Here is a 115,343-nt window from a genome sequence, read left to right as displayed (position 1 = left end):
TCGGTTATGATTCAAATGACCAGCCGGTATATTTGAAGGACATCTGGCCGTCTTCCGCTGAAATTAAGGAAGCCATCAACCAATCCCTCAGTCCGGAAATGTTCCGCAGCAAATATGAGAATGTATTCACTCAAAATGAACGTTGGAACTCCATTCCAGTTCCTGAAGGTGAATTGTATGAGTGGGATGAGAAATCGACCTACATTCAGAATCCACCGTTCTTCGAGAAAATCGGGGATGGACTACAAGATATCGCTGATATTCGTCATGCTCGTGTCCTTGCTCTACTCGGGGACTCTGTGACAACAGATCATATCTCTCCGGCTGGTAGCATTACGCCAACTAGCCCTGCTGGTATTTACTTGAATGAGCATGGAGTTGCTCGTAAAGATTTCAACTCCTATGGATCCCGTCGTGGTAACCATGAAGTGATGATGCGTGGTACCTTCGCGAACATCCGGATCCGTAACCAGGTCGCTCCAGGTACTGAAGGTGGCATTACGAAATATCTACCTACAGATGCCCTCATGTCCATTTATGACGCTTCGATGAATTACCAAGCGAATGGACAGAATCTCGTCGTTATCGCCGGTAAAGAGTACGGCACAGGCAGCTCCCGTGACTGGGCAGCCAAAGGAACCTATCTGCTTGGCGTCAAAGCCGTTATTGCTGAAAGTTTCGAACGGATTCACCGTAGTAACCTCGTTGGTATGGGCGTTCTTCCGCTCCAATTCCAAGAGGGACACGGTTGGAAAACCCTTGGCATCGATGGCACGGAGACCTTTGATATCGTTGGCCTTAGCAATGATGTGAAACCTGGTCAAACCTTGACCGTTATCGCTACCCGTCAAGATGGAACTCAGTTTGAATTCCCAGCGATCGCTCGTCTGGACAGCATGGTTGACGTAGACTACTACTACAATGGTGGTATTCTGCAAACCGTATTGCGTCAAATGATTCAAGGTGACGTGAAGTAAATAGTGCCAGAAAAAATGCATAACGTAGATCAATGGACGCTACGCTTCTTCAGAACAATTCCGTCCACTCCCGCTATGATCTACAGTTACCTCTTTAATTAGCATGCACTAATTACAGTTTAGAGGCTGATATAACAAGAAAATGTCCCATGAGCCATGAAAAGGCTTATGGGACATTTTTTATGTTCTTTTCCTGAAATCAGTGCTTGTAATAACAGAATATCAGTGGAGTTTTGAAGGAATGTGGACAAGCGAAGCGTTCGCCTTTAAGTGAGAATTTCAACCAATAATTCGTATATTCAGGAAATTCTCATTAACAGCGATGGTAACATCCTTCAAAAACGTAACGTTTCTTCTCGTTTTACTATATCAAGCTCTGATCTCGCCATTATTCTAATTCTGTCGCACCTCTAATTACCGACACAATACTGTTCTGTAATGCTTGTGCATCTTGTGACTTCAATGGGTCAGCATCAAAAATGACGGCATCCGCAATGAAGTTTTCTTCTATACGGCCAAGGCTGTTTCCATAGCCTAAGATTTCAGCAGCGGTCTCGGTAGCAGCTTGCCAAGCCTCTTTACGAGTTAATCCACAGTCGATTAAAGTGTCCAGTTCTGCGAGGTTGCTTCCATGCAGCGCAGGTGTGGCATAATCCGTACCGAATCCCATTCGTACTCCTGCACTTTTGGCGTAGCTAATGGCTTTAGGGTGAGCTTCGGCGGCACGAGCAGCGCGATCACAAATCTCACTGTTCAGAGCAAGAACCCCTGCTGGGTCAGCGGCAATCCGATAGATGGAAGCCGTTGGTACAAATGCAGTCCTTGATTGAGCCAGCTGACCTGCTTGAGCCTCAGTCATGTACATCCCGTGTTCAATCGACTCCACACCAGCATGAACTGCCCAATCCACAGTTATTCCGCCCCAGGTATGGACCAGAACTTTTACGCCCCGTGCATGTGCGCTACTCACAATAAAGGAGAACTCTTTCTTAGAAAAAGTCGGGTTCAGCACGGTATCTGGCGGTGAACCCAGTCCTCCCGTTGCAAGGATCTTAATCCAGCTTGCCCCGGAATGAACAATTTCTGTTACTCGCCGTTCCAAATGCTTAAGGCCTTGTGCATCTCCAGCTCCAAGCATATCGCCACAAGTGTGGACTCTTAAAGGCTGACTGTAATACTTCCCTATATGCTGGGCAGTACTAGGCAATAGTCCGCCTGCATCCCGCACTGTAGTTACTCCAGCTCGCAAGGTTGCCTCAAAGGCTTGCGCTTGCATGGCTTCTATTTCTAGTTCATCACGCTTCAACTGATCATCATGATCAAAATCCGTCCAAGCTAAATGGGTATGAAGATCAATTATGCCGGGAGAAATCCATAAATCTTTGCTAGGGCTGTTCGATTGAGTTTGCGAGTTAATACTCTCGACGATGGACGAAAAGCGACCGTTCTTTATCGTTATATCAAACCGTTTCCCATCAATTCCCGCAATATATATATTCTGAAATGACTGCTCTTCTAGTAATTCATTATTCATGTTCATTCTCCCAAATCAACTTTTGAGCAGCAATTGCAATAGAAGGTTCTTGCTGCACAAGCTTTGCCAACGTTGTAAGTGCCTCTTCAACGCTGTGCTGATTGGCATTAACGCCGAAATGATTAATACGCAAAAGCTTATTATACAGTTGTCCATCTCCTGGAGCGACAATGCCTATAGGCTCTCCGATCATAAGACGATCGCCATCGCCTTCAGGAATCCGAATCGTAGTAGTCAAAGGAGAATAACCGTTGCTGTTTCGCTGCCACGGTTCAAGACCCAAGTCTTTAATTCCAGCGATTAAAGCTGCTGATGCTAAACGATGACGGCGATTGACTGCATCTAAGCCTTCTTTCTCAATAAGTGTAAGTGCTTCTATTAAGGCCCTAGCCTCTAACACAGGAATGTTTGCTGGAACTCGAAATGGAGTTGTACTGTGAGCAGGACGTCTCAGGTCAAGTAAAGAAAGAATTGAATTGCGTGGCGCACGTTCGTTCGAACCTAGAAACTCCCAACCACGTAGGGAAATGCCCACGGAACTGATCCCGTTAGGACCGGAAAGTGCTTTTTGCGCACCAATAGCTACAAAATCAATGCCCCATTCATCCATAAGTACTGGCTCTGCTCCAATCGCCGAAACAGAATCGATCACAGTAATAATGTTTGATTGACGAGCAAGCTCTAGTATTGCCTTTGTCGGGTTAGAACCCCCTGTCACCGCTTCTCCCTGCACGAAAGAAAGTGCGCAAGGATTATATCGTTCAATCGCTGTGGCGACTTCATCTACAGTAATTACTTCATCAAAAGAAACTTTAACCTCAATAACTTCTGCACCACCACGTTCGAGCCACTTTCCGAAAATATCTCCATAAGGGCCTGTCACAATGTTTAGAATCGTGCGGCCGGGTGCTGATATACCTGCTGCTATGGCTTCAATTCCTAAGATAGCCTCACCAGGTATGATTACCGGGGACTCTTGTGTGGATAGGAGCTTGGAGAGCAATTGTGTGAGTCTATCAAACTCATTTATGGGTAAGGGTAAATAGCCTTTATTAACTTGGCTCATGAGATACCTCCTGATGTGTTGGACATTGGCATTTTAGGAACAGCGGATAATAACTCGCGACTATAAGACGTTTTGGGGTTAGAAAAAAACTGTTCTTTTGAGTTGATCTCAACCAGCTTGCCCTGCCGCATGACAGCAACATTATCGCTTATAGCATGAATAACTCCCAGATCATGAGAGATGAATAGCATCGTAAGATTAAACTCTGATTTGAGCATGTTAAAGAGTTCTAGCATACTCAGTTGTACCGAAACATCCAGGGCGCTCGTAGGTTCATCTGCGATAAGTACACTTGGCTCAACGCTTAATGCCCGGGCAATCGCTATCCGCTGACGTTGACCTCCGGAGAATTCATGAGGGAATCTACCAAGCGCCCTTTCGTCCATATGAACTCGCGTCAGAAGTTCCTTACATCTCTTCTCCACTCCAGCGCGATCGACAATTTTATGAAACAGCAGTCCTTCTGCAAGGATCTGCCTGATTGTATGTTTAGGATTGAGTGAAGAGTCTGGGTTTTGAAAGATCATTTGGATCATTTTATGTTGCTCACGACTTCTTTTCTTGCCTAATACTTGTGAACCCAGTATGACTTGTCCCTCATTTGGAGGAATCAGACCCGCTATTACTCGCGCAAGAGTAGACTTACCTGAACCCGATTCACCTACAAGCCCGAGTGTGGTGTGCTGTTGAAATTCCAAGCTTACTTTGTCCAGTGCTGTAAACTCACCATAGTTAACCGTTAAATCTTCTATCTGTAATGCCATCTTCATGCACCCGTGCCCCTTTCGAAATCCGGTAAAGGAAGCACCGAATTTATAAGCATCTGCGTATACGGATTTTGTGGGTTCTGTAAGAGACTTAAAGAGTCGGCACGTTCGACGATCTGCCCCTCTTTCATAACACAAAGTTTTGAACACATGGAAGAAGCAATGGCAAGATTGTGAGTGACAAACACAATAGCAAAACCCAGTTCTTGTTGAAGACTTGTTATAATTTCAATGATTTGCTGTTGAACTGTTACGTCAAGCGCTGTGGTCGGCTCATCACACAGCAGTATGCCCGGCTTACACGCTAAAGCCATAGCGATTACAATACGCTGGCACTGACCACCTGACAGTTGGCTCGGGTACCGGTCTTTTTGCTTTAGAGAATCGGGAAGTCCCAGCATCTCCAGCAACTCCAGAGCAATGGTGCGCGAAGCCTTCCGGCTAACTTTCTGTCTGTAGTACACAACCTCAGCTAGCTGCTTAACAACCGGGCAAAGCGGGTCAAGCGCACCTCTCGGATCTTGAAAGATCATTGCCGCTCTGACATCACATTTGATGTCTCCACTGACTTGCTCCACACCACGAGGAAGTAATCCTATAATGGAGCGCAAGGTGAGCGATTTCCCTGAACCGGATTCGCCTACAATCCCCAAGCTTTCGCCCTTTCCAACGGTAAGACTTACGTTCGTAAGTATTTGCTTATTTGATTTCGTAACGAGCGACAGATCTTTTATTTCCAATATGGGACTCGTAGACATCATTTTTTCCTCCATAAATCTGCCAAACCATCACCCACAAGGGATAACGCTATTCCCGTATATACGACCGCCAATCCTGGTACTGCTGAAAGCCACCAAGCGGTTGTAATAAAGGACTGTCCATCTGAAATCATCGTCCCCCAATCCGGAGTTGGCGGTGCAATACCGATCCCGAGATAACCTAGCGTAACAATAGCTACAAGCAAACCAACCATATCCGTCATAAGTACAACCACCGCTTGCGGTAATACATTGGGTAAAAGATGCCGCAAAATGATTTTTACCCCTGGAATCCCCATCGTTTGGGCAGCTGCAATCCACTCCTGCTTACGAAACGATGCGCTAAGCCCCCTAGTTACGCGTGCAAATACGATCCAACCCACCAAGATAAATGTAATATATATGCCTCGTTGGCCCGCACCACTGGCAAAAGCCACAATAATAACGATCAAATAGAAAGGGAAAGCAATAAAGGTATCTGTCACCAGTGAAATGATTGTATCTACCCATTTACCGTAATACCCAGCAAGCATCCCCAGAAACACACCTGTGCAAAAAGGTATAATCTCCGCCAACACCATGATTTTCAAATCGGTCCGCGCTGCATATATAAGCCTCGTAAATAAATCACGCCCTAATTGATCTGTCCCCAGCCAGTGCTGAGATGAAGGGGGCTGTAAAATAGCGTACAGATTTTGCTCGGAAGGCTGATAAGGGCTAATAAACGGCGCGAATACAGCTATGCCTATGAGGAATACAAGCATGATGCTTCCAACAAGAAGGGTTGGAGTGTTTATTATCTTCCTTATAAAGCTTTTACTTTTATCGTCCGCCAACAATTGAGGGTCTAATAGTGTAGTGTTCATTGTTTTCCTTTCGTCCTGGGATCAAGCCACCAGGAAGCGATTTCGATCAGGAGGCTGATGATGACCACAGAAATCGCACAATAAAGAGCTATTCCTTGTATAACTGGAAAGTCCCGTTTTGAAATGGCTGAAAAAAGCAAACTGCCGATACCTTTGATACCAAATACCTGTTCAACGACCAAGGTGCCACCGATCAGATAAGAGATGTTAACACCAAGAAGCATAAGCGTAGGAAGCGCAGAATTGCGCAGAACATGCTTCATCAGAATAACCCTGTTTGGTATGCCTGCCGCCTTCAAGGTGACCACAAAATCAGATTCAAGAACTTCCAGCATCTGCGCTCTTAGTGAACGAACAAGTGTAGGGATCTGTGAAAATGCTACCGTTATTGCAGGAAGTGTAAGACTGTATAAAGTTCCAGTCCACCCTTCACCAACTCCTCCGACAGGAAACCACCCTAACCTAACGCTAAGTACCAAAATCAGCAGCAGTCCAACCCAAAAGATCGGCATACCGAGCGTTATTGTCGGAAAGATGCGTATCAAATGATCGAGCAGTCTGTCTTTGTGCGTTGCTGCTAGCGTCGCAAGCACAAGCGAGACTAGGATTGCTACAAGACTAGCCATCGCTATAAGCAGTAGCGTAACAGGAGCGCGATCCGCAATCAATTCTCTTGTGGAGGTTCCCCAAGTAATCGAAGCTCCGGTATCGCCATTTGTAAATAGATTTTGCACAAAGCGAAGGAACTGTTCCCAAAGTGGAAGATCCAGCCCGAGAGTATGGTGCATACTCTCGATAGCTTCTGGAGTACTATATTCCCCCAGAATCATTTTGGCGGGATCTCCGGGCACAATCCTAATAATGAAAAAGACTGCCACCGCCACACAGATGATGACTGCAACCGCTCTGATAAGAGCAAGAATGAGCCATCTGTATGGCGAATTAATGTCTGCAGATTTTTTTAATAAACTACTGGATTTAATCATTTTAGATGAACATCTTCAAAGCGAAGGCTACCGTTAGGAAGTACAACTAAACCTTCAACAGATGAACGAACACCTTTCAAAATATCAGGGTAATAAAGAGGGATATAGGGTACTTCATCAGCAAGGATTTGTTGAAGATTGGCATATACATCTCCGCGCTCTGTCCCATCAAGCGTTTTTTGGCCCTCGTTCAGAAGTTTGGTAACTTCATCGTTCGTATAATGAGTCCAGTACGACTTGCTAAAGCCATTTGGATCTGTCTGGAATGCTAGAATCGAATTCGCTTCTGGAGAATCAGCCTGCCCACTGTTGAGCATTGCAGAGAAATCATAAGCGAAGAAACGCTCACGGAAAGAAGCTAGTTCAATAGATTCAATCTCAATATTTATGCCGATACTTTTACCAGCCGCTTGAATGATCTGTGCCTCTTGAGCTCTTGTGCTGTTTCCAGATGCAATCAGTAATTTAGTGGAGAAACCACTAGGAAACGCAGATTTGGCAAGCTCTTCTTTAGCCGCATTCACATCATAGTTCAATGCTTTAATCGTATCATTTGTATTATAAGGAATGGCTGGTGGCAACAGCGAATTTGCTACTTGTGCATAGCCAAAGGTAAGTGCGTTGGTCAATCCTTCACGATCAAGTGCTAGTGCCAACGCACGGCGAACGTGTATATCAGAAAAATGCTCATCCAGCGTATTGAAGAACAACTGCTCTGTTACCCAGCTACCATTGGTCACCACTGTAGTGTCAGCGCCTTGTTTTATTTCGTTAGCATTCTCAAGAGCCAATGACTCAATCGCATCTACCTCGCCAGCCTTAAGCTGATTGATAGCTTGGCTGTCATCTTCAATAAGCTTGTAGACAAGCTTGTCGATATATGGCTTACCTTCCTGCCAATAGTTTGAATTTTTGCTGAACGTAAGATCACCAGCGGGATCCCATTTTTCAACAACGAAAGGGCCCGTGCCAATAGGGTTCTTGAAAAATTCTTCCTCAGAGACACCGCCAAAATTATCTGGGATTATGCCATTAGAGAAATTCGTGAGCTCTGAAATGAATGGAGTGTACGGTTCTTTAAGTGTAATCACAAAGGTCTTGTCATCTTGATCCTTAAGCGAAGCAACCTGAGCCGCAATGGCTAGAGGGCCGCCAACATCTAAATGCCGCTGAATCGAGAAAACCGCATCTTTAGCAGTAACCTCCGTTCCATTTGAAAACTTCAAACCATCGCGTAAAACAAATGTATAAGTTAAACCATCTTCACTAATACTGTGTGACTTTGCAAGCCAATCAATAATCTCTCCATCACTGTTAAATGTGATTAGCGGTTCAAATACTTTATCAATGGCAAAAGCATTGTTTGAGGTAATCTGATTATGTAGATCAAACGAGTTTACAGAAGCGGGACGCCCATACGTAAAAGTCCCCCCATTAACAAGTTGATCTGCATCGGTACCTGGATTAGCACCTTTATTTTGATCTGGAGTATCTTTAGATCCAGAACATCCTGCTACAAAAACTAATAAAAGAATCAATAACGGCCCCACCAAGAACGGTTTTCTTAGAAATGAATTTAATTTTGACATGCCATTCCCTCCCCTTACTATATAAATCTTATATGTTTAGTATGGATTATATTATCTGCCAATCCACTTAAGCTGTCAATACAAAAAGATTGCGTCTGCGTTATATAACTGTTATATTATAACTATAACAGCTAGATTAAAGGAGGTGCCCCTTTGATTATTGAACTTGATATGCAATCAGAGGTTCCAATATACACACAACTAGTGAATCAAATTATTGAAGGGATTGCCAGCGGACGATTACAACTTGGCGAACCACTCCCTTCCGTTCGTAGTCTCGCTGCCGACATCGGTGTTAATCTTCATACAGTTAACAAGGCATACACCTTACTCAAACAGGATGGATTTATTCAGGTTCACCGTCAGAAAGGTGTCGTCATCCAACCCGATGGTATGCCGCCGGTAACAACTGAATACTCTGACAAACAGTACAGAGAGCTCAAGCCCATCGTCGCTGAAGCGATTTGCCGAGGAATGAGCAAGGAAGAGCTCCTTCGGGTTGTGGAGCATATACACAAAGAAATAACACACGACAGAAAGGAAGATTCATAATGCAAATAGTATCTGCCTTTATCTTAATCCTGCTATTTGCCCCGATTTCCATCATGCTCGCTTTCATGCCTTATTTAACGAGAGAAACGGTCAGTTTCGGGGTTTCTGTTAGTGAAGAGCACTATCGTAGTGATCTTCTTCGCGGGATGCGTAAGACCTTCGCCTCCATTAGCTGTATCATCTACGGCATTTTGTTCATCATTGGCTTAATCGGATTATTGAACACCACAGGAGAACTAGGTCAAGGCATAACGCTTGGTGTGTGCATAATTGGTATGATATTGGTATCTACGATCCTAAATCTCATCTTTTATTTCAAAATGAAGCAACTCAAACCGTCTCTTCCCCCAGGCCCCACGAATAAAACGTTCATTGCTGTAGATACCAACTTTCGCAGGCAGAAGCTCGCTGTATCTAATAAATGGTTTCTCATTCATTTCGCTATAACTGTAATCTGTGCGATCTTCGTCTTTGCTAATTACGACCGAATCCCAGATACGATCGCAATGAAATTTGACTTTCAAGGTAATGTTGTACGCACCGCTGCCAAGTCCATGTGGACTGTTCTGTTTCCAAGTATCATGCAATTAATCATGATCTTAATGTTCCTGTTGATAAACCGCAGTATTTCTAGCAGCAAACAACAAGTCCACGCTGCAAATCCAGAACAATCCGTTAGACAAAACATCATTTTTCGTCGCAGATGGTCCATGTTCACATTGATCTCCTCGTTTGCAATGATCATCCTGTTCACCTTGATTCAGTTTAATATGATGTATCCACAAAGTATAGAGATCATCATGTTCGTTAGTGTTCTTATTCCTATCTTCATTGTCCTATTCGCTCTAGTTCTCTCGATTACTACCGGGCAGGGCGGAAGCCGAATTGGTCGTTCAAAGGTTGGTTCGCCTATACAACCCGTGAACGATGATGCCTATTGGAAGCTCGGTGTTGTATATTTTAACCCCCAAGACCCAGCCATTTGGGTTGAGAAAAGATCAGGAATTGGCTGGACTGTTAACTTCGCAAACCCTAAGGGCTGGCTCATGTTAATTGGAATTATCGTCATCATTGTTGCAGTCTCCTTTTATAAAGGTTAACTGCAAATGCATATATACTCTCAATTCATTTTAATAGGAGGAAATTATGTCAAAGAATAAAAAATTACATTTAGTCGCAACTACTGCAATGGCACTTTCACTTACCTTACCTGCTATTTCAGCCTTCGCTGACCCAGCGCAAAGTGGAACTGCAATAGCGCCTGTTCGGGAAGTGGCCGCCAAGCTTGGAGCCAATGTTACTTGGGATCAAAGCAAACAAAGTGTTACCATCACGAAGGATAATCATGTTCTCGTGCTTCAAGTCGGCGACAGCAAAGCATTAATTGACGGGCAGTCCATTAACCTGAGTAAGCCAGTACGGCTCGTCCAAGGTCATGTTCTAATTGAAGAAGACGTTATTGCTAATGCATTATCAGTTAAAGTAAGCACCGATACAGCAGACCTTTTTCTTGAACTATTAAAATCAGGTGATGGAGCCAAAGCTGCAGAGTATGTTAGTCCAACCATGTCTGCCGCTATCCCTTCAGCTTTACTGGATCAATTATGGAGAAGCTGTGAGGCCCAGTTCGGTAAGGCTACAGAACAGGTTGCTAAGAGCGAGAGCAGCAACGCTATTCATCGAAATGTTACCTATACTTTCAAAAGCACCATCCCGTTTGACCTAACGTTACGGTTAAATCCTTCGGGCCAAATTGACGACCTGTACCTTGGTGTAGCCTCAGCTTCACTTTATCAAAAACCATCCTATGATAACGCCGCTTCATATACAGAACAGGAGATAGTCGTAGGTGAGGGGGCCCTCGCATTGCCTGGAACACTCACTATGCCTGTTGGCAAAGGTCCTTTCCCGGCGGTTGTGTTAGTTCATGGATCAGGAACGAATAACCGCGATGAAGCCATCGGCGGAGCCAAGCCATTTCGCGACATTGCGGCGGGACTCGCATCTCAAGGTATTGCCGTACTGCGTTATGATAAAGTAACCTATGAGCACACCTTTGCTGTAGCATCAAATCCCAAATTCACATTGAAGAATGAAACGGTAGATGATGCCATTTTGGCTGTGAAATTGCTCAAAGAAACTGCCAACATTGATGCTTCACGCATCTTTGTAGCTGGACATAGTCAGGGTGGCCTTGCTATGCCTCTAATATTAGATGCTGACAAGAATGGTGATATAGCCGGCAGCATTCTCTTAGCCGGACCTAGTGACACATTCATTAATACCATGGAAGATCAGCAAGCAGAGTTTATTTCTCGCCTCAAAGAGTTGGGTCAAGATACGACGCCTATGATTCAAAATGCCACGCTACTTAAATCCATGGCAGACATGTTAAATGATCCGCAATATTCATTGGATAACTTACCAGCCAATTTCCCGTCACAACCTGCCTATTGGTGGTTTGAACAAAGAGGTTATAAACCATCTGACCTAGCCAAGAAACAAACCGGCCATATGCTAGTCTTACAGGGAGAGAACGACGTCCAAGTAACAATGAGACAATACGAAGGCTGGAAAACGGCGCTTAAGGACCGGAAAGACGTCGAATTTAAATCGTATCCAAAAGTAAATCACCTACTGGCAGAATACGATGGTATCTCCGTTGCCGCAGAATATAACGCACCCTCCAATGTTTCTAAATCTATTATTGACGACATCGCCGCTTGGATTCAAAAGATAAAATAACATCATTCCTCACTCTAATATTGCATTAGGGGGTATCCCTAGTAGATTTATCTACTAAGGATACCCCCTTAACTATTTTAAAGCTTCATGTTAGGAATGTATCATCATACCCATCTCCCGCGCCGCTTCGATCAGCACTGGACTAAATTCTATCAGCGTCTGTGGTGACAGCCGACTTACAGGACCTGATAGAGATAGAGCCGCTGCGATGTTTCCTCTTCGATCAAAGATCGGTGCGGAGACAGCTGCCGCTCCAGGCTCCCGTTCCTCATAGCTTGTCGCATAACCTAGTTTACGTATTTCCTGCAGTTGGGACACATATACCTCACGGTCGATTGAGGGTGGCCATTCAGGGTCGTCCAGTACTGCTTTCAACACTGCTTCATCGGCATAAGCAACAAGTACCTTACTTGAGGCTCCCACATATAACGGTAATCTCGCACCAACAACAGCGACCCGTCGGATGGCCTGATTACTCTGTACGGCCCCAATTCTTAACCGATCAATACCATCTCGTAAGTATAAACTAACCGTCTCACCTAAGCGGTCCCGTAGCCGCTCCATCTGTGGAAGCAACAGTATAGCGGGATCATCATTTTGTGATAAATGCGCCGACAATTCCCATACCTTCAATCCAAGAGAATATTTCTCCGTCGACGCGTCACGAATAACAAAACCTTTCTCCTCAAGTGTAGTCAGAAGCCTATGCACCGTACTTTTGTGTAACCCAATTCTCCCTGCAATTTCTGTCAGCCCAAGGTCGCTCCCCTTGGTAAAACACATCAATATATCAAGCGCCCGCTCAACAGCGCGAACCGTTAATTTCCGGTCTTCCATTTGGCAATTCTCCCCCTAGAGTTTCACTGGATGAAACATGGTTACATAAATTATATGGAAAACGCTCCATTCCGTCAATTAGGTACTAAACCAACCTTATTCATTGACTTTGTTAGATGCTAGTTTTACGATAGTTTTATACTAAATTTTCTTTTATTCGACATAACCAGACTAAATTTTTAAGTACTCTACTCATATAATTAAAATATAATATAAATTTTGAATTGGAGGAGAGAACATGAATCAGACAACCCAGACCCGTCTCCCCCTACATTCCGATTTAAATGATACCGGACTTACAACGCGGCATTTTAGCATCAAACATATCATTGTCGCATTCCTACTATCCGTCCTGTTCTTTTTCATATTTTGCTTTGTTTCCTTACACGGCTACATTGCCTGGGTGCTCTCTAATCCTACTGTAGCTCCGCTATACTCGAATCCAATGCTATCCAAGAATTTAGAATATGTAGATGTTACGTTCCCCGCGGCAGACGGTAGTAGACTCATGCAGGGCTGGTATATTCCGGCGGAGGAATCAAAGAAGACGATCATATTCAGTCATGGATACGGTGCAAATCGTGAAGAAACCTGGGTACCTATGTATGATTTGGCTCACTTCGCACATCGTTTGAACTTTAACGTACTCATGTTCGACTACGGATTCGCCGCTCAGAACAGTAAAGAAGTAGCTACAGGTGGTAAAAAAGAAGCCGAACAACTCCTCGGTGCCATCAAACTATCTAAACAACTTGGAGCAGAGGAACTCGTCGTTTGGGGCTTCTCTATGGGCGCCGGAACGGCACTACAAGCCGCTTTAACCAGTCAGGATATCGATGGGATGATTCTCGATAGCACCTTCTTGCTAGAGCCAGATACGATGTATCACAACATTCGTCAACATATTGATCTACCACGTCACCCTTCACTGGAAATCATCGGAATGCTGCTACCAGCACTGAATGGCACCAGCCTGCGCCAAATTCCATATCCAGAAGTCAAATCCAAGGATTATCCTTTCCCGACACTATTTATACATGGAACCGAAGATGAGAAAGCACCTTATCCAATCGCAGAGCAACTGGCTGCCAATCAGACTAACTCCAATTCTGGGGTATGGATTGTGGATGGATCCCATCACGAAATGATATTCCGAGAACATCCGAAAGAGTATTTGCGTAAAGTATCTAACTTCCTAAGTAACATCGGTTTATCTGAGCAGAATAACAATAATCTAGGGCTCAATTAACAATTAGCAGTAGCATAGGCCAAACCTTCTTTCGAATAAGTATTTAAGAGCTTATTAAATTAGGAGGTTACCCGATGCTATTTGTTTACGGGCCTTATTTACCTGTCCGCATTTTAGAAGAGATCCGTTTCTGGAAAGGACAAGAAAAAGAGCATACCGAGGTCATTAAAGCAATTGTTCCTAATCTTGAGATGTGTTACGTAAAACTTCTAGATGATTGGGAGAAAGTATTTGCAGCTACAGAGCATGCCGCTCATACCTTATTGCAATATGGATTGTCTGGAGAACAAGCGGCTTGTAATCCATGGTTAATCCAACAGACTGAACAGCTTATTAAAACATCTTGTCGGCAATCTCATGAATTCATAAGACAACTGTATTGCATGATGGAGCAAAGTGCCGCTGTTAGAAGTGTTCCACTGGCTAATACAGTACTGTTGCATATTATCCGCGAATCAGAGTATTTCATTTGCGTACTCGAAACGCTCAATCGTCCAGGAGAACTTGGTCGCAACGTGACCGGTGTTCCTCCGATTCTCGACCCTCATAATCTTGCCTTGAATGAACATCCTCAGATTGATCAAAATGTCGAATTGGACATTGTTGAAGCAGTTGAAGTACGCAAAGATACAAACTCAGAAGAAACTGATCCTGACCCTGATCCTAATCGGCCCGTACCCATTGGCGGACACACCCTTCCCCCACTTCCTTATCCCTACAATGCACTGGAACCTTATATTGACGAAAAAACGATGCGTATTCACCATGACAAACACCACAAAGTCTATGTTGATGATTTAAACAAAGCCGAGAAAAAGCTTCAGGAAGCTCGTAAATCGGGTAATTTCGATCTCGTGAAACATTGGGAGCGTGAACTAGCATTTAACGGAGCAGGACATTATCTGCATACGATCTTTTGGGATACGATGAGTCCTAAGGGAGGCGGTAAGCCGGAAGGTGAGTTACTAGAACAAATCAAACGGGATTTTGGTAGCTATGAAGCTTTCCATGATCAGTTCTCGAAAGCTGCTGAAAAGGTTGAAGGCGGGGGATGGGCTGTTCTCGTTTGGAGTCCACGCAGTCATCGCTTAGAAATACTGACGGCGGAGAAACATCAAAACCTCTCTCAGTGGGACATTGTCCCCCTACTTCCTTTGGATGTATGGGAACACGCTTATTACCTGAAACATCAGAATGAACGACCAAAATATATTACTGACTGGTGGAACGTCGTTTATTGGCCTGAGGTAGCAAAACGTTACGACGAAGCCAAGAAATTAATATGGGAACCGTTCTGACACAGAGACACTATAAATAAAAAGAGGTTGACGATAGAATATTGATATTCCTCTCGTCAGCCTCTTTATTTAATCTGATTACTCTTTGATTAACGACATAAATTCCGCTCGCGAAGCGGCATCTTTACGGAAACTTCCGCGTACTGCTGAAGTGATCGTCTTACTCCCTGGCTTCTTAACGCCCCGGGCACACATGCATAAATGTTCACCTTCCACGACGACCATAACACCTGCAGGATCCAATACTTCTTCCATGATATCAGCAAGTTGTGAAGTGATACGCTCTTGCACCTGCAAACGGCGGGTGACTACTTCGACCAATCTAGCTAGTTTGCTGAGTCCAGCAATTCTTCCACTCGGTATATATCCGATATGCGCTTTGCCGAAGAAAGGCGCCATATGGTGCTCGCATTGGCTATAGTAGACAATGTCTTTTACAATAACGAGCTCTTGATGATTCTCTTCGAAGGTGACCCCAAGTACCTCACGGGGATCAACCTCATAACCACCGAATATTTCTTCATACATCCGGGTAACCCGGGCCGGGGTTTCAAGCAAACCTTCCCGTTCGACATCTTCGCCAATCAACTTCAGAATTTCGCGAACGTGATGTTCGATCTGCTCCCTATTCTCACCAACATGGTTGTTAATGTAATCTTTGAGTCCTGCCATCAAGCGCCTCCTCCTTTCCACAAGATATGCCTTTTATTGAGCAATAAAAATACTATTTTTTCTTACGACGTGCTCCTGATGCTCCTGGAGCTGTTGAAGGTTGATTCTTCATCATTTGTTGTGCACGCTGCATCTGTTTGCCATTCAAATTGTAACCCATTTGTTTAGCCATCTTCTGAAGCATTTGTGGATCACTTTGCATCTTCGTTAACTGTTTACGTAAATAGAAGACACCGATGAAAAAACCACCAACCAAACCAACAATTAGAGTAATAATAGGAATTACATAATCCATCACTCAGCCACCCCTGTATTAATATAACCACCTGTATACTTATAGCTTGTACACTAGAAAATATAATAGCATTCCCGCTGGCACCTAGCAAACCTAATCTGAGGATCAAATAAGCTTCCATCCGCAAACACTATAATATTAAGCCAAAACAGCCTCAATAAATACCGTTGTCTCAATAGCTAAATCTACTTCTTTTACATCCAATTCTTCACCTGTACCACGAATAATACGGATTACAGGACGTCCAGGGAGTCCACGATGCTGGCGAACGACGACACCGTTCTCTTTGGTCGACAGCCTTACACCTGTACCATTAGGATAAACAGAAACGATTCTTGTGAACTCCACGAGTACCTCATGATCAAGCTCTTGTTCCGAGGAAGCCATCAAATGTTCGCACGCCTCATGTGGTAGCATTCCACGTCCTGTTTCTCCTCCCCCGCCAATGAGATTATCATAAAGATTAGCGACTGCTACAATCTTAGGGAATAAATGAATTTCATCTTTGGTAAGTCCTCGTGGTAGTCCGCTCCCATTTAGACATTCATGATGTTGAAGTGCTGTATGTGCGATCAATAGATTAAATTCCCGCTTATGCTTCAAAATTTCGAATCCCCGCCAGGTATGATGATTTTTCATATCATCTTCATTAGCGTCTTCAGGCAGTGGGACTGACTTACCTATATCATGCAGTAGTGCACCAACCGCCAAGTCTTTTAATTGGGAGAAATTCAGCCCCATATTCAGTCCGATCATCGATGACAGCAAACAAACATTGATTGCATGAACATATTGCGCATTGTCCGTTGTTCTTATCTCTGTTAGCTGTAGAAGCACTTCCTTATGATTCATCAAATCATTCAATAAGGCATCAACGCTTCCAAAAACTTTCTTGGTGCTCCATTCCTTCCCCGATCGAACAGCCTCCTGTAATTGGTTCATTTCCTGAAGTACTTGTCCCTTTGTTGATTCACTTAATACTTCTTCGATCTCAATATCCTCGAAGTCTGTGTCCTTGATATACAGCATCGTCACACCGATTCGCTTCAAGGTGTTGATCATATACACCGTAAGCTGTACTCCCGAAGATAATAAGACCGTACCATTAGAGGAATATACTGTTTTCCCCAAATACTGTCCTTGTTCAATGTCCTCAACGCTCATGAATCTCATACACTCGATCCCCCCAGATGTCAAAGCTCCCCTTTGTGCCTACTGCCAAATCTCAACCTATGCTGAGCGCAACCCATACATTGTAGTATATCATCAAACATCGGGAGTTACTGCTGCCTTAAGCTTGCTCTCTGCCGTATGCAAACGTTTCAGTACATCTTCGTCACTCTCGGTAGCAATGGCCTTGACAATAGCCTCTAGCGCTTCTGCTCCCCCGATTCGGCTTAATGCCCAAGCCGCTGTTCCTCGCATCACAGGTCTTGAATCTTTTTGCAGTATATCTATTAATTTCGGCACAGATGCGGGATCTTTAAAGTTTCCTAAAGCAATGATCGCATTTCGTTGAATGGGGTTCTTGCCTCTCCAAGCTGCAGCACTACTTCCGAAGCGTTCCTTAAACTGACGATTACTTAGGTCCAAAATCGGTAAGAGTAGTGGTTTAACCGTTTCTGGGTCTGGCTGAAGCTCAGGACGATGGTTCCAGTATTTCCCTTTATTCTTGGGACAAACTACTTGGCATGTATCACAACCATATAATCGATTTCCCATTTTTATCATAAATTCTTCTTCTACGAAGCCTTTAGTTTGCGTCTGAAAAGAAATACACCGCTGAGCATTCAATACACCGGGTCCCACCAACGCTCCCGTTGGACAGGCATCTAGACACTTCGTGCATTCTCCACAATCTTCAGTTACCGGAGTATCCGGTGGAAATGGAATATTCGTGATTAACTCACCAAGGTAAACCCATGTCCCCCATTTTGGAGAAATAATTAAGCAGTTCTTACCTTTAAAGCCAATTCCAGCACGATCAGCTACCGCACGATCCACTAAAGCGCCTGTATCAACCATATTTTCAATCCTTGCATCGGGAACACGTTCAGTAATAAACGCCTCCAGTTTCAGCATCGCTTCACGAAGCACCAGATGATAATCACGCCCCCATGCTGATCTCGCCAAAATTCCCCGACGTTGACCCGGTTCTGACTTAGGGGGGTTGTCCATCTTGGAAGGATAGGCTACCGCAATAGAAATAAGCGATTCTGGTTGTCCCTCAAAAGATAACTCTGGATAAATCCGCTTATCAATATCAGGTTCTTCGAATCCAGATTCATACCCCTTCTCACGGCGGTCTAATAACACCGCCTTCAATGAATGGAAGGGATCCGCAGAGGCAAATCCTATATCATCGATCCCTAGCGACGGGGCAGCCTCCTGAATTTCTCGCTTCAATTCAGCCCATTTCGTTTCCGAATTTTTACGGATATTCAAGCCGTTGTCCACCTCATCACCCCTCCGTTCTCTTCTTGATGTCGTCATTTCAGCTTTTACTACAGACTACGTATTTTAGAGATAGGCCAAAACACAAACTCAGCCCGTCCCACAATCTGACTTTTCTTCACACTTCCGAAATAACGGCTGTCTTTACTCCGTCCAGCATGACGATTATCACCCATGACGAAATACTCGTCCTTCCCAAGGGTCAGCGGCTTAAAGTCGCTATCCTCAATTATGACATCTGTATAAGGCTCACTCTTAGGTTGACCATTAACAAACAACTCATGTTCGCGAACCTCTACCGTATCCCCAGGCTTTGCTATAACTCGTTTAACCAGAAACGTTTTTCGATCAGGCCCCGTACTAGGGTCTTTAAGTACTACAACATCACCACTCTTTGGTGAGGCGAAATGATACACCAGTTTATCTACAAATAACCGCTCACTATTCTCCAAGGTAGGTTCCATTGACTGCCCTTTTACCAAGGACAAATTAAACACAAATATATTTAACAGCAACATGATCGCGATAGCTATCACAGCCATTTTACACATATCCCATAATTCCAAAATCCAAATCTTATGGGGCGGCTTAATGGCCTTTTCGTCAGGAATAACAGGTTCCATTCTGCACCTCGTATATAGCTCAATTAGCTATTTAAAAATTTTAATATACTAATAATAGAAAAGCATATCCACCGTCCAATTGCAATGGACGTAAGATATGCTTAGTCATTTCCAATATACAAATCCCGGTATTGGCCCGATTAAGATCCCGACAACGAATGGACAGCAGCTATGTTAAGCTTCTGAAACGCCTCTAGAAACTTATTTGCTCCATATCCCATCGCTTCATACAACGGCATAACCGCTTTGTTGTGCTCGTCCCCCGCAATCATAATACGGTGAACATTACGCTGTTGGAACCGTTGTTCCATAGCAGCAACTAGACTCTTGCCAGCCCCACGGCGTCGGTAATCAGGGTGAATGGCAATCCGGTAAATACAACCCAGATCCTTCTTATCGATGGTACCGATTAAAGCTCCAACGATTTCATCATCCACTTCCGCGATCATGATTAACTCTGAATCCCAAGACAGTTGTCTGGCAAACGCCCGCTTAGTGTCTTCGTAACAATCTTCCGATAAGGCAACCTGCAAAAGCTCCATCACTTGATTAACATCACTCAACTGAAAGGAACGGATACGCATGCTCTGATCTCCCTTTTCCAACGCAAGATAGATTGATGTAAAATGTAAAACACAGTTTTTACATCAACCGAATAGTTGAATCTAGACAAAAAACGAGAAATAACTTCTTCTTTGTCCATTAAACCATAATAATCTCCAGAATACATCATTTTTCTTCTGTAAGCGCTTTATATTAAGCGTTTACATTAGATTTATTCAAAAAATTTTCAAGTGCTGGAAATGTAAGTGCATAAATTGTTGGTAAATGTCAAAAAATAGGAGCGTTAACACTGCCTTAACAAAACTCATTGTCATCGGAGGTACCACCTAATGATTAATCTAAAATCACTCTTCATTTATTCAAGTTGTCTATATTTAATATTTACTTTGGACATCCTACCAACGAGAATTCAACAAATCTACTATCATAATCAGGAGGCATCTACCGTGTCACATCAATTACCCTCTTTGCCTTATCCAGCAAACGCACTTGAGCCTTATATCGACGAGCAAACGATGATCATCCATCATGATCGGCACCACAATACTTACGTTACTAATCTTAACGCGGCTCTAGAGAATGCACCCGAACTTCAAAGTAAAAGCGTAGAAGAACTACTCATCCATCTGAGTGATGTGCCTGAGAACATCCGCACGGCAGTGCGGAACAATGGTGGTGGACACGCCAACCATACTCTATTCTGGAGTATCATCGGACCAGGTGGTGGAGGTGCCCCAAATGGCCCGATTAAGGCAGCAATCGACAGCGAACTTGGTGGATTTGAAAAATTTAAAGAAGACTTTGCCAAAGCTGCAACAACCCGTTTCGGAAGTGGCTGGGCCTGGCTCGTAGTCAATAAAGATGGTAAGCTCGCCGTAACGAGCACAGCTAACCAGGATAACCCACTCTCTGATGGCCAGACCCCGATCCTCGGTCTCGATGTATGGGAACATGCTTATTACTTGAAATATCAGAACAAACGGCCTGACTACATCGCAGCCTTCTGGAACGTCGTCAATTGGGATGAAGTTAATAAGCGATATGCTGCGGCTAAGAAGTAGATAGTGGGCAAGCGAACCATCCTCTCTTCTTCGTTTGGAAAAGTTACCAACGGGGTATAATACCCATATCACTTTGCCAAGGAGGGATATTTATGGCTACAGATCATTCGGGCAAACTTACCAATGACCCACAGGAACTTTTACACAAGAAACATGAAATTGATGCTAAAAAAGCGCTGTTTACCAATTTTGCGCGAAGTGTCAGCGGGGATGCTCCTACAGAGCAAGGACAGGAGTTCACCGGGCAAAATCGAGAAACAGATCAACAAAACAACATGAAGGATGTAGAAAATCGGATATTGGAGTAATTCAACTCCTGAATGAAATGCTCTTTTTCAGTATAAGGGTATAGATACTTTGATCATGGCAGGTAAGATCCCAACGACATCGTGACCTACCATTTCCCTATGGAATAAACAAAAGAATGCAGGGTTACCTGCATTCTTTTGTTCTATCTATTTATTATGATCCACTTATTTTTTTCAAATTCTCTTGCCATTTTTTCGTCTGAAACTTTAGAAGCTTCTCATACCCAGCATTTTGTGCGTCCTGCTCTGCCTTATCCAGCAATGAAATGACTTCTTGCTCATCCTTGGCAAATAAGGCCTTGGCCCGAACCTGATCAGCAATGTCAGCAATTCGCTGCATAATAATCCCTTCTTCTGAATCTGGAAGTGGATTAATATTACCAAATTCCGTCGCATCAAATGATGTCTTCCAAGCAACACTTGTCTGTGACACAGTAGCCCAATCCCGCTTATCTTCTGGAAGGTTCATTTCATTCACTGATTTAGATTCATCGATAAACGTCGTATTCCCTGCCCATTGGAATGTATCCCATATCGCCATCAATTTAGTTCGCTCTTCAACATCATTTTTATAGTGTTCCGTATACAAAGGTGCACCAGTATCGCTTGTTCCCTGCCAATAGGTGCCTTCAGGTCCCCAGAAAATAATCCGTTCGCCCTCTTCTCCTGTCAGCCAATCTAAATAAGCGAATATGCCTTCTGGATTTTTCGCCGCAGTTGTAATCACACTGACATTCCAACCCAGGGTATCAAACTCATTAACCCAGACCTTATTCGGATCAACTCCCTCTTTATGAAGTGGCCAGATCATTGTGTAACCATCTTCCGGATCTTTAGCTTTCAAGAGGCTATTAGCTTCTGTTCCTAGAACGGTAGTCGTGAAATCACCATATATAGCAACCTTACCATTATTAATTTTCTCTTTCACCTGATCCCGCGTCTGGGTAATTGCATCTTGGGTAATTAATTTCTCTCTAAACAGTTTGTTAGCAAATACCATGGACTCGCGATAGATTGGATCGCTAAACAAAGATTTCAATTCATTGCCATCAGGAACTGCACGATTCACCAAATGTCCCACAGTACGATCTTCTGACATACCTGCATAAAGAAAATCAATGCCTTGACCTGAGATACCCACTTCAAATGGAATGATATCAGGATGCTTTTCCTTTACTAGCTTTAAATAGCTATATAAATCGTCAAAGGTTTCTAGTCTCGGTGCTCCTAATTCCTTATATATCTTATTATTTATAGCATATCCACCGTTACCCATCGGTCTTTTGGTATACCAGTTCGGGAACTGGTACAGCTTGCCATCCTCAGAACGCAGCATATTCAGCGTCTTCTCTCCAGCCCACTTTTTCAAATTAGGGTATTTATCCAAATAAGCATCCAGTGGTACAAGCTTGCCCGCCTTTCTAAGCTTCTCTACATCTGTCCCACGGTCTCCCCAAATTACATCCGGTAATTGGCCCGACGCAATCATGGTGTTAAATTTCTGCAGAGCCGTCCCACCCGATTGAATCGCCTCTACCGTCACTTTTTTATTCTCTTGAATCCATTTCGTTGCAGGATCTTGACCCCATGGATTCATCGTGTACCAATCATAGTTACCATAGAAGGAAAACTTCAACGGCGTCTCCCCTAGAACAAAATCCCCGACATCCCCTTGGCCCGCAGCTTCTTTCTGATTGGATGACTCTCCCCCCTTACCACAAGCTGAGAGCATAACACTCATACTTAACATAAGAGCAAGGAAAAGAAACATTGATTTTTTTCTAGTCTTCACATTCATTCCCCCGTATAAAATATAGTATGTAAAAGCTTGGCTTTCGCTTTGACACCTTCGCTAACGAATCTCATTCCTTAATTGAGCCGATCATTACACCTTTTGTAAAATACTTTTGCAAAAATGGATAAATGAGTAGGATCGGTATCGTTGCAACAAGCATTGTCGACATGGTAAGCGACTTGGTTGTCACGTTTTGCATGCTGGCCATATGCCCTTGAGCTGCTGCGTTCGTCTGCATCATCTGCTCCGACATGATGTTGGAACTCAAAATTTGCTGCAGTAAAGTTTGTATAGGCATCAAATGATCCGATGTAATATAAATACTAGCTGTAAACCAATCGTTCCAATGCCATACGGCTGCAAATAGTGATAGTGTGGCAAAGACAGGCCCGGAAATGGGTACGACAATACTAAAGAAAGTTCTCCAATTGCCACATCCATCTATTTTGGCTGATTCTTCAAGACCTTCAGGTAGTTCAACAAAGAAGGTTCGGAATATGATCATATTCCAGACACTGATGATATTCGGAATTACCATAACCCAAAAACTGTCCATCAGACCTAACTCTCGGTTGATTAAGTAAGCTGGAATCAAGCCGCCACTAAAATACATCGTAATAATACACATGATCATGAAGTATTTACGGCCAATTAATTGCTTCTTAGACATGCCATAGGCAAAAATAGCAGTACACGTTATCGAAATTGCCGTACCTATGATGGTTCGCAGAATGGAAATGACAAACCCACTCATCATTCGTTTGTCTTGGAAGACAACCTTATAATTCTCTAATGTAAACTCACGGGGCCAAAATGTAATCCCCCCAAGCGAAGTATCCGATCCTGTATTAAAGGAAATGACAATGGAATTCCAAAATGGATACAACATCACAAAAGACATAACAATCAAAAATGCGTATATTAGGATCATAAAAATACGATCTGGATTTATTGTTTTCATAGCATACCACCTACAATTCCGATAATTTATGTAACATCAAATGATCCCTTTACCAGAGACTTCGGCCTAACTTACGAGCAGTCGCATTAGCGATCGTCAACAGTACAACACTAATTAATGACTTATACAATCCAACTGCTGCCGCATAAGAGAATCGCGAATTTTTTATTCCCACTCGATACACATACGTATCGATAACGTCAGACACATCTTGCAGCACAGGATTTTTCGCTAATAACAAAATGTCTTCAAAACCCGCGCTCAAAATGTCACCCACAGCTAAGATCATGAAAATAATAATGACACCGGAGATTCCGGGGATCGTGATATACAAGATTTTCTTCAACCGCGAGGCGCCATCAATAGATGCTGCTTCATAAACTTCAGGATTAATACCTGCTATCGCTGCGATATAGACAATCGCTGAGAAGCCAATCTCCTTCCATATTCCAGTAGAGATAAGAATCCCCCAGAAATAATTAGGAATAGCAAGAAAGTTGATCGGTTCATGGATTAGATTTATTTTATCCAGCAGAATATTCAAGCTCCCATTTTCCGTCGCCAATATCGACATAACGAACCCCGATACAATAACCCATGAGAGAAAGTGTGGTAGGTAGCTGATCGTCTGAATTATTCTTTTAAAACGTACATGTGCCACTTCATTTAATATAAGCGCCAAAATAATCGGTGCAGGAAACCCTATAAGCAGTCGTAAAAAGCTGATGACAACCGTGTTACGCATGACGTTCCAAAACTCGGGAGAATCAAAGAACATTTTAAAATGTTTGAGCCCTACCCAGGGACTGTTAAAAAAACCTCCAAATATGTCGTAGTCCTGGAATGACATGAGCACTCCATACATAGGTAAGTATGCAAATATAAAAATAAGCAACAATGCAGGTATTACCATAAGCTGTAGATCAATTTGGGCTATATATCTAACCCAAAAAGATTTTTTGTCCCCCTTATAGGACATTGCCGCAGCCATGTTGTCTTTCTTCATTTCAACACTTCCTCCGTTGACTGAATTAATTTCGATATAGCTTATAGTAATTTAGCTTCACTTTTTAAAAAACTGATGTAAGCAACGATTTATAGACTTCTGCAATGATCTTGAATCGGGCTCATTGCCAGTGTGAAATGTAATATGATGTAATAGGATTGTTAGCGCTATCAAAGAAATCAAGTTCAGGAGGGATAGCATGTATAATGTCATGCTGGCAGACGATGAGGTGTTGGATTTAAGAGGGCTGGAACGATTTATCCCTTGGGAAGGTCTTCAAATGAAAGTTGCTGCGGTAGTAAATAGTGGAGTTGCAGCACTTGAATATATGAAATTAAATACAATACACATCCTCATTACTGATATTCGGATGCCGATCATGTCAGGGCTAGAATTGTCGCGAGAGGCACTACAACTCTACCCCCATTTGAAGATCATTTTCATTAGCGGATATGAGGATTTTCAATATGCACAACAAGCCATGCAGCTAAATGCGCAAAGCTACGTGCTAAAACCTATAGATGATGAGGAAATTATTCAAGCACTTCACAAAGTTAAGGCCCAACTCGATCTGGAGTCCCAGCAGTCATTGCTGGAAAATGCCTACCATAAAACATTGCCTGTTGTTAAGAACGATTTACTAGTTCAACTCTATGAAGGTCAACTAGATTGGAATGCCAATGCCGCTATGCTGACAGAACAATATGGAATTAAGCTTTCACAGTCCGAGTTCTCGGTAGCCTACATAGAAATTGATGATTTGGCCTGGAAGCTTGATACCTATGAAGGACATGAAGCCAAGGCCATCGTAAATAGAGTGTATTCAGTGATCGACCAGCACTGCAAACAACATGGAATTCATTCCTTGTGTAAGCTGTCTGCACACCAATTTGCCATGATGATAGAGAGTAATCAACAACATATCGAACTACTGCATGATTTAATTACTGAGATTGCAGCAACACTCCCCATTACAATTACTATTGGTCTAGGAAGTGTATTCTCCACGTTCCAGCAGGCCCAAATCTCTTATCAGCAAGCTCAGCAGGCCCTCGATTTCAAAATGCTCGTTGGCAAAAGCATAGTTATTCGCTATGACGATATAGAGATCAATCACGTCAAAGAAGTCCAGCATTGGGAAATGGCGCTGGACGCTCTGTTTGTGGAAATGTCTAATTATCGCTTGGTGCAAATTCATGATGATTTTGAGCATTTATTCTCTCTAATCCGTAATATGAAATCGAAAGTGACCGTATATAATTTTTCCATACAAATTATTTCCAAGCTCAACGCTTACCTAGCAACCTTAAATGAGGATTTATTTCAAATGCCCGGGATGCAGCTTGAAGACCTCCATATGATCTTCAAATTCGAAACGATAGATGACATCAAAACGTGGCTACGAAGAAGAGTATTTGAAATTTCGGAGCTCTTACATCTCAAAAAACAAAAAAAGAATAACCGGCTCATCGAGTCTATTTGTACTTATGTTGAAGAGCACCTGCATGAGAATATCGTTTTGCGCGATGTCAGCAATTACTTTTCCTTCTCCCCTAACCATTTAGGACAAATCTTTAAACAGGCGACTGGCATCAATTTTAGTGATTATGTAGTAGATCGCCGTATGGAAAGAGCTCGCAAACTGCTTCAGGATCATCAAGGTAAAGTTTTCGAAATTGCCGGCCAAGTCGGCTACAAAAATCAAACGTATTTCAACCGGCAATTTAAAGAACATTTTGGTATGACTCCCGGTGAATACCGGAAACAGAGCTGAAGTAGCTTGAAGGAGATAACCACATATGAAGTCGGAAAAGCGACATTTCTCATTTGGATATAAATTAATGATCTCATACATCTTTTTGCTTGTGATACCGGTAGTTTTCGTTGGAATATTTGCATATAACACATCTGTACACTCCATCCAACAACAAACCACCGCCAACATTCACGGTACGTTGCAGCAGATTCGAGACAATATTAACTATAAGACAGAAGATATCATGCGTCTGACGGATAGGTTGTATTACGATCGAACATTAGCAGACTATTTGCGAAGATATGATGATGGTTGGTACAGCTATGATACGACGAAGAGCTATTTACTTCCCAGTCTCCAGAGCACGATCCACTCAACCAAACATAACATCGCACTTTCCGTCTACATCAAGAACGATACAATTCCTGAAGTGTTCTTTCTATATGATGGTATGGACCCTTTAAGAAAAGGACCTTTCTACGAACTGTATCACTTACAGCGAATTACAGACAAAGAATGGTATATCCATTTCCCGAAGGAGCAATATGGGCTAACGACGCAATGGCGTCAAATCGAAAGTGACAAACAATTTCAGAACATCTCATTACTCCGCAGACTGATGGATGCCTTCGAGCCAACTAACCCCCAGATGATTGGGTTTATCAAAATCACAGTAAAAATTTCCGATATTTTGCAAAGCGTAGATTACCAGAAAATTCGCAAAGGGAGCACGTTATATATTGAAAACGAGTTAAATGAAATTATTTATATATCATCTGAGAACCCAAATATGACAGCTGAACATATTCAATCGTTCGCGAATAAGGATTATTTGCAAATTAAGGAACCTATTCCCGGTCTCAATTGGACTCTCGTAGCCAACATACCCAATCGCGAATTAAAAAAAGAGCTATTCAAAGTGAAAACGGTAACCCTGCTAATTTGTATTATCAGTATCGTTGTCTTCTCGATTGTAGGCGTTATTCTATCAACCTATTTTTCCAAACGAGTAACAAAAATTGTTTCTGTATTAAGCTCATTTCAAGAGGGAGATCTTCATAAGCGACTTCGATACAAGGGGCATGACGAATTTAATCAAATCGCTTCCGCACTGAATGATATGGGAGAGAATATGAACCAACTTATTCAAGATGTCTACATATCCAATCTGCAGAAAAAAGAAGCCGAGCTAGAATCACTGCAAGCTCAGATTAATCCGCATTTTTTATACAACACGCTCTCATCTATTAACCGTCTAGCGCAATTTGGGGAGACAGACAAACACCGCTCCATGGTGAGTGGACTAGCTAAATTTTATCGACTTACCTTAAATGATGGGTTATCGATTATTTCTATTGAGAAGGAGCTGCAGCAGGTTCAAGCCTATATTGATATTAAAAAAATTCAATACGAGGAACGTATGAATTTTAGCTATGAGATCGATGAAGAAGTACTTAAATATGATACCGTTAAGCTGATTTTGCAACCTTTTGTAGAGAACATCCTTGAACATGCTTGGTACGCTGATCGAATTCATATTCGTATAGTCGCTACAGCAGAACCCAATGGAATTACGTTCAAAATTATCGACGATGGAGTAGGAATGAGCCAGGAAACGATCGATCAAATATTCATTAAAAATGGCATAAAAATAGGCTACGGCATACGCAATGTCGATCAACGTATCAAACTGCAATTTGGAGAAAGCTATGGGGTCTCACTTCATAGTCGACTTGGTATCGGCACTACCGCCAAGCTTACCATTCCTTACTATAATCATTCGAAAATAACATAAATCGTTGCATAGCTACATTGTTTAGAGCAGGTGCGTGGACTTAGAATATGCATCAGAATACAATCTAACTTCGAAAGGTGGTCTTCTTTATGAAGCAGAAATTGATCTTTCTGATCGCTTCCATGCTAGCCTTCACCATGTTAAATGTCCCATCCAGCACCAGTTACGCACAATCCGGTCCCTTTGTCACGGAAGTCATTGTACGCACGGTAGACAACTTTAAGAATCATAACGATGTTGTTACGTTCATGTACAATGCCAAAAAGCGTAATGTATCTGTCATCAATTTAAATGTTAAAGAAGATGAGGATGATGCCGTTCCATCAGGGTACGTTTTTTATCCAAGCACGATTGCTCCAATCGCTGCAGGTTATGCCAACTTTGATGCCGTTAAAGACGTAATTAAAGAAGCCCATGACCGTGGCATTCAGGTCCGGGCTTGGATTCCGCAATTTCATGATAAAGCAGCCTTTGATAAGAACAGCGATTGGCAGATGAAGGCGCTAGTTAATGGGCAGGTTGTACCCTTTACCGGGTCTAATGGGAGTGAGTATTTTGTAAATCCACTGCACCCCGATGTTCAAGCTTATGAGCGGTCTATTATTAGGGAAATCGCTACGAAGTATGATATCGATGGCATCGTGCTCGATTGGATCCGATTCGATGACTACAATATGGATATGGGTAGCTATACCAGACAACAATACCAAGCACAATACGGTTATGATCCGATTACAATTAACTTTGGAACGAATAATGCTAAGCGTACAGAGTGGAATGAATGGAGAACAACGAAGCTAGGTAACTACGTGCAGGATGTACGCAATGATCTCAATGACATTACACCTGGTCTATTCTTCGGCGCTTATATTTTGCCACCGGAATTTGTTGAATGCGGTCAAGACATCGCAAAATTCATGCCACACATGGACTTCATCTCGCCAATGGCTTACTTCGATGATTGGGAGTTCCCCCCAAGCTGGGTTTATAATCAAACCGGTATTCTCAGTCAAACCAAACAAAAGATCGGAAACACAGAAATTATCGCTACGCTGGATACCGATTGGACCAATGCCCAATACCATGAAGTTCATCAGGGTATTCGAAATAACTTCCCGGAAATTACAAACCTGTCCTTCTTCGTTTATGGAAAATGGACTGATAATGAATTAAAGAAAATTGATAACCGCACAGGTTGGTAAACTATCATTTTGACTCAAAGTAACGGTTCAATATCGTAAGAAAAACTTTCGGAAAGGCGAAGCTAGCCATATCTTCCTGGTTGATCCAAAGATATTCGCTAGCATCGCCATTCTTCGAGGTACCGATAGAATTATCTCCTCTGCTGCTATATGCCCCATTTGTCTCTGCCACACCAGCTATACGCCCTACTCTCTCGCCAAAACGAAATACTCGAAGATTCCAGTGGATGTGACTAAAGGTATGCTCCGCGTCCATATAAGCACCTTCCGGCGTTACACTTATACCGTCTTTAGCAAGCTCTACTGCCAGCTGTTCCATTGCTGGAGCATCTAGCATCCCCGCTCCTTCGCTAGGAGACGTGTCTGCCAACGCATGAGGCAGCTCCCACATACGGGCAAGCAGCCCCGTGTCCGCACGACGTCGTATCAATACGCGGCCTTCGTTACGTCCACTCCCCTCCACAAGGGCAACGAAGCGAAACTCCGGTCTCGGTGGCTTCGCCTTACTCTTAACCGGTAGCTCATCAACAACACCTTCCAAGCGTGCTGCGCAATACTCCATCACTGGACAAGTTAAGCAGCATGGAGATTTCGGTGTACACACTAGCGCACCTAGCTCCATGAGTGCCTGATTGAAATCGGATGCTCGTCCATGTGGTATCAGTTCGGCGGCCAATTCTTCCATGATTGAGCGGGTTTTAGCCTTCATAATATCTTCCTCAATCAGGAAATATCGTGATAATACACGCATTACATTTCCATCAACTGCAGGTTGAGGTTGATTATAAGCAATACTTAGAATAGCTCCCGTCGTATACGGTCCAACGCCTTTTAGAGCAGACACCGCTTCCTTGTCATTAGGCACAACGCCCCCATGACGCTCAACGACTTGTCTGGCCGCCGCTTGCAGATTTCGAGCACGAGAGTAATAACCAAGCCCTTCCCACAATTTGAGTACGTCCTCTTCAGGGGCTTCTGCTAAATCGGTAATACTCGGAAATCGCTCAATAAATCGCTGGAAGTACGGGATCACCGTATCAACCCTTGTTTGCTGCAACATAATCTCAGATACCCAAATATAATAAGGGTCCCGGTATCTGCGCCACGGTAAATCACGCTTCGATCGATCATACCAATCCAACAATTCCATACTGAAGTAAGCTTTACTATCTATGATTTCTTGCATTATTTTCTCCTTTATTTCAATTGCTCTACAACGGCAAAAGCAGAAGCTAGATGACGTTCATGCGTAATACTGAGATGTATAGTATATTCCTTAGGTCCATTCAGCTGCAATCTTGTCCATGCCATAGGTGACAACGATACTGATGGTTTACCAGCAACATCCGGCAATATTTCCATATCCATAAACCCGAGCACTTGCCCAATTCCACAACCAAATGCCTTGCTTACTGCTTCTTTAGCAGCAAAACGCCCAGCAAGGAACTCTGCGGAACGTGTACTTCTTCCTGGTAATTCGAACTCTGCCGGGGTCAGTATTCGGCGCATAAACTTCTCACCATTTCTTCCATTTAGCATCACTTTAATCCGTTCTATCTCAACCACATCGTGTCCAATTCCATAAATCAAGTCGATCCCCTTCTTCCTGATCGTGCATTTAACGAGCTTGACCCATAACAATCACATTGTAACAGGGAAGTGGGTTTGAAGCGAGTCGTGTAGTCAAACATAAACAACCCGGAACTCACAGCCAACGCTATGGTTCCGGGTTGTACTTCTTATTCATACCGTAGAGCTTCAATTGGATGTAATTTGGACGCTTTGTTCGCTGGATACAATCCGAAGAAAATACCTACGGCTGCCGAGAAACCAAATGCCAGTAGAATGGCCCATAGTGAGATCACAAATGGCCAACCAGAGATGATAGCAAATACATAGGCCAGCAGTAATCCCAATAGCGCACCTATTGTTCCCCCAATAAAAGAGAGGATCACTGCCTCGATCATGAATTGCAACATGATCGTCCCCGGAGTTGCACCAATTGCTTTTCTAATCCCGATCTCACGTGTGCGTTCCGTAACGGATACGAGCATAATATTCATAACGCCGATGCCACCAACTAGTAAGGAAATCCCGGCGATGGAGCCGATAACGGTTTGTAGAATAGAGAAAGTGCTAGACACCATCTGCTCTGCCTCTTTTCCCGTTTGCGTCATATAAGCGCTGGGATCTACCTTTTTCTTATCCGCTAGCCAAGCTTTCACTGTTCTAATCGTCTCTTGAATATTGTCCTGAGAAGTAGACAATACTTCAAGCGTTCCTAGTTGATCGCTTTCACCGCTATTCCCAGCTGGCATTGAAGTAATGGGGGCATAGGCTGAGTATTGCTCTCCGCCCATACCGCTCAGGATACTCTCCTGAACCTTAAACACCCCAATAATTCGAAATGTCCCCCCGGACAAGACAACTTTACGGCCATTCGCTCCTTTGGCAGAACCAAATACCTTTTCAGCATATTTCTTATCCACCAACATGACCTTCTGCCGGGCACGCTCTTCCTGCGAATTGAAGAAGCGACCTTCTATGATGTCGATATTTTGCATCTTAGCCATGTCAGAGGTTGTCGCCGTAATCATAAATCGCAAGTTATCTTTCTTAAACTTCGTTGTCATGGAATAGTTGAGCGATGAGGAGACATAACGGACGCCATTCAATTTCCGCATCTCCGTTAGATCACGGAGTCGAAAACTTGCATCTGCCGAGGTTCCGCTTGTCTCCATATTGGGGTAAACAACGAAATATCCGTCTTTATAATTCGAGACCATCGAAATAATGGAAGATTGCCCGGCTTGACCAATGGACACTACGGTCACGACCGCCGCTACCCCAAATACAATGCCAATCATCGTCAGAAATGAACGAAGCTTATTAACTCGAAGATTATCCAGAGCTACCCACATGCTCTCCAGAATGCTCATGAACCCACGACTCCTTTGCGAGTATCCTTAAGCATCTCTCCGTCGCCGAATAACAACACACGATCCGCATGCTCTGCAATATCAGGCTCATGTGTAACAAGGACAATCGTTGTACCTTCCTGATGAATTTCTTTAAATAACCTCATAATTTCATGGGATGATTTCGAATCCAAATTCCCAGTTGGTTCATCAGCAAGTAATATTGGAGCATTCATCGTGAGAGCACGGGCAATTGCTACACGCTGTTTCTGCCCACCAGACAATTCTGTAGGGCGGTGCTTCACTCGATCCCCAAGTCCGACTCGCTCCAATAGCTCTAGCGCCCGTTCATTTCGCTTCTCACGTGAAATTCCCGCATACATCATCGGGAGTGTCACATTCTGAAGCACCGTTTGTCGTCCGAGCAGATTAAAGCTTTGGAAGACGAACCCAATCTTACGATTTCGGACCCGAGACAATTCATCTTCATTCAGGGTATGTACCTCTTCACCATCCAGAACATAACGGCCCTCTGTCGGTACATCCAAACAACCAATGATGTTCATCAATGTGGACTTACCTGAGCCCGATGAACCCATGATCGCCACAAATTCACCTTGTTCAATATTGACGTTAATGGGCTTAAGCGCCTGTACTTCAAGTGGACCATTCTTATACACCTTCGTGATATCTGTCAGCGTGATCATCGAAGCTTCACCTTATCGCCATCACGAAGCGATTCCGCGCCTTCCACTACCACTTGCTCGCCATTGGCTACGCCGGTGAGTATCTCGATTTGATCCTCACCTTCTTTGCCCGTTGTTACTACTGTTCTAACCGCCCTTCCATCCACTACCTTGAAAAGGAATGGCTGATCTCCGTTGTACTGTAAAGCACCCATCGGAATAAGAAGCCGCTCTTTATCTGGAACTTCCATTTCAATCGTAACATTGTACCCTGGACGAAGTTCTTGAGAGGTCCCGCTAAGATCTACTGTCATTTCCACCGATGCATCTTTGGTCGTGGAATCGACGACCTCAGCTGTTTTAGCCAAATAACTAATTTCACCCTTATAGGTTCCGGTTATTGATTCCCCAGTAACAACAGCGCTCATCCCCATTGCCGCTTTACCTGCATCTAATTCATTTAAATAGGCCTTCACTTTATAGGAAGACATATCTGCAACTGCAACGATCTCACTACCTTCAGCAATCATTTGTCCTTGATTCACAGAGACGTGGGTTACGACTCCGTTATTTATTGCATTAACCGTACTGCTTAGCAGCTTCTTCTCAAGTGATTCGATGGTCAGTTTGCTACTCTTGATCCGCAAATCATAGGATGTTAGATCAAGTTCTTCCATATCCACAGTAGGGTCATCTAACATAGATTTTTTATAACTCTCGAAATGTTGTTTCTTAGCGCTAAGGCGCTCTGCTTCCGCTAGTTCCATGTTAATTCGTTCTTTCTCTAGCTGTTCCTTGATCCCATCCATTCGAAGTGTAAGAAGTACCTGACCCGCTTTTACTTCGTCTCCAAGCTTGACGTTCACAGACTCTACGACACCACTTACTGGCGAATAAATCTCCGTCGTTGTCTTCGGCTCCAGCTTGCCGTTCGTAAATATTTGTTCGACAATGGTACCTTCTGCCGCAGCGGCGGTAGTAACTTCTGTTGATTTCCGCAAATTTATGATATTAACTAGCACCAGGCCAATAATAACTACACCTACAACAACGCCCCACACCCATTTTTTCTTTAACATTCCATCACCTATCCCATAGATCTTTTATTATAAAATAAGGAGAGGACCTATTGATAAAACTAGCCATAAGGAAATAATCCACATGCCAACTGTCTTACGTGGACGTTGCATCATAACCGAGGCTCCTACCACATACATAATCACTCCCCAAATTGTGAAAGGATTAATGATAGACATCAACTCATATAATTGGCTCGATTTATCAGACACAAAAGCACCCAGACTAAGTGAAACATCGCTCAAGGCTTGCCCGTCCGTAGCACTTACCATCACTGTAGTTAATAGACTGTTCAATATTCCTGGCAATGTAGCAAAGGCGGCTAGTGTAACTAGTTGCATATATTTTGCTTTTCCACGCACGATCAGATTCAACAGCATAAGCAATAAGCCCCATATAAAGACACCTGCAGCAGTCATAATGAATGAAATAATAAAACCACTAATTTTCGTCGTTTGTATGAGCGCTTCCTGAGCTGATGGATCTATTTGTTGCTTTTGAAACTGTTCAATAAGCCCCTTTTCTATGAAAGGCATCTGTAGGTAAATAGATATTGCTGAAAATACCATAAGCACCACTAGTGGAAGTATCCAAGCTGTCTTGTTTTCTTTAACTCTTTCAAATGTTTCTTGTGGTGCTACAAAGACCATGAATAAATTTTTCAAAACTCTAGCCCCCTATTACTAGTATATTCTTCCTAAATAAACAATCTTCACTATCTATACGAGATCATATCAAAAAAGATTCAAACGTGTATATATTCACATGCTACTTTAGCCATGAACATTAATTGTTATTTTAGAGCTCCCTTATATTGTTATCATTTCAGCGTGTACTCTACAGGAATTGTGTGATTGACGTGTGAGGACATAATACATATGCTTATCTCGAAACATATCATTATTTAAGGAACTACTGAGGGGGCATCTATGTTGCGAGTCATTATTGCTGATGATGAACGTTTAATAAGGTTGACGCTTCGAAGTATGATTGAAGATTCATCATTTAATATACAGATTGTGGCTGAAGCCAAGGACGGAACTGAACTATTACAGTACATCGAAGAACATCATCCAGATCTCGTCTTTGTCGATATTCGAATGCCAGGCTTAAGCGGATTAGAAGCAATGGAGCAAGGGAAAGGTCTATCTCCTCACACACAGTGGGTCGTTCTAACTGGTTTTTCGGACTTTAACTATGCAAGGCACGCACTTCGTCTTCAAGCATTCGATTATTTACTGAAACCAGTCAGTCCAGAGGAGCTCGAAGCCACTCTGTCGAAAGTGCTTCTTGCCCTAGAAACGAAAGTGAATCAATTGTCGAATCATTTTGAAACCGCTGTAAATTCTCTATTTCATCGAACTCGATCTATTGAAGAAATCGGAACAAAGTATCATTTACAAGACTATCATTTCTTGATTACGTTGTTCGATATCGACAGCTATTTACCAGAACAAGAACAGACAAAGCTCCGTTTCGAGTGGATTCATAAGTTAAAAGAGGCTTATCGTACGCAAGTACAATTTGCGATGTTGGAGAATGCGATCTCTTTCGTAACACTTCCGAATGGTGATTTAGCACAAGTCATAGGGTGGCGTAAATCTGCTGAAAAACGAGCTAAGCTCCAAATCCCTCACATCCAGCAAATACTCACTCAAGAAATTCAACAATTTCAAACTGATTCATGTATTGTGACAGGATTTCAGTGCGATCACGAAATGGATTTGTTTGATTTAGAAGAAGGCATAATCAAACTGGCAGAGTTCCTTCCACTTCGGCGGTTATTGCCTTCAGGCAGGCTTTGGATGGAAAATGAAGCTGCTTCCTTTGCTGCAAGACCAAACTATGTTGTCATTAGTGAACAAGTCGATAAGCTAAGCAAGCTCGCTCATCTGCAAGATTATTTTCAATACGCTAATGAATTAACACAACTTGTACCGATGATACAGACACTGAACCAGCATGATCCGTATGCTATACGGAATCTACGCGAATTTCTATGTATAACACTCGGATGTGAGCTTGATGCCAGTCAGCAAGTTGATCAATGGATAACATCATTGCAGCGTGTACAAGAAAGTCGATTGGCAGAGAAATCCCAAACTGAATTATCGCAGAGCGATTTAATCCAACGAGTAGTCAATTATGTAAATACTAATTATATGAATGATATTGGGATAGGACAAATTGCGCACGATATAGATGTGACTCCTAATTATTTAAGTTCATTGTTTCATAAAAAAACAGGTCAGAAGTTTATGAAATATTTAACGCATATTCGGATGATGAAAGCGAAAGAGTTGTTCTTAACGAAACCCGGACTTAAAGTACAGCAAGTAGCCGAACAAGTCGGCTACTACAGTACGCGTCATTTTACGAAATTATTTCAGGAGCAGTTTGATTGTTATCCGTCTGAAATTCATCAGAAGATGAATCCAAAGCAATCGTAATCGTAGATTCTGTACCCACATGAACTATACTCTGAATCTCCAGGCGTGCGTTGTCTTTACCATAAGCGATGATCAAACGTTCACGGACATTATGGAGTCCAACACTTTTCGAACGGTCAGAAGATTTCCTATCTGGAATAAATCCAACACCGTTATCTGTGATTTTAATTTGTACCGCAGGAGTACCGTCGTCATCTATCAGTCTGGCGTGAATATTGACTTTACAGACGTGATTTGCTGGCTCACAACCATGAATTATCGCATTCTCTAGTAATGGCTGCAGCAATAGCTTTGGTAACCGAAATGTTGTGAGTTCGGGTGGGTAAGACTGTGAAATCGCCAACCGATCATCAAAGCGTAGTTGCTGCAATTCACCATAGCGCTGCATAAACAGAAATTCTTCTTCGATACTGGACCAATCATTATATTCTAATGAGTATCGCAGCATGCCGCTAAGGGCAAGAATCGCTTTCTCCAAAGTTGCCTTTTCACCTGCACGATTCAATCCAATCCAACCATTTAAAATGTTATATAGGAAATGAGGCTGGATTTGCGACTGTAATGCGCGATATTCCGCATCTCGCTTAGCAAGATCGGTGCGGTACTCACGAATAATCATCTCGTTAAGTTGAGTAATCATTTGATTGAATGCTCCACCGAGTTGAGCAATCTCATCTCGGCCCTTTGCGTTGAACCTGGCATCAAGATTACCTCGCTGTACTTTACGCATGACTTGAATCATTTGCTTAAATGGATTGATGATATTTCGAGATAAATATAAGAACAACACAAAAGTGACGATGAGACCAATACCCAAGAACAAGAAGGCAACCGTATACAACCAACGTACCTTAGATGCAGACTCCTCAGCTGATAACAATACGCTCATCTTCCATTCAGCTTTCGGGATACCCTCCGTTACTTTAGTATAGGACTGCCCGCTTACATCGATAACACCTCTCGTCCCTCCGATGTCATTCAAGGCCTCAGTTGGAATCGGCTTGCTGGAGTATAGCAACTGATTATTTACGTCTTGAATGACAACGATCGAACTTACGTCAAATGAAATATCTCTTACCATCTTGTTCAATATATTGTTATCTGCATCGGCCATAATGACCGCAAGGGGTTGCCTGGAATCTGGATCTTTAATGAGTCTAGCAACGGAGAAGACTTGCTTCTGTTCAGAGAACATCAAATAATCTCGTTTATGTGCACTAATAAAAGCAATATTCCCATCCGCTTCAATGGCTTGCTTGTACCAGAATTGACTTTGATAAGGAAATTCAGGGATCGGCCCTGTCATCTCCTCCTTCGAATCCGTAACATATACCGTACCGTCATTCGAAATGAGGAGCGTACCAAGAATATCTTTTCTCATATTTTGCAGCATAATAGGTAAAGTCTCGTTCAATGCGCGATTAGCAACCAACTTGGTATAATCGTCTGAGCTTTCATATTGATTATTCGCTTTTAACTTCAAAGCATACATAATATTCTCGTTCCAGAAAGGCATCATCGTTATGCGCTCAAGATCGTCCAGATAAGTCTCAATGTTTCGTGCCATCGCCTTCAATGTACCTTCCGTTATGACTTGTTTCTCTTTCGTAATCAATGTTTGATAGTAATATGGAATAACAAAACCAATCAATAAAACAGGAATGACTATAGTCATGACAAAGAGACTAGTAAGTTTAAAACGAAATGTATAGAGATGATGCCGCACGTTATAACCTCCACCTTTGCTATACCTGAGAATAGATTAAAGTAGTGATATGAACAATCATAGCCTAGTTTACCGTTATCGAATAGATGTGTAGAAATCGTCTGATCAATCGTAGTTTCGGGGCATATGTAAGCGTATTCTAAATTGCTATATTGATTACAGAAACATTCATCTTATCCATAGGGGGAACAAACATGAGAAAAAATTGGTTGTCGATGCTATGCCTAGTGCTACTCATTGTAACAGCACTTACTGCATGTGGATCAAAAAATAATGCAGACGGTAATACGACAGGAAACAATGCATCAAACAAACCAGAAGTGAAATCGGAAGAAAATATTACATTAACGGTCTCAACTAACGTTGTAGGTGAGCAAGCGAAAGTACTTCAAGATATTTCGAATAAATTTATGCAAGATAACCCTAACATCAAAGTAGAATTTAGTGCGCCAGGTAAAGATTACGAGAATATGATGAAGGTTAAAATGGCTTCCAAAGATATGCCAGACGTCTTCGCAACTCACGGTTGGTCAAAGAATCGTTATGGCGAATATCTCCTTGACCTATCAGGCGAGGCATGGGTAAAGGACTTGGATCCAGCGATCAAACCAAGTGTGACAGATGAGACCGGTAAAGTATATGTACTTCCGATGGATCAAGACAAATCAGGTCCTGTTTACAACATTGACCTCTTAAAGGAATACGGATTGGAAGTTCCAACAACTTACGAAGAATTACTTAACGTTGCTGAAACAGTCAAAACGAAAAGTAATGGAAAAGTTGTAGCGATTCACATCGGTGGTGCAGACGCATGGCCAATCGGACAATTCTTTGATTTCTTTGCTACGCCGCTCTTAATTAGTGCAGAGAAAAATTATAGCCAAGCATTTCTAGATGGTACATTTGATTGGAATGAATTCGATAAATTGCCTCAAATGCTCAAAGACCTTCAAACCAATGGATATTTGAACAAAGACGTACTTACAGCTAAATATAGCGATTCCGCGAAAGCATTCGCAGAAGGAAAAGCAGTATTCGGTGTTTACGGACCTTACTTTATTGAAGAAGCTCAAAAAATCAATCCAAACTTAAATGCTGGCTTGATGCCAATTCCTTCAATCCAATCTGGTGATATACCAACATTTGCAGGCGGAGAGAAAACAACTTGGGGTGTATGGAAAGATTCTAAAAATATCGATGCCGCGAAGAAATTCGTAGCTTACTTTGCACAAGCTGAGAACATTTCAGCCGTAGCCAAGTCAAACCAATTGCCTCCTGGATTAAGTAACGTATCGATTGATGCAGGTAATTTAACAGCCTTCTACGAGAAGTATAAGGATACTCCTGTGCTTCCTTTCTTCGACCGTGTGTATTTGCCAAATGGAATGTGGGATGTGTTGTGTAAGAACGGCCAAGACATTCTCGCAGGCGGAATTGATGCAAGAGCATACTCAGAGAATATGAAGAAAGAATTTGAGCGTCTTAGTGCAAACAAATAAATGTGATTGAACAACTTAACAGATGCCCAGGTGAGCTGAACAAGGGATCCTGGGTTTTTCATTTAAGTTCGAGGAGAAAGGGCTGATGCAAGTGAAGCGGAAAATGTTGAGTTCCTCGGCAATTCTAAATATTATGTACATTCCGGCATTAATTTTTTTCGCAGTGTTTATTTTTTACCCATTCATTGAAGGTATCCGCATTTCATTCACGAATTGGGATGGCTACTCTCAACAATATAGCTATGTTGGCTTTGAGAAATACTGGGCTATGTTAAGCGATAAGAATATTGGAACCACGATCATCAATACTATTATTTTTGGATTTGGTAGCACAATTCTACAGAATATCTTAGGACTTGCTTATGCATTATTTCTTGATCAGCAATTACGAGCTAAAGGTTTAGTAAGAACCATCGTGTATTTACCGGTTATTATCAGTTCGTTGATTATGGGTTACATTTGGTACTTCTTCTTTCAATTTGACGGTGGAGCTGTCAATGATATCTTGGCAGTATTTGGTGCTCAACCGATCGACTGGTTGTCAAGTGGTCCTAGAGCCGTGTGGATTATTACATTCGTAAATACGTTTCAATTTATGGGTGTTGCCATGACCATCTTTGTTGCAGGACTTCAGTCCATTCCGAAGGACTACTACGAAGCGGCTTCCATTGACGGAGCTAATTGGTGGTCAAAATTCAAAAACATCACACTTCCTCTATTGATGCCTGCCATTACAGTGAACATAGTCTTGAATATTATTGGCGGTCTGAAGCTGTTCGATGTAATCGTCGCGATGACAAACGGGGGCCCAGGATATGCTTCTTCTTCCTTGTCCACGATGATGTATAACTTATACTTTGCACGTCAGGATGCTGGATATGCAGCAGCATTAGGAAATGTCATGTTCTTATTCATTGCGGTTGTAAGTATTACTTCACTTATTCTTCTGAAGCGGAAAGAGGTGAAGTTATAACATGAAGACCTTAAAGTACAGTGTACTAACCTTGATGGGAAGTCTTCACTTGATCCCCTTTTATATTTTGCTAAGTATGGCTTTGAAACCGTCGGATGACACGAGTTCAAAGTGGATTTTTCCTATCGATATGACTATGGACAACTTCTCCAATGCTTGGAATCAGGCCCATTTAAGTCAAGCACTTATGAATAACTTTATCATCACGGTTTGTTCCGTCGTATTGATTGTATTTATCGGTGCGCTTGCATCTTATCCGTTGTCACGTTTTCCAACCAAGTGGAATCAGTTCATTTATTTACTTTGTATATCCTGCTTAATCGTACCAGCCCTGACCATCCTAGTTCCGTTATATTCGATGATCGTTGACCTAGGTGGGATTAATACTTACTGGGCTGCGATTCTAACGCAGGTTACGTTCCAGCTACCATTAACGATTTTCCTATTCACAGGATTTATTAGTTCGGTACCACGTGAGTTAGATGAAGCAGGATTGATCGATGGTTGCAATAAGTTCGCAATATTCTTCCGTATTATTCTTCCGCTGCTAAAACCTATTACGGCAACGGTAATTATACTAACGGGATTGAATGTATGGAATGACTATCAATTCTCTATCTTCTTTCTGCAAAGAGTTTCGGTACAAACGATACCCGTCGCGCTGTCTCAATTCATCTCTCAATTCCAGAACCAAATCAGTTGGGTTGCCGCAGGTTGTGTGATTGGGATGTTGCCTGTTACCGTCCTCTATTTATTCTTGCAAAAATATTTCATTCGCGGTCTTGCGGATGGCGCTGTAAAGGGGTAATTGAATTATCATGGGAATTATATATAACGTAGAGAACGGGATATTTCATTTACAATCCAAAGCGACAAGTTATATTTTTCAGGTAGATCACCGTGGTTACTTAGTTCATTTGTATTGGGGCCGGAAAATATCCGATTCTGATTTAACGCAGTTCCTTCCGATCGTTGAGCGGCCCTTCTCCCCCATGACCGATCCAGATGAACCGTATTTCTCTCTTGATGTTGTCTCACAAGAGTATCCGGGTTATGGCACATCTGATTTTCGTCAGCCTGCATATCAAATACAATTCGAAGATGGAACAACGGCAGCTGAATTACTCTATCAATCCTATCAGATTGTACCTGGAAAACCCCGGTTAGACGGTCTTCCAGCTACGTATGTAGAGTCAGATGCGGAAGCGAATACGCTAGAACTCACCCTGCTCGATCCTGTATCAAATATGGAAGTGAGCTTAAGCTATACGGTGTACGAGAGCTTTGATGCGATTGTGAGGTCTACACGGTTTTCCAATCAAGGATCGCAGCCTGTTCGATTACTTCGAGCATTAAGTGCTAATGTTGATTTCCATCATAAGCCTATGGAATGGATTCAATTGTCCGGCGCATGGGCCAAAGAAAGATGGTTACACCGAAATCCCCTCGCACCAGGTACTCAATCTGTAGAGAGCCGTCGGGGGGCAAGTAGCCATCAACATAATCCATTCGTTGCATTAGTAGAGCCGACTACGACAGAGGATCATGGTGATGCCTACGGATTTAGCTTAGTATATAGCGGGAATTTTCTTGCTTCTATCGAGGTCAACCAATTCCAGACAACTCGCGTAAGTATGGGAATTAATCCATTTGACTTCACCTGGTTACTTGAACCAGGTGAGACCTTCCAAGCACCGGAAGTGGTGATGGTGTATTCTAGTGAAGGGCTGGGCGGAATGTCTCGGCAATATCACAAAATCTATCGTACACGATTAAGTCGAGGAAGTTATCGTGATCAAGTACGGCCCATCCTCGTTAACAACTGGGAAGCAACCTATTTTGATTTCGATCAGGAGAAAATCGTTAGTCTAGCCAATGAAGCGAAGGATTTGGGTATTGAATTATTCGTACTGGATGACGGATGGTTTGGAAAACGTAATGATGACCGAACTTCTTTGGGTGATTGGTTCGTGAATCATGAGAAACTACCAAATGGCCTATCAGGACTTGCGAGAGTGTTAAACGAGCGGGACTTGCAGTTTGGGTTGTGGTTAGAACCTGAGATGATCTCCGTTGATAGCGAATTATATCGTGCTCATCCTGATTGGTGCCTGCACCTTCCCAATCGGCGCCGCACAGAAGGACGATTCCAGCTTATCCTGGATCTATCTCGTCAGGATGTATGTGATACATTGATTGAGAATTTAAGTGGAGTGTTATCCTCTGCACCCATACGTTATGTCAAATGGGATATGAATCGAAATATGACGGAGATCGGCTCGGCTAGCTTACCACCCGAACGACAACGGGAAACAGCTCATCGCTATATCCTAGGATTATATCGTGTGTTGAATACCATCACAGAGCGTTTCCCACATATTCTCTTCGAGAGCTGCTCTGGTGGTGGTGGCCGGTTCGATCCAGGAATGCTCTACTACATGCCCCAGACGTGGACGAGCGATAATTCGGACGCTATTGAGCGACTAAAGATTCAATACGGCACAAGCTTGGTATATCCCATTAGCGCACTGGGATCACATGTTACGGCTGTTCCGAATCATCAGGTTCATCGAAATACGCCACTAAGCACCAGAGGGGATGTCGCGCTGTCAGGCAACTTCGGATATGAATTGGATCTGACAAAGATGACAGCCGAGGAAAAGGGGCTTGTTAGAGATCAAATTATTCAATGCAAAGAAGTACGAGACCTGACGTTCAACGGGGATTTCTACCGTTTAAGTAGTCCGTTTGAAGGCAATGAAACTGCCTGGATGTTCGTATCGGAAGATCAAAACGAAGCTCTCGTCTTCTGGATCAAAGTGTTAGCCGAGCCGGCAGAGCCATTACGTCGCTTACAGCTACGTGGGTTAGACCCATCAGCTGTCTATGTAGAGCAATCTTCAAGATTAACTATGCATGGAGATACATTAATGTATGCCGGGGTACAAGTCCCAATCACCCATGGTGATTTCCAAAGTGTGACCTGGAGATTCCGGCGATTATCATAATAATTACAGTTAACGAACTCCGCAAAAAAGAGATAAAACCCAGCCTACCTTCATCGTAGTCATGGATTTTATCTCTTTTAGATTGGATACATATCAGTAAGTGGTCTATCTTAAATCCCCGGAATCGGACTACGTTTATGCTCGGATTTAAGGTAGAAGGATTCTAGACGTTCTCTGACAGCAGGATTGATCTCCTTGCCCTCCAAGTAATCGCTGTTATCTTCGTAGCTGATCCCTAGTTCCTTCTCGTCCGTTTGCCCTTCCCATAGTCCAGCCGTTGGGGCTTTATTAATAATATCTTGCGGTACACCAAGACGTGCGGCCAGTTGGCGAACTTGTCGTTTGTTCAGTGAACTTAGCGGAGTTATATCTACCGCGCCGTCGCCCCACTTCGTATAGAAACCTGTAATAGCTTCAGAAGCGTGGTCAGTACCAACAACGAGCAATTTCAGTTCGAAAGCAATCGCATATTGAACAACCATCCGCGTCCGAGCTTTGACATTACCTTTTCCCTGGTGACTGATGTGACGAGACTGACCAATCGCTTTGAGTCCATGCTCCACTTCCAGTGAAATCTCATCAACTGCTTCCTCAATGTTGGTCTCCATCGTATGAGTTAATCCAAACGCCTTAGCTACATCATAGCTATGATGGATATCCTCTTGCTCTCCATAAGGCTGGAACACACCAAGTGTTATATATTCATTGCCCGTTTCTTGGGTTAATTCATCACTAGCCATCTTACATAGACCCACCGCAACCGCACTATCAATCCCCCCGCTGATCGCGATCAACAGCCCTGAACTATGGGAGCTCTTCACATAGTCTTTCAAAAAGTCCACGCGTTTACGAATTTCCTGATCTACATCGATGGTAGGCTTGACGCCCAAACGTTCAATAATCTCATGCTGTAGGCTCATTCTCTTATCCCTCCGTAAAATCTATTAATATGTAAAACACCCCACAAGTACCGGTAAATGCCGATCTGCGGGGCGTCCTTTAACAACCGGCCTTAGCGGCAGAAACGGTCAAATGCGCCGATAAGCTCTGACGCGATATCATCAGCGGAACGATCTTCAATTTGATGACGTTCGATAAAATGAACGAGTTCTCCGTCCTTCATCAATGCGATAGAAGGAGATGACGGTGGGTATGGTGCAAAATATTCACGTGCTTTAGCGGTTGCCTCTTTATCCTGACCAGCAAATACCGTGAACAGGTGATCTGGCGTTAGGTCGTTTTGTAGCGCCTTAGCTACTCCAGGACGACATTGTCCCGCTGCACAACCACAAACTGAGTTGATGACTACTAATGCTGTTCCTTTAGATGTAGGCAATTTTTCCTCTACTTCCTCTGGGGTCCGCAATTCTTGAACTCCGAGAACGGTTAGTTCATCCCTCATCGGTTGAACCATATCTCTCATGTATTGATCAAATGACATCGACATTTACTTCACTCCTTATACATACTAGCGATACATGGCGGTATGAGCCACCACTTCACCGGGCTTTATTTTATTATACATTCACAATAAAGGAAAGCAACTTTCGAAAAGAACATCCCTTATCCTAGATTATGCATTCGCATTTACGATATAACCCTCACTAATCGGAAAGAACACAATAAATTCCGTTCCCATCCCTTCCTCGGATTCAACAGTGATACTCCCCCCATGACGCTCCATAATACTAAGACACAAGGCGAGCCCAAGTCCCGTACCATTCGCCTTGGTCGTATAGAACGGCTCGAACAGATTCTCCTTGAGAACCGCGGGTATACCATTTCCATTATCCTTAACTGTTAGTTCTACTCCGGTTCCCGTATGCCGTGTCTCCAATATAAGCTGTCCCTTCTCTTGCATGGCCTCCATTCCATTGCGTGCAAGATTTAGAATCAACTGTTTAATCTCTTTCGTGTTGAGATAAAGAGACGGTACCATTTCGTCCAAAGACACGATTATACTTTGACCGCGCAAATTGGCGTCTGCCCACAGTAGTGGTGTTAATTCCTGAATAATGTCATGCAAGCTGCATCGTTCCATGTTAACTACCCGATTCTGAGCTAAAGCAAGGAAATCATTAATTATACTGTTTGCCCGGTCTAGCTCTTCCATCACGATTCGATAATAGTGATCCAGGGAAGGAGGACTCTTCTCCTTCATTAATTGGAGAAATCCCCTTACTACACTCATCGGGTTACGAATTTCATGCGTAATTCCCGCCGCCATTTGACCAACGAGACCCAGACGTTCAACATGATTCAATTCCTTACGCAAGGTCTCCACCTCAGTGATGTCCTGCAAAATGATGACCCCACCGATTACTTCGTTCGTATATCCCTTTTTTATAGGGGAAGTACTTGTAATGTACATTTTATTCCCATTATGTAGAACAATGCTACTCTTCGATTCACCCTTTAATGCATCTTCTAATTGAGGTATGATAACATCTGTCTCAAATCCAACGAGTGCAGTATCAATTTTCTGCTTAAGTAATTCATCTCGAGTCGCCCATTGATGTTCGTTCCGGTATAATTGAAGGAACGTGTCGTTTATTGCCATAATACAACGTTGTCCATCTAGCAGAATAATACTGAGAGGGGCAGCGTCCATCATTTGTTGCAGCTTCTCAGCTTCACTGAAATATTCACGAGATAGCTGAATGACTTGATCACGAAGTTTCTCTTTCTCCAGTGTGCCCTCAATAATGAAAATAAATAAGCAAGATACTAACAAAACAATCATAGTGTTGGCAATCGACGTTAATATAATCGTTAAATCAAGCTCTAAGGTAAAGCGCCTAAATAGCATAGGAGTTATGGTCGAAAATACTTCACCTGCAACACAAAACAAACAGATTATAACTATTTTCCTATAGAGTCCACTTATCTTGAAACGCCTTGATACTAAAAAAATAAAGGGATAGAATAGTAAGCCTGTCTCTAAGACCCAACCTGATAATGTGTAATTATCTACAAATAAGGGATAGATCATTAATTGGAGCAAGGCCAGAGCTACCCCATCTCGGAACCTAGCATAAAGCAAAAAAGAAAATAGCGGAATAATTCCTAAGTTGAGTGGAATAACCCCCCAAAGAACATCGGAGAATAATGTACATAATAAGATACTGAACATACAAGTTAGTAAAAATCCTATGGTGTATATCGTTTTAGAGTCTTTTGGGACCATGAGGTTACTTTGATCACTTCTCTTACTCGAACAATTTCGTCCCCAAAAATTGCATGGACTCTCACAAGTTAATGGGAATAAAAATGCGGGTAAGCTAGCTATCATAACCTGTAACAGGATTTCCTTTACAGCATCCACTTTCTCCCTCCTCAGGCGGAAGAATACATTCCTGCTTCGATTAAATCATAGCCGACAGTTTTTTACAATAATTCTTATTTAAGACTACAGAACCAAGCAAAGTTCTTCAAAAACAATCAATTATGTGTGAGTGAAAGAAGGAGATAAACATGTACGATGTAATCATAGTTGGTGGCGGATCAGCAGGTCTGATGGCAAGTATCGCAGCTAGCGAAAATGGAGAGAAAGTTATCCTGATAGATAAAGGGGATAAACTAGGCCGAAAGTTGGGAATATCCGGTGGGGGTAGATGTAACGTCACCAACAATAAAGAAATTGACGAACTTATCAAGAATATACCAGGAAATGGCCGCTTCCTATATAGCACGTTCTCAAAATTCAATAATAAAGATATCATTGCCTTCTTTGAAAATTTAGGCATCAAGCTTAAGGAAGAAGACAATGGACGAATGTTCCCCGTAACGGATAAGGCAAAAACGGTTGTTGATGCCCTGATCAATCAAGTGCGGAAACAAGGAGTAGCTATTCGCGTGAACTCTCCCGTAGAAGATGTACTCTATGCAAATGATACAGTTACCGGGGTTCGTCTTAAATCCAAAGAGATTATTTATGGAAGAAAAGTAATTATTGCCTCAGGCGGAAAGTCAGTTCCTCATACGGGGTCTACAGGAGACGGCTATATTTGGGCTGAAAATGCTGGACATTCCATTACAGAATTATTCCCTACTGAAGTCCCTATCACATCAAACGAACCTTTCATTCAATCTAAGGAACTTCAAGGTCTATCTCTCAGAAACATTGGTCTCTCTGTATGGAATCCTAAAGGTAAAAAAATCATAGAGCATCATGGTGATTTACTCTTCACCCATTTCGGAATATCGGGGCCAACGGCATTAAGATGTAGTCAGTTCGTTGTAAAAGCACTGAAGAAATATGATGTCGGAAACATCTTGCTTACTATAGATCTCTCACCCGACAAAAGTGTCGATGAAATCTATGCAGAAACATTAAAATTAACGAAAGCAGATCCCAAGAAGAGCATAAAAAATGTATTAAAAGGTTATCTGCCCGAAAGGTTAATTCCCCTTCTCTTACAGCAAGCTCAACTAAGTGAGGATTTGACTCATGACAATATTCCTAAACAATCTTGGATGGCACTCGCTAAATTGATTAAAGCATTTCCTATAAGAGCTTATGGAACACTTTCATTAAGAGAAGCCTTCGTTACTGGTGGAGGCATCAATTTAAAGGAAGTTGATCCTACAACCATGGAATCCAAGAAAGTTAAAGGATTATATTTTTGTGGTGAAATCCTGGATATCCACGGTTATACGGGAGGATACAATATTACGGCTGCATTCTCGACTGGATATACCGCAGGTAAACATGCCGTGGAACAAGATTAAACAGGAACAAGGCTAGAACTTCCTCTTCAAAAAGGACTTCCAAGGGGCAGCGCCAAGCCACCACGTTATGAGTAGTGCGCAAGGAATGGATAACAGGATCCCCCATCCAAATGGATATAAAGATAGCCACATTCCAGCGCTCATACATAACACTGCTGGAAATAACATGATTCGTAACGTAGGGACCGCCGTACGATATTCCATGTCGGTGCCTAGTGGGAGGATCTTCATCAGTTCCCGCGAAAAGAAGTAACGTCTATAGCTGTTTAGCCAGTAACATAATAGAAATAACAAAAGAATGAACAAAAAGATGTTCACTGGGGATGGTGGCAATTGAACGCCAACAAAACCTAACAAAGTGAATATGACATATCCCGCAGTATCTTTGCCACGCAGAAATGATTTTACGACTAATTCGGTCACTCTCATCTCTGGACTACGCGAAGGAAACAAAGCGTTGGAGTGCTGAAACAATATGGGACGTGAGCGAATAGCGGTAGGACGATCAACTGCACCTAAGAGCAGTATACCGGTCAGCTTCGTCTTCTGCCGCTCGTCCTCCCGAACCTCAGCTTCAAAACGCCCCTTCATACGAAATCTAAACCACCCCAGCACAATCGTAATCATAATACAGAGTAGTAAAATCACTCCGAAATACATTGTCCCATTCATGACCCAGGCTACAAATCCAGCAGCTATAAAGGCAGTTGCCAAATATAATACAACTGCCCTTTTCCAGCCTTTTAACATGATACCGATCACATTCTCTAGAAATATCTGTATACATTTAACGCTCAGTGTAGCGAAATAAAGGGAGAGCACTGCCGATATATTCATTCCATAAACACGCTGCAACAGCGGTAACATCACAGCTATGCCTACACCAAATAGAATCCCTTGGTATACAATTGAAGACACAACCCCGCGTAGCATCACCCCTTTGATCCATCTCTGCTGTTGTCTCAAGAACAATACATCTGCAGCTTCGAGATATAGGATTAGTCCGCCCCCAAAATAAATTAGCCCCATCATAACTAATGGAACAGTAGAATAAGGCATTTGAAGCAACCACGTTGGGAGGTCCTCCCGCCACAAACTATAATAAACTCGTGCGAACAATAATATGCCGGGTATACCGATATATAGCATAACGATCCAATCTATAATGGCATTCAGCGCACGGTACTGTTTGCCGATAAAGTCGCGTCCTCTTCGAACAAACAACTTATGAGTGGTAGTCAATTGCGGCTTGGTCACACACTTTCTCTCCTTCAAAACATCAGGATCAGGTTAGCACATCAAAGCAATCAAACAGCGACGCCTCAGGTAAAGAGGCAGCCTCACGGATGTCATCTATTGTCCCGCTAGCTACCACTTCACCAGATGAAATCATAATAAAATCGTCGCATATTTTCTCTGCCGTATCCAGTACATGAGTTGACATCAGCACCCCTGCCCCACGCCGCCTCTCCTCTTCCAATAGGCTAAGAAAATCCTTAGTTGCTCGGGGATCGAGCCCAATAAAGGGCTCATCGACGATATATACATCAGGCTTAACGAGAAAACCGAGCATCAGCATCATTTTTTGCCGCATTCCTTTAGAGAAACTTTCAGGCAAGTGGTCTCTTACCTGAGTCATTCGAAACTTCTCTAAGAGCATGTTCCCTTCCGCCTCAAACTCCGGCTCATCCATACCATAGACAGCAGCAGCCAAGCTAAGATGCTCCCATAAAGTTAATCTATCATAAAAAAGCGGTTGCTCCGGTACATAAGCGTATTTATCAGATGAACCACCGTACGTTACCTGGGCATCTGCAAATGGAAGAAGTCCAAGTATCCCTTTGATTGCTGTGCTTTTTCCCGCACCATTGGGACCTATTAACCCCGTCAACTTCCCACGCTTCACGGATATATTGATATTGTGTAACTTCGATATCCCCGGTTCATAACCCGCCTCTTGGATCGCTACTTCCAGTAGTACATCACTGTCCATACCATTGCACCTACTTCGCTAATCAATTAAAAACATTCTTTTATTTTACCACATAACATTAGGAAGCTGCCTCAAGTACAATCTCTGAGACTTCGCGGTCTCGCTTCATAATAGCTGGTCTAAACAATAGTAACAGGAGTCCAATGACAGCCAGTAGAGATCCCGAAACTATAAACGCTGGCGCAGGTCCAAAAGTGGTGACCAATAACCCTCCACAAATAGGTCCCAGAATGGACGCAGTTGAAGTTAGACTTGTTACGGTGCCGAAGACCCGACCTGTTAATGACTCTGGAGTACGCTTTTGTAACATAACTTGGAACGGTATAAATACTAATCCGGCTCCTAATCCGGCAACAAAGAAGATAAAAGCAAGCGATGTATACCCTACCAAGTTAAAAGGTCCATAAATAGCAATGATTCCAGATAATCCAAAAGCAGCACCCAGAACTACTCCTCCAATTCCAATCTTGCTCAGTGGGGACCCGTTCCGTAGTAATTGAGAGACTCCAACTGCAACTAGTGTCCCTAACCCACTAAGCGTAATACACCAGCCAAATATATTTTGAGGTATCCCCGGAATCTCCCGGAATAGTACGATTGCTTGTGAATCTGCGATCTGAAGAACTAGCAGTCCCAATGTTAAAGTTAATGTACCAAACGCAATCAATGGAATCCCAGAGATGACTTTGATACCTGCAGCAAGTTCATTCCAGAACTTGAATTTCTTCTGTCCATCTGCCCTGTTATTCTCAAGTTTCGTCCGAACAATGCTGGTCTTACCTGGCACACCCAATAAGATGATTGCTGAGAGCAAGAAAGATGCTGAATCAATTATAAAGCAAATCGACACACCGAAGGCTACGGTTAACATACCTCCAAGTGCCGGACCGATAATCTTTGTGCCTTGCTCAATAATCGCACTGTATGATACTGCCTTCTCCATATGCTCTTCGGGCACTATTTCTTTAAGTTTGCCATTCTTAGCTGGGGAGAACATGATATCAAAGATCCCCTTAGCGATCAGTAGCAGGTATACATGCCACAGTTGTGTAACAAATACCATGCCAAGCACAATAAAGGTACGAGCTACATCTGAAATAATCATGAGCTTCTTACGTTCCATCCTATCAGCAAGCATACCCGACAGTGATCCTCCTAGTAGCATTGGCATCAGCATACAGAGCATTGCTATCGTGATTTGCCACGGTGTGGCCTGCCACTTCAATCCAATCATTGTAAGCAGAGCAAGCAGTTGCAACCAATCACCCAGATTGGAAATAAGCTGTGAGCTGATTAGGGCTAGATACGCGCGATTTTGAAATAAGCCACTACCGGAAGATATCTTATTCATCTTCATGTTAACAACTCCCTATAAATAATCTCTGAGATTATATTAAACGGGTTGGAATTATTATCCATCCGTCGTTAGCATGATTCCATGATCTACCCTACGAATGATTTTAACTATGGACTCTAGAACGATGTAATGTAGAGATATCCCGAAGTAACAATACTCCCAAATAAAGGGATTAAGTGGTATGTTTTGGACATTTTGTGAACTTTGCTACTTCATCTCAAGTTTTAAATATTTAACAACCCAAATTGTGATAAATAATATTTTTTTTAAAAGCCACGTGTTCTAAGATATCAATAATTACTACTATTTAAATCTTTCAGAAAATATATAATAAGGCGGGATGAGAATGTTGAAAACCGAGGAACGCGGGACAGATCTATCATTGCATCTATACCGTGTATTTGCCAAATCTTTCAAAAGCGTTAATGAACATGCTGTGACAGGAAGCAAAATCCAAGGATTCAATCCTACGGCCTTTGCAGTAATGGAAGTCCTATATTACAAAGGACCTCAACCGATTCAACAAATCGGTGCCAAACTACTGTTACAGAGCGGGAACGTTACTTATGTAATTGATAAACTAGAAACGGCTGGACTATTACACCGCCAACCTTGCCCACGTGATCGACGCGTTATTTATGCAGAATTAACGGAAAAAGGTAAGGAATTAATGGATCAATTATATCCTGAATTCTCCAATCGGATGGATCATGCTCTTAGTGGCTTGAACGATTCGGAGAAACAACTGATGATCGATCTACTCAAGAAAATGGGACGTGAAGCAGAAAAGCTTGCGCCGCTTCCGCGCAAATAAACTTGAACGAAGTCAAGTTATCCCAGGCTAATAACGGCAACAAAAATGACGTATTGAAACTGTAACCAGTTTAATACGTCATTTTTGTATGTCATTTTGCCCTAATCAATCTTGGTCCAAGGGGATTGAGATTAATGAGAAGGGTCCATATCAGTTTCTTTGCGATGATTATGGACATCTAGATGACGGCGGTCATTAGCCTCCTGTTGCAACTGCTGGGCTTCATGACTTGTTACCGGCGTGTGGCTTAAACCCGAGACCGTATTTTCTAAATTTTTATCCGTCCCTGTCTTACTTTTCGTCATCACCTAATCCTCACTTTCTAAGATAGGTTAGTAATTCGGTGAAGGGCTTGAGCACATTCATGGATATGCCGAACATAATCCTGCGTCATTTCCTGAATGTTCTCAGTATGTTCATCCACCGTCAGGCCATCGCATTCCACATCGACCAAGTCTACCCGCACTTCACGAGGGTCCATATATGAGCACTGAAAATCAAAAGAGTACATTTGATGTCCTGACGCTTCAATATGCAACCGAATACCTTGAGGGTCCCCTAGATCAGCCAGCACTTGTGCCGATTCACCGGGACCCAGATGCTCTGGAAGCTGCTGTTGCCATGCATTAACCAAAGTTGTTTGATCTAAATTGAATTCCTCATTCATGGTAACACCTCCCCTTCCCCGTTAAGGTGCGAAGAAGGGGATCTTTTTATACAAGAGATGTTAACCTTTTACCTTTGCAGCCTCGATCATCTCGTCATCGTTATCTGCTCTTGGAGCGCGATTTCGTAATCCGATTACACTAATCGCACCCAATACAGCAATCACAGCCATTACAATAAATAACGTATGAAGACTGCCTTGCAGTACATGTTTCAAGTCACTCCATAAGTCCGGCGGTAATAAATGTACCTTTTCTGGAGATAACAGCTTATTAATATCATCCTGGGATACCACTTTACTTGAAGCTGTACCCCCAGCTGTCTTAGCAGCTATTTGTAAATTGATCAATACACCAAATGCAGTCACACCAATCGTCTGACCGATTGACTTAGTAAATGTATTTAATGCTGTTGAGGCTCCTCGCAGACTGTAACCCACCGAAGATTGAGCAATTACTGTGAATACCGTGAAGGAGAACCCAAAACCTAAACCATACAATGCATTAAATATTAACATTATGTATATTGGAGTTCCTTCAGAAATAAACGCCATTCCAACAGCACCAATAGTAATAATGACCATCCCAATTAGCGAAGTGTAGCGAGATCCACGGGAGATAATCCATCGGCTCCCTAATACGGAACCTAGCATCCAGCTAACAGACATAGGAGCCAAGATAAGTCCTGACATGGTAGCATTCTTGCCTAGTACACCTTGAATCCACAGCGGTAAATATGTGGTGAGTCCGATCAGCAAAGCGCTCGCGAGCAAGCTTGCCAAGTTAGAGAATGCAATATCGCGCACGCGGAACAATTGAAGTGGAACAAGTGGTTCTTCCGCCCTTTTTTCCACAAAAATGAACAATACAAGCGATACTACAGCCAAGGCCATAATTCCTAGCAATGCAGGCGATGTCCAAGCGAATTGTTGACCTCCTGTAGCTAGACCAAATAATAAGGCAGTTACACCAACCGTAAACGTAACCGCACCGCTCACATCAATTTTCACTTTCCGCTTTTCTATTTTCTCGTGAAGATATTTGATGATCATAAATAAGGACAACAGCCCAAACGGTAGATTAAATCCAAATACCCATCGCCAGTTAAGCGAATCGACTACATATCCCCCAAGTAACGGTCCTACTAATGATGAAATGCCCCATACCGAGCTAATCCATCCTTGTACTTTGGCGCGTTCCTCCATACTATAAATATCACCGATAATCGTGAAGGTGACGGGAATAAGTCCACCTGCTCCGATCCCTTGAATTGCCCGAAAAATAATAAGTTGCTCCATACTTTGTGATAACCCGGATAACAATGAACCGATTAAGAACAGAATGGAACCGATGATAAAGACCGGTTTACGTCCGTACAGGTCACTAATTTTTCCGAAAATAGGCGTTGCTACAGCCATCGCTAATAAATAAGCGGTAAATACCCAGCTAAGCAGTTCATACCCACCCAAATCTCCAACAATCCTCGGACCGGCTGGACCGATAACAGTTCCTTCAATCGCTGCCAGAAACGTTGATAACAACAATCCGGCCAATATAAAATTACGGTTTAATAGGGTCTTCTTCATGTTGACTTCCCTTCTCTTTCTCTTACTTAACACTCTATCCACAAGCAACAATTATAGTTGATCCCTTAATAAAAAAAAAGACAGGCAGCAGATATTGAAGTCATGAGCTCCAAGCACCTGCCGCCTTATACTACATAATGTAGTATGGAAAGAGATGAAGTTGTCTGCTGACGCACTATAGATTCCCTCCCACATAGAACTCACGCTTCAACAAAGAATACATCAACAAGTCAATAAATCCCTCATCTGTCTTCTGATACTCGCGTAACAAGCCTTCTTCACGGAATTGAAACGCCTGAAGCAATTGTCGTGAACGATTATTATCAGGGTCTACTAATGCCTCAATCCGATTAAGTCCCATCGTCATAAAGCCATAGGATAGTAACATACGCAGTGCCTCCGACATGTACCCATGCCCCCAATATTCCCGTCCCAGGTCATATCCGATCTCCCCGCGGTAAGACCCTGACAATTCCCACACATTAAAGCCACAACTCCCGATTAATATTCCTTCTTCCTTCAGCTCAATTCCCCAACGCAAAGTATCTTCACTCTCTGACAACCCATTAAGCAGATTGATCATATCAAGTGTATCCTCTACGGATGCGAACGGAGAAATGTTCATATATTTTACTACCTCAGGATCGCTCCAATATCGGAACAAACCTTCAGCATCAGCCCACTCCATTCTCCGTAAACGCAATCTCTCACTTTCCAGCACCGGAATATTACCATCACATTTATACACGGGTCTCTCTCCTTCCGCATTCAATTCCAAAATCAATTTGTTGAGTTTACTTGAGTTCATTCAAAAGATTAAAAGCATAAATTATGGTACTGATAATCTAACATTTAGAAACAGACTCTTGTACTCATAGCTAATCACAAATGGACTAGATGAGTCAAAGATTAGACGTGTTTCTTGGTATCTTTTCGGTGATACTAAATTACTAAAGAAGCCTGGATAGGTCATAAGGAGGGTTTTCTCATGGTTTTCAGTGTTATAATTATTGTACTGTTACTGTTGCTCTTAATCGCTTTCGGTATAATCCATTTCACTTTTCGTCAGATCACACAAATGAAGCTGCAAACCCACAAAGACATGTTTGACTATTTGGAAAGTACAGGCGTCTATACCAAGGAACGCTTCGAGAGCTTAAATAAACACGAAGTTCATGTGACTTCAAGAGATGGCCTGAAGCTGAGCGGATACGTCCTTGAGTCTTACCCGAAATCGCCACGTTGGGTTATTATTGTTCATGGATATACAGTATCACTGTTTGTGTCTACACAATATATCGATATGTTCCAACAGCAGGATTTTAACATCCTCCTAATCGACCAACGACGGCACGGAATGAGCGAAGGCAAGTATACGACCTACGGATTTGAGGAGAAATATGATGTAGAGGTATGGGTGCAATGGATTCTGGAGCACTACGGTGATCACTGCGTGATCGGTCTGCATGGCCAATCCTTCGGGGGTGGGACCGTACTGGAATATCTAAGTATCGCTAATCCTCACGTCAAATTTGTCGTCGCAGATTGCCCTTATTCCGACTTGACTGAGCTTATGCACTACCAATTAACCGTATTAAATAAAATCCCCGCCTTCCCACTGCTGTCATTAGTAGACAGATATATGCAGTGGAAAGCAGGGTTTCGGTTAAGACAAGTCAGTCCCCTTAAGGCGGTGGAACATAGCAGATTACCTGTATTATTCATTCATGGTACGAAAGATCTTTATGTCCCGACGCATATGAGCCAAGACTTATACAATCATAAGCCCGAACCCAAGCGCCTGCTATTAGTGGAAGACGCCGTTCATGGCAATGCCTTTGGAGTTGATCCGAAACGATATATTCATGAAGTGCATACCTTTATCGATGAAGCTTTAAGCACAGTTACATAATATTTCAATCTACTTGAATATAAAGAAGGAGGCACTCCTATGTTTCATACCAAAGATTACTCAGGCTCCCGTGCTGAACAACATGCGGCCGTCTTATCCCAGTTACGGGCACTTATTCATGATGAGCCTAACACCATTGCTAATCTAGCTAATGCTTCCGCGCTTTTAAATTTCTATTTAGAAGATATAAACTGGGTTGGATTTTACCTGTACGACGGGAACGAACTCGTACTAGGACCATTCCAAGGACTTCCCGCATGCATAAGAATTCCTATGGGTAAAGGTGTCTGCGGCACTTCCGCCGAGCGCAGAGAAACACTGCGAGTCCAAGACGTACAGACATTTCCAGGCCATATCGCCTGCGATGCTGCCTCGAAGAGTGAGATTGTTGTCCCGATCGTGAAGGATGACAAGCTACTCGGAGTGCTTGATATCGACAGCCCACTTCTGGGACGCTTTGATGAGGAAGACCAAAACTTCCTAGAACAGTTCGTCAGTACCTTAACCCAGCAACTATAAGTTAGCCGTTATGGAGACATTCCCTGAAGGGATGTCTCCATTCTTTAATCATTATTTAATCCTTCCCAGGTCTCTGAATGATTTCTAATCCTTCGACATGTCGTTTACTCATTAATTTCCGCTTCTTACGGTTTTCTTTACTGTCCAACACGATATCTAGATCATAATCATCAGGGTATAGCTCTTGTTTTTTGATATGTGGCTTGAGCCGTTTCTTATTTACTTTCACCTTACGCTTTTGAATCATCACTTCAACCAGTCCCCTGAAATCTTCAGCTTCACTTACGATACCGTACTTTCCAAAAGAAGTGACAAATACAGAATCTCCAACCTCAAATACCGTTGCTGGTTTTTTCTCTTTCTTTACGCTTGGTTCAGGTTTGGGGCCTGAAGCAGGACTAGCAATCGTTGCTGGAGGACTCGTTATCATGTCATCCCATAAATTCAGCATTTCTTTGTCCCCGATTTGCCTGGACACAATATCCCGAGAACGTTCCACGATATCTGCTGAGATTCCCAGCTTCTTGGCAATCTCAATCGCATAACTTTGCCCTGCCTCGCCAATCGTTAGACGATACAAGGGGCGTAATGTCTCCGTATGAAATTCCATACGCGCATTTTGAAAGCCTATAGCCTTAGAGGCGAATGTCTTCAGTTCATTATAGTGTGTCGTCACCATCACTGTCGCACCTTTACGGCTGAACTCCTCTAGAATCGCGATCGATAATGCGATACCTTCGCCTGGATCCGTACCAGCAGCCAGCTCGTCTATTAGCAGTAGCGTAGACGGTCCTGCTTCCTTTAGCATATGGACCAAACTTTGAATTTGCGCAGAAAAAGTACTTAGAGATTGCTCCATATTTTGTCCATCACCAATCACGGCCATTATTCCGGAGTAGACAGCGAACTTGCTCCCTGGATTCACTGGCACAAGTAGTCCAGACTGAACCATTAGCGCAAGCAGTCCAAATGTCTTTAGCACTACCGTTTTGCCACCAGTATTAGGGCCTGTAATAATCAGATTCTTATAGGACTCCCCAATCTCCAGATCAAGGGGGACCATGGTGTGAAGTAGTAGTGGATGCTTAGCTCCTGTAATCTTAGTTGCCCCGTTCTGACTTAATGTCACCGCAGCACCGCCAATGGATGCCCCATATTTCGCTTTAGCAAAAATAAAATCATAGGTCCCCGTAATCTCAATGTTCTGCCTAAGTTCGGCTACTTCCCTTTCCACAAGTTCAGTCAAGCACCCTAGAATCTTGCTCTCTTCCCGAGCTTCTTCTCCCTGTAGAGCTTCTAGTTCACTTTGCAGTGATGAGATCTCCCGGGGTTCAATAAACACCGTCTGCCCACTTGTAGACTGATCCAACATCCTACCGTCCACTTGTTTGTAGAAATCCTTCTTTACCGGAATAACATACCGACCACCGCGGACACTGACGAGATTCTCCTGCAGGATGGACGAATAACGTGACATCACCGATTGAAGTTTCTTCTGTATTTTATCCTTCGTTAATCCGATCTTACGTCTAACCTTCTCCAGCTCTCGGCTCGCTTGGTCTGAAATGACACCTTGATGGATGCAACGTAATATTTCTTGCTGAACAGCTGGCAAATCACGAAGAGATCCGGCGTAAATGCCTATGCGCTCTACTAAATCCCCCTTCGCCGCCATGTACTTTTTAAGTTGACCACAGCTTTGAAGAAATCGCTGAACTGCACTCAAATCCTGTTCCGTGAATAGATAGCCCGTGCCCATAAGGGACATAACGAGTTCGATCCCTTCTAGTGAAGGTAATGGAATACTGGAGCCTTTGCCTAACAGGGCATTTGCCTCTGCTGTCTCTGCAATCGCTCGTTCAATACTTCGTTTATCCTCCATCGGACTTAGTTTACTGATCCGCTGCCTTCCCTCATAAGAAACTGCGTGCCGCATTAGATCATCCCTGACGCTCTCGTATTCCAACATGCTTAAATTAAATGTTCCCAATGATTAAACCTCCCTAATTTCCTAATGTGTGCAACGCAAAAAGGGCAAAAGAAAGCACGAATGCCATCCTTTGCCCTACACTTATCCCGAATATGCCCATCTCTTTGGATCAATCAAAAAAACCGTGCTGAAAAACAGCACGGTTTAGAGGTCCATAGAAACAAACAGCGATAAGGCGCCGTATGATGTCCCGCGTGTGTTCTTAACTAAATTCAGAGATCGTATACAGGCGCAGAGAACCAAGAGCACGCTTTTCACAAAAACGGCACTTCTTGTACAACCTGTCTTACAATCCTTATGAAATTAATTAGTTAAGAACATTCACCAACATCAAAATCTCTCCTAGTCGCTTGAGGATACCTTCAATTTAGCAAATAAAGCCCTAAGAAGTCAATAACCTGCTTTAAGTATGATTTACTTGGTGATATATTGGAATATCTTACTAATTGAGTCAATTGATTTATTTTCATCTTTTCTTCATTTCATGTATTATATTAGAGGTCATCGAATTGTAATGTCATTGTAAAAATTATTAATTCAACAAGCAGATCATGACGCAACTGAAAGGAAGGATACACGTGTCTTTATTAAGTCGCATTAGGCGTTTAAGCACTAAACCGTTCGTCTTTTTTTCTATTATTATGATTTTAAAAATTTATCTATCCTGGTTGTCCATCTTTGATGGAATTCAGCCTTGGAGACCTCTACTGACAGAGATTCCATTTGTATGGATCATCTTCTGCCTGATCGAATGGTTCTCATCCAAACGTAAAATAGGTCTGTATCTAACAGCCAACCTGCTCGTTACAGCCATTTTCTTCGCTGCCATTATGTATCATAAATATTACGGTGTCATTGTCACCTACCATGCACTTGAACAGGTAAATCAGGTTACCGCTGTCAAGAACAGTGTATTCTCATTGCTTGCTCCGTACTATTTACTGATCTTCCTTGATATCATTGTCATCGGCTTCGTGGCGTTTCGTAAGAAGAGAGTCCCTAGAGCTAAAAGCTATTTTAATTTAAAAGGATTTCGTACAGGGATCGTTGCTGGGATATTCGCACTTTCATTAACACTTTGTATCTTCAATATCTGGCCAAACCGTGCCAGCATGAACGAAATCAAACAAGCTCAGCAAATGGGCATTTTGAATTACGAAACTTACGCCATCTTCTCCAATAAAAAAGAGGAATTGGTTGATAAGAATGCCATCACGCAGAGCAAAATCGATCAATTAAAGGGTGTAAAAACCGTTCAAAATCCAGCGTACTTCGGTACGGCTAAAGGTAAGAACCTCATCATCATCCAAATGGAGTCATTTCAGAATTTCTTGATCAATTTAAAGATCGACGGCCAAGAAATCACACCAAACATGAACGCCCTGGTCAAAGACAATTTGTATTTCAAACATTTCTACCAAATGGTCGGCCAAGGTAACACGTCAGATGCTGAATTTGTCGTCAATACCTCGTACTACATTCCTTATAACGAGGCAGCAACACAGAACTACCCTTATAAAGAACTACCCAGCCTTCCAAAGCTGTTAGCAGCTCAAGGCTATGATACTGCTACATTTCACACGAATGTAGTTGATTTCTGGAACCGCCGTGAGCTATATGCCGCTGTTGGCTTCGATCGTTTTTACGATCAGGATAACTTCTTCGGTAAAGAAGGAACGGTATTCTTCGGCCCTGTCGATGAAGTGTTGTACCAGAAGACCGCTCCCGAACTCGAAAAAATGCAGCAAACCGGCAATCCGTTCTATAGCCAAGTGATCTCTATGACGGCACATCATCCGTTCACGATGCCACATGAGATGGATCGAATCACTCTTCCAGAACGGTTTCAGGACAATATGGTCGGAGACTACATTCGGTCGCAAAATTACGCCGATTACGCTTTAGGGTTGTTCATTGATGATTTGAAACAAAAGGGCATTTGGGATAACAGCGTTGTGGTCATTTATGGGGATCACCTCGGTCTACCTATCTATTCTTTAGACAAACAAGGTCTAGAACTAATGAATGAAATCTACGGCCGAGATTATGGTTATATTGATATGATCAATATCCCACTAATTATTTCCGCTCCTGGAGTCACTCCTACCGTCCTTGATAACGTTGGCGGACAAGTAGATATACTTCCAACGGTAGCGAATTTATTGGGAGTACCGTTAAATAATCAGATTCACTTCGGTCAAGATTTACTGAACCAATCTACTAATCTATTACCGCAACGTTACTACCTGCCATCAGGTTCATTCCTGAATGACAAAGCCTTGTTTATACCGGGAGCTTGGTATGACGATGGAACACAGTATCCCTTCGCACCAGATAGCGTAAAACAAGCGGTTACGACAGAAAGTGAATACAATCGGGCATTAGAATTACTGAAACTGTCCGACAGCTATGTGCAGCAACTTCCAGATCGTGCTCTAGAAGAAAAGTAATACACATACAATCTCAAATATAATGAAGAACCCCGGCAATCCTTATTGGATCGTCGGGGTTCTTTTATTATTGAGTTAATACAGGTGATCCGCTTAATATCCCTGCTGACTTTGCTTCTTCCTTGCTCAACTCTTCCTCCCTTTGCCGCAAGAACTTACGACCTCTCCATCGGAAGTAAGAGAGAACCGCGCGAATATATTCATCAGCTATCATACAGATATAAATTGCAACAATTCCCCAACCTAACGATACACCAAGCAAATAAGAGCAGCCTGTAGCAATTACCCACATGAAGATCAGCGATATTTTCATCGTGTATCTGGTGTCTCCCACGGCATTAAGTGCATTACCGAGCGCCATATTTACCATTTTGCCCGGTTGCAGTAATAGATTTAACCATAAAAGGGAAGCACACATCGTTAATATCTCCTGATCTTGTGTAAACAGGCCAAGCACATGCTTGCCAAACAATACGAGGATAAAAGCATTAATAATGACTAACGGAAGTCCAATAAACAGTGTTCGGTATACCGCACTGTATGCCTCTTTCGTTCTCCCCCCACCATATAGATGCGCAATTTGAATCTGCGCGGCCAATGCGAGAGAGAATCCGAGCAGGAAGCAAAAGGATTCTAACGTATTCATATAGGTCCTTGCTGCTAGTTCTGTTGAGCCCAATACAGCAAGGAATGAGAAGATGGCTAATTGGGAGAATACCCAGCTCGCTGAATTGATCCCTAGAGGCCATCCGATGACCAACACTTCTTTAAATAGTTTTCTGTCATATAGTGAGAAATCCTTCAATCCAATCCGCCGCTCAAATGTCCCCAAGAAGATAAACAATAATACTAAACATGCGATAAGTCTGCTTATTACTGTCGAAATAGCTACTCCCGTTAATCCCCATTGCGGGAATCCAAATGCTCCAAATATGAAGCAATAGTTCATCATAATATGGACGATATTCATCCCAACAGCCGTATACATGGGTCCTTTAGTATTACCTGTATTACGAATCGCCGTTCCCAGTGTAGACATGATCGCCGTCAGAATCATCCCCCCACCTACTATAGAAATGTACACCTCAGCCAGTGGAAGCAGTTCCTCAGGTAACTGCAGAAGCACAGCAATAGGTCGCGGTAGAGTAATAAGTATTACACTAAGTACAAGTCCGATAAGGGCAGTAGCCTTAAATGCGATAATCGCAACCGTTCTTGCTTCCTCTTCTCGGCGTGAGCCGATCTTCTGTGCAATGACAATCCCCGCTCCACTTGCTACGGTCGCAAACAGCGTGGTCAGTGCATTAAACAATTGATTAGAAAATCCAACGACAGCTACAGCGTTGTCAGATATCCGACTGACCATCAATGTATCGACCGTTCCTAATAAAAACTGCAAGAACAGTTCGATGAATACGGGCCAAGCAAGCACCCAAAGTGTAAATTTCCGATCCTCATTATGATTAATTTTCATCACTATTACAACTCCCTGTAAAACGGGGACGATCTCATCGTTCCGCTTGAACTTACTAGCATGAGACACATTATAGCTGTTATAATTAATGGATTGTATCAGTTAATCAACTTAATCTTTCAATATTCCAACTACAATTATCATTTAGGGAGTATGTAAAAAAATGCCCATTATTGAATTCACCGCCCCACCGCTCCCTCATTATATTATCAGTGGCTTATCACACGCGGAAATCGGCGGTAAGCATCCTAGCAGGCAGAATATCGGCGCTTTTGATCTGCTTGTAGTTGTTCAAGGATGCCTCTTTCTGAGGGAAAGTGGCCATGATTACGAAATCAAGGAAGGCCATGCGCTCATTCTCCGTCCAGATAGTCAACACTATGCTTATGCAGGTTGTCTTGAAGAGACTACTCACTATTGGCTGCATTTTCAAATTCTCGGCGATTGGCGAGTCATCGATGAAGAATCCTATTATCACAGTCAATGGAAGTCAGTAAGCGAAGATCGTCCTCGGCACCTCTCGCTACCGCCCTTCTCGACGACTTCATATAATGTCGCACTTCCACAGTTCACCAAACTCGCTCAACCACTAAAGATGGGTGAAATTATTAATGAATTAACGCAGATGAATCAGAATATTCACCTTGCGAGCGTCCGCCTCAAGCAGCAGGCATTATTTCAAGAGGTTATCGTACTACTCTCTTCATCACTCGGCACGAGTGGCCCTTCCTCACAAACCGTCTGTGCAGAACGTGCTGCCTCCTATTTACGAGAGCATTATCGCGATGGATTTTCGGCCAAACAACTTGGAGAGAGCATTAACTTCCACCCGGTCTATATAGCCCGGTGCATGCAGAAAGTGTATGGTTGCTCTCCTTCCGTTTATTTGATTAATCTACGAATTGAGCAATCTAAGATACTACTGCTGCAAACTGATCTTCCTGTCGAGCGAATTGCCGAAGAGGTCGGCTTCAATCACGCGGCATACTTCACCTCCTGCTTCACTAAGATTGAAGGTCTGTCGCCCCGTAAATACCGTCAGCGGTTCGCTTGGGACAAGGAATAACATGTCTTATAGCTTTTGAAGCATAGCGGGGAGCAAGTTTGGGATATGGAAACCTTTTGGACAAATACTACGTAATATAATCATCAGTGACCACAGCAGAAGGAGGAGAGAATATGAAACGATGGCACAGCATTATAATTATGCTGTCTTTCTCGGCGCTACTCTACGGTGGACTTCTTATCCAAGCTCCCCGAGCCGATGCTGGTTATTTCAAGGATTTATTTAATGGTGTGAAACAGTTGACGGAACTGCCGTCGGAAGTTAATGAATTAAAAGAAAACTACCAAATTACTCTGGACAAGCTGGGGGAGGCACAAGCCACACTGGACCAATTCCAACAGCAGAATCTAGAATTAATAGAGCGTAACAAAGAATTGACCGCCACAGTAAACGCATTGACTGAAGCTGAGCAGGCACGTGAGGCCACTAGTCGTAAGACTCGAGTGCTCATATTAACTGGTGTAGGACTCGTTGCTGGATATTTCATTCTACTTCGGGGGTTACGTCTAATTCTTCGGCGGTAAAGGGGGACTAAAACAATGGATATCCAATATGAGTCTGAACCCGGATTGCTAGGTGGACAGGCTGTAACTTTTGGATTGAACGTGGATGACAAAGTACATGTTCTACATCCGGGACAGATAATTGCCTACCGCGGATCGCCTGGAAATCGTAGCGACAAACTTATGAACTTCAAAGGGATGTATCGAAAACACAAGTTAATCCAAGCGGATATGACGGGACCTTGCCAATTTGTAGTCTCTCTTCCACCTTCCGTATCGATGAAGTCCATTCAACTGACAGATGAAAGCGATTTGCTCTATGACTTTCGGCATCTCTTCTTCTATACTGCTGGTGTCAAAATGGACACGAGAATCTTAAGCATGAAGAATATCATGATAACCCGAGATGCAGTCAAAATGAAGTTCTCCGGAAATGGTATCATCGGCATTCTGACTCAAGGCCAGATTCTTGAGCTCACCCTACATCCAGAGGAAGCAATTTACGTCGATTCGCGGAGCATTATCGCCTATCCCGAGAACGCCAAGCTTGAGCTATCCGTATATGGTAATCATCTAGCCAGCCAGCATATGAATTACCACTGGAAAATGACCGGGCGCGGTACGGTGCTGATCCAATCAGGGGCACGGAATCACGAGCTTGAACGAGATCTACACAATGACGATGGAATATTCAAACGTGTCCTTCGCGAGGTCATTCCGTTTGGTGGAATAATTATCAAATAAAAAAGGAGCTGTCCCGTCGTAGTCTTTAGCTACTAAACACGGAATAGCTCCTTTAATTATTATTTCTTGCCTGCATCAATATCCTGCGGTCGTAAACCTTTCCATACGTTAGGAATCTCTACCTCTTCAGGATGCTCGAACACTAGAAAGGCTGTTGGTAAATAGCGCTCGCCGTATTCGGAAGATGGCTTATTTAGGATCTCGCCACCCTTACCAACGAGGACCGTAGATGATCCGCCGTCAAGATTGGCGGCGATGACCGCTCCATGGTCCAGCATGATTTGCTGGACGTCATAAAGGTTGGCACCTATACTGTAGGTCGGTTGTCGACCGTCGATGACGACGAACAGAATTGCGCCATCCTCCTTCTGTCCCATAGCGGTACGTGGGGCAATTCCCCATCCATCCTTTGCACTCTTAATCTGTCCCTTCCCATTGACGATAATCCGTGGTTGAAAAGTAACCGCTTCTTGTATCCCTAGCTTCTCCAATTCTTCTAAGGTATAGTTCCCAGCAATCATTTTCCCCTGTTTATCCAGACCGACAATTTGGGTAGAGTTCTTCGTGCCTAGGCCGTTGTAGTAGATCTTCCCTTGTGATATGACCACTCCAATTGGCTTAAATCCATTCCCCTTCCAATTGGGATCGGAAAATCCTCCCCCATTAACACCAGCGATAGCCCCGGTGCGTTCCACCATACTTGATACTTTTTCACCCTTACCAACTTTAGCTGGAACACCAAGACGTATCTTCGTTGGATCATTTACGGTCAGTACATAACCATGGTAACCGCTACCCGATACTTCTTCGACCTCAATCAGAGGTTTTTCCTTATCCTCTTCATCCTCACTAGGCGGAACTGAGATCGTATGTGTATCCACCTCCGTGCCCATTTGATCGAACTGCGCTTGATAGGCAGCTACCCGTTTATCCAACTCTTCTTGCCCAATGATATATTTGGCCCAATGCCGATGTTGGGTTGTAATCAACGTATCCGCCATAAGAAACCGCATATTATTGCCAGAAGGGGTAAAGAACAACCAGATTCCCGCAAGTGCAATAAGACACATCATAACCAAAAATGTATTCAATAGAACCCGCCACAACGAATTCTTCTTACGCCTTTTTTTTGTCACCTTTCGTTTCTTCGCCGATGTTCGGCTAGGTAATGATGAAGTTTCTGCCATTGTGCCTGTCTCCTAACTCTAATGTTTACAGTACTAATCATGTAAACGCTAGACCAAGGAAGAAAGTTTCAGTCTTCTACTACTTGAATTATTGATGACCTTGTAGAACTACCACTTTAAACGTTGGTTGTAGCCTCCGCTTCAACTACGGTTATACTGTTGTGCTTGCGTTGTTTAGCTGACTTGCGGAAGTAGAACAGTTCGTAAATAACTGGTATTACAATGAGTGTTAGAACTGTTGCAGCCGTTAATCCTCCGATAACGACAATCGCTAAGCTTTGTGAAACAATACTTCCTTGCTCTGAATGTCCAAATACAAGTGGAAGCATAGCGCAGATCGTTGCAATTGCCGTCATTAATATTGGACGCATCCGGGTCATCGCTGCCTCGATGATCGCTTCGCGAATGGTCATGTGCTCTTCATTATGTTTGATCCGATCGATCAAGACGATAGCATTTGTTACAACTATACCTATCAACATCAATGCTCCAAACAGCGCCGTGAAGTCCGGAGTCACACCTGATACGAGCAGTCCAATAATTGCACCAATCGCTGCTAACGGAAGAGCGAACATAATCGCAAATGGAGCACGAAGCGTCTTGAACGTAAGCACCATGATTAGATACACTAACCCGATGGAGATCAGCGCCGTCATCCCCAGGTCACCAAAGTCACCTGCTTGATCGACAGACGCCCCCCCAGTAAATAGCACTACACCATCTGGAGTCTTAATTGTATCCATTTCCTTTTTAATATTTGCACCGATCTTGGATACGAGCTTCGGATCGATTTCTGCAGTAATTCGCAAGTAATTTTTGCCTTCTTTGTGATAGACCATCGCTGGCTCATTACGAACTTCAAATTTCGCAAGCTTGGATAACGGTACCGGTCCTCCAGCTGTCATCAGGGTCATACCACTTAGGTCCTGCTCTGTTTTAGGCTTTAATGCAGGTTCCAACACGACAGCCGTAGAGATGCCTTCCAGCTCAATTTGTCCAATAGGTACTGGATTGAGCATCGCACTAAGTTGCATCGCAATTTCTTGACCCTTAGCTTGAAGTGGGTCTACAGTGAAAGAGAATACAGGCTTCGTATCATCTCCACTGCTAGTAACTTTTTCTACTCCGTCCACCGTGGCTAGCTTAGATTTAACTTCTTTCGCTACCGATGTGATCGCGGTTAGATCATCACCAACAATATCGATATATTCGTTTGTGGAGCCTGAGCTCATCATACTAGTTTCATTAGCCGTCAAAGTGGCTCCGTTATAGTTTTCCTTTTGTGCGCGAACTTGCTCTATGAATTTCTCGGCATCCGCGTCTTTCTTCATTATTACCGTATAGTTAACTTCTGCAAGCGAAGATACATTACCCCATTGCGCCATTTCACTACTATTACCATAGTCGAGCAATACGGTTTCTGCTTGATCCTGCTTCATCATATATTGTTCAAGTTTCTTCCCGTTATCAAGTATCTCTGCAACTGGAATATCATTTGGATATTTCAACTTCACGACAACATAATCGGCATTTGAAGCATCTAAGGCCCCTTTAGGCATAAGAACATATGCTGCGATTGAAGAGGCAAATACGATGAAAGCCAGCGATAACGTTACCCATTTATGACTGAGGTTCCACTGCAAGAATCGTCCGAAACCTCTAAATGGTTTACCTTCTTTTAAATGTGAATTCCGAATCAGCCATGAGCTAAGTAAAGGTACTACCGTTAGAGCGACAATCAATGAGGTAAGAAGAGAGTACGTTATAGTTAGGGCAAACGGTAGCAAGAAAGCCTGTAACCCACCTCTTAATAGACCCATCGGCAAAAATACAGCAACCGTGGCAATCGTAGAAGAGGTTATCGCCTGTGCCACTTCCTTCGTTGCACTGATCACCATCTCCAGCGAGAAGGATTCCTTTTGCATTCTGCGGAAAATATTTTCAATAACTACAATACTATCGTCCACTAGACGCCCGACTGCTACAGCGACACCGCCAAGCGTAATGATATTGAGGGTAACACCTGATACTTTCAATAAATATAATGTTATGGCTAAGGAAAGTGGAATTGAAATCACCGTAACTAAAGTCGCACGTAAATTACGCAGGAACAATAAAATAACGATAGTCGCAAACAATGCTCCTAATAAAACTTCACGCATCATGCTATTAACGGAGTCCACAACCATATCCGAAGTGCTCATAACAACGGTCACGTTAGCGTTTTTTATCGATTTATTCATGTTATCTACAGCATCTTGAACCTTATTTCCTACATCTACCGCATTGGCATTTGCTTCTTTGAAAATGACCGCGTATAGAACATCCTTACCGTTAGCCCGGCTAATACTCTCTTGATCCTGTTGTAGTTCAACAGTTGCTACATCTTGGAGGGCAATCCCATCTGCTACCTGCACTTTTTTCAAAGTATCTACACTATCTATCTTAGATATAACATTCACGTTGCCACTTTGCCCACCGATCGTCTGAGCTCCAACGGAAGCTGACACATTACGACCCTGAAGAACGCCCATCAGTTGGGCAAAGGTGACTCCCTTTTGGGCCATTTTGATCTGATCCGCCTGTAAGTTTACCTGTGAGGTTGGTCTACCATAAAATCCTACATTCGAAACGCCTTTAATATCTTTCAGCTCGCGGAGTATCGTTTTTTCGGCAATTTCCATATTCCCCGCAGTAAGTCCTTCATCAAAAGAAATCGTTATTTGCGAGATCGGAATCATAGACGTGTTTAATTGCAACACGAAGGGCTTCATCACACCTTCTGGAAATTGCAGTGGGTCTATTGCTTTTTGGACCTCCTGTGTAGCTTCTTTCATGTTTGTTTTCGAATCAAAATAAACATCGATTTTCGTATACCCGTCTCCCGAAGTAGACAGGATTTCCTTCTTTCCTTTTAGTGAACCAAAGGAATTTTCAATCGGAGTCGTGACGTTGCTCTCCATCGACCCGGCATTTTGTCCAGGTCCAATGACCATTACACTAACCTGTGGATTATCTGCCTCCGGCATGAATTCCATCGGTAGTGTCGTATAGCTCACCACGCCGACCACAAGCGCCATAACGATCAGTAACCCGACCGCCGCCTTGTTGGCAAATGCCCATTTTGTTAATTTTCCCATCCCTTTTTACCCCTTCCATTTTTCCAATATTGGACTATTTATGTCTACTCTTATGTACTTTATCTAGTTTAGCTGGTTTGGAAATAGGGCATAACGGGCGGACGACGGGCTACATACCCGACTTAAGACTGATCTTTTTATTCCGTCTTGAGATCGAGAATTACCATTCCAAACACCATATCAATAGATCTGCATATATCATGAAAAGAAGGAGTGATTCCTGTGAGCCTACACATATCTCCGGAAACTGCAGCAAAGTTCATGCGATTTGGACAAAACAACGCGATCCACGCCGGAGGACAATTTTACCACCCCGAAGAAATAGTGATCGGTTTAGAGAAGAATGTAAAGTTAGGCAGACGAGTCTTCATTTCCGATACGGACCATGTATATCAAGACATCGGTAAACCAATTTTAACTCAAGACCTTACCGAAACGACGGGCCGAGTATGGATTGGTGAAGGGACGATTATTGAACATGGTGTAGTTATCTCTGGGAATATATCTATTGGCCCTGGTAGCCTCATTCGTGCGAATAGTTTAGTCGAGCAGGATATTCCTGCCAATAGTATAGCGGAAGGTATTCCGGCACGAATTGTTGGCTCATGCACAGACAAATAGAGTTAGTCCCTACTTCCTAACCTCCAAAATCTTAAAGTGTAATTCCCCTATGATTTCTAAATTTACTCGATAGCTCATCAGTTGCTTGGCTTTCTTAATTCGTTCTCTTTGAATATAATCACTGATTGAAATCCCAGTTTCTTTTTTACACGAAAGGGCGTCCCTTACCATAATGGCTCTTGGGACGCCCTTTCATTAATGTTAATCCTGTTTTGTAATTGATACTAACAACTCGCCACCCGACTCGTGAACCTCAATTACCGAACCCTCTTCAGCTTCACCACCGATGAGCGCACGTGCCACGCGGGTCTCCAGGCTATGCTGAATGAACCGTTTCAATGGTCTTGCACCATAGACAGGATCAAATCCCTCCTTGGCAATAAACTGGATTGCCGCTTCATTTAGTACAAGTCCAATCCCACGCTCTGCTAGGCGCAAACGTAATTCGTTCACTAACTTATCTACAATCTGCTCGATTTCGCTAAGGGCCAGCGGTTTGAACATGATGATGTCATCCACACGATTTAGGAATTCAGGGCGAAAATGACCTCTAAGATCCTTCATGACCATGTCCTTAACTGCTTCTGTAAGCTCACCGTTATCATCGGTGCCTTGAATGAGATGTGGTGAACCAATATTCGAAGTCATGATGATGATTGTATTCTTGAAATCGACGATCCTACCCTGTGAATCAGTTAACCGTCCATCATCCAGCAATTGCAATAGAATATTAAATACATCGGGATGCGCCTTCTCAACTTCATCCAGTAGTACAACCGTATAGGGCTGACGTCGCACGGCTTCCGTAAGTTGTCCGCCTTCCTCATACCCGACATAACCAGGAGGTGCGCCAACAAGACGGGAAACACTATGCTTCTCCATATACTCCGACATATCAATACGAATCATTCCGTCTTCGCGGTCAAATAAGGACACGGAGAGTGCCTTAGCTAACTCGGTCTTACCAACCCCTGTTGGGCCAAGGAACAGGAACGAGCCAATCGGCCGATTAGGGTCCTTAATTCCGGCTCTAGCCCTAAGCACAGCATCCGCAACCAGACTAACTGCTTCCTCCTGCCCAACAACCCGTTCATGCAGGGTTTCTTCCAGCCGCAGCAGCTTTTCACGTTCGCCCTCTACTAAACGACTAACCGGAACGCCAGTCCACTTGGAGACAATATCGGCAATCTCTTCCTCGGTCACAGCTTCGCGAAGCAGTCTAGTATCCTGATCCTGCTGCGCGGCTTCTTCTGCAGCCTTCAACTGCCGCTCCAAATCAGGAATAATACCATAGCTCAATTCAGCCGATTTATTGAGGTCATATTCCTCTTGTGCATCCACCAAATCTTTACGTGCCTGCTCTAACCGTTTTTTGATATCGCGGATCCCTTGAATGGCCGACTTTTCTTTCTCCCAACGTGCGGACATCCCCAGTTGTTTCTCCTTAAGATCGGCCAATTCCCGCTGCAGTGTTTCCAGGCGACGCTTGCTGGCATCATCGGTTTCCTTCTTCAATGCAGCTTCTTCAATCTCCATCTGCATCAGTCGTCTTGTTACTTCATCCATCTCACCAGGCATCGAATCAATCTCTGTGCGGATCATTGCGCAGGCTTCGTCCACAAGGTCAATCGCCTTATCAGGTAGATAACGGTCTGTAATATATCGATTGGAAAGAACCCCTGCTGCCACAAGTGCGCTATCATGAATTTTGACCCCATGGTGAACCTCAAATCGTTCTTTGAGTCCACGCAAGATCGAGATTGTATCCTCTACATCAGGTTCACTGACCAGTACCTGTTGGAAGCGACGTTCCAGTGCGGGGTCTTTCTCAATGTATTTCCTATATTCATCAAGTGTCGTTGCACCGATGCAGTGAAGCTCGCCTCTGGCCAACATCGGCTTCAGCATATTGCCCGCATCCATCGCACCTTCTGTTTTACCTGCACCTACAATGGTATGCAACTCATCAATAAAGAGGATAATCCGCCCGTTGCTCTCACGAATTTCTTTCAATACAGCCTGTAGACGCTCTTCGAATTCTCCGCGATACTTAGCCCCTGCTACAAGCGCGCTCATATCGAGTGAAAAGATCGTCTTGTCCTTTAGTCCCTCCGGAACGTCTTTACGTACAATCCGGTGTGCTAAACCTTCAACAATCGCCGTTTTACCAACACCAGGTTCCCCGATCAACACCGGATTATTCTTCGTTTTACGAGACAAAATGCGGATGACCCGACGAATCTCACCATCACGACCGATGACCGGATCAATTTTCCCTGCCCGAACCTCCGCAACAAGATCCCGCCCGTATTTCTCCAAAACCTCGTAGGTTGCTTCCGGCTCCCGACTTGTCACCCGTTGATGCCCACGAATTTCAGCTAGTACTGACAGTAGCTTATCTCGCGTTACCCCGCGACTAGTAAACAAGTCACGTAGTTCACGGTTCTCCTTGCTGGAATCGGATACCATCGCCAGCACCGCATGTTCCACGGCAACGAACTCATCCTGCATTTGTGCAGCTTCTTTTTCCGCCTTCTCCAGCACACGTATCAGCGATGGTGAAGCATACAACCGTACCGTTCCCGCCCCAGATCCACTGACGCTTGGCTTACGCCGGAGCAACTGATCCGTACTGAGTAGAAGTTCATTTACTGGAATATTCATCTTCTGCAGCAATCTTGGCAGTAAGCCTTCATGCTGCTGAAGCAAAGCCTTCAACAGATGGAGATGATCAATCTCCTGATGCCCACTATCAGAGGCTAAAGATTGCGCTGCTGCGACAGCTTCCTGCAGCTTCTGTGTTAATTTATTAAAATCCATAATTCTCACACCTTTCGTTCTTCATATCTATTACTTTCTCGCCGTGGTTTTCTTCTTTGCCTTTTGAGACCTGCTTGAAAGCTAGAAGATTCGGCTAGTTTACGGTATAGGTTTTTCTCTATTTCGCTGGTTGACTTCGGAATAACGATCTCAATTCCAAGCAAGATATCTCCATTCGTACCATTCTCACGCTTTAAGCCCTTACCAGGAATACGTAATGTCTTACCACTTTGAATACCTGCAGGAATTTTCAGTTTCACAGCACTGCCATCTGGTAACGGTACTTTACTTTCTCCTCCCAACACAGCTTGCCATGGAGCAATTTCCACAGTTCCGTGTAAGTCACCATCTCTAGGTTCATAAATTTCATGAGGTAAAATATGCAGCGTGATTAACAAATCGCCACCCGAAGTCATACCATTCAGAACGTTATCTTCTATCTTAAGCACTGTACCTTCATGCGACCGTGCTGGAATATTCACATTCACGTTTGAACCGCCTACCTGTACTCTTACGCTCCCACCTTTATAAGCCTGCTCCAGCGAAATATCCAACTGAGCTTGCATGGTGCTACTAGCTTGCCGCGCGTTTCCATTTCCAGAGAAGAAGTCAAAACCCGTTCGATCTCCCCCCCGATTCCCAAAGAACATGCCAAACAGGTCTTCTTCAGGTATGCCTGAGTTTCCGTAAGAATAACTCCCACTCCAGCCTGCACCAAAGGGCGCATCCCCAAATGGAGCTCCGCCAGTCTTAGTACCGTTAGCTCTTCCACTACCGAAGCCATACCGCTGCAGATCGTCATATTCCTTGCGTTTCTCCTCACTGCCTAGTACTTCATACGCTTCAGCCACTTCCTTAAATTTAGCCTCAGCTTCCGGTGCTTTATTGACATCGGGATGCCACTTCTTGGCGAGCTTCTGATAAGCCTTCTTAATTTCCTGCTTGGATGCCGTTTTACTTACGCCCAAAATCTCGTAATAGCTTTTTACAGCCATTTCCGTCCCCTCCTTTCTTCCATATGATTTCACTAATTTCATTCAATAATTCTGAGAAAAGACGCACCATAGTATGAAACTTCCTACTACAATGCGCCTGTTATACGAACTACCTTATTTAAAAAATCCATATATCATGAAACTTACCGTTCCAACCTCAACTTAGATTACATCTCTCAAGATTCGCTATCTTGAATTTCAATACGCTTTCCTTGTGTTTTATTCCGTTTCGGAACCTCAAGCATGAGCATGCCATCTTTTAACGAAGCACGGATGCCTTCTTCCTCTATATCTTGCACATAGAATCTCCGAACGTATTCCCCGTATCGGCGTTCTCGGCGTACTATTTGATGTTCATTATTTTCTTCAGTATTATCTTCTTTGCGTACAGCTTTGATCGTCAAATACGGATTGGTGAAATCAATGTCGATTTCTTCTTTTTTAAAACCTGGAAGCTCAGCTTCGATCAGATACGCTTGCTCACTTTCACGGATATCCGTTCTAAAAGACATCGTAGAGCTTTTGATGGGTGCAAAGAAATCATCATTAAATACGTCATTCAAAGACCTAGCCAGCACACCAAAAGCATCATCTCTGCGTTTACCAAAAGGAACTAAATCAAACATGTTTCATTCTCCTCTCTAAAATTTGACTTTGACTTTCTTTGACCTTATGGCTTTATTATAGTCCCCTTATTAAGGGAACACAAAATTGATATAAGCCCGTATTAGTCGGAAATCTGGCAAATAGGTCTATTTTTTCGCTAAAAAATATATATTTTTAATAATTTGACCTTATTTGACCTTAAACCAAATACCTGATAGAAAAAGCCCTCTACCCGTGTAATAAACACAGTAGAGGGCTAACACCTAACAACAATTCGTTCAATATGTTGTAGAGTTACCTTGTACTTACGCCGCCTTTTTCCCCATCAGTTTTCCCATCTTCCATACGAATGTCACCATTCCGACCATTGCAGCTCCCATAATAACTCCTTGGACAAAGTCGGGAATACCCAGTTCAAATCGTGTATTAAGATAATAAATTGCAGATAAAGCGGATGAAATCAGATATAAACCAGCATACTTATTTTTATCGGAATTTTCCATTGAGTTAGCCTCCACAATTATATTGGGTTCCTATACTCTGTCTGATTGACAAGTTATCTTATATCTTATAAGCCTTCATAGCTTTACGTAGTTCCTTAAATGATGGGCGTTTTCCGTAGAGAAGGACACCCGTACGATAAATCTTAGCGGATAACCATCCGAATAATAGGATGGACACAGCCAGGATCGCTAGTGATGCTGCAATCTCCCAGATGGCTATATCGCCAAGTCCGATTCGCACTAGCATGGATACCGGAGAAACAAATGGTATATAGGTGCACACTTTCAGCAACATCGAGTTAGGTGTGCTGATACTGAATATTCCAACGTAGAACGTTGCGAGCGATAACATCGTGATTGGCATAATAGCCTGCCCTAATTCCTCTGTCCGGCTCACAAGCGAGCCGATGGCTGCAAACAATGTAGCATACAAGAAATATCCTAGAATATAGAAGACCAAACCTAGCACAAGAACTTGCACACTAATTTGTGATATATCAAGATTAAATTCAGTCAGTATTCCGGAGTTATGTGGTAATGAGATGTTAACAGCCACTACAACACCGAAGATAACAATTTGAATTAACCCGACAAAGAACATTCCGATGATTTTACCGAACATCTGTGCAAGTGGGGATACACTAGTAATCAAAATTTCCATAATGCGTGAGCTCTTCTCGGCTGTTACTTCAGCAGCGATCATATTCCCTGTCATCATATTCGTCATGAAGAACAGGATAATAAGGAGATACACGACAATGTAGTTGATCGTGTTCGTTGCTTTTTCGCCTTCATCTGTTCCTGCGGCTCCTTGCTCGCCCGCCTGCGCTTTGATTGTCTCAATGTGCACTGGCATATTGATCTCAGCTACTTGCTCTGCGGTAAGTGAACCCTTGGTAATATATTGAGTTTTTACGCTTTGAAGTGCCGCTTGTAAAGAAGCCGCAAGACTAGCGTTCATACTATCTTTATTCGAGATATAGCTTACTTCTGGAAAAGCTCCTTCAGTTCCTTGATTGAAACTGAGGTAACCATCAATCTTCCCATCCTCAATATCCTTCTTCAGCGTTGCTTCATCCGCTGCATCATACTTTACAAAAGAGTACGTATTTCCAGTCTGTTTCTCCCCGAAATTTTTTAACGATTCCACGATTTCAGGTTGATTACCGTATACGAGTCCAATCTGAGCTGGTGCTCCATCATCTCCTGTAAACTTGTCAATGAAGTAAGGTAAATTAAGACCAATCGATACTAATATAGCTAAAATCAGTGTTGTGACGATGAATGATTTGGTTTTTACCTTATTTATAAAAGTAAAGCCGATTACAGTACTCATTTTATTCATTCGACTCACCTACCTCTTTAATGAAAATTTGATTAAGTGTTGGTTCCATAATTTCGAAATGCTCTACTTCACTTTCATCCATTGCTTTACGTAATATTTCCTTTGCCGCTGCGACATTGGAGATGGAAATTTTATACCCTCTCTCTTTGCGCTCAACTGCCTTCACACCTTCGATCTGCTCCAGTCCATTCACTTCACTCGTTGTATGAAGAATGACTTCTTCCCTCGGGTAACGTTTCTTGATCTCTCTTAAGTTACCTTGTAGTACCGTCTTCGAACGATCGAGAATCGTAATGTTACGGCACAATTCCTCGACATGCTCCATCCGATGCGTGGAGAATAGAATACTCGTACCCGCATTTCGAAGCTCAATCACTGTTTCCTTGAGTAGTTCTACATTGACAGGGTCGAGTCCGCTGAATGCTTCATCCAAAATCAGAATTTCTGGTTTGTGCACAACTGCAGCGATAAATCCCATCTTTTGCTGATTACCTTTAGATAATTCTTCAATCTTCTTATCATAATATTCTGGGACTTCAAAGCGATCGAGCCAGTAACGAAGACTCTTATCTGCATCCGAAGCTGACATACCACGTAAACGAGCTAGATACTTTATTTGCTCACTAATTTTTACTTTTGGATACAACCCACGTTCTTCCGGCAAATAACCCATTCCACGTTGCAGTTCATCACCGAAAGGCTTCCCGTGATACAGAATCTGGCCACGATCTGGATAAATCAGTCCCAGTACCATTCGCATGGTTGTCGTTTTACCAGCTCCATTGGCTCCGAGCAGACCATAAATTTCACCCTTCTCAACCTGTAGCGATATTTCACTTACCGCTGTCTTCTCACCAAACTCCTTAACTACTTGCTCTAGAATTAAAGGATTAGCCATATTTATTACTCCCTCTTCTCTTCTCATGATTTATTATTGGGGCTTATGCCCCTTGATCCATAGTTCCAAAATTTCTTCCAAATCCAGACCACGGCTTTTAATGACCTGAAGTTCTTTCAACCTCGGATGATGATTCCAACCGTCACCGTTATCTCGGATAATCAGCTTACTAATCGAAGGACCGTCATTCTGGCACAAGATCACCTCTGGAATCTCTTCAATTCCTACAAGCTCGCCGCGAACCCAAATTTCTTTCCAGCTACCATAGAGTGTATCTTTCTCCACCATACCTAGCGTTTGGCCTTGATGAACCAATACAATATAATCAGCGAGACGCTTCACTTCTTCAACAATATGAGTAGATAAGACGATAGTCATCTCTTCTCTCTCCATACAATTGCGAAGCTCTTCGATCATTTCCTTCCAGACGAATGGATCGAGTCCCGAAGTAGGTTCATCTAATAAAAGTAGTTTAGGACGCGTTGCAAGCGCGACAATGATCTCGAATTTACGCCGTTCACCTTTAGACATCCGATTTAAGCGTTCACGTCTTGGAACCTCAAAGCGGGTTATTAATTCTTCGAATCGACGTTGGTCCCAATCAGGATACCAGTGTGATCGGAAATCTGCCGCCTCTTCCACAGTCTGATAATTTTCCTCGGTGGCTGGCGACTCTTCTACATAAGCAATTTTTTGTTTCAGTTCCAGCCTTAGAAGGTCTTTCGCTGTTTCACCGAACCATTTTATTTCTCCATCATCTAACGAAATAATCTGCATAATCATTTGCAAAAGCGTACTTTTTCCGGCACCGTTCGGTCCAACCAATGCAACTATATATCCTGCTGGAAATTGTACATTTATCGGTCCAATTGTTTTTCTGCGTCCCCGATTTACCGCTCCTAGTAGCTCCACTGCCATCTGTTCTATCACGCGGGATCACTCTCTCCTTCATGATTAGGATATTTCTTACGCAAGGTTTCTAGAAACAAATCCAATATTTCTTGCTTCCCATATTGTACTGATATCCCTACATCAACGGCCGTTTCAAGTGCTTCCTGTACAGCTACTCTTCGGTATTCACTTCTTTCACCCGCTCCAACTTTGGCTACGAATGTCCCTGTACCTTGTTTCGTCCGAAGTAGTCCTTCATTCTCCAAATCTTGATATACTCGTCGGATGGTAATTACGCTACAGCTTAAGCTTCCAGCGAACTCTCGTATGGAAGGAAGTAGGGTTCCTTCTGCTATCTGTCCGCTAACGATCAACGATCTCAATTGTGTTTCGATCTGATGATACAACGGTTCTGCGCTGTTCTCATTAATTTGAATAGGAATCCACACCTTTCCACCTCACCTCCAACCTCTGCTCTATCTTATTATTGATCATTATGATCTTAAATCTCGTACAATCAGTTTGCGCTTGGTTATCTTAATGAGTAGGAAGAAACCCAACCCTCCTACAACTAGCGCCCCCCACATTAGTGGAGATAAGAATGAGAAGTGACTGGAGTAATCTACTAGGAGCATAACTAGACTCGTTCCGAGAAAATGGGAAATCACAGTGATTACAACAACTAATACAATTATACTAATTGTCAACCATAAGTAGGTCCTGCCCTTCTTAAGCAGTTCAAAATAGATAAAAACACCGTTTATTAGTAAGGCATAACCAGTCCATGTCAGGATAAAAACGATAAACTGTCCGATATTCATCTCAGCTCTGAGATTGCTTGAAAACCAGAAGAATAATGGATAGAACAGAACTCCATTAAAAATTAATGCCATGAACAGTTGAATGATTCGTCCCTTCATAATTGCAGTGATTGGAATCGGTAGAGTTCGATAGTACTTTAACATTCTTGTGTATGAGTCTTCTTTAATGTAATTAAATGAACGACGACTGAAGAAAAATCCGGTTAGTGGAACGAGTAAAAGCATCAAAAAATCACTGAGTGGTTTCATTAAAACCTCTGCTTCGGAATGAGACCCCATCATAACGCTGAGTGAAAATGCTAAGTACAACATAAAAATTACATTTCCAATCAAATACATTCGGTCTCCGCGCAATTCTTTTTTGAAAATAACCCATCCATCTCTCCACGTATCCAAGCTAATCATCCCTTCATGCCAACTAATAAATAGATAATTCTATATTCACATCACTGTTCCACTGTGCTTACTGTTTATATCTTTATACACAGTATATACTGTGCTATTTTCGTCGTCAATACCTTTTTTCCAAATTAAAACAATAATTTTTCATCCACAATCTAACCTTATTGATTCATAATGATGATCTACTGGATACATAATGATGCAATAATGTCTACTGGTTGTAAGCCCTATAGTTATGTCTATCAACGCAAAAAAAGACTTTTGAGAATGTCTCAAAAGTCTTTCTGTATAGGCGAACTATTAATGTTTTATTTTATAACCTAGTATCCCCATATCACTCTCCATACCGCTTGAGTATGTCCACCTGGATATAAGAGATAGAGCAGTACGTACACAGCCACACCGGTAATCGCCGTGAAGAACCAGATGACTGCGGTTGTTCTTCCCCATTTACGATGCTTTGCATACTTCTCCTTGAAGCCAAGTATCAGCGTCGTTATGCCGAATACAGCGGCAACAGTCGCGAGCACGATATGGAAAATAAGAAACGTCTGATAATAGCCCTTCAGGTCATCCGGGCCACCCCACGATGTATTTCCAATAAATACCGTACGTGACGAGTAGATAAGGAAGAAGAGTACTGCAGCAATAGCGGCAGCGATCATCGTTTTCTTATGAGCTTCTCTTTTGCCTTTGATAATGAGTCCCCATCCGATGGCAACCAACACAGCACTTATAACGATGAAGGCTGTACTGATCGTCGGAAACAATGTGTATAGATCCATTTCCATCCTCCTATTTCAACAAACATAAATATTTACTTCAGAACTAAGCGACATTCTCTTCGTCATCATTCCGATTCTCCTGCCTGTACCATTGAAAGAAGACATACGCCAGCATCGAAGCAAAAATGATCTCCTGAAGAAACTTCATGAGAATTCCACCGACCTGCTGATCGATAGCAGGCTTCAAGTATCCAAAGAACTGTGGTCCACCGAATTGACTTAGCAGATAGGTCGTATCACCGGGTATACAGTATCCCATTGCCTTTGCCCACACTGCCGGATCACTGTAAGTAGCATACAGTGGCTCACTCGCAAAGATAATCAATCCGCAGGCAGGTGTTAATAGCACCATGTTAAGGAAGATAAAACCCATCTTCTTCAGACTCTGGCCTTCTGCCGCATCAGGCAAGGGATTAACAAGCGTCCACCACATCAGTCCTGCAGCGATAAACAAGATGACATAATATAACCGGTGGATTCCAAAGTGCAACATAACATAATCATGAATAACAGGTATGTGGTAGAACGAGAACAAACCGTTAAAGAGCACTGCCGCCACAATTGGCGTTGCTAGAAATTTCAATCGGTGAAGTGGACTTCTAGCCAGAAATCTTATTATAACACGCCATACCCAAGGTGGAATACCTAACATTAACAGCGGTGGAGCAATCAAATAAGATAGAGCCATGCTAACCATGTGAAAACTGAACATCATATGACCCAATAAATCGATAGGTCCTCCCTGAGCCAAATAAAGCAACAACATGCCCAAGACAAACAACACTTTTTTGCTAGCAGGTATCGATTGTCCTTCTCCAAGTTTCTCACTTAACGGGCCCACTAGCAAGAAATAACCTGCAGTTATCAGTAACATGACTGCTAGAAATACCGGATCCCAGACTTGTACAAAGTTGAAATATTCTAAGCCTAGCATACTAAAACCTCCCTCCACCGCTATTAAATCTGTCTAAATTGTGAACTACCCCCTGAATATACAAAAGAGGGGGCTTATAAGCAAGCCCGCCTCTTCTTCAATCGTTGAACAACCTCTTTAAGACCACCACATCCAGAACAGCGCTGTAATAATCGCCGTACCAGCTACAAAGAATCCACCGGCCATAAATATAATGGGTAACAAGTGGCCTTTATCCTTAAGATGCATCCAGTAACCCAATTGCACAAGTACCTGGAGTATTGCCATGACCAGCAGCAGGATGACGGTAAATGCCGTATTCACTCCCCCAGCCGCAACAGCGGCAAAGGCGATGAGTGTTAAGATGATCGAGAATATAAACGCGATCACATGCTTCTGGGGTCCTTCTTGCCTATGACGACGCTTGATCACGGAACCATCATGATGATGATTATCCTGATTTTCCATCCCTTACGCCACCTTCCCAAGGAGATAGACAACTGTGAAGATAAATACCCACACCACATCGATAAAATGCCAGTACATCGCGGATACATATATCTTTGGAGCCGTCACAACATTGAGTCCTTTCTTAGCTAACTGACCAATTAGAATACCGATCCATAGAATCCCGAATAACACGTGTGCCCCGTGAAATCCAACAAGCGTATAGAATGCAGAACTAAAGGCGCTTGTTGTCATACTATAATCCTCGTGAACCATGTATTCCCTAAATTCATAAATCTCCAATATAAGGAACGCTAATCCCAATAATACCGTTACACTGAGCCAACCTGATAGCGACTTCTTGTTTCCTCGATGCATCGCTTGAATGGCGAAAACACTTGTTAAGCTACTGACAAGCAAGATAAATGTTGCCGCCGCCGTCATGGGTAAATTGAATAGTTCACTAGCTGAAGGACCATCGGCCACTTGATTTCGCAGTGTCAGGAAGGTAGCAAACAAAGTACCAAACAATACAGACTCACCGCCGAGAAATAGCCAAAAGGTTAACACCTTATTCCGGCCTTCAAGCGTCGCCTTTTCTAATTCATGGGGAATTGTGTCTGTAGTCTGCTGTGCATGTGGTGTCGTCATGCCTTGACCCCCTTCCCATTCAGTTCATCCTCTTCAATATGCCAACCATGATCGTCAAAGAGCGAACGCAGCAGCATGGATCCGAAGGTAACCGCTAGCCCAAGTCCTGTAACAATATAGTTGTTAAATATAAAATTCAAAAAGCTATTTCCAAAGTCATCACTAGTGAACATAAATCCAAGACCAGCAATGAAAATACCTAACGACATCACAAATGGAAGAATAGTTGGAGATGGCATATGAATCGGTCCAACAGGCTCTGACGGTGTCATTTCTGTATGACCAGCCGCTTTTTCCTTCCAAAAAGCATCAAGACCACGTACAAGTGGTATTTGCTTGAAGTTATATTCCGGTGGCGGTGAAGGAATACTCCATTCGAGCGTCCGTCCATCATCCCAAGGATCATTGGCTGCACCAACAGGTTTACGAGATGTGATGCCAATGTTAACTAGGAACACAATCACACCTACACCCATTAAGAATGCACCTATTGTACTGATCAAGTTCATAAGATCAAAGCCTTGATTCGGTAAATAAGTGAAGACCCGACGTTGCATCCCAATTAACCCGAGGAAATGCTGAACGAAGAAGGTCAACTGGAAACCAATAATAAACGTCCAAAATTCGATCTTCCCTAGTTTCTCACTAAGAATTCTTCCAAACATTTTAGGCCACCAGTAATGGAGTCCCGCGAACAAGCCAAGAACAAGGCCACCAACAATCACGTAGTGAAAGTGCGCCACAACGAAATATGTATCGTGGTACTGATAGTCAGCTGGTGCTGAGGCCAACATGACTCCGGTTACCCCACCCATAACGAACGTTGGAATAAAACCCGCTGCAAATAAATTAGCAGTAGTGAAGCGAATCTGCCCGCCCCACATCGTGAACAACCAGTTAAAGATTTTGATTCCTGTAGGAACCGCAATTAACATCGTAGCGATGGAGAATAACGCGTTCGCTACTGGCCCAAGCCCAGTCGTAAACATATGATGTGCCCAAACCATGAAGCCCAAGAAGGCAATCAGGATCGTTGCAAACACCATCGAACTATAACCAAACAAACGCTTACGAGAGAAGGTACTGATAACCTCCGAAATAACACCAAACGCAGGCAGAATCAAAATATACACCTCAGGGTGCCCGAAGATCCAGAATATATGTTGCCAGAGTACGGGGTTACCACCCTTCGATACCTCGAAGAAATTAGCTCCTAAAATCCGGTCAAAGGTAAGCAATACCAGCCCTACAGTAACCGCTGGGAATGCGAACAAAATCATCGCCGACGTAACGAAGGATGTCCAAGTGAACATAGGCATCCGCATAAAGGACATACCCGGCGCACGCATTGTAATGATCGTCGCGAGGAAGTTAAGCCCCCCAATCAACGTACCCAAACCTGCGATCTGTAGACCAATCGTGTAAAAGTCGACACCGTGTGTCAAGCTGTACGCATTAGTTGATAACGGAGTGTATGATGTCCATCCGGCATCCGGTGCACCACCCATAAACCAACTGAGATTAAGTAACAATCCACCGAATAGAAACGTCCAGAATCCGAGTGAATTCAGAAAAGGAAACGCTACATCACGTGCTCCAATTTGCAGCGGGATGACCGCATTCATTAGAGCAAAAATGACCGGCATGACACCAAGGAAGATCATCGTCGTACCGTGCATCGTAATCAGCTCGTTAAATTGCTGAGCCGATACGAAATCATTCATCGGCTTGGCAAGCTGAACACGAATCAATAACGCTTCAATTCCGCCAATACCGAAGAAGAACCCCCCGGCTACTAAATACAGAATAGCTATTTTCTTGTGATCGACGGTTGTTAACCAATCCATCAAACCTTTGTGCCGTTTGACACTGTGAGCATGAGCCAAGGTTTGTACCTCCTTTAATTTCCTATGCATCTATGCTGCATAAGACGCACCAAAGATCAATATGATACTTTGCTATTCGCCAAATACTCGGCTATAGCTTTGATTTCATTATCAGTAAGCCCAAGATCCTCTTTAGGCGATGGCATCTTATTACCAGGTTTCACTGCTTGCGGATCGGTAAGCCATTCTATCAGATTATCCTTAACTGGCTTACTACCTTTCAATTGACCACTGCCTTCTGAGTTCAGCAAAATGCTTGCTACTGATTCTCGGCTGCCAATCCCGGTCAGGTTAGGGCCGACGGATCCACCTTGCTCACCTATAGCATGACAACTTAAGCATTGATTCTTAAACACTTCAGCTATCGCTGGATCCTCAATCGTCTGAACCGGCTCTTTCATCGATGCGACCCATAGGTCGAACGATTCTTGACTTACAGACTTGACTTTGAACTCCATGAAAGCATGAGACGGACCACAAAGTTCCGCACACTTACCGAGATAAACCCCCTCTTGGGTAGCTTCAATCCAGGTTTTATTGACGGTCCCATCCGTATTCGTATCCGTTTTACCGGCAAGTGATGGCACCCAGAAAGAATGAAGTACATCCATGGTCTTTAGCTCAAGCGAAATCTTCTTGTTCGCAGGAATAATAAGATCCTGAGCTGTAGTAATCCCATAATCGGGATAGGAGAATTCCCACCAGAATAAATGTGAGGAGACTTTTACCTTTATAGCATTCTTGTCGGCAGAATAGTCTTCACCAAATGCAAACACCTTCTGAATCGTAGGTACGGCCAGAACCAAGACGAGCACGAGTGGTATCGCCGTCCAAAGAACCTCTAGCTTGAAGTTCCCTTCAACTTGTTTGGGGGCTTCCTTATGCTCTGGTTTACGCCGAAATTTAATATAGACATATGCCGCAATACTAAATACAATCAACATCACAACAATCATGATGCTAATCGCCAACTTCATTAAGTCATACTGTCCTGCCGCTACCGTACCTTGCGGTTTAAGCGTCGATAAATCCGCTCTTCCACATGCAGACAGCATGAACGATAGCCCGATAAACAAGGGCCCCAGCCGTTTGATAGCCTTCCAACGCTTCATCATTGATCAACCCCACTTCACGTTTTCTTCCGATGATTTACAATTTTTACACACTTTTTACACAAATAATCTGCTTTATCACTATCAATACCATCTTGTCAATAATAACAATCACCCATTAAATATATGATTGAACCCATCTTTTGTCAATGTATAGCAAGTAGTTTAAATTTTAAGTAATAAGTCGAAAAAACTTGCCAATTCAGTGTTTGTTAGCGGTTTCTAAATTTATATTCGATGAAATTTATGCACTAATCTTCTCGAATTTTGCGCTTTATTTACCTTTTTATGGCTAAAGCTCATTTTTGACAGTTTGGTTAACTTTTCTTCTATAAAGACAAAAAAAAGAGAGCATCGCTCTCTTCTCAAATCATTAATTTAACAGATTCATTTTGTAAACTTCGGAATACACCGTTTCTTTAAAATGAGCAAACTCCTCTTCCGTCAGAGGATCGGGGTAACTCATAATGTTAAGAGGCAACAGAGGCTGGCCTTCCCGGAGAGGGGGCTGCACATAGTCAAATGAATTCAGATGAAATCCGAGTCGTTCATAAAAACCAATTCTTCGCTTTGCAAAGTCACTCTCAGGTGGCTCTACTTCCAGCCGAACAGGAATCTGTGACTGACTTATATATTTGTTCAGCAACTTTCCGCCTGTGCCACCTCCTCGTAATGTTGGATCCACTGCAAAATGTTCCACGAAACGAAAAGATGAAAATTCCCAGCTAGCCAGAAAGGCAATCGTTTTATCATTAGAGTCTGTTTCTGTAAGCACACGATAATAAGGGCTAGATAATAACGCGCGTTGTCCATCATAGGTTCTAAATTCAGATTTCGGAAATGAAGACTCCATGATCTTATAAATCTCATCAAATCGATTATACATATTATTCAATTCTCGCTTTCTAGAGCCTTTGCTCCATTTGTTCGCATACTACCTAGGGCAGCATACTTCTTATGTTGTCAGTATAACAGGGCCATTGTCCGTAATGGCTAAAGTGTGTTCATAATGAGCACCAAGACTGCCGTCTGCGGAACGAACACCCCAACCATCATCATCCCATTGTACAGCACCTGTATCTCCTAATGTAAAAATAGGTTCGATGGTAATAACCATACCTGACTCAAGTATCATTCCTGTGCGAGCACGCCCGAAATTAGGCACATCCGGCGCTTCGTGCATATAACGGCCTATCCCATGTCCTATTAGCGGTTTAACAATGCCGACCCCCGCTCCCTTCGCAACCTTACTTACAGCATGACCAATATCGCCAATTCGCTTACCTGGCAACGCTTGGGCAATCCCAGCATAAAGAGCTTTTTCTGTAACCTTTAGCAGTCGCTCAGCTTCAGGACTAACTTCACCAATCCTGTAGGACCAGCCCGAATCAGCAAGCCAACCATTCTTATTCACTACAATATCAATCGTAACGATATCTCCATTTTGTAGTTTACGATCGGTCGGAAATCCATGACAAACCACATCGTTTACAGAAGCACAGGTTGCAAATGGATACCCTCTATATCCCTTCTGTTCTGGAGTAGCACCTCTTAGTGCCAAGAAGTTCTCTACCCAACTGTCGATCTCAAGCGTCGTAATTCCGGGACCTATTCGCTTCGCAATTTCCTTATGACAATCGCTTAATATACTCCCCGATTCCCGAATTCGAGCTATATCCTCATTAGACTTCAAGTTCACCTTCACATTTATATCTCCTTTCGCTAGCCTTAACACTGCGTTAAATAAGCATTGATATACTATATGTGAATCAGGGTAAAAAAAAACCGTACCTAGCGATAGACGCCAGAACGGTAGTAAGGACATAAGCTCAGTTAATAGGTGCCGTTAATTCCGATCCCGGGTATGTATCAGGAAACGGAAGAATCCATTTTACCTAATTCACTCTCCACTAGATGGGTCAATTCCTCTTCATATCCGCCCATAATACGGTATTTCCGGACATAATCCCTAACAAACTTTTTCGGGTCTTTAGGCCTGAATATTCGGGTCATTTCCCGCAGACTCTCCTTGACTTCATTATGACCTTTCGTTGCCATACTAATTCCCTCCCAGAACGCTTGTGGTTAATGCTCCGATTTTGAGAACGCCGAAAAGTTGACTGTGAGTTAGTTCATTCATGAAGTTGTGGGAACTGCAATTCCGCCTTTTCGGCAGGCATTTGACACTGGACATACTCGAAGAAATTCCCGCTAAATCAGGCATGGTAGCAAGCGTTTTGCACCTTATACTGATCCTTACGGTCATCGTAATATGTTGGAAACGACCTCCTATCCATTATATTGTATCATATTCAGCTTAACGTTTCAGCTTTCTTCCAAACACACATTTTTTTTGTGTCTAATTATTTTTTTGTTTATACAACAAACTACTGACACATCTTAATGAAAACAGGAAATGGAAGGGATGAGCCCATGAATACGAAATCGCCAAAAATAATGATCCTATATGCAAGTTACGGTGATGGTCATTATCAAGCTACAAAAGCCATCGAAAGTTGTTTCCAAAGAAAAGGGATCAGCAATATTATACTCTTGGATTTAATGGCCGAGGCTCACCCACTTTTAAATGAATTAACCAAATTCATGTATATCCAAAGCTTTAAAGCCTTACCTTCCGTCTACGGTTGGGTCTATAACATGACCCGAGATATGCAGTCTGACACTTCATTTCTAAGTATGATCAATACAATGGGGATGCGAGTACTTAAGGAGATCATCGCCAAAGAAGAGCCTGATCTTATTATTCATACATTCCCTCAACTAGCTATGCCCAAGCTAATAAAAAAGACAGGGGTATCTCTACCTCTCGTTAATATAGTAACGGATTTTGATTTGCATGGAAGATGGATTCATCCCGAAGTGGACCGCTATTATGTAGCGACTGAGGATTTAAAAATGGAGATTGCAAATCGTGGCATATCGAGCAATCGCGTGCTCGCTAGCGGGATACCGCTTGGACCTAATTTCGGTGAATCAAACATATCCCACACTGAAATACTCCCCAAGCTGGACCCGACAAAAAAAACCGTTCTTTTGATGGCTGGCGCCTACGGTGTTATGAAAGGTCTGCGCGATATTTGTGAAGCATTGATCGCAACCGGGCACCATCAGATTCTAGTTGTTTGCGGACGTAATAAAGAATTATTTCGAGGATTAAAGCGTACGTTCAGCAAATGTACCGATGTACATCTATATGGCTATCTAGATAATATACCTGAAATGATGGGTGTCAGTGACTGTATTATTACCAAGCCAGGTGGTATAACGTTGTCCGAAGCACTTGCCTGTCGGCTCCCACTATTCCTTTACCGTCCTGTTCCTGGTCAAGAGCTTAATAACGCACTTTATTTGAAGCGTAAAGGTATTGCCCACATTTCATACGACGCCTATAAACTAGCGGAACAAATTGAATCGCTGTGGAGTAACGAAAGTTCGCTTATCCAAATGCAATTACAAATAGAAGACCTCCGTAAGCCCGAGGCTACAGAGGTCATCGTTAACGATATATTGGATCAGTGGTTTTCTCCCGTGCCAGCTTCCAGCTATTGGGCTACCCTATAAGTAAGTGTTCATCGTGATCAAAAGATGACTTTATGAACTACCTCTATAAGTGTGACAAGCGTATGTTCTGTTAACATACAGCTCGTCATACACTGGATAGTGAGACAGGAAGAGGTGGCTTACCACCTTCATCCCTTCATCTATCCAGGAAAGAAGGTAATTGCCATGTCCCCTTTCAAATCATCCACCGGAATTTATGAGAATTTAGCCGGGTTTCTGATCTACTTATTTGCATTTGTGGGAGGCGTCATTTTTCTAGCTGTAGAGAGAAGAAGTCGCTACGTCTTATTCCATGCCCTGCAATCCGTCATGTTGTTTGGCGGTCTCATGGTTGCACATGCGCTCATCGTCTTTCTCCCCGTAATAGGCGCCGTCGTAGGATTACTGTTAACACTAATTGGAATTGTACTCTGGTTAGTGCTTATGATCACCTCTCTCCAAGGCAAATGGATCAAGCTTCCTTGGATCGGCGACCTTGCTGAAAGACAATTAAATCGAATGTAAATTTAAGCTTCCATGCCCTCTTGACCCGTTTCAGTAGCTACTGGTTTCGCCTTATTACCACGAAGCCCATTAAATAGCAGGTTCAGAACAATGGCTGTGAAGCTCCCTGCAACAATACCATTATCAACGAGAATCCGCAGCTTATCGGGCAGTTGTGCAAAAACTTCTGGAACTACAGTCACACCTAGCCCCATTCCAACGGAGCAAGCGATAATCAATAGGTTCTCGTGTCTATTCAAATCTACTTGGTCACCTAACATACGGATACCTGAAGAGAGAACTAGACCAAACAATGCAATCATAGCTCCACCAAGAACTGAGGTTGGTACAAGCTGTGTCAATGCAGCGATCTTAGGCACAAAACCGATCAGAATGAGCAAGCTACCAGCAACAACGATAACATCCCTGGTCTTTACGCGACTCATCTGAACTAGTCCGACATTCTGAGAATAAGTTGTATACGGGAAGGAATTGAATATCCCACCTACCATGATTGCTAAACCTTCCGCACGATAGCCACGCGTCAAATCTTTGGATGTAATATCCTTATCGACGATTTTACCGAGAGCCATGAATACTCCCGTTGATTCAGCAACACTAACAATAGCTACAAGAATCATCGTAAGGATTGCCGAAGCGTGAAATGTTGGTCGTCCGAAATAGAATGGTTGAATCATATGAAACCAACTAGCTTCCTTCAGCGGTCCAAAATCTACAGCGCCGGCTAGTCCGGCAACAATCGTACCCGCGATCAATCCGATCAATACAGAGATGGAACGGAGAAACCCTTTTGTGAAGCGGTTCATCAACAGGATAAAGATTAGGACCCCAAATCCCAGCATCACATTTAAGGGACTCCCAAAATCGGGACTCGTCTTATCTCCGCCACCCAAGTCTGTCAGAGCAACGGGTATCAACGTGACACCAATAATCGTAACAACTGAGCCTGTCACAACTGGTGGGAAGAAAGCAATCAGTTTCCCAAACACTCCTGCGAATAAAAAGACGAACAATCCCGATGCGATAATAGCTCCATAGATCGCTGATACGCCCATCCCATCTTCCAAACCGATTGCAATCATAGGGGATACGGCTTGAAAAGCACATCCGAGCATAACAGGTAACCCAATACCAAAGTACTTATTACCAAACACCTGAAGTAACGTTGCGATCCCACAGGCAAGCAAATCGATTGCAATAAGATAGGTTAATTGCGAAGTGGTGAAATCGAGTGCTCCACCCACGATAAGCGGTACAATAACTGCTCCAGCGTACATCGCCAGCACGTGCTGTAGACCTAACGATACCGTTTTAAACGTATGTCTGTTTCTTTGGAATATTTTCTCCCGCTCCATAATAAATAGGTTCCTCCCACGATTGTCTCATGTTTTTTCAAAAAAATTCAATTCAACAGGCAAGCCTTCATTTCCACTTGCCCTTCCCAATCTACTCTACAAAAGTAACGGTTCCATTATCCAACGATGCTATTCTTACGAGTGAATCCACGCGATAGCCCGCCTCTTGCAATAATTTCGCCCCTGGTTGGAAAGATTTCTCGATCACTATTCCGATCCCTACCACGCTAGCCCCTGCTTGCTCAGCAATTCGTGCAAGACCAAAAGCCGCTTCCCCGTTTGCCAAGAAATCATCAATAATTAGCACTCGGTCATTCGCCCCAAGAAACTTCTTCGAAACGGTAATCTCGTTCGTCTCGCGTTTTGTGAATGAATATACCTTCTCTACGAAAATATCTTCCCTCAATGTTAGTGATTTGTTCTTACGCGCAAAAATCATCGGTACGCGAAGCTCCAGAGCAGTCATAATCGCCGGAGCAATTCCTGAAGATTCAATCGTCAGTATCTTCGTAATTTCCTCCCCAGCAAACCGCCTTACAAACTCACTCCCTATTTCACTCATGAGCATAGGATCCATTTGGTGATTCAAAAAAGAATCAACCTTCAACACTTGCTCACCCAACACGATTCCTTCATTCATTACTTTTTCCTTTAATAACTTCACTTCTATATTCCCCCTTATGTTAGTAGCATAATAAGTATTAAAAAAAGTCCATCTTCCCAAATAAAAGGGAAATGGACTACAATGGAAGAAATCAACCTAAACTTCATAAATTGGCCAAAAAAGAACGCAAAAAAAGGACAAGCCAAGGTTAGAGTTCTTCCCCGTAGTCCGATCATTTCCGGTGATCAGGTAGAGACATGCAAGCCAATTCTTGCAGTTATACGAGAAAATACGCGAATTTTGTCGTTATTTTAATGTAATGTTAGAAGTATACCCAAAGTACGCAAGGAAATAAAGAGGTATTTCGTGGGTTTTGTGAACATTCCCACAAGAATATAATATTTGCTCGTGAACAAAATATTAGTCATAATACATTTGAATACATTGAAGGGAGAATGTTACATGGGAATTGCCAAGGAATTTAAAGAATTTGCTATACGGGGGAATGTAATCGATCTTGCAGTCGGGGTCATTATTGGGGGTGCATTCGGTAAAATCGTGACATCTGTCGTCAATGATATATTGATGCCTCCTATCGGAAAGCTACTCGGAGGCGTTAATTTCACTGATCTGTATATTAACTTGGATGGGGGAGAATACGCATCGTTAGCTCAAGCCAAAGATGCTGGGGCGGCCGTTATCGCTTATGGCCAATTTATTAATACATTGATTGATTTCTTAATTGTCGCTCTATGTATATTCTTTCTAGTTAAGGGGATCAATTTCTTACGGAGAGACAAGCAGGAACAGGAACAACCGGAACCTGTAAGCACGCAGAAGGAATGCCCTTACTGCTACTCCGAAATTCCGGTGAAAGCTACCCGCTGTGGTCATTGTACATCGATGCTTAGTAACCATGATCAGGGCGAGACCAACTAGTCTCCCCTGATTCAAAGATCCAACCTATTTCTAACCTATCCAACTTCCCCTTACAAAGGTCTTGATTCACGAGGCAACAAACCTGACACAACTGATTTCAGCTCCGAATCTTCCTTGTAACTCTTCTCACCGGTATCTACCTTGCGAACACGGATATAATTGAATTCTGCTCCCGGATCCGTCGGCTTAAACACCAGATTATCACGGTCTTCAAGTCGGAGCTTATAGCCCATATCCTCAAACATTAACAAAAAGTCCTTCTCTGATGGGGTTTTACCTTCCTCCGGAAAAATAAGCCCTCTTAATTCTTTCACCGAATTCTCATGAACTACTTCAAAATGGATGATACACTCCATTATTGTCACACTCCTTAAATAACAATTCATAATAAGTATTCCCACATGAGTGGAAATGACAACATCCTACCTCATACTACGGAGGATATCCCCATAAAAGCGGCGTCACATATTACAACTCGGTGAACAATTGCATTTACGCCCTATTTAATGCCACCTAAATCTGTTCTGCCCCACAATTAGGGCACCATTTTGTTCCCTTCACGAGCGAGGAGGTACAAATCTGACAGTTCACAGTGTTAATGACTACCGGCGATTCAGTAGATGTAGACACCGAATCGTTGTTACCTAGATTCTCTTTCCACGTACGTATACGCAAATCAAGTTCCTCTTGGCGCTGACGCTCTCTTTCCAGTTCACGCAGATGGCGAGCCTCAGTAACAGGATCCAACGGTTCGATCTTCTCTTCAGAGGCTCTTCCTTCATCAATGACTGGTAAAGTAAAGATTCCCTTATCCTCTGATATGCTCTCTTCCTCAGCTCCGCCTAGTCCGGCGGTGAATTCGGCCCCAATATTATAGTCCTGGCCTTTATCCTTCAGAAGCTTGTGCCCACAAAAGTGACAGAACAACGCATCTTCCCCTACCTTTTTTCCACACGCACCACATAAACGTTCATTTTTCAATTCAGCAATTTTTACGCGGACTTCGTCCCGTTCCTCTGCCAGCAAGTCACATGTTTTCGCAAGCTCGATCATCTCTTTTTCGGCGTTGGACATGTCCTTAATCCTGTATCCCTCGTAGAAGACTTCACCCATCCTTTGAAAATAGAGTCCCATTTCACGTTCAATATTTGAAATTTGCGTGTTTAACTTCCCGATTTCTACCACATTTTGCGCGCGATCGGTCACTTTTCCCGCACTATCTTTTATTTTTTGAAAAAATTTCATATCCATATCCCTCCCGTTATCCGTGTAATTCTTTGAAGTTGTTAAATTATCATACCAGATTTGCGGCTTTCGTGAAAATTGTATCTTGATGTCTTTTTGATTTAAGTAAGCATTTCAAGTTACAATAAAGAGGGAAATTTATCGTTTACTAGGAGTAGATTATACTGAATACATCAAATATATATGGCAAGGATACCGTACTTGGTCAATTAGACCTTAAAGAATTATATCGCTTAGAGGTTGGAGAAGAGGAACTACGCAGGCTAGAAGAGTGGAGGAAACTCCCTTTCCTATATCAACTAGCCTTAGACGAACTTAAGAACAAAATCAAGCTGATTCAAACCGAATGGAAAATCCATAACGGCTATAGTCCAATTGAACACATCAAAACGCGAATCAAAGAACCAAAGAGTATTCTGGATAAGCTAGAGCGTAAGGGTCTTGAAATGACGGTAGATAATATGGTGAATAAAATCCATGACATTGCCGGAATGAGAATCGTCTTCTCCTTTGTCAAAGATATCTATAGTCTTCTGAATCATCTTCGGAAACGAGATGATCTTACGATTCTTGAGATTAAGGACTACATCGCAAATCCCAAACCGAATGGTTATCAAAGCCTCCATCTTATCGTTGCCGTTCCACTCACCTTGTTTGAAGGGCAGCGGTGGATGAAGATTGAAATTCAAATGCGCACGTTAGCCATGGATTTCTGGGCAAGTATGGAACATATTCTGTTCTACAAATATGATAAGCAAGTTCCTCCCCACGTCGTTAGGGAGTTAACTGAAGCTGCCCACGCAGCTGACGCGCTTGATAAGAAGATGCATGGTTTACGGAAGGAGATCATGGGCTCTCTCGAAGCTGAACTCCCTGATCATCCCATCGATCCAATGTAGCTCCTCCTCTACATTAACGTAACAATAAGGGCAGACCAAGTATATCCTTGGTCTGCCCTTTCTATTTGATATACCCACCCCTATGCCTGAGGTTTATTGCGTATTTGATCCGCTATTTTTTCCGCGCGCTGCATAACACCAGCAGCAACAAGGGAGTACCCCTTCGCAGCAGAGAACACGCCAGGAAGTAACTGCTTCCATGGTACTGGGTTTGGCTCCGGCTCATAGTTCGCTTTTACAGCAGTAAGACTGATCTCCACATCGTGGAATTGTGGACCCGGTAGATGTAATCGTCCCATCTCACCCACTTCAGCAAGCCATTCAGCAATGTTGGGTCCCTCGCTTTGTGTCCCTCCTTGCTCATCCAAACGTCCGCCAGCATGCCGTAGAAGTTCTTCTTCGGCATCGTCCAATGGTTCAGCAGCCGCCCAAACTTCAAGAACCGCGTTTAACAAGCTCTCACGCGTTAAGCCGAGCATCCTTAAGCGTTGATCTGGCTGATTTACCCACACGGATTCCGCATAAGCTACAGCCTCAGTTAGATGATCGCAATGTGACTCACCGCAAGAGCAGACAATACTACCAGAATACGATTCATCGCCAGCTTTCATCACAAGCCAAGGTAATCTAAGAGGAAGAAGATCCGCAATGGCACGAGGCTGAGTCTCAAGCAGTGCTGCCAACTTTAGTGGATGGGATTGTAATTGCTGTACAAGCGATATTACAACCTTTTGATCTAAGACAGATTCAGGAAATACAACAGAGTGCACCGGTTGTTTATTCCCAGCGGAGACGTCAATTCGTATGGCTTCCGGTAGAAATTCCATATGAAAGTTACCCTGGGTCATAGACTTTCCGCTCATCTTCCATCCTCCTCCCAAATACTTCCCGCTTGTAAGACAACTAAATTCCGCAGTTCCTCATTGGTCATTTCCGTCAGCCATTGCTCGCCAGAACCAACAACTTGCTCTGACAGCATTTTTTTTCGTTCAATTAGCTCATCGATCCGTTCCTCAAGAGTCCCTTGGCAGATTAGCTTATGGACCTCTACGTTCTTGTCCTGCCCGATGCGGAACACCCGATCGGTTGCTTGATTCTCAATCGCCGGATTCCACCAACGATCATAATGAACTACATGGTTAGCCCGCGTTAGGTTAAGCCCAACCCCACCCGCTTTGAGAGAGAGGACAAAGAGAGGGGAGCCCTTACCCTCCTGAAACGCTTGAACCATCTCGTCACGTTCATTCTTGAGTACTCCACCATGTAGAAAGAAAGGGGCTTTCCCGTATCTATGGGTCAACCGTTCCCTCAACAATTCACCCATATGCACATATTGAGTGAATATCAGTGATGCCTCTCCATTGTCCATGATGAGGTCAAGAAGTTCTGTTAATCGTTCCATCTTGCCAGAGCGTTCTGCGATTTCTTCGGCTCTTGTACTTCCTGTGGCCAATAGTGGGTGGTCACATATTTGCTTGAGGCGCGTTAGTGAAGTCAATACGAGTCCCTTACGAGCAATTCCGTCTCTACTACCAATCTGAGACATTAAATCCTCTGTCACCGTTTGATACATCCGCGCCTGTTCTGGTGTCAACGTACAGTATGACTTCAGTTCAATTTTCTCCGGAAGATCCTTGCGTATATCTGGGTCACTCTTGAGACGACGAAGAAGAAAAGGTGCAACCAATTTCCGTAGCTTACCCAGTTCCTCTATCTGATTGCCACCTGTTCCGGTATACCGTGATCGAAAAGAAGCATGAGTTCCTAAATAACCTGGATTCAGGAACTGGAAAATGGACCACAACTCACTCAGTCTGTTCTCCACGGGAGTACCTGTCATGGCAATCCGGTGCGGAGCATTAAGTTTCATTACGCTCTGCGCCTGCTTCGTCCCAAAATTCTTAATATATTGCGCCTCATCAAGTACAATGGTATCCCATTCTATCGACCGAAGCTCTTTCGCATCTCGACCTGCCAATTGATACGTAGTTAAGATGACATCGCGGTTCTCACACTCTTTCAGGAACCTGTCACCATGCAACCTATCGCTTCCATGATGAACATATAACCTAAGCTCTGGAGCAAACCGGGTAAGTTCACGCTCCCAGTTTCCTAACAGAGATGTAGGACAAATGATCAGGCTCTTTCTCGCTCCTTGAGTTATATCATCCAGTAGAACCGTAATCACTTGCACCGTCTTACCAAGCCCCATGTCATCTGCAAGCAGTGCCCCAAACCCTAGTTCCCGCATCGAAGCCAACCATTGATAACCACGCTCTTGATAAGGACGAAGGGTACCTTGAAGCGAAGTAGGGACCTCCCTATGTTCTGGTTTCCTTGTTGATTCGCCCTCCATTAACATAGATAACAAGCCTGTTGTCTCCACTGCTTCGACGTACATCCCATCCAAATGACGACCATCTTCATTGTCGGACGTCAGATGCATCAATTCCCGGAAGGTCATCGTCCCTTGCTCATGACGCTTCATGAATTTGAGAACTTGTTTTATTTCTTTCACATCAATCTCGATCCACTCACCCCGGAAGAACACAAGTGGTGACTTCGAGCCTGATAGCTGAGTTAATTCTTCATGTGTAAGAACTTCACCGTTTATAACGGCTTCCGCCTGAAATGATACCAGCTGGTCTACACCAAACTTCGATACTTCAGCAGTATCTCTATTCTCACCATCCCAGCCAGCAGCTTTAATCTTAACTCCAGCTATTCGACGTCCCTCCTTAGTCCAACGCGAAGGCATCTGAACAGTAACGCCGTTCTTGCGTAGCAGAGGGACCGACTTACTTAGGAACGCATATACTTCATCGGGCCTTAGAACAGCACCCTCAGGGCGCTCCGATTCCATAGCTTCAGCCACTTCACCCGACAACTCAGCCGCCTTGCTTAGACGAAGAAGCAAGTTCTCCTGCACGTCCTTATACGTACGTCCACGGACTTCTAGTTCACGCCCCGGATAACTCCAAATAAACTCCGCAGGTAGCAGAAGTGAAGGGTCTTCGACCCCTTCACCCCAGAATGTTAGAACCCATTCAGGTATACCTTCTGAGCTATCCAATGACCGTCCATGTGTGTGCTCCGCAGGCTCAAGCCGTAGACATAAACGGAGGGTTCCCACCCGGTGTCCTTCTTGCTTCTCTTCTTCAACTTTAGGTTGATCCCCTCCAGCTGAAGAGATGTCCGCGACTAACTGTGTGATCTCAGCAAGACTGCCTTGGATTTCTGGTGGTTGACCGGGAGAAAGCAACCCATTCCACCACAATTCATGTAAAGGAGAATATCCACGCCGATAATCAGCGCGGGAAGGATTTAACTTTCGCCCAAGATCTCCCACCGATTTACGTGTCTCATTATCAATAATCGCTGTCAAAAATGAATACAAAATCGAGATTTGCATCTTCTCGAGCGAACTCTCCTCATGAGCAGCTACGAGTTGAACCGCAGATAGACAGATCGGAGGCATGGCTCCCGCCAAGTGACGGAATCTTGCTTCATCATCACCTTCACTAAGAAGCGGCCCCCATGCAGCACGAAGAGACGATTGCCCGCCCCGACGTCGGCCACCACCCTGATTTACCGGCCGCATCCCAGGCGCAATTTTTCCCTGAATCATCAGTTCCAGAGCAAACTTAGCGGCCACACTCCAGTAGTTCATCTCGGCCCCGGGTATAATCCCTTGGTTCGTCAGAAGAGCCTCGTCCCAATGGAGCAGTAGAGTCCAGGCATCAGAAGCTGGAAGGGCAAGCCCTTCCAAAGTCCTCCCGATGAGTCCTTTGCGCTCCCCGCTTCTTGCCACTCTTCGTCCTGAAGAGACCGGATATCGTACCTCTGCCAACCTAAGTACTGCTTGCTGAAAGGGCCGCACCCCTCCGTCAAGTTCAATCGCTCGGATTGAGGCCGTCCAGGCATCTACTTTTGTTTCTGATGTTTCACCCGAGAAGCAAAACAACACATCCCCGAGCCATATTCCATAAAGACGTTGATTCATGGTGATCTCCCGTCATTTCCTGATTCCATCATTTTGTAATATTTTATACGAAAATGAACCATATAAAACCGGATGCACTTCATCTTTCATTGCAAACCGGGTCTCTTGATATTGTTCTTACCATAAATGGTTATAACTATATATTATACAGCCATGAAGACATAAATCATAACCGTTCTATATTTGCTCCAAAATCGGAGGGATATTTAAATGTACCGTAACCGTGTTTACCTTTTGTGTGATCTCTTATTCTTTCTAGGGGTCATAGTAACCAACTCACTGGCGCAAATCATTCCGCTTGGCGGCATGAATACCGGCGAAATATCAGACATGTATCATACATTAATTACACCTTCAGGCTATGCCTTTACGATATGGTTGTTCATTTACGCTTTGCTGGCAGGATTTATCGTATACCAATTTCGCCGCGTGGGCACTACCGGAACTAACGCTTCGTATCCGCATCTACATGTCTGGTTCATGTTATCCTGTTTATTTAATATTGCCTGGATTTTGCTCTGGCAATACAAATACATCACCTTATCGCTAGTTGCAATGATCCTTCTATTGATCTCACTCGCCATTCTGTATGTAAATACCCAAAAAATCGTCTTGCTAACAAAGATAGAACGATGTTTTATTATTCTACCGTTCAGTCTATACTTCGGATGGATATGCGTTGCAACACTGGTCAACATCCATGTGGTCTTATTTCAGACGGGCATTGGTGACAAATTGAACTTTAATGAAACAATAACAGCAATAATTATGCTAGTTGTTGGTGTATTAGCAGCATTTCTCATTAGCTTTCATTTCCTTGACGGTGTCCCGCCTCTTGTATTTGTCTGGGCTTATATCGCTATAGCAATAGAGCAAAGATGGCATCCAAAAGTGTACCTAACGGCCGGAACATTGTCTGTTATGCTTTTTGTATATGCACTATGGATCATCTTCATGCGCGCCACCGAACGAGATTAAAAAAAGCCAGAGCGAAGAGAACTATACTGTTCTTCATTCGCTCCAGCCCCGCACTTGAACTCCCTCTTTTATACAAGCTGCAAAAAAAGACTATTTCAAGGCGATGACTTCGATCTCTACCAGACCATCCTTAGGCAAACGAGCCACTTCAACCGCACTACGTGCTGGATATGGTTGTGCAAAGAATGATCCGTACACCTCATTTACTTTGGCGAAATCGTTCATGTCTTTCAAGTAGACCGTCGTCTTCACTACTTTATCGAGCCCACTACCCGCAGCTTCGAGAATGGCTTTGACATTGTTTAGTGATTGAGCTGTCTGCGCTTCAACACCCTCCGCAAATTGTCCTGTTTCTGGAACTAGTCCTAATTGTCCTGACGTGAATACGAGATTTCCAAACTGAACCCCTTGAGAGTAAGGGCCAATTGCCCCTGGTGCAGCTTGAGTAGAGATAACTTCTTTAGACATGTGTAATTCCACCTTATCTATAATTAATTTATTTGTTTCACTACAGCACTCTAATCTTAACATGTTTACGAAAGAGGTAAATGTAGCGTAAATGTACTGCCTATCCCTACTTTACTTTCCATTGCAATATATCCACCAAGCAGTCGAGCTAAATCTCTACTAATAGGAAGGCCAAGCCCCGTTCCTCCATATTTACGATTAATAGAACCATCCGCTTGATGAAAAGCTTCAAATATAACATTATATTTATCCTCAGGTATGCCAATTCCGGTGTCACTCACAATAAAAAGAATCTCATTCCCCTCAGTCGCTCTACGGATCTCAAGCTTAACCTGTCCCTCATGAGTGAATTTGAATGCATTAGATAACAAATTTCGTAAAATTTGCCCTATACGCTGAGCATCGGAAATAATAATATCCGGTAGTCCTTCTTCATTAATAATATCGAATTGTATTTCCTTCTGGATTGCTACGTGTTCAAAATGCATATGTAGCATCTGGGGGATCTCTGCAAGATTGACCTCTTCATGCATGATTTCAAGACGACCTGCCTCAACTTTAGATAGATCTAGGATATCATTAATTAATTGAAGTAAATCTTGTCCCGATCTATAAATAATTTGTCCGTGTTCGGCAACCTCGTTCTCTTCCCCATCGTTCTCAGAAATAATCTGAGCCAGATTAATAATACTATTTAGCGGGGTTCGCAATTCGTGGGACATATTCGCCAAAAATTCCGACTTATAACGCGATGAGAGAGAAAGTTGCTTTGCTCTCTCCTCAAGTACGATTTTCGCCTTATGTAATTCGTCAGCCTGGTTACGCAGAAGTTCATTCGCATATTTCAAATCCAAAGTTCTACGTTGATCCAATTGGAAGTCACGCAATATTAATGCAAAAACAGCGCTAAGTAAAATACTAAGGGACAGAACAGTTGGCATAATATCCAACATATACTCTTTAAAAGGAATGACACCGAAAACAGCAATATTGAGTGTGTAAAGCACATTTACCGCAAGAATAACAATGATACCCTTAATGACAAATCGATAATTACTGCGTCTAAGCCACACATTAAGTCCAGCACAGAACACACCCAATATCATAAGGTTGATAAAACCCGCAATCGATGCATCATTGATACCAAATGAAAGTCTGGCAAGTCCGATACCAAATCCAATGAATATCAGAGTTAGCGGCTGAGTATAAACAACTGTAGCAATAATAAGTGGAACAAACCGTAAGTCAAAAATAACATTGTCGTTCAATTGAAAACCAAATTTTATACAAATCCAACCTGCAAATATAATAAGTGCTACAGATAACAGATAATTCGTTCGACTAGACATCTTGGTCAGAAAATATTTATATATAACATTTGCTAAATAAGCAACCGTTATTAACATTCCTAAATTCAGAAGGAACATTTCCTCGAACCCCATGCACCCACTCCCTCGCATCGAAGAAAGGTATGAACCCTTATTTTGGTACTCTGACTTTCTAATTATATTAACATATTGAACTACTTGAAATAAAAAAAATTAAAGAATGTATTCACTTCGACGTACCAAATTGTTATTATAGAATTCGGTTGTGCATCTTAGTGTTATCTTAAGGAGTCCTTATTCTTGTACCACATTCGTCAGTCGTTTAATAAGTCTTATCTACTCGCACTCTCTCTACTAAGTTCCATTGGATTTATGAGTATTTTCTATACTGTTCTCAACACAGATCAGGGGCAAGCCCATGCACTATGGTCGCCGATAGACAATCTACTTCCCCTCCTGCCTGCAATGTCTATTCCTTATTTAGCCTGGTATCCCTACATTTTTATTGCTATGGCCTATCTTTGTCTCAAGGACCGCAAAACTTATTTTCGGACCTTGCTATCAATGAATATTAGCCTTGTGGTCTGTTATATTATTTATTACTACTTTCAAACAACCGTAATACGCCCCCCTATTAAAACAGATCGGTGGAGCACTAGATTATTATCTACTATATATAATAGAGATCAGCCCTTTAATTGTTTTCCTAGCATTCATGCGCTTCACTCCTATCTCATTATGAGGGCGGCTTGGATTTCCAAATCCTTATCATCACGTACAAAAATGATCTTCACGGCTTCATCGCTGATTATTATTGCCTCCACTCTCCTAATTAAGCAGCATGTCATCTACGATGCAGTGAGCGCTGCTCTACTTGGTGAAGCAATATTCACATTAATTGGCATCCGTAATGTGACACTACATCATGGTCCTAGAACATATAAACCATTTTTTCATTAAAATTCGTCACAATCTGGTATAAAATAACCACCCCAAATTATAGATATTGTGATATAATCAAAAATGAAAGATCACAATATTAGTATTTAAAATTCGAATTACCCTTTCAGCTCTTGAGCTCCGATCATTTAGCTCCATAAATCGGACGTGATAGAGATACCTATGTCACACTGTAAGTGATTTATTTCACATAACAGCTCCTATTTATGTGCTAAAATTCCATCGATAGCCGGTTTCTCGAGTCTTTTGACTCAAATTGTTTCGTTATTAAAATGTCTGTACATTTTAATATATATAATAACTTATTCTGGAGGTCATCAATCATGAAAAAAGCATCTATTATCCTAAGCAGTGTATTGCTGCTCGGACTTCTCGCAGGTTGTGGGTCGAACAATGAAGGAAATAAAGAAGCAAACAAAGCGACCAATGCTCCTGCACAAACAGAGAACAGCACTAATGCTCCTGCTACAGAAGGCAAGTATCAAGATGGTGTTTATTTTGCACAAGGCGAAACAGACAAAGATTCCGGTTGGCGTTCATTCGTCAAATTGACAGTGGCTGGCGGTATAATCACTGAAGCTAAATGGAACGCTACTAGTGCAACTGTACCGGTTGACAAAGTAACATACTCCGAAGAAGGCAAATATGGAATGAAAGCTGGCGGTGCTCAATCCGAATGGCACGAGCAAGCCGCTGCAGTTGAGAAATATCTACTTGATAAACAAGATCCTAAAGACATCACTTTGGATCAAGGTAAAACAGACGCTATTTCCGGCGTATCTATCCACGTTAGTGATTTCTTCACATTGGCTGATGCAGCTCTAACAGCTGGTCCTATCCAAGTTGGTCCTTACAAAGATGGTAACTACCATGCTGAAGCTGCTGCATTCGACGAGCACTCCGGTTGGAAAGAAACTGCTGACATCGTCATCGCTGCAGGTAAGATTGTTAATGTAGACTTCAGTGGCGTAAATGACAAAGGTGAAGACAAGAAACAAAACTCCATCGATGGTAAATACGGTATGAAAGCTGGCGGTGCTTCTTCCGAATGGCACGAACAAGCCGCTCTAGCTGAACAATACCTGCTTGATAAACAAGATCCAGCTTCCTTGACTTTCAATGAAGAAGGAAAAACTGATGCTATTTCTGGCGTTTCGATCAGCTTGAAATCATATTATGATCTAGCTGCTCAAGCTCTTGAACAAGCAAAATAATATTTTAACTGTTTCTCAGTTTCATGAATACCAACTTAACATAAGAAGGTGAATCTTTTGAAGAAAATAGTAGTTCTAGGCGGTGGATATGGTGGTGTTGTCACTTCCAAACACTTAGCCAAACTATTCAAAAAAGACAAAGATGTTCAAATTCAATTGATCGACCGCAACCCGTACCACACGTTGCTGACTGAATTGCATGAAGTAGCAGCCAACCGGGCTCCGGAAGATTCGATCAAAATTGAATTGAAGAAAATCTTTGCCGGACAAAAAGTCGACGTAGTCCTAGACTCTATCGACAACATTGATTTTGCAGCGAAACAACTTGTTTCCGAAAAAGCCACTTACAAATACGACTATCTGGTTATCGGTACTGGTTGTAAACCAACCTTCTTCGGTATCCCTGGGGCTGAGGAACATGCTCTAACACTGTGGTCTTATGAGGATGCTATTCGTCTCAAAGAACAAGTACGTCGCATGTTCGGCGAAGCTGCTAAAGAAAGTGATCCAATTAAACGCCGCAAAAAGCTATCCTTCGTTGTCGTAGGTGCCGGATTTACGGGTGTTGAACTCGTTGGTGAACTTGCTGAATTCCGCGATGAACTATGCAAAGAGTTCTACATTGATCCAAGTGAAGTTCGCTTGGTTGTAGCGGATATGGCTCCTAAGATTTTGCCAATCCTTCCTGACAAATTGATTGATAAGGCTGTAAAACGTCTTAACAAGATGAATGTCGAGATCGTTACAAACGCAAAAATCACAGGTGTTACTCCTAACAGCGTAACATTAGGTGATACTGAGCTTGAAGCTGACACCATTGTATGGACTGCTGGTGTTGAAGGCTCTGACCTCGTTGGTAAGCTTGATGTACAACAACAAGGACGTAAACGTATTGTTACTAACGATAAGCTGCAGAGCGTGGATCACAAAGATGTCTACATCGTAGGCGATAACATCTTCTATATTCCTGAAGGTGAAACTCGTCCGGTTCCACAAATGGTTGAGAACGCTGAGCAAGCAGGTCCGCTCATCGCTCATAACATTCATGCTGTTATTAACAATAAGCCGCAAAAATCTTATAAACCAGGTTTCCACGGAACCATGGTCTGCATCGGTAGCCGTTATGGTGTTGCCAATGTTGGACTTCCGAACAAAATGTTCATGCTTAGTGGATTCATGGCTATGGCCAGCAAACATTTGATCAACCTGTACTACTTGTTCACTGTAGCTGGATTTAGTAAAGTTTGGACTTACATGATGCATGAGTTCTTCCATGTAAACAATCGTAGAAGTTTCCTTGGTGGTCATTTCTCCAAACGTTCACCGAACTTCTGGTTACTACCACTTCGTATCTTTGTAGGTTACAAATGGTTGACAGAGGGTCTCGATAAGTTACCAAAAATTTGGAAAGATCCTTCTAACATCTTCTTGATCCCTGCATCTCCAAATGCTGGCGACGCTTTATCAGCAGCCAGTGAAGCTGCAGGTGCAGTAACATCGACTGTTGACGCTCAAACAGCGGCTTCTGCCGTAGAAAGTGCATCCACTGCTGTTACAGCACTTCCTGTTCCAGGATTTATCAAGAGTATTGTTAACGGAACAATGGACATTTTCTTCTACACGTCCGACGGTGGTTACACAAGCCTTGCAACGATCTTCCAATTTTTCATGGTATTCGCGGAAATCGCAATTGGCATAATGCTAATCGTTGGTCTGTTTACAGCAATTTCTTCCGCTGCTACTGTAGCACTTGGCATCATGATCTGGTCATCTAGCATGGCTTCCTCTGAAATGCTCTGGTACATGACAGCAGGCGTTGCCCTCATTGGCGGTTCTGGTAGCATGTTTGGTCTTGACTACTACGTGCTTCCTTGGCTCAAGAAACAATGGAAGAGAATTCCTTTGGTACGCAGATGGTATCTATACACTGAGTAGGCTGTAACTAAATAATGCATCATAAAGAGTAATGTGCGCAAAGCGCACATTACTCTAATTTTTAACCTTTATTTCAAGGATACTATAGCTGATTGCGGCACTTTACCGAAGAAGAACTTTACTTTCTTATCTCAGCACTTTATTCCTCACTCGTTCTTTCGGCTGCTAATAAAGTTTATCGAGAATCCGGTTTTGACAATTGCCGACATCGGTGTCAGGGTCCCTGCAAACCACCTGCCTCTAAGGAGTGTACCCTTATGAATATTAAGCTCGTCCATGACGCTATTCACCTATTGCAGGGCGAAATATCGCCCGAGACTGGCATTATTCTGGATCTAAAAGACGAAGACGTATTACCTATGGCCGACCTGTTATTGCGTTATGATCTACCTACAGATCGCCAAAGTCGTCTACTCTCCATTTACATTGCAATCAAGCTCGCCCTTCTACGACACAGAAGCTGTGAAGGATCTGGAGAAAACCTTACACGTAAAGTGTTGGATGGCGACTACTTATACAGCTTTTATATCGAATTATGTCTTCATTGGGAAGAATATGAACTCCTTTCTCATTTAGCTCCTGTGATTAAGCAAATGCAAATCAAAATCATCGAGGGCAACCCCGAAGATGAACGTTTATTAAAAGGTTGGGAATTATTCCTACAACTCGAGAACAACCGTAGACGAACAAGCCAAGCTATTTAGCTTAAGATCCATCCACCTATTGGGTGGTCTCCGTAGAATATGACATGAGGAGGTTCATCCATGAAGCTCGATGAAGCGTTAAACATCTCTCTTAGGGCTATAGACCGAGAGATCGAAAACATAGTCAAGTTTGATAAGGATGTTCCCCGTGCCTCGACGCTTGCCAAGAGTATTGTTGACCTGGTTCGCTCGGGCGGCAAACGAATTCGTCCCCTAATGGTCATCGTCGGAAGCCGTTTTGGTCCTTCACCAGACAAAAGTAAGGTCTCGCGACTTGCAGCCGCGGCTGAGTTCATTCACGCCGCCTCATTAATCCATGATGACATTATTGACGACTCACCTGTCCGTCGTGGTCAGAAGGCGCTTCATGTCAAGATTGGAGTTAGCGGAGCTCTTCATGTAGGTAACTACATGTCAGCAAGAGTAATTGAGCTGGTCTCTAGTTATTCAGCTGAACGTGAACGATATGCTTACGATTTGTCATCTTTGGTTACAACTCAACTATGTCTCGGCGAGTATCAGCAATTATCTCACTTATATGATTACAACATTACTACCCAGCAATATTTAGAAAAATCGAAGAACAAGACCGCTCAGCTTATCGCCACGTGTCTAAGCATAGGTGCTAAATCAGCTGGAGCTAGTGAAGAGGTATCCTCTCTTCTATACAGTTTTGGTGAGAAGCTTGGCATGTCATTTCAAATTCGCGACGATATCCTGGATTTTACCCAGTCTTCAGATAAATTAGGTAAACCTGCGGGCAGTGATCTAAGACATGGTCAGGTAACCCTTCCCGTTCTGTATGCGCTGCAGGATCCAGAACTTGCTACTTCAATCCGCACTATCTCAGCTGATAGTTCAACCGAGGAGCTAAATGCAGTAATATCGGATATTCAGAATAGCGATGCTCTTGAGCGCGCTGAGAACCTAAGCAAGCAATACCTTGATGAAGCACAGGACATCATTGATCAACTTCAAGATTACCCCGCTCACCGTGATCTTCAGGCGTTGCTTCATTATTTTGGGGGCCGGGAAAGTTAATAGGATGAAATAATAGAGTGTTGAAGAAAACTACGCTACGCATGCCGTTTGATCTTTCGATCGCTGTTATCCTCAGATTTCTTGATTGTATTCCACTACTAGCGGTTGAAATCTGAGGATAAAGGCGAACGTGTCCACTTCTCCAGATTCAAACGGCCCGCTTCGCTAGTATCTTCAGCACTCTTTTATAAGAGAAGAAAAGATAAAAAAGGCAGGCTCACAATGGTGAGCCTGCCTTTTTGGTATGGAGATTAAGATAACAGGAAGTAGTCGGCTAAGGTACTGAATAAGATGACCATGCTGATCACTTGATTTAGATTATATGATGCAACGTTCATTACTTTACGGTTACTTGGCTTGATAATCTTATGCTCGGTCATCAGTAGAATAATTGCAATCACAATACCGATGATGTAGATCCAACTGAGGTGCCTAATCGGTATGAGTGCGATCAACAGGAGAACCATTATAAAATGTAATCCAGCTGCAATTCTTAGTCCATTCTTCAGACCAAATGCACTAGGAATGGACCAGAGTCCATGATTCTTGTCGAATTCGATATCCTGAGACCCATAGATGATATCAAAACCAGCGATCCATAGCATAACGATGGTTCCCAATATAAACGGAGTAAAAGCAAACTCTCCAGTTACAGCGAACCACGCACCGATTGGAGCCGATGCAATAGTAAAGCCAAGATACAGGTGACTTAAATAAGTAAACCGCTTCGTATAAGAATACGATGAGATCAGAAATATAGCTACTGGCGATAAGATAAGACATAGCATATTCAGCATGGACGAAGCGAGAATAAAGATGCCGTAGTTTATCACTACGAACAATAACACTTCCTTCGACTCCAATAACCGCCGTGGTAGATGTCGATGGGCGGTACGTGGATTTTTCTCGTCAAACACACGGTCTACTACACGATTAAAAGCATTTGCGCCGTTTCTAGCGCCGATAAGAGCAATCAGTCCCCACAACATGACATGCCACGACGGCCAGCCTTCAGCGGCCCATACCATCGCAATGATGGCAAAGGGCAGTGAAAACAAGGTGTGTGAGAACATAACTAACTCACCGTAAAGTTTAATTTTGTTCGTAATTTTTCTGGCTTGCTCCATCCTACTCACTCTCCTAGTTACAACGACACTGGGAACAGCGATACCGTCCACCACGCGCTTTCTTACTACTTTCTTCTTCTCGATATACTTCGTAATCAATAGATGGCTTTTTGAACTACCTATTAATTAAGCTTTCACCAATACCGACAGTGTGTCCTCTAGTGCGGTAAGCATACCTTGAATGTTTTCCTCTGTGATCACCAGAGGAGGCTGGAAGGCCAGCACGTTACGATCAACACCATTTTTACCGATGATGTATCCACGATCCTTCATCTCTTCCAGCACATCGTCAACTAGTCCTGCTCCCCTCTGAGTATCTCCCCAGCATAATTCAGCACCAACCATAAGTCCCGCTCCGCGCACTTCGCTGATTATTTCTGGATAACGATTAGCGATAGCTTGAAGGCCCTCCTGTAATTGCGCTCCGAGCTGCTCCGCCCGATCGGGTAGATTATGAGCTTCGATGTAATCTAACACCGCCAGAGCGGTAGCAGAGGAGACAGGATTGCCTCCAAATGTTGAAGCGGACGGACGATTGTAGCTTGCCGCAATTTCATCCGTAGTCGCAAAACCTGCGATTGGAATACCGCTGCCTAAAGCTTTGGCCATAGTAAGGATATCAGGTTCCGCCCCTAGGCGAGTCATCGCAAACATAGAGCCCGTTCGACCGAACCCAGTTTGTATCTCATCTGCAATGAGCAGAACGCCATACTGCTTCAAGAGCGCCTTCACTTCAGGGAAGTACCATGCTGGCGGAACGATAATTCCTGCGTTCCCCTGAATCGGCTCAGCGATCATAGCGGCGATCTCCCCGCCCTTTTGTTCCAGTACTGCCTTCAAGGCATCCAGAGAACGACGAGCGGTGACATCCGCATCTACATCCCGTTCATAAGGCCGTGGGATAAATGTAACATCCTTCTCATGTTCAAGCTGTGGATCGGTTCGCCACATTTGTATCCCCGTAACGCTCATCGTCAAGTATGTGCGTCCATGTAAACCCTGCTCCAATGCAATGAAGCCACGTCGGCCTGTATGCAAGCGTGCCAGTGTTAAGGCCCCTTCATTCGCCTCTGAGCCACTGTTCACGAAGAACGTCCGTTTGAGATCACCTGGTAGAACTCCAGCTAGTCTTTCAGCTAAATCAACGTTAGGCTGGGTCAGATAGATCGTGCAAGTATGCTGCAGCGTCTTCAACTGTTCAGCCGTTTGCTCTGCAATTTCCGGATTACAATGCCCGCTTGCCACAACAGATACTCCTGCGAAAAAATCACAATAGCATTTGCCGTCATGACCGTATAAATATTGCATTTCCCCCTTCACCAATTGCGGTGGATTCCGGTAGAAATGACTAGTACAAGGATAGAAATATTGCTGACGCTTCTGGAGAACATTCTCAGGTCCAATGTAATTATGCATACTTTTCGCTCCCTTTCCTGTTCATAGTTGTGTGAAAAACTTCACCTACCATGGTTCAAGAACTCACGATTTGGCAGGTACCAATAGAATTACAACTAGCTCCGGACAGCCTCCGCCTCTTCATTTGAGCGTTCAACTTCTTCGTTACCATGATTACCATCAAATTGAAGTGCTCCGAGTGTATAACCAGCATATACAGGGCTTAGTTCGACAAACTGCTTCCCTACCCCCAATTGATCCAATGTGGTTCTATAAGCACGTACAATGTCTCTAAGCTGCTCAGGTCTATACGTTGCGCCTTCAATACGACATACGGCCAAACCAGCGTCACTCAGTTCTTGGACCAGCGAGAGGAGATTTAATTCCTTAGCAAGCGTTAAATGACAACGACCATGAACATCACGGTACACTGGGTTTTCGCCTTTATCCGTCATCAGCACTAGCACACTGTTATCGACATAGTGATTGTCTTCTTCACCAATAGCTTCAAAAGCTTCCGTATTCTCATATAAATCATGCTCCATATACATAACAACAGGAGATCCATGAACAATAGCTTCCATCGGCACCTTAGCGTTCTCCAGCAATAAGGCAAAGTCATTTAGTGGGAGCTCCATAGACATGGTAAGGCGTTCAACTCCAAGAGAGTTATAGAGTTCTGCCGCCAATGGGTTAGATATATTTAAGTTGAAGTCCCCTACTAGAGGATAACCACTAGATGCAAACTTATGAATAGCCCCAAGATTCGTAACCAAAATACCGTCGATAGGTAAACGTTCACCGGATAACAAGGCGTCATACATTTCAAATTGTAGCTCAGTCATCATTCTTGGAAGACCCAAGTATATCTTGCTTTTCCCTTTTATTGTGCCTAGTTCTAGCAAATCGGCTTTCGAAAAAGGACGATCTGGCTCAAATACATCTCCGGACAAGTAAATGTGATTCGCGCCTTCCTCTAGGGCAACCTTGGCTTGTGCCATATTGTTCACATGCACTGACAATTCCGTTACACCTGAAGTCTTCGATTGCCGAATGCTAGTTAACTTCTCGGAGATTTTCTCTAAACGCTTCGCACTAAGTTCGCGCTCTTGCGTTGGTGTACTGAATACCTTGCCTGTACTGTAGAACTTTCCTGTTCCTTCATAACGTTTGTTAATGTACGAAAGACCTGGGCGACCAAATGCATACCCTGTGGAAAAATCGCGTTTACGATTCTCATATAGCAGGCTTGTATCTCGATTTCGCTCAAAGCCGATTGGATCGTCAATATAACGGTCTATAGCGTCTCCATAAGCATTCACAAGCATAAGAACAAAAGCAGCATCACGCATCCGACCTTCTATTTTGAAAGAGGTAATTCCTCCGTGAATTAGTTCTGGAATATGCTCATACATAAACATGTCTTTGACAGCGAGTGGATACTCTGAAGGGTAGATATAACCATCTTTCTTGATCCGATAATCCCAGCGACAAGGCTTCAGACATTTTCCTCGATTACTACTCATCCCGAATACGGATGAACTGAAATAGCAGTTAGCACCATGCACAGAGCACATATCACCATGCACAAAATACTCTAGTTCCATACCAGTCTCCGCCAATAGGTGTCTCGTCGTCATCAGATCCATCTCTCGTGACGTAACAACCCGCTTAACCCCCATCTCTTTAAGCGCCTTAACCATTTCCACGTTATGCACATTCATCATGACAGAAGAATGGACATCAAGGGACAAATTCATTTCCTTAATCAAAGCTAATATTGCGTAATCCTGAACAATTAGGCCATCCGGACCGGCTGTTTCGAGAAATTTCAAATATTCCCGCGCCTCGTCTAACTCGCCTTCACTGAGTAGATTGTTAACCGTGACATACACCTTTTTGCCTAAATCATGTGCAATTTGAACTGCTTCAACAATTTCCTCAAAAGTAAAGTTATAACCCTTTCGCATAAGACGCATATTTAAACTCGGGCCCCCGAGATATACAGCATCACAATTTGCCACAATCACTTCTTTGAAAATATCAAATGTTCCTACCGGTGCAAGTAATTCAACTTCTTTTCCATTAAAATAACGAGCCACAGCGTTTCCCCCTCTGTATCCGTAGTATGTGTCTGTGCATTAGAAACAGGATTACTTTGACTTTGTGATCAATAGATGACTTGGTTAGAACTACACATTACATGAATCTGTAAAAGGCTATTATACTGGCTAGCAGTACATAAGAAAGGACAAACAAGCTATCCCGCTTAGTCCAGTTCAATAGATGATATTCCGAGCGCGGTGCTCCGACGATATATCCTCGTGACTCCATCGAGAGAACCAATTCCTCCGCACGGCGGAACGCTCCTACTGTTACCGGGACAAGCAGAGAAACTAATAATCGGCCTTTTTCCTTCCAAGGCAATTCTTTCAGATCAGCCCCACGAGCCGCTTGTGCTTTTAGAATTTTGTGCGTCTCATCGAGAATCGTTGGAATGAATCTAAGCGCAATCCCCATCATAAGCGTTAAGCGCTCGGAAGAAATCCCTATTTTACGAAATGGCTTCAATACACCTGACAATCCCTGATTAAGCAGTCCAGGTGTTGTGGTAAATGTGAGAATCGCCGTAAAAGAGACCAATAAAGCCATTCGAAGTGCAGCGATTAACCCACTGTTCAGTCCACCGGAATATAGACGCCATGAACCTAAAGTAAGCAAAATAGTACCTTCCTTTATCGAGAGACATTGAACGATAAAGATAAATACCATAAGCATCCAAAGCGGCTTTGCCGCCTTCGCATAATATTTAAGTGGGATACGTGTTGATAGCATATAGGCTAAAGAGAAGACCACAGCGAGACCTAACGCGAGCCATGAATTGACGATAACGAGAGCAACTAGATAAAGAAACATGCCGGTTAACTTCGCCCTTGGGTCTACCTTGTGAACCCAAGAACCTGTATCAATGCTTCTCCCAAATAACAATTTGTTTCGCATTCGTTAACCGTCACCTCCCTCTGCTGCATCCCGCACACGAAGCAAACCCTCTAGCCTTGACGCCAGGGCCTCAATGGTCAAACAGGGCTCTTCTGCTTCCAGACCCAATCGCGCAGCAATCTGATTCCATAATGAAATGCATGATGGGAGGGTAAGTCCACGATCTTCAAGATTTTTCGCTTCTCGAACGATCTGTGCAGCTGATCCCTGAAAGATCTTATTTCCCTCCTGCATGACAACCCATTGATCTACATAAGGCAACATTTCTTCCATCCGGTGTGTAACGACAATCACGGTCTTTCCTTGATCTTTTTTGAGTCGGTACAATACCTCCGCCAGCTCAGCCCGGCTTTGTGGATCTAATGTTGCTGTTGGTTCATCAAGCGCAATCACATCGGGATCCATAGCTAGTATAGAAGCAATGGCAACCTTACGCATTTGACCACCACTCAAGTGAAATGGGTTCCGCGAGAGAAATGAATCGTCCAAACCAACCATAGCAAGTGCCTTACGTGCTTGTTCCTTCGCTTCCTCTAGAGAACTTCCAAAATTAAGGGGTCCGAAGCAGAGGTCCTTCTCTACCGTATCTTCAAATAACTGATGCTCAGGGAATTGAAATACTAATCCAACCCGTCGCCGTAGCTCCGTTAGTTTAGGTGCTTTTTCTCCTGCTGCCATCACAATGTCAAAGACTTGAACTTTACCTTCTGTTGGCTTCAGAATGCCGTTAAGGTGCTGCAATAATGTTGATTTTCCCGAACCTGAAGCACCGACAATCCCCACAAACTCACCATCACTCACATGCAAATCTATATTCTCAATTGCACCATGTCGCCAGAGACTCTTATCATCATAAGCATAACTTACTTGCTCGAAAGTAATGGCCATATTGCCCCATCCACCTCCCCGTCACAAGGTAAATTTGGAACCCTAATTCCTCTTCTCTCAAGTTCCTCTATCAACCGAATGTGGTAAGGAGCAATTAAGCGACAGGAATTCAATAATTCCTCGTCCCTAAATAAAGAGTTTGGGTCTAGATCAGCTGCAATGGTTCCATCACGAAGTACTATCGCTCGGTCCGACGCCATAATTTCTTCAGCATCATGCGTTATAGATACCATCGTATACTTGCCACTGCTTCTCATCTCTTGCAAAATCTTCAGTAACTCACCTCGAGCTTGCTCATCCAACATGGAAGATGCTTCATCAAAAATAATAATTGCAGGCTCCATCGCCAGAATCGCAGCTACTGCTACCCGCTGCTTCTGACCTCCTGATAGCTCAGATGGATGCTTGGATAATAAGTGCTCAATTCCTAGCTTCTGTGCATAACGGTTCACCCTAGCCACCATTTCTGTACGTGGCAAGCACTGACCTTCCAACCCAAAAGCGATGTCTTCCTCAACCGTGGCTCCGATGAATTGGTTATCTGGATTCTGGAATACCATCCCAATCCGAGGCATGATCTGCGACGCTGTCTCTCGCTGCAGTGGAGTGCCTTCTACAATAATCTTTCCGGCACTCACAGCAAGAAGCCCGCCAAGAAGCTTGGCGAGCGTCGATTTACCGCTACCGTTAGCACCAACCAGGGACACCCAGCTCCCGGAAGTTATGCTTAGTGTCACATCGCTGAGGACCGGATGCTCCGGTTCGTAGGCGAAGGAAACCTGCTGCAGATCATAGGCTAGTTCTGTTCCTTCCATGACCTCTTCCCCTTTCTTGACAGCTTACATCACTGTCACTTGCAACCATTCAGGATGACTCCGCTAGAAACCCATCAAACAATGACAGTTTAGAGAGGGCAGGTATCAAATATCTCACTGCGATACCTACTGCGATACCCGTCAGAACCCCCATAATCATAAGCATAGGTAGATAGTAGAAAATATTCATACTTTGAAAGTAGAGTGCAGCAGCCGTAAGTTGTCCAAAGTTGTGAGCAATTCCTCCGATAATACTAATTCCGATCACACTGAGTTTATTTCGTCCCACAGCTAATAGGAACCACATCGCGGCAAAGCTGAATAACGCCCCCATAATACTGAATAAGAAACTAGAAAAGGTACCGAATATAAACGCCGTCAATAGTGTCTTAAGTATAACCATCATAAATGCATCCCTAGCCCGCAGAAAATAAAGACAAGTCAGGACCATAATATTAGCAAGGCCAAGTTTCGCACCT

105 protein-coding genes, 1 pseudogene and 1 riboswitch (2 of these 107 running past the window's edge) are annotated in these 115,343 nt (G+C 43.2%); of the genes and pseudogenes, 35 read left to right on the top strand and 71 right to left on the bottom strand.

What is annotated here, in order from left to right; translation table 11 throughout:
• A protein-coding gene (gene acnA, locus IEW05_RS23495; RefSeq protein WP_188542298.1) for an aconitate hydratase AcnA crosses the window boundary here: on the top strand, positions 1–977 show its final stretch. It extends 1,744 nt beyond the left edge of the window; 977 of the gene's 2,721 nt are visible here — the last part of the coding sequence; its start codon lies off the left edge, out of view; its stop codon occupies positions 975–977.
• 388 nt (positions 978–1,365) lie between these two features.
• On the opposite strand, the gene IEW05_RS23490 is transcribed toward acnA, so the two are convergent.
• Genes IEW05_RS23490 through IEW05_RS23460 form a run of 7 tightly spaced genes read right to left on the bottom strand, consistent with a single transcriptional unit; the run spans position 1,366 to position 8,543 of the window.
• A complete protein-coding gene (locus IEW05_RS23490; protein WP_188542297.1) occupies positions 1,366–2,511 on the bottom strand; it encodes an amidohydrolase family protein in 1,146 nt (381 codons plus the stop codon).
• Positions 2,504–3,577: a pyridoxal-phosphate-dependent aminotransferase family protein gene (locus IEW05_RS23485; protein WP_188542296.1), complete on the bottom strand. Its 1,074-nt coding sequence runs from the start codon at positions 3,575–3,577 to the stop codon at positions 2,504–2,506. Before IEW05_RS23485 ends, IEW05_RS23490 begins: the two co-directional genes overlap by 8 nt.
• On the bottom strand, positions 3,574–4,347 hold the full coding sequence (locus IEW05_RS23480) for an ABC transporter ATP-binding protein (RefSeq protein WP_188542295.1): 774 nt from the start codon (positions 4,345–4,347) through the stop codon (positions 3,574–3,576). Before IEW05_RS23480 ends, IEW05_RS23485 begins: the two co-directional genes overlap by 4 nt.
• Entirely contained in the window at positions 4,344–5,105 is a 762-nt protein-coding gene (locus IEW05_RS23475; protein ID WP_229753701.1) for an ABC transporter ATP-binding protein, read from the bottom strand. The genes IEW05_RS23480 and IEW05_RS23475 overlap by 4 nt, the downstream gene beginning before the upstream one ends.
• A complete protein-coding gene (locus tag IEW05_RS23470) occupies positions 5,102–5,968 on the bottom strand; it encodes an ABC transporter permease (RefSeq protein ID WP_188542294.1) in 867 nt (288 codons plus the stop codon). The genes IEW05_RS23475 and IEW05_RS23470 overlap by 4 nt, the downstream gene beginning before the upstream one ends.
• On the bottom strand, positions 5,965–6,954 hold the full coding sequence (locus tag IEW05_RS23465; RefSeq protein ID WP_229753699.1) for an ABC transporter permease: 990 nt from the start codon (positions 6,952–6,954) through the stop codon (positions 5,965–5,967). Before IEW05_RS23465 ends, IEW05_RS23470 begins: the two co-directional genes overlap by 4 nt.
• The gene (locus tag IEW05_RS23460; protein ID WP_188542293.1) at positions 6,951–8,543 is read right to left on the bottom strand and encodes an ABC transporter substrate-binding protein; all 1,593 of its coding nucleotides are present in this window, start codon (positions 8,541–8,543) and stop codon (positions 6,951–6,953) included. Before IEW05_RS23460 ends, IEW05_RS23465 begins: the two co-directional genes overlap by 4 nt.
• Positions 8,544–8,696: 153 nt before the next feature.
• On the opposite strand from IEW05_RS23460, the gene IEW05_RS23455 reads away from it, so the two are divergent.
• The 3 genes from IEW05_RS23455 to IEW05_RS23445 are packed head-to-tail and all read left to right on the top strand — an operon-like array spanning position 8,697 to position 11,840.
• On the top strand, positions 8,697–9,095 hold the full coding sequence (locus IEW05_RS23455) for a GntR family transcriptional regulator (protein WP_188542292.1): 399 nt from the start codon (positions 8,697–8,699) through the stop codon (positions 9,093–9,095).
• Positions 9,095–10,195 (top strand): DUF1648 domain-containing protein, encoded by a 1,101-nt coding sequence (locus IEW05_RS23450; protein WP_188542291.1) that lies wholly within the window; start codon positions 9,095–9,097, stop codon positions 10,193–10,195. Before IEW05_RS23455 ends, IEW05_RS23450 begins: the two co-directional genes overlap by 1 nt.
• Positions 10,196–10,241: 46 nt before the next feature.
• Entirely contained in the window at positions 10,242–11,840 is a 1,599-nt protein-coding gene (locus IEW05_RS23445) for an alpha/beta fold hydrolase (protein WP_188542290.1), read from the top strand.
• Positions 11,841–11,930: 90 nt separating this feature from the next.
• Here the strand turns inward: IEW05_RS23445 and IEW05_RS23440 are convergent, their stop codons facing one another.
• Positions 11,931–12,677, bottom strand: a complete 747-nt coding sequence (locus tag IEW05_RS23440; RefSeq protein ID WP_188542289.1) for an IclR family transcriptional regulator — start codon at positions 12,675–12,677, stop codon at positions 11,931–11,933.
• Between the two features lie 238 nt (positions 12,678–12,915).
• Between IEW05_RS23440 and IEW05_RS23435 the strand changes: the two genes are divergently transcribed.
• The gene (locus tag IEW05_RS23435; protein WP_188542288.1) at positions 12,916–13,926 is read left to right on the top strand and encodes an alpha/beta hydrolase; all 1,011 of its coding nucleotides are present in this window, start codon (positions 12,916–12,918) and stop codon (positions 13,924–13,926) included.
• Between the two features lie 74 nt (positions 13,927–14,000).
• A complete protein-coding gene (locus IEW05_RS23430) occupies positions 14,001–15,224 on the top strand; it encodes a Fe-Mn family superoxide dismutase (RefSeq protein ID WP_188542287.1) in 1,224 nt (407 codons plus the stop codon).
• 78 nt (positions 15,225–15,302) lie between these two features.
• Here IEW05_RS23430 and folE read toward each other — a convergent pair whose 3' ends face one another.
• The 6 genes and pseudogenes from folE to IEW05_RS23400 all read right to left on the bottom strand — a co-directional run bounded on the left by folE (position 15,303) and on the right by IEW05_RS23400 (position 19,852).
• Positions 15,303–15,896 carry a GTP cyclohydrolase I FolE gene (folE, locus tag IEW05_RS23425; RefSeq protein ID WP_188542286.1) on the bottom strand — a complete coding sequence of 198 codons (594 nt, stop codon included), beginning with the start codon at positions 15,894–15,896 and terminating at the stop codon, positions 15,303–15,305.
• A gap of 52 nt (positions 15,897–15,948) precedes the next feature.
• Positions 15,949–16,191 carry a YneF family protein gene (locus IEW05_RS23420; protein WP_188542285.1) on the bottom strand — a complete coding sequence of 81 codons (243 nt, stop codon included), beginning with the start codon at positions 16,189–16,191 and terminating at the stop codon, positions 15,949–15,951.
• Between the two features lie 138 nt (positions 16,192–16,329).
• Positions 16,330–17,364: an HD-GYP domain-containing protein gene (locus tag IEW05_RS23415; RefSeq protein ID WP_188542284.1), complete on the bottom strand. Its 1,035-nt coding sequence runs from the start codon at positions 17,362–17,364 to the stop codon at positions 16,330–16,332.
• A 117-nt stretch (positions 17,365–17,481) separates the two neighbouring features.
• Positions 17,482–18,684: pseudogene (gene queG / locus IEW05_RS23410) on the bottom strand (tRNA epoxyqueuosine(34) reductase QueG); the annotation flags it as partial.
• A gap of 11 nt (positions 18,685–18,695) precedes the next feature.
• Positions 18,696–19,268, bottom strand: a complete 573-nt coding sequence (lepB, locus tag IEW05_RS23405) for a signal peptidase I (protein WP_188542282.1) — start codon at positions 19,266–19,268, stop codon at positions 18,696–18,698.
• A 140-nt stretch (positions 19,269–19,408) separates the two neighbouring features.
• Positions 19,409–19,852: a GNAT family N-acetyltransferase gene (locus tag IEW05_RS23400; protein WP_188542281.1), complete on the bottom strand. Its 444-nt coding sequence runs from the start codon at positions 19,850–19,852 to the stop codon at positions 19,409–19,411.
• Positions 19,853–20,278: 426 nt separating this feature from the next.
• Here IEW05_RS23400 and IEW05_RS23395 point away from each other — a divergent pair, with 426 nt between their 5' ends.
• Complete coding sequence (locus IEW05_RS23395; protein ID WP_229753698.1) at positions 20,279–20,893, top strand: superoxide dismutase; 615 nt, start codon at positions 20,279–20,281, stop codon at positions 20,891–20,893.
• 92 nt (positions 20,894–20,985) lie between these two features.
• A complete protein-coding gene (locus IEW05_RS23390; RefSeq protein WP_188542279.1) occupies positions 20,986–21,201 on the top strand; it encodes a hypothetical protein in 216 nt (71 codons plus the stop codon).
• A 154-nt stretch (positions 21,202–21,355) separates the two neighbouring features.
• Here IEW05_RS23390 and IEW05_RS23385 read toward each other — a convergent pair whose 3' ends face one another.
• From IEW05_RS23385 to IEW05_RS23375, 3 genes are all read right to left on the bottom strand, one after another.
• Positions 21,356–22,993, bottom strand: a complete 1,638-nt coding sequence (locus IEW05_RS23385) for an extracellular solute-binding protein (protein ID WP_188542278.1) — start codon at positions 22,991–22,993, stop codon at positions 21,356–21,358.
• Between the two features lie 70 nt (positions 22,994–23,063).
• On the bottom strand, positions 23,064–23,957 hold the full coding sequence (locus tag IEW05_RS23380) for a carbohydrate ABC transporter permease (RefSeq protein WP_188542277.1): 894 nt from the start codon (positions 23,955–23,957) through the stop codon (positions 23,064–23,066).
• A 49-nt stretch (positions 23,958–24,006) separates the two neighbouring features.
• Positions 24,007–24,948 carry an ABC transporter permease gene (locus tag IEW05_RS23375; RefSeq protein ID WP_373285858.1) on the bottom strand — a complete coding sequence of 314 codons (942 nt, stop codon included), beginning with the start codon at positions 24,946–24,948 and terminating at the stop codon, positions 24,007–24,009.
• A gap of 214 nt (positions 24,949–25,162) precedes the next feature.
• On the opposite strand from IEW05_RS23375, the gene IEW05_RS23370 reads away from it, so the two are divergent.
• From IEW05_RS23370 to IEW05_RS23360, 3 genes are all read left to right on the top strand, one after another.
• Positions 25,163–26,737, top strand: coding sequence for a helix-turn-helix domain-containing protein (locus IEW05_RS23370; protein WP_188542276.1), 1,575 nt, complete (start codon positions 25,163–25,165; stop codon positions 26,735–26,737).
• Positions 26,738–26,762: 25 nt separating this feature from the next.
• On the top strand, positions 26,763–28,514 hold the full coding sequence (locus tag IEW05_RS23365; RefSeq protein WP_188542275.1) for a cache domain-containing sensor histidine kinase: 1,752 nt from the start codon (positions 26,763–26,765) through the stop codon (positions 28,512–28,514).
• 89 nt (positions 28,515–28,603) lie between these two features.
• Positions 28,604–29,716: a family 10 glycosylhydrolase gene (locus tag IEW05_RS23360; RefSeq protein WP_188542274.1), complete on the top strand. Its 1,113-nt coding sequence runs from the start codon at positions 28,604–28,606 to the stop codon at positions 29,714–29,716.
• Positions 29,717–29,720: 4 nt separating this feature from the next.
• Here the strand turns inward: IEW05_RS23360 and mutY are convergent, their stop codons facing one another.
• The 6 genes from mutY to IEW05_RS23330 form a co-directional block, all read right to left on the bottom strand.
• Positions 29,721–30,902, bottom strand: coding sequence for an A/G-specific adenine glycosylase (gene mutY / locus IEW05_RS23355; RefSeq protein ID WP_188542273.1), 1,182 nt, complete (start codon positions 30,900–30,902; stop codon positions 29,721–29,723).
• 11 nt (positions 30,903–30,913) lie between these two features.
• The gene (gene acpS, locus IEW05_RS23350) at positions 30,914–31,306 is read right to left on the bottom strand and encodes a holo-ACP synthase (protein ID WP_188542272.1); all 393 of its coding nucleotides are present in this window, start codon (positions 31,304–31,306) and stop codon (positions 30,914–30,916) included.
• 149 nt (positions 31,307–31,455) lie between these two features.
• Positions 31,456–32,655: an ABC transporter permease gene (locus tag IEW05_RS23345; protein ID WP_188542271.1), complete on the bottom strand. Its 1,200-nt coding sequence runs from the start codon at positions 32,653–32,655 to the stop codon at positions 31,456–31,458.
• Complete coding sequence (locus IEW05_RS23340) at positions 32,652–33,341, bottom strand: ABC transporter ATP-binding protein (RefSeq protein ID WP_188542270.1); 690 nt, start codon at positions 33,339–33,341, stop codon at positions 32,652–32,654. The genes IEW05_RS23345 and IEW05_RS23340 overlap by 4 nt, the downstream gene beginning before the upstream one ends.
• The gene (locus IEW05_RS23335) at positions 33,338–34,399 is read right to left on the bottom strand and encodes an efflux RND transporter periplasmic adaptor subunit (protein WP_188542269.1); all 1,062 of its coding nucleotides are present in this window, start codon (positions 34,397–34,399) and stop codon (positions 33,338–33,340) included. Before IEW05_RS23335 ends, IEW05_RS23340 begins: the two co-directional genes overlap by 4 nt.
• Positions 34,400–34,426: 27 nt before the next feature.
• The gene (locus IEW05_RS23330; protein ID WP_229753697.1) at positions 34,427–35,062 is read right to left on the bottom strand and encodes a YIP1 family protein; all 636 of its coding nucleotides are present in this window, start codon (positions 35,060–35,062) and stop codon (positions 34,427–34,429) included.
• A 264-nt stretch (positions 35,063–35,326) separates the two neighbouring features.
• Between IEW05_RS23330 and IEW05_RS23325 the strand changes: the two genes are divergently transcribed.
• The gene (locus IEW05_RS23325; protein ID WP_188542268.1) at positions 35,327–36,847 is read left to right on the top strand and encodes a response regulator transcription factor; all 1,521 of its coding nucleotides are present in this window, start codon (positions 35,327–35,329) and stop codon (positions 36,845–36,847) included.
• Here IEW05_RS23325 and IEW05_RS23320 read toward each other — a convergent pair.
• Positions 36,771–38,573 (bottom strand): cache domain-containing sensor histidine kinase, encoded by a 1,803-nt coding sequence (locus IEW05_RS23320; protein WP_188542267.1) that lies wholly within the window; start codon positions 38,571–38,573, stop codon positions 36,771–36,773. The two genes, IEW05_RS23325 and IEW05_RS23320, sit on opposite strands and share 77 nt — an antisense overlap.
• A gap of 194 nt (positions 38,574–38,767) precedes the next feature.
• Here IEW05_RS23320 and IEW05_RS23315 point away from each other — a divergent pair, with 194 nt between their 5' ends.
• From IEW05_RS23315 to IEW05_RS23300, 4 genes are all read left to right on the top strand, one after another.
• The gene (locus tag IEW05_RS23315; RefSeq protein ID WP_188542266.1) at positions 38,768–40,072 is read left to right on the top strand and encodes an ABC transporter substrate-binding protein; all 1,305 of its coding nucleotides are present in this window, start codon (positions 38,768–38,770) and stop codon (positions 40,070–40,072) included.
• Between the two features lie 85 nt (positions 40,073–40,157).
• A complete protein-coding gene (locus IEW05_RS23310; protein WP_188542265.1) occupies positions 40,158–41,045 on the top strand; it encodes a carbohydrate ABC transporter permease in 888 nt (295 codons plus the stop codon).
• 1 nt (position 41,046) lies between these two features.
• The gene (locus IEW05_RS23305; protein WP_188542264.1) at positions 41,047–41,853 is read left to right on the top strand and encodes a carbohydrate ABC transporter permease; all 807 of its coding nucleotides are present in this window, start codon (positions 41,047–41,049) and stop codon (positions 41,851–41,853) included.
• Positions 41,854–41,863: 10 nt separating this feature from the next.
• Positions 41,864–44,053 carry an alpha-galactosidase gene (locus IEW05_RS23300; RefSeq protein WP_188542263.1) on the top strand — a complete coding sequence of 730 codons (2,190 nt, stop codon included), beginning with the start codon at positions 41,864–41,866 and terminating at the stop codon, positions 44,051–44,053.
• 110 nt (positions 44,054–44,163) lie between these two features.
• Here IEW05_RS23300 and nadE read toward each other — a convergent pair whose 3' ends face one another.
• The 3 genes from nadE to IEW05_RS23285 form a co-directional block, all read right to left on the bottom strand.
• Positions 44,164–44,973, bottom strand: a complete 810-nt coding sequence (gene nadE, locus IEW05_RS23295; protein ID WP_188542262.1) for an NAD(+) synthase — start codon at positions 44,971–44,973, stop codon at positions 44,164–44,166.
• Between the two features lie 92 nt (positions 44,974–45,065).
• Entirely contained in the window at positions 45,066–45,500 is a 435-nt protein-coding gene (locus IEW05_RS23290) for a BrxA/BrxB family bacilliredoxin (protein WP_188542261.1), read from the bottom strand.
• Positions 45,501–45,626: 126 nt separating this feature from the next.
• On the bottom strand, positions 45,627–46,862 hold the full coding sequence (locus tag IEW05_RS23285) for a two-component system sensor histidine kinase NtrB (RefSeq protein WP_229753696.1): 1,236 nt from the start codon (positions 46,860–46,862) through the stop codon (positions 45,627–45,629).
• Positions 46,863–47,527: 665 nt separating this feature from the next.
• Between IEW05_RS23285 and IEW05_RS23280 the strand changes: the two genes are divergently transcribed.
• Positions 47,528–48,784 carry a BaiN/RdsA family NAD(P)/FAD-dependent oxidoreductase gene (locus tag IEW05_RS23280; protein ID WP_188542259.1) on the top strand — a complete coding sequence of 419 codons (1,257 nt, stop codon included), beginning with the start codon at positions 47,528–47,530 and terminating at the stop codon, positions 48,782–48,784.
• A 12-nt stretch (positions 48,785–48,796) separates the two neighbouring features.
• Here IEW05_RS23280 and IEW05_RS23275 read toward each other — a convergent pair whose 3' ends face one another.
• The 3 genes from IEW05_RS23275 to IEW05_RS23265 are packed head-to-tail and all read right to left on the bottom strand — an operon-like array spanning position 48,797 to position 52,134.
• A complete protein-coding gene (locus tag IEW05_RS23275; protein ID WP_188542258.1) occupies positions 48,797–50,041 on the bottom strand; it encodes an ABC transporter permease in 1,245 nt (414 codons plus the stop codon).
• A gap of 28 nt (positions 50,042–50,069) precedes the next feature.
• Positions 50,070–50,777 carry an ABC transporter ATP-binding protein gene (locus tag IEW05_RS23270; protein ID WP_188542257.1) on the bottom strand — a complete coding sequence of 236 codons (708 nt, stop codon included), beginning with the start codon at positions 50,775–50,777 and terminating at the stop codon, positions 50,070–50,072.
• Positions 50,778–50,835: 58 nt separating this feature from the next.
• Positions 50,836–52,134: an MFS transporter gene (locus tag IEW05_RS23265; RefSeq protein WP_188542256.1), complete on the bottom strand. Its 1,299-nt coding sequence runs from the start codon at positions 52,132–52,134 to the stop codon at positions 50,836–50,838.
• A 346-nt stretch (positions 52,135–52,480) separates the two neighbouring features.
• Between IEW05_RS23265 and IEW05_RS23260 the strand changes: the two genes are divergently transcribed.
• A complete protein-coding gene (locus IEW05_RS23260; RefSeq protein WP_188542255.1) occupies positions 52,481–52,948 on the top strand; it encodes a MarR family winged helix-turn-helix transcriptional regulator in 468 nt (155 codons plus the stop codon).
• Between the two features lie 131 nt (positions 52,949–53,079).
• Here IEW05_RS23260 and IEW05_RS23255 read toward each other — a convergent pair whose 3' ends face one another.
• From IEW05_RS23255 to IEW05_RS23240, 4 genes are all read right to left on the bottom strand, one after another.
• Positions 53,080–53,256: a hypothetical protein gene (locus IEW05_RS23255; RefSeq protein ID WP_188542347.1), complete on the bottom strand. Its 177-nt coding sequence runs from the start codon at positions 53,254–53,256 to the stop codon at positions 53,080–53,082.
• Positions 53,257–53,270: 14 nt separating this feature from the next.
• Positions 53,271–53,615, bottom strand: a complete 345-nt coding sequence (locus IEW05_RS23250; RefSeq protein ID WP_188542254.1) for a hypothetical protein — start codon at positions 53,613–53,615, stop codon at positions 53,271–53,273.
• A gap of 60 nt (positions 53,616–53,675) precedes the next feature.
• The gene (locus IEW05_RS23245; protein ID WP_188542253.1) at positions 53,676–55,199 is read right to left on the bottom strand and encodes an MDR family MFS transporter; all 1,524 of its coding nucleotides are present in this window, start codon (positions 55,197–55,199) and stop codon (positions 53,676–53,678) included.
• Between the two features lie 175 nt (positions 55,200–55,374).
• Entirely contained in the window at positions 55,375–55,947 is a 573-nt protein-coding gene (locus IEW05_RS23240) for a GNAT family N-acetyltransferase (RefSeq protein WP_268238766.1), read from the bottom strand.
• A 240-nt stretch (positions 55,948–56,187) separates the two neighbouring features.
• Between IEW05_RS23240 and IEW05_RS23235 the strand changes: the two genes are divergently transcribed.
• Together IEW05_RS23235 and msrC are read left to right on the top strand one after the other, a co-directional pair.
• On the top strand, positions 56,188–57,111 hold the full coding sequence (locus IEW05_RS23235; RefSeq protein ID WP_188542251.1) for an alpha/beta hydrolase: 924 nt from the start codon (positions 56,188–56,190) through the stop codon (positions 57,109–57,111).
• Between the two features lie 39 nt (positions 57,112–57,150).
• Entirely contained in the window at positions 57,151–57,630 is a 480-nt protein-coding gene (gene msrC, locus IEW05_RS23230) for a free L-methionine (R)-S-oxide reductase MsrC (RefSeq protein ID WP_188542250.1), read from the top strand.
• Positions 57,631–57,685: 55 nt separating this feature from the next.
• Here the strand turns inward: msrC and IEW05_RS23225 are convergent, their stop codons facing one another.
• Positions 57,686–59,620: an endonuclease MutS2 gene (locus tag IEW05_RS23225; RefSeq protein WP_308420465.1), complete on the bottom strand. Its 1,935-nt coding sequence runs from the start codon at positions 59,618–59,620 to the stop codon at positions 57,686–57,688.
• Positions 59,621–60,198: 578 nt separating this feature from the next.
• Between IEW05_RS23225 and IEW05_RS23220 the strand changes: the two genes are divergently transcribed.
• Entirely contained in the window at positions 60,199–62,070 is a 1,872-nt protein-coding gene (locus tag IEW05_RS23220) for an LTA synthase family protein (RefSeq protein ID WP_188542249.1), read from the top strand.
• A gap of 67 nt (positions 62,071–62,137) precedes the next feature.
• Here IEW05_RS23220 and IEW05_RS23215 read toward each other — a convergent pair whose 3' ends face one another.
• Positions 62,138–63,544: an MATE family efflux transporter gene (locus IEW05_RS23215; RefSeq protein ID WP_188542248.1), complete on the bottom strand. Its 1,407-nt coding sequence runs from the start codon at positions 63,542–63,544 to the stop codon at positions 62,138–62,140.
• A 163-nt stretch (positions 63,545–63,707) separates the two neighbouring features.
• On the opposite strand from IEW05_RS23215, the gene IEW05_RS23210 reads away from it, so the two are divergent.
• The 3 genes from IEW05_RS23210 to IEW05_RS23200 all read left to right on the top strand — a co-directional run bounded on the left by IEW05_RS23210 (position 63,708) and on the right by IEW05_RS23200 (position 65,857).
• Positions 63,708–64,610 (top strand): helix-turn-helix transcriptional regulator, encoded by a 903-nt coding sequence (locus IEW05_RS23210; RefSeq protein WP_188542247.1) that lies wholly within the window; start codon positions 63,708–63,710, stop codon positions 64,608–64,610.
• Between the two features lie 113 nt (positions 64,611–64,723).
• A complete protein-coding gene (locus IEW05_RS23205) occupies positions 64,724–65,134 on the top strand; it encodes a hypothetical protein (protein ID WP_188542246.1) in 411 nt (136 codons plus the stop codon).
• Positions 65,135–65,149: 15 nt separating this feature from the next.
• Positions 65,150–65,857, top strand: a complete 708-nt coding sequence (locus tag IEW05_RS23200) for an AIM24 family protein (RefSeq protein ID WP_188542245.1) — start codon at positions 65,150–65,152, stop codon at positions 65,855–65,857.
• A gap of 59 nt (positions 65,858–65,916) precedes the next feature.
• On the opposite strand, the gene IEW05_RS23195 is transcribed toward IEW05_RS23200, so the two are convergent.
• Positions 65,917–67,044 (bottom strand): phosphodiester glycosidase family protein, encoded by a 1,128-nt coding sequence (locus IEW05_RS23195; RefSeq protein ID WP_188542244.1) that lies wholly within the window; start codon positions 67,042–67,044, stop codon positions 65,917–65,919.
• A gap of 116 nt (positions 67,045–67,160) precedes the next feature.
• Complete coding sequence (locus IEW05_RS23190) at positions 67,161–70,184, bottom strand: efflux RND transporter permease subunit (protein ID WP_188542243.1); 3,024 nt, start codon at positions 70,182–70,184, stop codon at positions 67,161–67,163.
• A 222-nt stretch (positions 70,185–70,406) separates the two neighbouring features.
• Between IEW05_RS23190 and IEW05_RS23185 the strand changes: the two genes are divergently transcribed.
• Positions 70,407–70,805 (top strand): acyltransferase, encoded by a 399-nt coding sequence (locus IEW05_RS23185; protein ID WP_188542242.1) that lies wholly within the window; start codon positions 70,407–70,409, stop codon positions 70,803–70,805.
• A 201-nt stretch (positions 70,806–71,006) separates the two neighbouring features.
• On the opposite strand, the gene clpB is transcribed toward IEW05_RS23185, so the two are convergent.
• The 18 genes from clpB to IEW05_RS23095 all read right to left on the bottom strand — a co-directional run bounded on the left by clpB (position 71,007) and on the right by IEW05_RS23095 (position 87,938).
• A complete protein-coding gene (clpB, locus tag IEW05_RS23180; RefSeq protein WP_188542241.1) occupies positions 71,007–73,625 on the bottom strand; it encodes an ATP-dependent chaperone ClpB in 2,619 nt (872 codons plus the stop codon).
• Positions 73,626–73,630: 5 nt separating this feature from the next.
• Positions 73,631–74,620: a DnaJ C-terminal domain-containing protein gene (locus IEW05_RS23175; protein ID WP_188542240.1), complete on the bottom strand. Its 990-nt coding sequence runs from the start codon at positions 74,618–74,620 to the stop codon at positions 73,631–73,633.
• Positions 74,621–74,796: 176 nt separating this feature from the next.
• Positions 74,797–75,246 carry an Hsp20/alpha crystallin family protein gene (locus tag IEW05_RS23170; protein WP_188542239.1) on the bottom strand — a complete coding sequence of 150 codons (450 nt, stop codon included), beginning with the start codon at positions 75,244–75,246 and terminating at the stop codon, positions 74,797–74,799.
• Between the two features lie 285 nt (positions 75,247–75,531).
• Complete coding sequence (locus IEW05_RS23165; RefSeq protein WP_188542238.1) at positions 75,532–75,729, bottom strand: hypothetical protein; 198 nt, start codon at positions 75,727–75,729, stop codon at positions 75,532–75,534.
• A 58-nt stretch (positions 75,730–75,787) separates the two neighbouring features.
• Positions 75,788–77,074, bottom strand: a complete 1,287-nt coding sequence (locus IEW05_RS23160) for an ABC transporter permease (protein WP_188542237.1) — start codon at positions 77,072–77,074, stop codon at positions 75,788–75,790.
• On the bottom strand, positions 77,067–77,972 hold the full coding sequence (locus IEW05_RS23155; RefSeq protein WP_188542236.1) for an ABC transporter ATP-binding protein: 906 nt from the start codon (positions 77,970–77,972) through the stop codon (positions 77,067–77,069). The genes IEW05_RS23160 and IEW05_RS23155 overlap by 8 nt, the downstream gene beginning before the upstream one ends.
• Before the next feature lie 33 nt (positions 77,973–78,005).
• Positions 78,006–78,902 carry an ABC transporter ATP-binding protein gene (locus tag IEW05_RS23150; protein WP_188542235.1) on the bottom strand — a complete coding sequence of 299 codons (897 nt, stop codon included), beginning with the start codon at positions 78,900–78,902 and terminating at the stop codon, positions 78,006–78,008.
• Entirely contained in the window at positions 78,899–79,312 is a 414-nt protein-coding gene (locus IEW05_RS23145) for a GntR family transcriptional regulator (RefSeq protein ID WP_188542234.1), read from the bottom strand. Before IEW05_RS23145 ends, IEW05_RS23150 begins: the two co-directional genes overlap by 4 nt.
• A 45-nt stretch (positions 79,313–79,357) precedes the next feature.
• Complete coding sequence (locus IEW05_RS23140; RefSeq protein ID WP_188542233.1) at positions 79,358–80,080, bottom strand: hypothetical protein; 723 nt, start codon at positions 80,078–80,080, stop codon at positions 79,358–79,360.
• A gap of 326 nt (positions 80,081–80,406) precedes the next feature.
• Positions 80,407–80,871 carry a DUF420 domain-containing protein gene (locus IEW05_RS23135; protein ID WP_188542232.1) on the bottom strand — a complete coding sequence of 155 codons (465 nt, stop codon included), beginning with the start codon at positions 80,869–80,871 and terminating at the stop codon, positions 80,407–80,409.
• Between the two features lie 43 nt (positions 80,872–80,914).
• Complete coding sequence (gene ctaG, locus IEW05_RS23130; protein ID WP_188542231.1) at positions 80,915–81,805, bottom strand: cytochrome c oxidase assembly factor CtaG; 891 nt, start codon at positions 81,803–81,805, stop codon at positions 80,915–80,917.
• Positions 81,806–81,922: 117 nt separating this feature from the next.
• Positions 81,923–82,252 (bottom strand): cytochrome C oxidase subunit IV family protein, encoded by a 330-nt coding sequence (locus tag IEW05_RS23125; RefSeq protein ID WP_188542230.1) that lies wholly within the window; start codon positions 82,250–82,252, stop codon positions 81,923–81,925.
• A gap of 3 nt (positions 82,253–82,255) precedes the next feature.
• On the bottom strand, positions 82,256–82,882 hold the full coding sequence (locus IEW05_RS23120; RefSeq protein WP_188542229.1) for a cytochrome (ubi)quinol oxidase subunit III: 627 nt from the start codon (positions 82,880–82,882) through the stop codon (positions 82,256–82,258).
• Positions 82,879–84,729 (bottom strand): cytochrome c oxidase subunit I, encoded by a 1,851-nt coding sequence (ctaD, locus tag IEW05_RS23115; RefSeq protein WP_188542338.1) that lies wholly within the window; start codon positions 84,727–84,729, stop codon positions 82,879–82,881. Before ctaD ends, IEW05_RS23120 begins: the two co-directional genes overlap by 4 nt.
• 95 nt (positions 84,730–84,824) lie before the next feature.
• Positions 84,825–85,883 (bottom strand): cytochrome c oxidase subunit II, encoded by a 1,059-nt coding sequence (gene coxB, locus IEW05_RS23110; RefSeq protein WP_188542228.1) that lies wholly within the window; start codon positions 85,881–85,883, stop codon positions 84,825–84,827.
• Between the two features lie 370 nt (positions 85,884–86,253).
• Positions 86,254–86,766 (bottom strand): GNAT family N-acetyltransferase, encoded by a 513-nt coding sequence (locus tag IEW05_RS23105; protein ID WP_188542227.1) that lies wholly within the window; start codon positions 86,764–86,766, stop codon positions 86,254–86,256.
• A gap of 69 nt (positions 86,767–86,835) precedes the next feature.
• Entirely contained in the window at positions 86,836–87,585 is a 750-nt protein-coding gene (gene map / locus IEW05_RS23100) for a type I methionyl aminopeptidase (protein WP_229753693.1), read from the bottom strand.
• Between the two features lie 164 nt (positions 87,586–87,749).
• On the bottom strand, positions 87,750–87,938 hold the full coding sequence (locus tag IEW05_RS23095; protein ID WP_188542225.1) for a hypothetical protein: 189 nt from the start codon (positions 87,936–87,938) through the stop codon (positions 87,750–87,752).
• 375 nt (positions 87,939–88,313) lie between these two features.
• On the opposite strand from IEW05_RS23095, the gene IEW05_RS23090 reads away from it, so the two are divergent.
• Both IEW05_RS23090 and IEW05_RS23085 read left to right on the top strand, forming a co-directional pair.
• A complete protein-coding gene (locus tag IEW05_RS23090) occupies positions 88,314–89,462 on the top strand; it encodes an MGDG synthase family glycosyltransferase (protein WP_188542224.1) in 1,149 nt (382 codons plus the stop codon).
• Between the two features lie 165 nt (positions 89,463–89,627).
• Positions 89,628–89,966: a DUF4870 domain-containing protein gene (locus IEW05_RS23085; RefSeq protein ID WP_188542223.1), complete on the top strand. Its 339-nt coding sequence runs from the start codon at positions 89,628–89,630 to the stop codon at positions 89,964–89,966.
• A gap of 2 nt (positions 89,967–89,968) precedes the next feature.
• Here the strand turns inward: IEW05_RS23085 and IEW05_RS23080 are convergent, their stop codons facing one another.
• Complete coding sequence (locus tag IEW05_RS23080) at positions 89,969–91,321, bottom strand: nucleobase:cation symporter-2 family protein (protein WP_188542222.1); 1,353 nt, start codon at positions 91,319–91,321, stop codon at positions 89,969–89,971.
• Between the two features lie 91 nt (positions 91,322–91,412).
• On the bottom strand, positions 91,413–91,985 hold the full coding sequence (locus IEW05_RS23075; RefSeq protein WP_188542221.1) for a xanthine phosphoribosyltransferase: 573 nt from the start codon (positions 91,983–91,985) through the stop codon (positions 91,413–91,415).
• Positions 91,986–92,129: 144 nt separating this feature from the next.
• Positions 92,130–92,230: riboswitch (purine riboswitch) on the bottom strand.
• Between the two features lie 157 nt (positions 92,231–92,387).
• Between IEW05_RS23075 and mscL the strand changes: the two genes are divergently transcribed.
• Entirely contained in the window at positions 92,388–92,864 is a 477-nt protein-coding gene (gene mscL, locus IEW05_RS23070) for a large conductance mechanosensitive channel protein MscL (RefSeq protein ID WP_188542220.1), read from the top strand.
• A gap of 50 nt (positions 92,865–92,914) precedes the next feature.
• Here mscL and IEW05_RS23065 read toward each other — a convergent pair whose 3' ends face one another.
• Positions 92,915–93,220 (bottom strand): hypothetical protein, encoded by a 306-nt coding sequence (locus tag IEW05_RS23065; RefSeq protein WP_188542219.1) that lies wholly within the window; start codon positions 93,218–93,220, stop codon positions 92,915–92,917.
• Positions 93,221–93,377: 157 nt separating this feature from the next.
• Positions 93,378–94,109 carry a zinc ribbon domain-containing protein gene (locus IEW05_RS23060; RefSeq protein WP_188542218.1) on the bottom strand — a complete coding sequence of 244 codons (732 nt, stop codon included), beginning with the start codon at positions 94,107–94,109 and terminating at the stop codon, positions 93,378–93,380.
• A gap of 179 nt (positions 94,110–94,288) precedes the next feature.
• On the opposite strand from IEW05_RS23060, the gene IEW05_RS23055 reads away from it, so the two are divergent.
• Positions 94,289–95,008: a GTP pyrophosphokinase gene (locus tag IEW05_RS23055; RefSeq protein WP_188542337.1), complete on the top strand. Its 720-nt coding sequence runs from the start codon at positions 94,289–94,291 to the stop codon at positions 95,006–95,008.
• 80 nt (positions 95,009–95,088) lie between these two features.
• Here IEW05_RS23055 and IEW05_RS23050 read toward each other — a convergent pair whose 3' ends face one another.
• Positions 95,089–95,871: a hypothetical protein gene (locus IEW05_RS23050; protein ID WP_188542217.1), complete on the bottom strand. Its 783-nt coding sequence runs from the start codon at positions 95,869–95,871 to the stop codon at positions 95,089–95,091.
• Positions 95,868–99,011, bottom strand: coding sequence for a DEAD/DEAH box helicase (locus IEW05_RS23045; RefSeq protein WP_188542216.1), 3,144 nt, complete (start codon positions 99,009–99,011; stop codon positions 95,868–95,870). Before IEW05_RS23045 ends, IEW05_RS23050 begins: the two co-directional genes overlap by 4 nt.
• A gap of 210 nt (positions 99,012–99,221) precedes the next feature.
• On the opposite strand from IEW05_RS23045, the gene IEW05_RS23040 reads away from it, so the two are divergent.
• Positions 99,222–99,989 carry a TspO-related membrane protein gene (locus IEW05_RS23040; RefSeq protein ID WP_188542215.1) on the top strand — a complete coding sequence of 256 codons (768 nt, stop codon included), beginning with the start codon at positions 99,222–99,224 and terminating at the stop codon, positions 99,987–99,989.
• Positions 99,990–100,079: 90 nt separating this feature from the next.
• Here IEW05_RS23040 and IEW05_RS23035 read toward each other — a convergent pair whose 3' ends face one another.
• Positions 100,080–100,457, bottom strand: coding sequence for a RidA family protein (locus IEW05_RS23035; RefSeq protein ID WP_188542214.1), 378 nt, complete (start codon positions 100,455–100,457; stop codon positions 100,080–100,082).
• A 65-nt stretch (positions 100,458–100,522) separates the two neighbouring features.
• On the bottom strand, positions 100,523–101,899 hold the full coding sequence (locus IEW05_RS23030) for an ATP-binding protein (RefSeq protein ID WP_188542213.1): 1,377 nt from the start codon (positions 101,897–101,899) through the stop codon (positions 100,523–100,525).
• Positions 101,900–102,085: 186 nt separating this feature from the next.
• Between IEW05_RS23030 and IEW05_RS23025 the strand changes: the two genes are divergently transcribed.
• The 5 genes from IEW05_RS23025 (at position 102,086) to IEW05_RS23005 (ending at position 107,639) form a co-directional block, all read left to right on the top strand.
• Positions 102,086–102,745: a phosphatase PAP2 family protein gene (locus IEW05_RS23025; RefSeq protein WP_188542212.1), complete on the top strand. Its 660-nt coding sequence runs from the start codon at positions 102,086–102,088 to the stop codon at positions 102,743–102,745.
• Positions 102,746–103,068: 323 nt separating this feature from the next.
• The gene (locus tag IEW05_RS23020) at positions 103,069–103,959 is read left to right on the top strand and encodes an FMN-binding protein (protein WP_188542211.1); all 891 of its coding nucleotides are present in this window, start codon (positions 103,069–103,071) and stop codon (positions 103,957–103,959) included.
• Between the two features lie 57 nt (positions 103,960–104,016).
• The gene (locus IEW05_RS23015; RefSeq protein ID WP_188542210.1) at positions 104,017–105,894 is read left to right on the top strand and encodes an FAD-dependent oxidoreductase; all 1,878 of its coding nucleotides are present in this window, start codon (positions 104,017–104,019) and stop codon (positions 105,892–105,894) included.
• Between the two features lie 257 nt (positions 105,895–106,151).
• Positions 106,152–106,598, top strand: a complete 447-nt coding sequence (locus IEW05_RS23010) for a hypothetical protein (RefSeq protein ID WP_188542209.1) — start codon at positions 106,152–106,154, stop codon at positions 106,596–106,598.
• A gap of 60 nt (positions 106,599–106,658) precedes the next feature.
• Complete coding sequence (locus IEW05_RS23005; protein ID WP_188542208.1) at positions 106,659–107,639, top strand: polyprenyl synthetase family protein; 981 nt, start codon at positions 106,659–106,661, stop codon at positions 107,637–107,639.
• 251 nt (positions 107,640–107,890) lie between these two features.
• Here IEW05_RS23005 and IEW05_RS23000 read toward each other — a convergent pair whose 3' ends face one another.
• The 7 genes from IEW05_RS23000 to IEW05_RS22970 all read right to left on the bottom strand — a co-directional run.
• Complete coding sequence (locus IEW05_RS23000; RefSeq protein ID WP_188542207.1) at positions 107,891–108,766, bottom strand: UbiA-like polyprenyltransferase; 876 nt, start codon at positions 108,764–108,766, stop codon at positions 107,891–107,893.
• 126 nt (positions 108,767–108,892) lie between these two features.
• Complete coding sequence (locus IEW05_RS22995; protein ID WP_188542206.1) at positions 108,893–110,182, bottom strand: aspartate aminotransferase family protein; 1,290 nt, start codon at positions 110,180–110,182, stop codon at positions 108,893–108,895.
• 95 nt (positions 110,183–110,277) lie between these two features.
• Positions 110,278–112,263 (bottom strand): peptidase U32 family protein, encoded by a 1,986-nt coding sequence (locus tag IEW05_RS22990; RefSeq protein WP_188542205.1) that lies wholly within the window; start codon positions 112,261–112,263, stop codon positions 110,278–110,280.
• A 97-nt stretch (positions 112,264–112,360) separates the two neighbouring features.
• On the bottom strand, positions 112,361–113,161 hold the full coding sequence (locus tag IEW05_RS22985; protein WP_188542204.1) for an energy-coupling factor transporter transmembrane component T family protein: 801 nt from the start codon (positions 113,159–113,161) through the stop codon (positions 112,361–112,363).
• Positions 113,162–113,164: 3 nt separating this feature from the next.
• Positions 113,165–114,049 (bottom strand): energy-coupling factor transporter ATPase, encoded by an 885-nt coding sequence (locus tag IEW05_RS22980; RefSeq protein WP_188542203.1) that lies wholly within the window; start codon positions 114,047–114,049, stop codon positions 113,165–113,167.
• Positions 114,025–114,864 carry an ATP-binding cassette domain-containing protein gene (locus IEW05_RS22975; protein WP_188542202.1) on the bottom strand — a complete coding sequence of 280 codons (840 nt, stop codon included), beginning with the start codon at positions 114,862–114,864 and terminating at the stop codon, positions 114,025–114,027. Before IEW05_RS22975 ends, IEW05_RS22980 begins: the two co-directional genes overlap by 25 nt.
• A gap of 49 nt (positions 114,865–114,913) precedes the next feature.
• Positions 114,914–115,343, bottom strand: the 3' portion of a protein-coding gene (locus tag IEW05_RS22970; RefSeq protein WP_188542201.1) for a Gx transporter family protein. It continues 125 nt past the right edge of the window; only the last 430 of its 555 coding nucleotides appear in the window; the start codon falls outside the window, past its right edge; it ends in the stop codon at positions 114,914–114,916.

Source organism: Paenibacillus segetis (genome assembly GCF_014639155.1).
Taxonomy (GTDB): Bacteria; Bacillota; Bacilli; order Paenibacillales; family Paenibacillaceae; genus Fontibacillus; species Fontibacillus segetis.
Note: the sequence above shows the minus strand (reverse complement) of the source record. Positions and strands in the feature narration are given on the sequence as shown.

Excerpts from the sequence above, each read along its gene's own strand:
- IEW05_RS23490 (WP_188542297.1), bottom strand. The coding sequence starts at position 2,511 with ATGAATAATGAATTACTAGAAGAGCAGTCATTTCAGAATATATATATT.
- IEW05_RS23485 (WP_188542296.1), bottom strand. The coding sequence starts at position 3,577 with ATGAGCCAAGTTAATAAAGGCTATTTACCCTTACCCATAAATGAGTTT.
- IEW05_RS23480 (WP_188542295.1), bottom strand. The coding sequence starts at position 4,347 with ATGAAGATGGCATTACAGATAGAAGATTTAACGGTTAACTATGGTGAG.
- IEW05_RS23475 (WP_229753701.1), bottom strand. The coding sequence starts at position 5,105 with ATGATGTCTACGAGTCCCATATTGGAAATAAAAGATCTGTCGCTCGTT.
- IEW05_RS23470 (WP_188542294.1), bottom strand. The coding sequence starts at position 5,968 with ATGAACACTACACTATTAGACCCTCAATTGTTGGCGGACGATAAAAGT.
- IEW05_RS23465 (WP_229753699.1), bottom strand. The coding sequence starts at position 6,954 with ATGATTAAATCCAGTAGTTTATTAAAAAAATCTGCAGACATTAATTCG.
- IEW05_RS23460 (WP_188542293.1), bottom strand. The coding sequence starts at position 8,543 with ATGTCAAAATTAAATTCATTTCTAAGAAAACCGTTCTTGGTGGGGCCG.
- IEW05_RS23450 (WP_188542291.1), top strand. The coding sequence starts at position 9,095 with ATGCAAATAGTATCTGCCTTTATCTTAATCCTGCTATTTGCCCCGATT.
- IEW05_RS23445 (WP_188542290.1), top strand. The coding sequence starts at position 10,242 with ATGTCAAAGAATAAAAAATTACATTTAGTCGCAACTACTGCAATGGCA.
- IEW05_RS23440 (WP_188542289.1), bottom strand. The coding sequence starts at position 12,677 with ATGGAAGACCGGAAATTAACGGTTCGCGCTGTTGAGCGGGCGCTTGAT.
- IEW05_RS23435 (WP_188542288.1), top strand. The coding sequence starts at position 12,916 with ATGAATCAGACAACCCAGACCCGTCTCCCCCTACATTCCGATTTAAAT.
- IEW05_RS23430 (WP_188542287.1), top strand. The coding sequence starts at position 14,001 with ATGCTATTTGTTTACGGGCCTTATTTACCTGTCCGCATTTTAGAAGAG.
- folE (WP_188542286.1), bottom strand. The coding sequence starts at position 15,896 with ATGGCAGGACTCAAAGATTACATTAACAACCATGTTGGTGAGAATAGG.
- IEW05_RS23420 (WP_188542285.1), bottom strand. The coding sequence starts at position 16,191 with ATGGATTATGTAATTCCTATTATTACTCTAATTGTTGGTTTGGTTGGT.
- IEW05_RS23415 (WP_188542284.1), bottom strand. The coding sequence starts at position 17,364 with ATGAGATTCATGAGCGTTGAGGACATTGAACAAGGACAGTATTTGGGG.
- lepB (WP_188542282.1), bottom strand. The coding sequence starts at position 19,268 with ATGGAACCTGTTATTCCTGACGAAAAGGCCATTAAGCCGCCCCATAAG.
- IEW05_RS23400 (WP_188542281.1), bottom strand. The coding sequence starts at position 19,852 with ATGCGTATCCGTTCCTTTCAGTTGAGTGATGTTAATCAAGTGATGGAG.
- IEW05_RS23390 (WP_188542279.1), top strand. The coding sequence starts at position 20,986 with ATGGCTACAGATCATTCGGGCAAACTTACCAATGACCCACAGGAACTT.
- IEW05_RS23380 (WP_188542277.1), bottom strand. The coding sequence starts at position 23,957 with ATGAAAACAATAAATCCAGATCGTATTTTTATGATCCTAATATACGCA.
- IEW05_RS23375 (WP_373285858.1), bottom strand. The coding sequence starts at position 24,948 with ATGGCTGCGGCAATGTCCTATAAGGGGGACAAAAAATCTTTTTGGGTT.
- IEW05_RS23370 (WP_188542276.1), top strand. The coding sequence starts at position 25,163 with ATGTATAATGTCATGCTGGCAGACGATGAGGTGTTGGATTTAAGAGGG.
- IEW05_RS23365 (WP_188542275.1), top strand. The coding sequence starts at position 26,763 with ATGAAGTCGGAAAAGCGACATTTCTCATTTGGATATAAATTAATGATC.
- IEW05_RS23360 (WP_188542274.1), top strand. The coding sequence starts at position 28,604 with ATGAAGCAGAAATTGATCTTTCTGATCGCTTCCATGCTAGCCTTCACC.
- mutY (WP_188542273.1), bottom strand. The coding sequence starts at position 30,902 with ATGCAAGAAATCATAGATAGTAAAGCTTACTTCAGTATGGAATTGTTG.
- IEW05_RS23345 (WP_188542271.1), bottom strand. The coding sequence starts at position 32,655 with ATGAGCATTCTGGAGAGCATGTGGGTAGCTCTGGATAATCTTCGAGTT.
- IEW05_RS23340 (WP_188542270.1), bottom strand. The coding sequence starts at position 33,341 with ATGATCACGCTGACAGATATCACGAAGGTGTATAAGAATGGTCCACTT.
- IEW05_RS23335 (WP_188542269.1), bottom strand. The coding sequence starts at position 34,399 with ATGTTAAAGAAAAAATGGGTGTGGGGCGTTGTTGTAGGTGTAGTTATT.
- IEW05_RS23325 (WP_188542268.1), top strand. The coding sequence starts at position 35,327 with ATGTTGCGAGTCATTATTGCTGATGATGAACGTTTAATAAGGTTGACG.
- IEW05_RS23315 (WP_188542266.1), top strand. The coding sequence starts at position 38,768 with ATGAGAAAAAATTGGTTGTCGATGCTATGCCTAGTGCTACTCATTGTA.
- IEW05_RS23310 (WP_188542265.1), top strand. The coding sequence starts at position 40,158 with ATGCAAGTGAAGCGGAAAATGTTGAGTTCCTCGGCAATTCTAAATATT.
- IEW05_RS23305 (WP_188542264.1), top strand. The coding sequence starts at position 41,047 with ATGAAGACCTTAAAGTACAGTGTACTAACCTTGATGGGAAGTCTTCAC.
- IEW05_RS23300 (WP_188542263.1), top strand. The coding sequence starts at position 41,864 with ATGGGAATTATATATAACGTAGAGAACGGGATATTTCATTTACAATCC.
- nadE (WP_188542262.1), bottom strand. The coding sequence starts at position 44,973 with ATGAGCCTACAGCATGAGATTATTGAACGTTTGGGCGTCAAGCCTACC.
- IEW05_RS23290 (WP_188542261.1), bottom strand. The coding sequence starts at position 45,500 with ATGTCGATGTCATTTGATCAATACATGAGAGATATGGTTCAACCGATG.
- IEW05_RS23285 (WP_229753696.1), bottom strand. The coding sequence starts at position 46,862 with ATGCTATTTAGGCGCTTTACCTTAGAGCTTGATTTAACGATTATATTA.
- IEW05_RS23280 (WP_188542259.1), top strand. The coding sequence starts at position 47,528 with ATGTACGATGTAATCATAGTTGGTGGCGGATCAGCAGGTCTGATGGCA.
- IEW05_RS23270 (WP_188542257.1), bottom strand. The coding sequence starts at position 50,777 with ATGGACAGTGATGTACTACTGGAAGTAGCGATCCAAGAGGCGGGTTAT.
- IEW05_RS23265 (WP_188542256.1), bottom strand. The coding sequence starts at position 52,134 with ATGAAGATGAATAAGATATCTTCCGGTAGTGGCTTATTTCAAAATCGC.
- IEW05_RS23260 (WP_188542255.1), top strand. The coding sequence starts at position 52,481 with ATGTTGAAAACCGAGGAACGCGGGACAGATCTATCATTGCATCTATAC.
- IEW05_RS23250 (WP_188542254.1), bottom strand. The coding sequence starts at position 53,615 with ATGAATGAGGAATTCAATTTAGATCAAACAACTTTGGTTAATGCATGG.
- IEW05_RS23245 (WP_188542253.1), bottom strand. The coding sequence starts at position 55,199 with ATGAAGAAGACCCTATTAAACCGTAATTTTATATTGGCCGGATTGTTG.
- IEW05_RS23235 (WP_188542251.1), top strand. The coding sequence starts at position 56,188 with ATGGTTTTCAGTGTTATAATTATTGTACTGTTACTGTTGCTCTTAATC.
- msrC (WP_188542250.1), top strand. The coding sequence starts at position 57,151 with ATGTTTCATACCAAAGATTACTCAGGCTCCCGTGCTGAACAACATGCG.
- IEW05_RS23215 (WP_188542248.1), bottom strand. The coding sequence starts at position 63,544 with ATGAAAATTAATCATAATGAGGATCGGAAATTTACACTTTGGGTGCTT.
- IEW05_RS23210 (WP_188542247.1), top strand. The coding sequence starts at position 63,708 with ATGCCCATTATTGAATTCACCGCCCCACCGCTCCCTCATTATATTATC.
- IEW05_RS23205 (WP_188542246.1), top strand. The coding sequence starts at position 64,724 with ATGAAACGATGGCACAGCATTATAATTATGCTGTCTTTCTCGGCGCTA.
- IEW05_RS23200 (WP_188542245.1), top strand. The coding sequence starts at position 65,150 with ATGGATATCCAATATGAGTCTGAACCCGGATTGCTAGGTGGACAGGCT.
- IEW05_RS23195 (WP_188542244.1), bottom strand. The coding sequence starts at position 67,044 with ATGGCAGAAACTTCATCATTACCTAGCCGAACATCGGCGAAGAAACGA.
- IEW05_RS23190 (WP_188542243.1), bottom strand. The coding sequence starts at position 70,184 with ATGGGAAAATTAACAAAATGGGCATTTGCCAACAAGGCGGCGGTCGGG.
- clpB (WP_188542241.1), bottom strand. The coding sequence starts at position 73,625 with ATGGATTTTAATAAATTAACACAGAAGCTGCAGGAAGCTGTCGCAGCA.
- IEW05_RS23175 (WP_188542240.1), bottom strand. The coding sequence starts at position 74,620 with ATGGCTGTAAAAAGCTATTACGAGATTTTGGGCGTAAGTAAAACGGCA.
- IEW05_RS23170 (WP_188542239.1), bottom strand. The coding sequence starts at position 75,246 with ATGTTTGATTTAGTTCCTTTTGGTAAACGCAGAGATGATGCTTTTGGT.
- IEW05_RS23165 (WP_188542238.1), bottom strand. The coding sequence starts at position 75,729 with ATGGAAAATTCCGATAAAAATAAGTATGCTGGTTTATATCTGATTTCA.
- IEW05_RS23160 (WP_188542237.1), bottom strand. The coding sequence starts at position 77,074 with ATGAATAAAATGAGTACTGTAATCGGCTTTACTTTTATAAATAAGGTA.
- IEW05_RS23155 (WP_188542236.1), bottom strand. The coding sequence starts at position 77,972 with ATGGCTAATCCTTTAATTCTAGAGCAAGTAGTTAAGGAGTTTGGTGAG.
- IEW05_RS23135 (WP_188542232.1), bottom strand. The coding sequence starts at position 80,871 with ATGGATCTATACACATTGTTTCCGACGATCAGTACAGCCTTCATCGTT.
- ctaG (WP_188542231.1), bottom strand. The coding sequence starts at position 81,805 with ATGCTAGGCTTAGAATATTTCAACTTTGTACAAGTCTGGGATCCGGTA.
- IEW05_RS23125 (WP_188542230.1), bottom strand. The coding sequence starts at position 82,252 with ATGGAAAATCAGGATAATCATCATCATGATGGTTCCGTGATCAAGCGT.
- IEW05_RS23120 (WP_188542229.1), bottom strand. The coding sequence starts at position 82,882 with ATGACGACACCACATGCACAGCAGACTACAGACACAATTCCCCATGAA.
- ctaD (WP_188542338.1), bottom strand. The coding sequence starts at position 84,729 with ATGGATTGGTTAACAACCGTCGATCACAAGAAAATAGCTATTCTGTAT.
- coxB (WP_188542228.1), bottom strand. The coding sequence starts at position 85,883 with ATGATGAAGCGTTGGAAGGCTATCAAACGGCTGGGGCCCTTGTTTATC.
- IEW05_RS23105 (WP_188542227.1), bottom strand. The coding sequence starts at position 86,766 with ATGTATAATCGATTTGATGAGATTTATAAGATCATGGAGTCTTCATTT.
- IEW05_RS23095 (WP_188542225.1), bottom strand. The coding sequence starts at position 87,938 with ATGGCAACGAAAGGTCATAATGAAGTCAAGGAGAGTCTGCGGGAAATG.
- IEW05_RS23090 (WP_188542224.1), top strand. The coding sequence starts at position 88,314 with ATGAATACGAAATCGCCAAAAATAATGATCCTATATGCAAGTTACGGT.
- IEW05_RS23085 (WP_188542223.1), top strand. The coding sequence starts at position 89,628 with ATGTCCCCTTTCAAATCATCCACCGGAATTTATGAGAATTTAGCCGGG.
- IEW05_RS23080 (WP_188542222.1), bottom strand. The coding sequence starts at position 91,321 with ATGGAGCGGGAGAAAATATTCCAAAGAAACAGACATACGTTTAAAACG.
- mscL (WP_188542220.1), top strand. The coding sequence starts at position 92,388 with ATGGGAATTGCCAAGGAATTTAAAGAATTTGCTATACGGGGGAATGTA.
- IEW05_RS23065 (WP_188542219.1), bottom strand. The coding sequence starts at position 93,220 with ATGGAGTGTATCATCCATTTTGAAGTAGTTCATGAGAATTCGGTGAAA.
- IEW05_RS23060 (WP_188542218.1), bottom strand. The coding sequence starts at position 94,109 with ATGAAATTTTTTCAAAAAATAAAAGATAGTGCGGGAAAAGTGACCGAT.
- IEW05_RS23050 (WP_188542217.1), bottom strand. The coding sequence starts at position 95,871 with ATGAGCGGAAAGTCTATGACCCAGGGTAACTTTCATATGGAATTTCTA.
- IEW05_RS23045 (WP_188542216.1), bottom strand. The coding sequence starts at position 99,011 with ATGAATCAACGTCTTTATGGAATATGGCTCGGGGATGTGTTGTTTTGC.
- IEW05_RS23040 (WP_188542215.1), top strand. The coding sequence starts at position 99,222 with ATGTACCGTAACCGTGTTTACCTTTTGTGTGATCTCTTATTCTTTCTA.
- IEW05_RS23035 (WP_188542214.1), bottom strand. The coding sequence starts at position 100,457 with ATGTCTAAAGAAGTTATCTCTACTCAAGCTGCACCAGGGGCAATTGGC.
- IEW05_RS23030 (WP_188542213.1), bottom strand. The coding sequence starts at position 101,899 with ATGGGGTTCGAGGAAATGTTCCTTCTGAATTTAGGAATGTTAATAACG.
- IEW05_RS23020 (WP_188542211.1), top strand. The coding sequence starts at position 103,069 with ATGAAAAAAGCATCTATTATCCTAAGCAGTGTATTGCTGCTCGGACTT.
- IEW05_RS23010 (WP_188542209.1), top strand. The coding sequence starts at position 106,152 with ATGAATATTAAGCTCGTCCATGACGCTATTCACCTATTGCAGGGCGAA.
- IEW05_RS23005 (WP_188542208.1), top strand. The coding sequence starts at position 106,659 with ATGAAGCTCGATGAAGCGTTAAACATCTCTCTTAGGGCTATAGACCGA.
- IEW05_RS23000 (WP_188542207.1), bottom strand. The coding sequence starts at position 108,766 with ATGGAGCAAGCCAGAAAAATTACGAACAAAATTAAACTTTACGGTGAG.
- IEW05_RS22995 (WP_188542206.1), bottom strand. The coding sequence starts at position 110,182 with ATGCATAATTACATTGGACCTGAGAATGTTCTCCAGAAGCGTCAGCAA.
- IEW05_RS22985 (WP_188542204.1), bottom strand. The coding sequence starts at position 113,161 with ATGCGAAACAAATTGTTATTTGGGAGAAGCATTGATACAGGTTCTTGG.
- IEW05_RS22980 (WP_188542203.1), bottom strand. The coding sequence starts at position 114,049 with ATGGCCATTACTTTCGAGCAAGTAAGTTATGCTTATGATGATAAGAGT.
- IEW05_RS22975 (WP_188542202.1), bottom strand. The coding sequence starts at position 114,864 with ATGGAAGGAACAGAACTAGCCTATGATCTGCAGCAGGTTTCCTTCGCC.